Source organism: Aquamicrobium sp., assembly GCF_023954335.1.
Lineage (GTDB): Bacteria > Pseudomonadota > Alphaproteobacteria > Rhizobiales > Rhizobiaceae > Aerobium.
The window spans coordinates 274856-386526 of sequence record NZ_JAMLIE010000001.1; the positions used below are offsets into that span (position 1 = coordinate 274856).

The 111671-nt window shown below is 68.5% G+C and carries 106 protein-coding genes, 2 tRNA genes and 1 pseudogene (2 of these 109 running past the window's edge); 47 read left to right on the forward strand and 62 right to left on the reverse strand.

The genetic code is table 11. The annotated features are described in order from the left end of the window. Positions 1–884: the 5' portion of a phosphoenolpyruvate carboxykinase gene (locus M9945_RS01425; RefSeq protein WP_367943124.1), read on the reverse strand. The gene continues 727 nt to the left of window position 1, outside the view; the window shows 884 of its 1611 coding nt (coding positions 1–884); it begins with the start codon at positions 882–884; the stop codon falls past the left edge of the window. A gap of 346 nt (positions 885–1230) precedes the next feature. On the opposite strand from M9945_RS01425, the gene M9945_RS01430 reads away from it, so the two are divergent. The 12 genes from M9945_RS01430 to trxA all read left to right on the forward strand — a co-directional run bounded on the left by M9945_RS01430 (position 1231) and on the right by trxA (position 18726). Further along, a complete protein-coding gene (locus M9945_RS01430) occupies positions 1231–1932 on the forward strand; it encodes a response regulator transcription factor (RefSeq protein ID WP_367931195.1) in 702 nt (233 codons plus the stop codon). A 30-nt stretch (positions 1933–1962) separates the two neighbouring features. Beyond that, positions 1963–3741, forward strand: coding sequence for a stimulus-sensing domain-containing protein (locus M9945_RS01435; protein ID WP_367943125.1), 1779 nt, complete (start codon positions 1963–1965; stop codon positions 3739–3741). Then, a complete protein-coding gene (locus tag M9945_RS01440) occupies positions 3738–4232 on the forward strand; it encodes an HPr kinase/phosphorylase (protein WP_367943126.1) in 495 nt (164 codons plus the stop codon). Before M9945_RS01435 ends, M9945_RS01440 begins: the two co-directional genes overlap by 4 nt. Positions 4233–4488: 256 nt before the next feature. Beyond that, on the forward strand, positions 4489–4890 hold the full coding sequence (locus tag M9945_RS01445; RefSeq protein WP_367931192.1) for a PTS sugar transporter subunit IIA: 402 nt from the start codon (positions 4489–4491) through the stop codon (positions 4888–4890). Further along, positions 4887–5198, forward strand: a complete 312-nt coding sequence (locus tag M9945_RS01450; protein WP_367931191.1) for an HPr family phosphocarrier protein — start codon at positions 4887–4889, stop codon at positions 5196–5198. Before M9945_RS01445 ends, M9945_RS01450 begins: the two co-directional genes overlap by 4 nt. 153 nt (positions 5199–5351) lie before the next feature. Continuing rightward, on the forward strand, positions 5352–6749 hold the full coding sequence (ahcY, locus tag M9945_RS01455; RefSeq protein WP_367943127.1) for an adenosylhomocysteinase: 1398 nt from the start codon (positions 5352–5354) through the stop codon (positions 6747–6749). A 198-nt stretch (positions 6750–6947) separates the two neighbouring features. Then, positions 6948–9473 carry a PAS-domain containing protein gene (locus tag M9945_RS01460; RefSeq protein WP_367943128.1) on the forward strand — a complete coding sequence of 842 codons (2526 nt, stop codon included), beginning with the start codon at positions 6948–6950 and terminating at the stop codon, positions 9471–9473. A 5-nt stretch (positions 9474–9478) separates the two neighbouring features. Continuing rightward, on the forward strand, positions 9479–10990 hold the full coding sequence (tsaE, locus tag M9945_RS01465; RefSeq protein ID WP_367943129.1) for a tRNA (adenosine(37)-N6)-threonylcarbamoyltransferase complex ATPase subunit type 1 TsaE: 1512 nt from the start codon (positions 9479–9481) through the stop codon (positions 10988–10990). Positions 10991–10995: 5 nt separating this feature from the next. Next, positions 10996–11721, forward strand: a complete 726-nt coding sequence (locus M9945_RS01470) for a nucleotidyltransferase family protein (RefSeq protein ID WP_367943130.1) — start codon at positions 10996–10998, stop codon at positions 11719–11721. Beyond that, entirely contained in the window at positions 11718–14813 is a 3096-nt protein-coding gene (addB, locus tag M9945_RS01475; RefSeq protein ID WP_367943131.1) for a double-strand break repair protein AddB, read from the forward strand. The genes M9945_RS01470 and addB overlap by 4 nt, the downstream gene beginning before the upstream one ends. Beyond that, complete coding sequence (addA, locus tag M9945_RS01480; RefSeq protein WP_367943132.1) at positions 14810–18328, forward strand: double-strand break repair helicase AddA; 3519 nt, start codon at positions 14810–14812, stop codon at positions 18326–18328. The genes addB and addA overlap by 4 nt, the downstream gene beginning before the upstream one ends. A 74-nt stretch (positions 18329–18402) precedes the next feature. Then, positions 18403–18726: a thioredoxin gene (gene trxA / locus M9945_RS01485; RefSeq protein WP_367931501.1), complete on the forward strand. Its 324-nt coding sequence runs from the start codon at positions 18403–18405 to the stop codon at positions 18724–18726. 52 nt (positions 18727–18778) lie between these two features. On the opposite strand, the gene M9945_RS01490 is transcribed toward trxA, so the two are convergent. The 6 genes from M9945_RS01490 to M9945_RS01515 form a co-directional block, all read right to left on the reverse strand. Continuing rightward, a complete protein-coding gene (locus M9945_RS01490; protein ID WP_367944739.1) occupies positions 18779–20110 on the reverse strand; it encodes a folylpolyglutamate synthase/dihydrofolate synthase family protein in 1332 nt (443 codons plus the stop codon). 44 nt (positions 20111–20154) lie between these two features. Beyond that, the gene (accD, locus tag M9945_RS01495) at positions 20155–21075 is read right to left on the reverse strand and encodes an acetyl-CoA carboxylase, carboxyltransferase subunit beta (protein WP_367943133.1); all 921 of its coding nucleotides are present in this window, start codon (positions 21073–21075) and stop codon (positions 20155–20157) included. Positions 21076–21136: 61 nt separating this feature from the next. Further along, entirely contained in the window at positions 21137–21976 is an 840-nt protein-coding gene (gene trpA / locus M9945_RS01500) for a tryptophan synthase subunit alpha (protein WP_367931504.1), read from the reverse strand. Next, positions 21973–22350 carry an arsenate reductase (glutaredoxin) gene (arsC, locus tag M9945_RS01505; protein ID WP_367943134.1) on the reverse strand — a complete coding sequence of 126 codons (378 nt, stop codon included), beginning with the start codon at positions 22348–22350 and terminating at the stop codon, positions 21973–21975. Before arsC ends, trpA begins: the two co-directional genes overlap by 4 nt. A gap of 3 nt (positions 22351–22353) precedes the next feature. Next, positions 22354–23574, reverse strand: a complete 1221-nt coding sequence (gene trpB / locus M9945_RS01510; RefSeq protein ID WP_367943135.1) for a tryptophan synthase subunit beta — start codon at positions 23572–23574, stop codon at positions 22354–22356. Positions 23575–23605: 31 nt separating this feature from the next. Beyond that, positions 23606–24265, reverse strand: a complete 660-nt coding sequence (locus M9945_RS01515; RefSeq protein WP_367943136.1) for a phosphoribosylanthranilate isomerase — start codon at positions 24263–24265, stop codon at positions 23606–23608. A 118-nt stretch (positions 24266–24383) separates the two neighbouring features. On the opposite strand from M9945_RS01515, the gene M9945_RS01520 reads away from it, so the two are divergent. Next, positions 24384–25415: a histone deacetylase family protein gene (locus M9945_RS01520; RefSeq protein ID WP_367943137.1), complete on the forward strand. Its 1032-nt coding sequence runs from the start codon at positions 24384–24386 to the stop codon at positions 25413–25415. A gap of 349 nt (positions 25416–25764) precedes the next feature. Here M9945_RS01520 and M9945_RS01525 read toward each other — a convergent pair whose 3' ends face one another. The 4 genes from M9945_RS01525 to dut form a co-directional block, all read right to left on the reverse strand. Further along, complete coding sequence (locus M9945_RS01525) at positions 25765–26130, reverse strand: DUF1850 domain-containing protein (RefSeq protein ID WP_367931508.1); 366 nt, start codon at positions 26128–26130, stop codon at positions 25765–25767. Further along, positions 26127–28235 carry a TRAP transporter permease gene (locus tag M9945_RS01530; RefSeq protein WP_367931509.1) on the reverse strand — a complete coding sequence of 703 codons (2109 nt, stop codon included), beginning with the start codon at positions 28233–28235 and terminating at the stop codon, positions 26127–26129. The genes M9945_RS01525 and M9945_RS01530 overlap by 4 nt, the downstream gene beginning before the upstream one ends. A 115-nt stretch (positions 28236–28350) precedes the next feature. Continuing rightward, the gene (locus M9945_RS01535) at positions 28351–29310 is read right to left on the reverse strand and encodes a TAXI family TRAP transporter solute-binding subunit (RefSeq protein WP_367931510.1); all 960 of its coding nucleotides are present in this window, start codon (positions 29308–29310) and stop codon (positions 28351–28353) included. Between the two features lie 147 nt (positions 29311–29457). Further along, positions 29458–29943, reverse strand: a complete 486-nt coding sequence (dut, locus tag M9945_RS01540) for a dUTP diphosphatase (RefSeq protein WP_367943138.1) — start codon at positions 29941–29943, stop codon at positions 29458–29460. Between dut and M9945_RS01545 the strand changes: the two genes are divergently transcribed. From M9945_RS01545 to M9945_RS01605, 13 genes are all read left to right on the forward strand, one after another. Further along, positions 29933–30118, forward strand: coding sequence for a hypothetical protein (locus M9945_RS01545; RefSeq protein ID WP_367931512.1), 186 nt, complete (start codon positions 29933–29935; stop codon positions 30116–30118). The genes dut and M9945_RS01545 overlap by 11 nt on opposite strands. Continuing rightward, complete coding sequence (locus M9945_RS01550; protein ID WP_367943139.1) at positions 30090–30893, forward strand: class II glutamine amidotransferase; 804 nt, start codon at positions 30090–30092, stop codon at positions 30891–30893. Before M9945_RS01545 ends, M9945_RS01550 begins: the two co-directional genes overlap by 29 nt. A gap of 75 nt (positions 30894–30968) precedes the next feature. Then, positions 30969–32549, forward strand: coding sequence for a peptide chain release factor 3 (locus M9945_RS01555; protein ID WP_367943140.1), 1581 nt, complete (start codon positions 30969–30971; stop codon positions 32547–32549). 83 nt (positions 32550–32632) lie between these two features. Further along, the gene (locus M9945_RS01560; RefSeq protein WP_367943141.1) at positions 32633–34324 is read left to right on the forward strand and encodes an alpha/beta hydrolase; all 1692 of its coding nucleotides are present in this window, start codon (positions 32633–32635) and stop codon (positions 34322–34324) included. A 248-nt stretch (positions 34325–34572) separates the two neighbouring features. Further along, a complete protein-coding gene (locus M9945_RS01565) occupies positions 34573–35232 on the forward strand; it encodes a peroxiredoxin (RefSeq protein WP_367943142.1) in 660 nt (219 codons plus the stop codon). Positions 35233–35367: 135 nt separating this feature from the next. Then, on the forward strand, positions 35368–36192 hold the full coding sequence (locus M9945_RS01570) for a UDP-2,3-diacylglucosamine diphosphatase (protein WP_367943143.1): 825 nt from the start codon (positions 35368–35370) through the stop codon (positions 36190–36192). 7 nt (positions 36193–36199) lie between these two features. Beyond that, positions 36200–37228: a glycosyltransferase family 4 protein gene (locus M9945_RS01575; protein WP_367943144.1), complete on the forward strand. Its 1029-nt coding sequence runs from the start codon at positions 36200–36202 to the stop codon at positions 37226–37228. Next, positions 37225–38469, forward strand: coding sequence for a DUF3419 family protein (locus M9945_RS01580; RefSeq protein ID WP_367943145.1), 1245 nt, complete (start codon positions 37225–37227; stop codon positions 38467–38469). The genes M9945_RS01575 and M9945_RS01580 overlap by 4 nt, the downstream gene beginning before the upstream one ends. Before the next feature lie 5 nt (positions 38470–38474). Further along, positions 38475–39140, forward strand: a complete 666-nt coding sequence (locus M9945_RS01585; RefSeq protein WP_367943146.1) for a class I SAM-dependent methyltransferase — start codon at positions 38475–38477, stop codon at positions 39138–39140. Positions 39141–39247: 107 nt separating this feature from the next. Next, positions 39248–40999 (forward strand): alkaline phosphatase, encoded by a 1752-nt coding sequence (locus M9945_RS01590; RefSeq protein ID WP_367943147.1) that lies wholly within the window; start codon positions 39248–39250, stop codon positions 40997–40999. A gap of 114 nt (positions 41000–41113) precedes the next feature. After that, positions 41114–41530, forward strand: coding sequence for a hypothetical protein (locus M9945_RS01595; protein ID WP_367944740.1), 417 nt, complete (start codon positions 41114–41116; stop codon positions 41528–41530). A gap of 4 nt (positions 41531–41534) precedes the next feature. Continuing rightward, the gene (locus M9945_RS01600; RefSeq protein ID WP_367943148.1) at positions 41535–42200 is read left to right on the forward strand and encodes an ABC transporter ATP-binding protein; all 666 of its coding nucleotides are present in this window, start codon (positions 41535–41537) and stop codon (positions 42198–42200) included. Between the two features lie 12 nt (positions 42201–42212). Then, positions 42213–43517 (forward strand): ABC transporter permease, encoded by a 1305-nt coding sequence (locus tag M9945_RS01605; protein WP_367943149.1) that lies wholly within the window; start codon positions 42213–42215, stop codon positions 43515–43517. A gap of 10 nt (positions 43518–43527) precedes the next feature. Here the strand turns inward: M9945_RS01605 and M9945_RS01610 are convergent, their stop codons facing one another. The 3 genes from M9945_RS01610 to M9945_RS01620 all read right to left on the reverse strand — a co-directional run bounded on the left by M9945_RS01610 (position 43528) and on the right by M9945_RS01620 (position 46721). Then, the gene (locus tag M9945_RS01610) at positions 43528–44088 is read right to left on the reverse strand and encodes a UbiX family flavin prenyltransferase (protein ID WP_367943150.1); all 561 of its coding nucleotides are present in this window, start codon (positions 44086–44088) and stop codon (positions 43528–43530) included. 106 nt (positions 44089–44194) lie between these two features. Then, positions 44195–45715 (reverse strand): AAA family ATPase, encoded by a 1521-nt coding sequence (locus tag M9945_RS01615; protein ID WP_367943151.1) that lies wholly within the window; start codon positions 45713–45715, stop codon positions 44195–44197. Positions 45716–45737: 22 nt separating this feature from the next. Next, positions 45738–46721: an AraC family transcriptional regulator ligand-binding domain-containing protein gene (locus M9945_RS01620; RefSeq protein ID WP_367943152.1), complete on the reverse strand. Its 984-nt coding sequence runs from the start codon at positions 46719–46721 to the stop codon at positions 45738–45740. 135 nt (positions 46722–46856) lie between these two features. Between M9945_RS01620 and M9945_RS01625 the strand changes: the two genes are divergently transcribed. Next, positions 46857–48602 (forward strand): thiamine pyrophosphate-binding protein, encoded by a 1746-nt coding sequence (locus M9945_RS01625; RefSeq protein ID WP_367943153.1) that lies wholly within the window; start codon positions 46857–46859, stop codon positions 48600–48602. 7 nt (positions 48603–48609) lie between these two features. On the opposite strand, the gene M9945_RS01630 is transcribed toward M9945_RS01625, so the two are convergent. The 11 genes from M9945_RS01630 to M9945_RS01680 form a co-directional block, all read right to left on the reverse strand. After that, positions 48610–49341, reverse strand: coding sequence for a sulfite exporter TauE/SafE family protein (locus tag M9945_RS01630; RefSeq protein WP_367943154.1), 732 nt, complete (start codon positions 49339–49341; stop codon positions 48610–48612). Next, positions 49338–50126: an SDR family NAD(P)-dependent oxidoreductase gene (locus tag M9945_RS01635; protein WP_367943155.1), complete on the reverse strand. Its 789-nt coding sequence runs from the start codon at positions 50124–50126 to the stop codon at positions 49338–49340. Before M9945_RS01635 ends, M9945_RS01630 begins: the two co-directional genes overlap by 4 nt. After that, positions 50123–51061, reverse strand: a complete 939-nt coding sequence (locus tag M9945_RS01640; protein ID WP_367943156.1) for an SDR family oxidoreductase — start codon at positions 51059–51061, stop codon at positions 50123–50125. The genes M9945_RS01635 and M9945_RS01640 overlap by 4 nt, the downstream gene beginning before the upstream one ends. Further along, complete coding sequence (locus M9945_RS01645) at positions 51058–51969, reverse strand: bile acid:sodium symporter family protein (protein WP_367943157.1); 912 nt, start codon at positions 51967–51969, stop codon at positions 51058–51060. The genes M9945_RS01640 and M9945_RS01645 overlap by 4 nt, the downstream gene beginning before the upstream one ends. Beyond that, entirely contained in the window at positions 51966–53312 is a 1347-nt protein-coding gene (locus tag M9945_RS01650; RefSeq protein WP_367943158.1) for a flavin-containing monooxygenase, read from the reverse strand. The genes M9945_RS01645 and M9945_RS01650 overlap by 4 nt, the downstream gene beginning before the upstream one ends. A 182-nt stretch (positions 53313–53494) precedes the next feature. Beyond that, a complete protein-coding gene (locus M9945_RS01655; protein WP_367943159.1) occupies positions 53495–55084 on the reverse strand; it encodes a class I adenylate-forming enzyme family protein in 1590 nt (529 codons plus the stop codon). Further along, on the reverse strand, positions 55077–55550 hold the full coding sequence (locus M9945_RS01660; protein WP_367943160.1) for a MaoC/PaaZ C-terminal domain-containing protein: 474 nt from the start codon (positions 55548–55550) through the stop codon (positions 55077–55079). The genes M9945_RS01655 and M9945_RS01660 overlap by 8 nt, the downstream gene beginning before the upstream one ends. Before the next feature lie 27 nt (positions 55551–55577). Further along, positions 55578–56891: a TRAP transporter large permease gene (locus M9945_RS01665; RefSeq protein ID WP_367943161.1), complete on the reverse strand. Its 1314-nt coding sequence runs from the start codon at positions 56889–56891 to the stop codon at positions 55578–55580. Further along, positions 56888–57427, reverse strand: coding sequence for a TRAP transporter small permease subunit (locus tag M9945_RS01670; RefSeq protein ID WP_367943162.1), 540 nt, complete (start codon positions 57425–57427; stop codon positions 56888–56890). Before M9945_RS01670 ends, M9945_RS01665 begins: the two co-directional genes overlap by 4 nt. A gap of 34 nt (positions 57428–57461) precedes the next feature. Next, positions 57462–58496, reverse strand: coding sequence for a C4-dicarboxylate TRAP transporter substrate-binding protein (locus M9945_RS01675; protein ID WP_367943163.1), 1035 nt, complete (start codon positions 58494–58496; stop codon positions 57462–57464). A 131-nt stretch (positions 58497–58627) separates the two neighbouring features. After that, positions 58628–59515, reverse strand: a complete 888-nt coding sequence (locus M9945_RS01680) for a LysR family transcriptional regulator (RefSeq protein WP_367943164.1) — start codon at positions 59513–59515, stop codon at positions 58628–58630. A gap of 113 nt (positions 59516–59628) precedes the next feature. Here M9945_RS01680 and M9945_RS01685 point away from each other — a divergent pair, with 113 nt between their 5' ends. Then, positions 59629–60849, forward strand: coding sequence for a pyridoxal phosphate-dependent aminotransferase (locus M9945_RS01685; RefSeq protein WP_367943165.1), 1221 nt, complete (start codon positions 59629–59631; stop codon positions 60847–60849). 12 nt (positions 60850–60861) lie between these two features. Here the strand turns inward: M9945_RS01685 and M9945_RS01690 are convergent, their stop codons facing one another. Next, the gene (locus M9945_RS01690; protein ID WP_367943166.1) at positions 60862–61833 is read right to left on the reverse strand and encodes a GlxA family transcriptional regulator; all 972 of its coding nucleotides are present in this window, start codon (positions 61831–61833) and stop codon (positions 60862–60864) included. 139 nt (positions 61834–61972) lie between these two features. On the opposite strand from M9945_RS01690, the gene M9945_RS01695 reads away from it, so the two are divergent. From M9945_RS01695 to M9945_RS01715, 5 genes are all read left to right on the forward strand, one after another. Beyond that, entirely contained in the window at positions 61973–63121 is a 1149-nt protein-coding gene (locus tag M9945_RS01695; protein ID WP_367943167.1) for a DJ-1/PfpI family protein, read from the forward strand. 92 nt (positions 63122–63213) lie between these two features. After that, the gene (locus M9945_RS01700; RefSeq protein ID WP_367943168.1) at positions 63214–63657 is read left to right on the forward strand and encodes an SRPBCC family protein; all 444 of its coding nucleotides are present in this window, start codon (positions 63214–63216) and stop codon (positions 63655–63657) included. 11 nt (positions 63658–63668) lie between these two features. Further along, complete coding sequence (locus M9945_RS01705) at positions 63669–64322, forward strand: dihydrofolate reductase family protein (RefSeq protein ID WP_367943169.1); 654 nt, start codon at positions 63669–63671, stop codon at positions 64320–64322. Continuing rightward, entirely contained in the window at positions 64319–64963 is a 645-nt protein-coding gene (locus tag M9945_RS01710) for a glutathione S-transferase family protein (protein WP_367943170.1), read from the forward strand. The genes M9945_RS01705 and M9945_RS01710 overlap by 4 nt, the downstream gene beginning before the upstream one ends. A 72-nt stretch (positions 64964–65035) precedes the next feature. Beyond that, a complete protein-coding gene (locus M9945_RS01715) occupies positions 65036–65743 on the forward strand; it encodes a L,D-transpeptidase (RefSeq protein ID WP_367943171.1) in 708 nt (235 codons plus the stop codon). Positions 65744–65754: 11 nt separating this feature from the next. Here M9945_RS01715 and M9945_RS01720 read toward each other — a convergent pair whose 3' ends face one another. The 6 genes from M9945_RS01720 to M9945_RS01745 all read right to left on the reverse strand — a co-directional run bounded on the left by M9945_RS01720 (position 65755) and on the right by M9945_RS01745 (position 70675). Further along, positions 65755–66264, reverse strand: coding sequence for an OsmC family protein (locus M9945_RS01720; RefSeq protein WP_367943172.1), 510 nt, complete (start codon positions 66262–66264; stop codon positions 65755–65757). Positions 66265–66309: 45 nt separating this feature from the next. Then, on the reverse strand, positions 66310–67068 hold the full coding sequence (locus M9945_RS01725; RefSeq protein WP_367943173.1) for an ABC transporter ATP-binding protein: 759 nt from the start codon (positions 67066–67068) through the stop codon (positions 66310–66312). A gap of 1 nt (position 67069) precedes the next feature. Then, positions 67070–67927 carry an ABC transporter permease gene (locus M9945_RS01730; RefSeq protein ID WP_367943174.1) on the reverse strand — a complete coding sequence of 286 codons (858 nt, stop codon included), beginning with the start codon at positions 67925–67927 and terminating at the stop codon, positions 67070–67072. A gap of 67 nt (positions 67928–67994) precedes the next feature. After that, positions 67995–68972 (reverse strand): aliphatic sulfonate ABC transporter substrate-binding protein, encoded by a 978-nt coding sequence (locus tag M9945_RS01735; protein WP_367943175.1) that lies wholly within the window; start codon positions 68970–68972, stop codon positions 67995–67997. A 283-nt stretch (positions 68973–69255) separates the two neighbouring features. Then, entirely contained in the window at positions 69256–69543 is a 288-nt protein-coding gene (locus tag M9945_RS01740) for a hypothetical protein (protein ID WP_367943176.1), read from the reverse strand. Between the two features lie 61 nt (positions 69544–69604). Next, positions 69605–70675 carry a DNA topoisomerase IB gene (locus M9945_RS01745; RefSeq protein ID WP_367943177.1) on the reverse strand — a complete coding sequence of 357 codons (1071 nt, stop codon included), beginning with the start codon at positions 70673–70675 and terminating at the stop codon, positions 69605–69607. Positions 70676–70842: 167 nt separating this feature from the next. Here M9945_RS01745 and M9945_RS01750 point away from each other — a divergent pair, with 167 nt between their 5' ends. The 4 genes from M9945_RS01750 (at position 70843) to M9945_RS01765 (ending at position 75413) form a co-directional block, all read left to right on the forward strand. Further along, complete coding sequence (locus M9945_RS01750) at positions 70843–71589, forward strand: sulfite exporter TauE/SafE family protein (RefSeq protein ID WP_367943178.1); 747 nt, start codon at positions 70843–70845, stop codon at positions 71587–71589. A gap of 159 nt (positions 71590–71748) precedes the next feature. After that, positions 71749–72183, forward strand: coding sequence for a BA14K family protein (locus tag M9945_RS01755; protein WP_367943179.1), 435 nt, complete (start codon positions 71749–71751; stop codon positions 72181–72183). A 153-nt stretch (positions 72184–72336) separates the two neighbouring features. Then, positions 72337–74142, forward strand: coding sequence for a glycoside hydrolase family 15 protein (locus M9945_RS01760; RefSeq protein ID WP_367943180.1), 1806 nt, complete (start codon positions 72337–72339; stop codon positions 74140–74142). A 122-nt stretch (positions 74143–74264) separates the two neighbouring features. Beyond that, positions 74265–75413, forward strand: a complete 1149-nt coding sequence (locus M9945_RS01765) for a GGDEF domain-containing protein (protein ID WP_367943181.1) — start codon at positions 74265–74267, stop codon at positions 75411–75413. 99 nt (positions 75414–75512) lie between these two features. On the opposite strand, the gene M9945_RS01770 is transcribed toward M9945_RS01765, so the two are convergent. Beyond that, a complete protein-coding gene (locus tag M9945_RS01770; protein WP_367943182.1) occupies positions 75513–76439 on the reverse strand; it encodes a protein kinase in 927 nt (308 codons plus the stop codon). Between M9945_RS01770 and M9945_RS01775 the strand changes: the two genes are divergently transcribed. Both M9945_RS01775 and M9945_RS01780 read left to right on the forward strand, forming a co-directional pair. Further along, positions 76434–76766, forward strand: a complete 333-nt coding sequence (locus M9945_RS01775) for a CRISPR-associated endonuclease Cas1 (RefSeq protein WP_367944741.1) — start codon at positions 76434–76436, stop codon at positions 76764–76766. The two genes, M9945_RS01770 and M9945_RS01775, sit on opposite strands and share 6 nt — an antisense overlap. Further along, a complete protein-coding gene (locus M9945_RS01780) occupies positions 76706–77164 on the forward strand; it encodes a flavodoxin family protein (RefSeq protein WP_367944831.1) in 459 nt (152 codons plus the stop codon). The genes M9945_RS01775 and M9945_RS01780 overlap by 61 nt, the downstream gene beginning before the upstream one ends. A 208-nt stretch (positions 77165–77372) precedes the next feature. On the opposite strand, the gene M9945_RS01785 is transcribed toward M9945_RS01780, so the two are convergent. From M9945_RS01785 to M9945_RS01830, 10 genes and pseudogenes are all read right to left on the reverse strand, one after another. After that, on the reverse strand, positions 77373–77696 hold the full coding sequence (locus tag M9945_RS01785; protein ID WP_367943183.1) for a tyrosine-type recombinase/integrase: 324 nt from the start codon (positions 77694–77696) through the stop codon (positions 77373–77375). A 409-nt stretch (positions 77697–78105) separates the two neighbouring features. Next, positions 78106–78363, reverse strand: a pseudogene (locus tag M9945_RS01790) (Arm DNA-binding domain-containing protein); the annotation flags it as partial. A 165-nt stretch (positions 78364–78528) separates the two neighbouring features. Next, positions 78529–78613 (reverse strand) — tRNA-Leu (locus M9945_RS01795). 133 nt (positions 78614–78746) lie between these two features. Continuing rightward, positions 78747–79367: a 2,3-bisphosphoglycerate-dependent phosphoglycerate mutase gene (locus M9945_RS01800; protein ID WP_367943184.1), complete on the reverse strand. Its 621-nt coding sequence runs from the start codon at positions 79365–79367 to the stop codon at positions 78747–78749. A 36-nt stretch (positions 79368–79403) separates the two neighbouring features. After that, entirely contained in the window at positions 79404–80204 is an 801-nt protein-coding gene (dapB, locus tag M9945_RS01805; protein WP_367944742.1) for a 4-hydroxy-tetrahydrodipicolinate reductase, read from the reverse strand. A 2-nt stretch (positions 80205–80206) separates the two neighbouring features. Next, entirely contained in the window at positions 80207–82042 is a 1836-nt protein-coding gene (locus M9945_RS01810; RefSeq protein WP_367943185.1) for an ABC transporter ATP-binding protein, read from the reverse strand. Between the two features lie 92 nt (positions 82043–82134). Then, positions 82135–83136, reverse strand: coding sequence for a glucokinase (locus tag M9945_RS01815; protein WP_367943186.1), 1002 nt, complete (start codon positions 83134–83136; stop codon positions 82135–82137). Between the two features lie 115 nt (positions 83137–83251). Then, positions 83252–84286 (reverse strand): penicillin-insensitive murein endopeptidase, encoded by a 1035-nt coding sequence (mepA, locus tag M9945_RS01820; RefSeq protein WP_367943187.1) that lies wholly within the window; start codon positions 84284–84286, stop codon positions 83252–83254. A 101-nt stretch (positions 84287–84387) separates the two neighbouring features. Further along, positions 84388–85533 carry a tRNA epoxyqueuosine(34) reductase QueG gene (gene queG / locus M9945_RS01825; RefSeq protein WP_367943188.1) on the reverse strand — a complete coding sequence of 382 codons (1146 nt, stop codon included), beginning with the start codon at positions 85531–85533 and terminating at the stop codon, positions 84388–84390. Beyond that, positions 85533–86225, reverse strand: a complete 693-nt coding sequence (locus M9945_RS01830; RefSeq protein WP_367943189.1) for a glutathione S-transferase family protein — start codon at positions 86223–86225, stop codon at positions 85533–85535. The genes queG and M9945_RS01830 overlap by 1 nt, the downstream gene beginning before the upstream one ends. Before the next feature lie 160 nt (positions 86226–86385). On the opposite strand from M9945_RS01830, the gene M9945_RS01835 reads away from it, so the two are divergent. Then, on the forward strand, positions 86386–87192 hold the full coding sequence (locus M9945_RS01835; protein ID WP_367943190.1) for an undecaprenyl-diphosphate phosphatase: 807 nt from the start codon (positions 86386–86388) through the stop codon (positions 87190–87192). Between the two features lie 7 nt (positions 87193–87199). Here M9945_RS01835 and M9945_RS01840 read toward each other — a convergent pair whose 3' ends face one another. Together M9945_RS01840 and M9945_RS01845 are read right to left on the reverse strand one after the other, a co-directional pair. Beyond that, complete coding sequence (locus tag M9945_RS01840) at positions 87200–87967, reverse strand: sulfite exporter TauE/SafE family protein (protein WP_367943191.1); 768 nt, start codon at positions 87965–87967, stop codon at positions 87200–87202. 13 nt (positions 87968–87980) lie between these two features. Continuing rightward, positions 87981–88955 (reverse strand): complex I NDUFA9 subunit family protein, encoded by a 975-nt coding sequence (locus M9945_RS01845; protein WP_367943192.1) that lies wholly within the window; start codon positions 88953–88955, stop codon positions 87981–87983. Between the two features lie 221 nt (positions 88956–89176). Here M9945_RS01845 and M9945_RS01850 point away from each other — a divergent pair, with 221 nt between their 5' ends. Next, complete coding sequence (locus M9945_RS01850) at positions 89177–90598, forward strand: sodium:proton antiporter (RefSeq protein WP_367944743.1); 1422 nt, start codon at positions 89177–89179, stop codon at positions 90596–90598. An 88-nt stretch (positions 90599–90686) separates the two neighbouring features. On the opposite strand, the gene rpsA is transcribed toward M9945_RS01850, so the two are convergent. The 5 genes from rpsA to aroA all read right to left on the reverse strand — a co-directional run bounded on the left by rpsA (position 90687) and on the right by aroA (position 96517). Further along, positions 90687–92381 (reverse strand): 30S ribosomal protein S1, encoded by a 1695-nt coding sequence (rpsA, locus tag M9945_RS01855; RefSeq protein ID WP_367943193.1) that lies wholly within the window; start codon positions 92379–92381, stop codon positions 90687–90689. A 303-nt stretch (positions 92382–92684) separates the two neighbouring features. Beyond that, positions 92685–93332: a (d)CMP kinase gene (cmk, locus tag M9945_RS01860; RefSeq protein WP_367943194.1), complete on the reverse strand. Its 648-nt coding sequence runs from the start codon at positions 93330–93332 to the stop codon at positions 92685–92687. Between the two features lie 3 nt (positions 93333–93335). Further along, the gene (gene rhuM / locus M9945_RS01865; protein ID WP_367943195.1) at positions 93336–94373 is read right to left on the reverse strand and encodes a RhuM family protein; all 1038 of its coding nucleotides are present in this window, start codon (positions 94371–94373) and stop codon (positions 93336–93338) included. A 62-nt stretch (positions 94374–94435) separates the two neighbouring features. Next, positions 94436–95143: an SDR family oxidoreductase gene (locus M9945_RS01870; protein WP_367943196.1), complete on the reverse strand. Its 708-nt coding sequence runs from the start codon at positions 95141–95143 to the stop codon at positions 94436–94438. A gap of 24 nt (positions 95144–95167) precedes the next feature. Then, entirely contained in the window at positions 95168–96517 is a 1350-nt protein-coding gene (gene aroA / locus M9945_RS01875; protein ID WP_367943197.1) for a 3-phosphoshikimate 1-carboxyvinyltransferase, read from the reverse strand. Positions 96518–96881: 364 nt separating this feature from the next. Here aroA and M9945_RS01880 point away from each other — a divergent pair, with 364 nt between their 5' ends. From M9945_RS01880 to M9945_RS01905, 6 genes are all read left to right on the forward strand, one after another. Continuing rightward, complete coding sequence (locus M9945_RS01880) at positions 96882–97259, forward strand: TIGR02300 family protein (RefSeq protein ID WP_367943198.1); 378 nt, start codon at positions 96882–96884, stop codon at positions 97257–97259. A 141-nt stretch (positions 97260–97400) separates the two neighbouring features. Continuing rightward, positions 97401–97476: transfer RNA gene (locus M9945_RS01885), tRNA-Ala, on the forward strand. Between the two features lie 515 nt (positions 97477–97991). Further along, positions 97992–98375 carry a GntR family transcriptional regulator gene (locus M9945_RS01890; RefSeq protein ID WP_367943199.1) on the forward strand — a complete coding sequence of 128 codons (384 nt, stop codon included), beginning with the start codon at positions 97992–97994 and terminating at the stop codon, positions 98373–98375. Positions 98376–98397: 22 nt separating this feature from the next. After that, entirely contained in the window at positions 98398–99432 is a 1035-nt protein-coding gene (locus M9945_RS01895) for an ABC transporter substrate-binding protein (protein WP_367929150.1), read from the forward strand. Positions 99433–99515: 83 nt separating this feature from the next. Next, complete coding sequence (locus tag M9945_RS01900) at positions 99516–100307, forward strand: ABC transporter ATP-binding protein (RefSeq protein WP_367943200.1); 792 nt, start codon at positions 99516–99518, stop codon at positions 100305–100307. Positions 100308–100309: 2 nt separating this feature from the next. After that, entirely contained in the window at positions 100310–101086 is a 777-nt protein-coding gene (locus M9945_RS01905) for an ABC transporter permease (RefSeq protein WP_367944744.1), read from the forward strand. Between the two features lie 31 nt (positions 101087–101117). Here the strand turns inward: M9945_RS01905 and urtE are convergent, their stop codons facing one another. The 12 genes from urtE to M9945_RS01965 all read right to left on the reverse strand — a co-directional run. After that, positions 101118–101813, reverse strand: coding sequence for an urea ABC transporter ATP-binding subunit UrtE (gene urtE / locus M9945_RS01910; protein WP_367943201.1), 696 nt, complete (start codon positions 101811–101813; stop codon positions 101118–101120). A 54-nt stretch (positions 101814–101867) separates the two neighbouring features. After that, a complete protein-coding gene (gene urtD, locus M9945_RS01915) occupies positions 101868–102614 on the reverse strand; it encodes an urea ABC transporter ATP-binding protein UrtD (protein ID WP_367929153.1) in 747 nt (248 codons plus the stop codon). A 4-nt stretch (positions 102615–102618) separates the two neighbouring features. Further along, a complete protein-coding gene (gene urtC, locus M9945_RS01920) occupies positions 102619–103833 on the reverse strand; it encodes an urea ABC transporter permease subunit UrtC (protein ID WP_367943202.1) in 1215 nt (404 codons plus the stop codon). Next, on the reverse strand, positions 103830–105443 hold the full coding sequence (gene urtB, locus M9945_RS01925) for an urea ABC transporter permease subunit UrtB (protein WP_367943203.1): 1614 nt from the start codon (positions 105441–105443) through the stop codon (positions 103830–103832). Before urtB ends, urtC begins: the two co-directional genes overlap by 4 nt. A gap of 81 nt (positions 105444–105524) precedes the next feature. Further along, entirely contained in the window at positions 105525–106820 is a 1296-nt protein-coding gene (gene urtA, locus M9945_RS01930) for an urea ABC transporter substrate-binding protein (RefSeq protein ID WP_367943204.1), read from the reverse strand. A gap of 198 nt (positions 106821–107018) precedes the next feature. Continuing rightward, on the reverse strand, positions 107019–107645 hold the full coding sequence (ureG, locus tag M9945_RS01935) for an urease accessory protein UreG (RefSeq protein WP_367943205.1): 627 nt from the start codon (positions 107643–107645) through the stop codon (positions 107019–107021). After that, positions 107642–108328 carry an urease accessory protein UreF gene (locus tag M9945_RS01940; RefSeq protein ID WP_367943206.1) on the reverse strand — a complete coding sequence of 229 codons (687 nt, stop codon included), beginning with the start codon at positions 108326–108328 and terminating at the stop codon, positions 107642–107644. Before M9945_RS01940 ends, ureG begins: the two co-directional genes overlap by 4 nt. Then, positions 108303–108764 carry an urease accessory protein UreE gene (locus tag M9945_RS01945; protein WP_367943207.1) on the reverse strand — a complete coding sequence of 154 codons (462 nt, stop codon included), beginning with the start codon at positions 108762–108764 and terminating at the stop codon, positions 108303–108305. Before M9945_RS01945 ends, M9945_RS01940 begins: the two co-directional genes overlap by 26 nt. Before the next feature lie 6 nt (positions 108765–108770). Continuing rightward, positions 108771–110483 (reverse strand): urease subunit alpha, encoded by a 1713-nt coding sequence (ureC, locus tag M9945_RS01950; protein WP_367943208.1) that lies wholly within the window; start codon positions 110481–110483, stop codon positions 108771–108773. Next, positions 110483–110788, reverse strand: coding sequence for an urease subunit beta (locus tag M9945_RS01955; protein WP_367929220.1), 306 nt, complete (start codon positions 110786–110788; stop codon positions 110483–110485). The genes ureC and M9945_RS01955 overlap by 1 nt, the downstream gene beginning before the upstream one ends. Positions 110789–110790: 2 nt before the next feature. After that, positions 110791–111378 carry a HupE/UreJ family protein gene (locus M9945_RS01960; protein WP_367943209.1) on the reverse strand — a complete coding sequence of 196 codons (588 nt, stop codon included), beginning with the start codon at positions 111376–111378 and terminating at the stop codon, positions 110791–110793. 18 nt (positions 111379–111396) lie between these two features. Continuing rightward, on the reverse strand, positions 111397–111671 hold the 3' portion of the coding sequence (locus M9945_RS01965) for an urease subunit gamma (protein ID WP_367929162.1). The gene runs 28 nt beyond the window's last position; the window shows 275 of its 303 coding nt (coding positions 29–303); the start codon falls outside the window, past its right edge; it ends in the stop codon at positions 111397–111399.

A 111671-nucleotide genomic window follows, 5' to 3' on the forward strand; every position in this document is an offset into this window, starting at 1 on the left:
AAGCGGCGCGTGGTGGCGAAGATTTCCGGCTCGGCCTCGGCCGAGAGGCGAATCGTCTTGGCGTAGCAGCCGCCCTCGAAGTTGAAGATGCCGTTCTCGCCCCAGCCATGCTCGTCGTCGCCGATGAGCGTGCGCTTCGGGTCGGCCGACAGCGTGGTCTTGCCGGTGCCGGACAGGCCGAAGAACACTGCCGCGTCGCCGTTAGGGCCGACATTGGCCGAACAGTGCATCGGCATCACGCCACTCTCGGGCAGCAGGTAGTTGAGCACGGTGAAAACCGACTTCTTCATCTCGCCGGCATAGGCGGTGCCGCCGATCAGCACCAGCATGCGGCTGAAATCGACGGCGATGACGGTCTCCGTGCGCGTGCCGTGGCGCGCCGGGTCGGCGCGGAACGACGGCAGGTCGATGATCGTCAGCTTCTGCTCGAACGAGGCGAGCGCCTCCCGCGACGGGCGGATCAGGAGGTTGCGGATGAACATGGAATGCCATGCATATTCGGTGACGACGCGCGTCGGAAGGCTGTTCGCCTCGTCGGCGCCGCCGACCAGGTCCTGCACGTAGAGGTCGAGACCGGCGGCATGGGCGAGGAAATCGTCGTGGAGCGCCGAGAACTGCTCCGGCGTCATCGGCCTGTTATTGTCCCACCATACCTTGTCCTCGGTCGCGCCGTCGCGGACCACGAACTTGTCCTTGGGCGAGCGGCCGGTGTGCTGGCCGGTGGTGGCGATCAGCGCGCCGTGGGCGGTCAGCCGCGCCTCGTCACGGCGCAGCGCGTGCTCGACGAGGTCGGCCGGGCCGAGATTGTAGTGGACCGTGCCGGTCGTTTTCAGACCGTCGGTATCGATGCCGTTTTTCGCGTTGCGCAGGCCGATCTCGTTCATTCCTCACCACCAAGCAGGAGCCGAATTCTGGGTTTCGCCCCCGCCACACGGCGCCCGTCATGGCGCTTCAGTCGAAGGTGAGAGGTCCAGAAACAGAAAAGTCCATTGATTTCAAATCATTAATCGATTTAAAGTTTTTTGGAAGGGTTTAAATCGGTTGTAACTGTTCATATCCTCAAGCAGTGTAGGCCTCGTCCGGTGACGCAAGGGAACGATCCCGGTGCGAAACCGGGCGGATCGGGACGAACGGGGAAAAGCCGCTTGCCACAATTTGTACCCAATTTGTCCGCTTATGACCCCTTCCGGAAGCAGGAAGGGACGCCCGCTGATGAGGGAGCCGTTTGACATGGCAACGATTGCGCTGGTGGATGACGACCGCAACATCCTGACGTCCGTTTCGATCGCGCTGGAGTCGGAAGGCTATCGGGTCGAGACCTATACCGACGGCGCTTCGGCGCTCGAGGGGCTTGCGGCGCGGCCGCCCAACCTCGCCATCTTCGACATCAAGATGCCGCGCATGGACGGGATGGAGCTTCTGCGCCGCCTGCGCCAGAAGAGCGACATCCCGGTGATCTTCCTGACGTCGAAGGACGACGAGATCGACGAGCTGTTCGGCCTCAAGATGGGCGCGGACGACTTCATCAAGAAGCCGTTCTCGCAGCGGCTTCTGGTCGAGCGGGTGCGCGCCGTCCTGCGCCGCGCCAATGCGCGCGAGGCCGGGGCCAAGACCGCCGGCCAGCAGGCCAAGTCGCTGGAGCGCGGCCAGCTCGTCATGGACCAGGAGCGCCACACCTGCACCTGGAAGGGCGAGCCCGTGGTGCTGACCGTCACCGAGTTCCTGATCCTGCATTCGCTGGCCCAGCGCCCCGGCGTGGTCAAGAGCCGCGACGCGCTGATGGATTCGGCCTATGACGAGCAGGTCTATGTCGACGACCGCACCATCGACAGCCACATCAAGCGCCTTCGCAAGAAATTCAAGGCGGTCGACGACGATTTCGACATGATCGAGACGCTTTATGGGGTAGGATACCGCTTCCGCGAGGCGTAAGAGCCGGAAGGCGGCACCCCGAGGGAGCCTATGGCGTCGGAAACCACGAGCGAGACGGCGGCGAAGCCGGCCAGCGGCGCGGGCGCGTTGCGCCCGCTGCTCAGGCTGTTCGTCTCGCTGCGCCGCTTCCTCGGCCATTACGTGTTCTCCAGCCTGACGCGGCGCATCCTGGTGCTCAACCTCGCCGCGCTGTGCATGACGGTCGTCGGCATCCTCTACATCAACCAGTTCCGCGACGGGCTGGTGCAGGCGCGCATCGACAGCCTGCGCACCCAGGGCGAGATCATCGCAGGCGCCATCGCCGCCTCGGCCACGGTCGAGACCGACGCCATCACCATCGACCCGGAGAAGCTGCTCGAGCTCCAGGCCGGCGAGAGCCTGCCGCCCGACAGCGGCCAGCTCGACAGCCTGCATTTCCCGATCAATCCCGAGCGCGTCGCGCCGGTGCTGCGCCGGCTGCTCTCGCCCACCGACACGCGCGGCCGCATCTTCGACCGCGACGCCTCGCTGCTGCTCGATTCGCGCGCGCTCTACTCGCGCGGCCAGATCCTGCGCTACAACCTGCCGCCGGTGGCCGAGGAGGAACCGGGCCTGATGCGGCGGGTGGAAAAATTCCTGACCGGCGTCTTCTCCCGCTCGGACCTGCCCGTCTACCGCGAGCCGCCCGGCGGCAGCGGCACCGCCTTTCCCGAGGTGATGAGCGCGCTGCAGGGCAACACGGCGACGCTGGTGCGCGTCACCGAGCAGGGCGAGCAGATCGTCTCGGTCGCGGTGCCGATCCAGCGCTACCGCGCCGTGCTCGGCGCGCTGATGCTGTCGACGCAGGGCGGCGACATCGACAAGATCGTCGCCGCCGAGCGCCGGGCCATCCTGCGCGTCTTCGGCGTGGCCGCCATCGTCACCGCGGTGCTGTCGATGCTGCTCGCCTCGACCATCGCCAACCCGCTGCGCCGGCTGGCCGCCGCCGCGGTCCGCGTCCGGCGCGGCGTCAAGAGCCGCGAGGAGATCCCCGATTTCTCCGACCGGCAGGACGAGATCGGCAATCTTTCCGTCGCCCTGCGCGACATGACCAACGCGCTCTATGCCCGTATCGAGGCCATCGAGAGCTTCGCCGCCGACGTCAGCCACGAGCTGAAGAACCCGCTGACCTCGCTGCGCAGCGCGGTCGAGACGCTGCCGCTGGCCAAGAACGAGACCTCGCGCGGCCGGCTGATGGAGGTGATCCAGCACGACGTGCGCCGCCTCGACCGGCTCATCACCGACATTTCCGACGCCTCGCGCCTCGACGCCGAGCTGGCGCGCGAGGATGCCGGCCGCGTCGACCTCCTCAAGCTCGCCACCGAGATCGCCGACGCCTCGCGCGAGGCCGGCCGCAACCGCAAGGCGCTCGACATCCAGGTGCGCACGGCGAAGAAGGGCCAGAACGGCCGCGACTTCACCGTCTCCGGCCACGATCTGAGGCTCGGCCAGGTGCTGACCAACCTGATCGAGAACGCCCGCTCCTTCGTGCCGGAGGGCAAGGGCCGCATCGCCATCACCCTGACGCGCGCGCCGCGCCATGTCGTCGTCACCGTGGACGACAACGGCCCCGGCATCCGCGTCGAGGACATCGAGCGCATCTTCGAGCGCTTCTACACCGACCGCCCGGCCAGCGAGGCCTTCGGCCAGAATTCGGGCCTCGGCCTGTCGATCAGCCGCCAGATCGTCGAGGCGCATGGCGGCAGGCTGACGGCTGAGAACATCGCCGGCACGAAGCCGGGCGAGTTCGCCGGCGCGCGCTTCATCATCACCCTGCCGGCCGAGGCATGACGGCCTCCGCCACGCAGGATGCCGGACGCGTCAACCTCCACGCCACGGCGATCGTCGCGGGCGGGTCGGGCGTGCTGATCTTCGGCCGCTCCGGCGCGGGAAAGTCCTCGCTGGCACTCGCCGTGATCGAGCGGGCGCGCCTTGCCGGCCGCTTCGCCGCCCTCGTCGCCGACGACCGGGTCTGGCTGTCCGCCGTCTCGGGCCGTCTCGTCGCCGAAGTGCCGGCCGCCATCGCCGGCCTCGTCGAGATCCGCGGCTGCGGCCCGGTTCCTTCTCCCTGCGAGCCGCGCGCGGTGGTCGACCGCGTCGTGCGGCTGGTCGAGGCCACCGACGCGCCGCGCGTCGCCGACGAGGCGGCCACGGAGGCGATCCTCGGTGTGTCGCTGCCCCGTCTCGATCTTTCCGAAGGCGAATCGGCAGGCGGCGCGCGGGCGCTCCTCGCCTGGCTCGACCGCCCCGGAGGCCGTCTTCCTAGCGGTCCCTGCCCATAGATGCGGCAATTTGGTCCCGAACCGGGCATTTTGGGGCTTGTCATTGGCCCGCTCGCTGACAAGATAGCGGTCCCTCGATCCGGGGCCGGCGCTTCCTCGCTTGCGGCGCGCCGGGCGGGACGCCGATTTGCATGAATCTTGACGGGAGTCTGGTGTTGGCCGGTTCTGACGAAACCCAGAGTGATCCATTGCCGGAACCCTTTTTCCTGACTCCCGCCTTCGGCACGCCGCCGTGCTTCGGACGCCGGTGCGCCGCATGATCGGCATCGTCCTGGTCACCCATGGCCGGCTGGCCGAGGAATTCCGCCTCGCCGTCGAGCACGTCGTCGGCCCGCAGCAGAATTTCGAGACCGTCTGCATCGGGGCGGAGGACGACATGGAGCAGCGCCGCGCCGACATCGTCGAGGCCGTGGCCCGCGCCGACACCGGAACCGGCGTCATCATCCTGACCGACATGTTCGGCGGCACCCCGTCCAACCTCGCCATCTCGGTCATGCGCGCCGGCAGCGTCGAGGTGATTGCCGGCGTCAACCTGCCGATGCTCATCAAGCTGACCAGCGTCCGAACCGGCGATGACATGGCCGCCTCCCTGTCGGAGGCGCAGATGGCCGGCCGCAAATACATCAACGTCGCAAGCCAGGTCCTGAGCGGCAAATGAGCGAACCGGAAGGCAACGGCGGCGCGGCCACCGCGCCCGCCATCCGCAAGGAGCTGGCGATCGTCAACAAGCGCGGCCTGCATGCACGCGCCTCGGCCAAGTTCGTCCAGCTCGTCGGCGGCTTCGACGCCACCGTCGAGGTCGAGAAGGACGGGGTGAGCGTCGGCGGCACCTCGATCATGGGCCTGATGATGCTCGCCGCCAGCCCCGGCTGCTCGATCTCCGTCACCGCGCGCGGGCCGCAGGCCGCGGCGCTGATGGAAGCGCTCGAGGAGCTGGTGGCCTCGCGTTTCGGCGAGGAAGCCTGATTTCCCGCACAACCACATAAAGATTTCTTTATGTCGGATTGCCGCAAAGCGGCTTTTCTGCTAGTCCGCGCCGCAGGGCAGGGCGCGTTCCGGCCGCGTCGATTTGCAGGCCGGACGGGACGCCACCGTTTTCACGAGATTGGAGCCAAGTGCATGAGCGCTGAGGATTACAAGGTTGCGGATATCGGCCTTGCCGACTGGGGCCGCAAGGAGATCACCATCGCCGAGACCGAGATGCCGGGCCTGATGGCCTGCCGCGAGGAGTTCGGCGCGGCGAAGCCGCTGAAGGGCGCGCGCATCTCCGGCTCGCTGCACATGACCATCCAGACCGCGGTGCTGATCGAGACGCTGAAGGCGCTCGGCGCCGAGGTCCGCTGGGCCTCGTGCAACATCTTCTCCACCCAGGACCACGCCGCGGCCGCCATCGCCGCCGGCGGTACCCCGGTCTTCGCCGTCAAGGGCGAGACGCTGACCGAGTACTGGGAATACACCGACAGCATCTTCCAGTGGCCGGACGGCGCGCCGTCCAATCTGATCCTCGACGACGGCGGCGACGCCACCATGTACATCCTGATCGGCGCGCGCGCCGAGGCCGGCGAGGACGTGCTGTCGAAGCCGGGCAGCGAGGAGGAGGAGATCCTCTTCGCCCAGATCAGGAAGCGCATGGCCGCCACGCCGGGCTTCTTCGGCAAGCAGCGCGAGGCGATCCGCGGCGTCAGCGAGGAGACGACGACCGGCGTCAACCGGCTCTACCAGCTCCAGAAGAAGGGGCTGCTTCCCTTCCCGGCGATCAACGTCAACGACAGCGTCACCAAGTCAAAATTCGACAACAAGTACGGCTGCAAGGAATCGCTGGTCGACGGCATCCGCCGCGCCACCGACGTCATGCTGGCCGGCAAGGTCGCCGTGGTCTGCGGCTATGGCGACGTCGGCAAGGGCTCGGCCGCCTCGCTCGCCGGCGCCGGCGCGCGCGTCAAGGTCACGGAGGTCGACCCGATCTGCGCGCTTCAGGCGGCGATGGACGGGTTCGAGGTGGTGACGCTCGACGATGCGGCGCCCGCCGCCGACATCGTCATCACGACGACCGGCAACAAGGACGTCATCACGCTCGACCACATGCGCAAGCTGAAGGACATGGCCATCGTCGGCAATATCGGCCATTTCGACAACGAGATTCAGGTCGAGGCGCTGCGCAACCTCAAATGGACCAACGTCAAGCCGCAGGTCGACCTCGTCGAGTTCAGCGACGGCAAGCGCATCATCCTCCTCTCGGAGGGCCGGCTGCTCAACCTCGGCAACGCCACCGGCCATCCGAGCTTCGTCATGTCCGCCTCCTTCACCAACCAGGTGCTGGCGCAGATCGAGCTGTGGACCAAGGGCGACGAGTACAGGAACGAGGTCTATGTCCTGCCCAAGCATCTCGACGAGAAGGTGGCGCGGCTGCATCTGGCCAAGGTCGGCGCGAAGCTGACCGAACTGTCGCCCGAGCAGGCCGCCTATATCGGCATCTCGCCGCAGGGGCCGTTCAAGTCGGATCACTATCGCTACTGATTGTTAACCATACCGCGCGTTAGATCGGGGCCGGACGGGAACGCCGTCCGGCCCCTTTTTGCGCCGTCCTCGCCTTCACGGCGAATCGGCCGCACGGTAGAGTGACGTGATTCGCGACGCCCCCGATCGGAAGAGGCCATCATGGGGCGCGTCCTTTCTGGGCGGTTTCGCCCGCGGCGGTGGAGAGGACATTTGGCTATGGCAGTGCAGGACCGGGTCGATGCGGCGCAATCCCGCTTCGCAGGCGACGCCGATTCGCGGCGACGGCACGGGCTTCTGGCGCGGCTCGCCGGCTTCGCGCTCGCCACGGTCGCCTTGCCCGTCGCGGCGCTGGCGCAGGACGCGGTGCCGACCAATGTCAGGCTGCCCTTCTCGATCGGCACCGTCGAGGTGATCCAGCTCGCTCTGTTCGTCGGCGTCACCGGTGCGGCGATGCTGTCGGCCATCATGCTGATCCGCGAGCGCGGCCGCACCGCTGCCGAGAACATCGAGTTCCGCAGCCGCGTCGCCGAGCTCGACGCCGCGCTCCAGCGGGCCGAAGCCCTGCTCAACCTCAAGGACAGGCGCATCCTCGTCTGGTCCGGCGAGGGCGGCAAGCCGGAGCTCGTAGGCGCCATCGAGCTGCCCGGCGTTCCGGAAGACCGCGCCACCTTCATGGCCTTCGGCCGCTGGCTCGCGCCCGGCAGCGCCGCGGCGCTGGAGCGGGCGATCGCCGCGCTGCGCGACGAGCGCCAGCCCTTCGACCTCGCCATCGAGACCACGCGCGGCATGCCGCTGGAGGCGCAAGGCCGCGTCGCCGCCGGCCATGTCGCCGTGCGGTTCCTGTCGCTGTCGCAGGAGCGGCGCGACCATGCCGAGCTGCAGATCCAGCACCGCCGCCTCGAGGCCGACCACGCCAGCCTCACCGGCCTGATCGACGCGCTTCCCATGCCGGCCTGGCTGCGCGCCGCCGACGGGCGGCTGTCCTGGGTCAACGCCGCCTATGCCGCCGCCGTCGAGGCGCCTGACGGGGTCGCCGCCGTGCGCGAGAGCCGCGAGTTCCTCGGCACCGCCGCGCGCGAGCAGGTGGCGCATGCGCACCTGTCCCAGCGCGTCCTGTCGCAGAACCTGTCGACCGTGATCGGCGGCGACCGCCGCGTCTTCGCCGTCACCGACTATGCCGGCGAGGACGGGTCGGCCGGCCTCGCCTGCGACGTCTCCGAGATCGAGACCGTGCGCGCCCAGTATGAGCGCACGGTGCGCAGCCACGCCGACACGCTCGACCGGCTGAGCACCGCCGTCGCCATCTTCGACGCCAATCAGAAGCTGCTGTTCTTCAACCAGGCGTTCCAGAAGCTGTGGGAGCTCGATCACGGCTTCCTCGGCAGCCGGCCCGACCACACGCTGCTGCTCGACCGGCTGCGCAGCCAGGGCAAGCTGGCCGAGCAGCCGGAATGGCGGCGCTGGAAGGAGAATCTTCTTGCCGTCTATCGCGCCATCGAGCCGCAGGAGCATCTGTGGCACCTGCCGGACGGGCGCACGCTGCGCGTCGTCGCCAATCCGCAGCCCGACGGCGGCGTCACCTGGCTCTACGAGAACCTGACCGAGAAGATCAGCCTCGAAAGCCGCTACAACACCATCGTGCGGGTGCAGGGCGTGACGCTCGACAATCTGGCCGAGGGCGTCGCCGTGTTCGGCTCCGACGGGCGGGTGCGCCTGTCGAACCCGGCCTTCTCGGCCCTGTGGGGCATGCCGCCCGATCTCGTTCAGCCCGGCACCCACATCTCGGTCATCCGCGCGGCCTGCGACGGCCTCGCCCGCGTCAGCCCGTGGGGCATGATGGCGGCCGCCGCCACCGGCTTCGACGAGGAGCGGCGCGACGGCGAGGGCCAGGTCGAGCTCAACGACGGCACCGTCCTGCGCTACGCGCTCGTCCACCTGCCCAACGGCCAGATGATGGCGACCTTCATCGACGTCACCGACAGCGTCAATGTCGAGCGCATGCTGAAAGACAAGAACGAGGCGCTGGAGCGCGCCGACCAGCTGAAGAACGACTTCATCCAGCACGTCTCCTACGAGCTGCGCTCGCCGCTGACCAACATCATCGGCTTCGCCGAGCTTCTGGCGCAGGAGGTGACCGGCCCGCTCAACCCGCGCCAGCGCGACTATGTCGACCACATCGCCACCTCCTCGGCGCAGCTTGACACCATCGTCGACGACATCCTCGACCTCGCCACCATCGATGCCGGCGTGATGGAGCTCGACATCGCCGAGGTTCCGGTCGAGCGCACGGTGCGCGCCGCCGCCGACCTCGTCGCCGAGCGGCTGCGCGAGCATCGCATCGCCCTCGCCGTCGACCTCTCGGCCGCGCCCGCCTCCTTCCACGCCGACGAGAACCGTGTGCGGCAGATCCTGTTCAACGTGCTCTCCAACGCCGCCAACTACGCGCCGGAAGGCTCGACCGTCCGGCTCGCCTGCGCCGGCGACGAGGGCGGCGTCTCCTTCAGCGTCCACGACGACGGGCCGGGCATCCCGGCCGACGTACTCGACGGCATCTTCCGCCGCTTCGAGCCGCATCCCAATGGCGGCCGCCGCCGCGGCGCCGGCCTCGGCCTCTCCATCGTCAAGAGCTTCGTCGAGCTGCATGGCGGCCGGGTTTCGATCGACAGCGGCGCGGGCCTCGGCACCACGGTGGTCTGCCGCTTCCCGCTGGCGCCGGCCGGATTCCGCGCGGCCGCGGAGTAGCCTTCATGACCGGCAGCCCGGTGCGGGTCCACCTTGCCGACGAGGACGCCACGAGCCGGCTCGGCGAGGACATAGCCGCGATCCTCAGGCCGGGCGACGCGCTCCTCCTCTCCGGCGATCTCGGCATGGGCAAGACGACGCTGGCCCGCGCCGTCATCCGCGCGCTGGCCGGCGATCCCGCTCTCGACGTCCCGAGCCCGACCTTCACCATGGTCCAGTCCTATCCGGGCCGCGTACCGGTGCATCATTTCGACCTCTATCGCCTCGCCGCGCCGGACGAGCTCGAGGAGCTCGGCCTCGCCGAGGCGCTCGGCGAGGGCGCGGTACTGGTCGAGTGGCCCGAACGCGCCGAGGGCGCGCTGCCCGCCGGAGCGGCGCGGCTCGTCCTTTCCGAGGCGGGCGACGGCCGCGATGCCGAAATCACCGGCCCCGCCGCCTTCCTCGCCCGGCTCTCCCGATCGCTCGCCATCCGCGCCTTTCTCGACGGGGCCGGCCTTCCGGGCGCGGCGCGGCGCTTCCTGACCGGCGACGCCTCGGCCCGCGCCTACGAGACGGTGTCGCTGCCCGGCCGCCCGGCCGTGATCCTGATGGACGCGCCGCGCCGGCCGGACGGCCCGCCGATCCGCGACGGGCTGCCCTACAGCCGCATCGCCCATCTCGCCGAATCGGTCACGCCCTTCGTCGCCATCGCCGGGGCCTTGCGCGCGGAAGGCTTTTGCGCGCCCGAAATATACGCCGCCGACCTCGACCGGGGCCTGCTGCTGGTCGAGAACCTCGGCGCCGAGGGCGTCCTCGACGGCGACGGCAGCCCGGTTCCGGAACGCTACATCGCCGCCGCCGAGCTGCTGGCCGAGATGCACGCGAGGGACTGGCCGCGCCGCATCGACGTCGCGTCCGGGATCGTCCACGAGGTTCCTCCTTACGACCGCCGCGCGCTCGCCATCGAGACCGAGCTGCTCACCGACTGGTATCTGCCGCACGTCTCGGGTCGGCCAGTGGACAAGGGGACAGTGGACGAGGCGGCGCGCGCCGCCTATGGCGCGGCCTGGGCCGGCGTCTTCGACCTGCTGGAGGATGCCGAGAAGACGCTGGTGCTGCGCGACTACCACTCGCCCAACCTGATCTGGCGCGCCGATCGTGAGGGCCGCGACCGCGTCGGCCTGATCGACTTCCAGGACGCGGTGATCGGCCCCGCCGCCTACGATGTCGCCTCGCTCGCCATGGATGCGCGCGTCGACATCCCGCCGGAGCTGGAGCGCAGCCTCGTCGAGGCCTATTGCGCAGCGCGTGCCGCACAGGGCGGTTTCGACCGCGCCGGCTTCGACGTCGCCTATGCGGCAATGGCCGCGCAGCGCAACTCCAAGATCCTGGGCATCTTCGTACGCTTGAACCTGCGCGACGGCAAGCCGGGCTACATGCGCCACCTGCCGCGCATCCGCGACTATCTGTCCCGCGCTCTCGCCCATCCGGCGTTGGGCGAGCTGCGCGCCTTCTATGCCGGGGCGGGCATCCTGTGACGGCGATGCCGCAGACTGCGCCCAAGACCGTGATGGTGCTGGCGGCCGGGCTCGGCAAGCGCATGCGGCCGCTGACCGACACCATGCCGAAGCCGCTGGTCGCGATAGCCGGCAGGACCCTGCTCGACCGCGGTCTCGACATGCTCGCCGCCGCCGGCGTCGAAAAGGCCGTGGTCAACGTCCATTATCTCGGCGGGCAGATCGTCGCGCATGTAAGGACCCGCGCCGCGCCGGCCGTCGCCATTTCCGACGAGAGCGACCGTCTGCTCGATTCGGCCGGCGGCATCGTCAGGGCGTTGCCGATGCTGGGGCCGGAGCCCTTCCTGATCCTCAACGCCGACACGTTCTGGATCGACCGCGACGGATCGGACCTCGAACGCCTCGCCCTTGCATGGGACGGCGCGCGGATGGATATTCTACTCATGCTCGCGCGCACCGACAACGCCACCGGCCACAGCGGCGGCACCGATTTCCTGATCGGGCCGGACGGCCGCCTCGCCCGCGCAGCCGGCGCAAGCGATGGCCTGATCTATGCCGGCGTCGGCATCCTCCACCCGCGCATCTTCGCCGGCGCGAAGGCCGAGCCGCATTCGCTCAACCTTTATTTCGACCGCGCCATCGCCGCCGGGCGGCTTTATGGGCATGTCATGCGCGGCCACTGGGTCACCGTCGGCACGCCGGAGGCGATTCCCGCCGCCGAGGCGGCGGTTCTGCGCTTCTCGGGGTCATGAGCCCGCGCGTCCTGTCGATACCGGCCGGCACGGCCTTCCTGCCCACCCTTGCCGACGCGCTGCTTTCCGGCCGGCTGGTTCCTGGCTTTTCCCATGACGGCGACCCGCTGAAGCTCGCGGCGGCGACGATCTACGTGCCGACCCGCCGCGCCGCCCGCGCCCTGCGCGGCGTGTTCGTCGAGCGTCTCGGCGGCGTCTCGGCCATCCTGCCGGCGATCCATCCGCTCGGCGAGTTCGACGAGGACGCCGTCCTCTTCGACGGTTCAGGTGCCGACGCGCTGGCGCTCAGCCCCCCGATCGGTCAACTCGACCGCCTGTTGCTGCTCGCCCCCCTCGTGCAGGCGTGGAAGAAGCGGCTGCCGGCGCATGTCGCCGCCCTGTTCGGCGAGGAGGTGGTGGTGCCGGCCTCGTTGGCCGACGCCGTCTGGCTGTCGCGCGATCTCGCCGCCCTGATGGATGAGATCGAGACCGGCGGCGCCGACTGGGCCCGCCTCGCCTCGCTGGTGCCGGACGACCTCGCCAACTGGTGGCAGGTGACGCTGGAGTTCCTCGACATCGTCACGAGCGCATGGCCGGCCCTCCTTGCCGAGCGCGACCGCTCCAACCCGGCTGCCCACCGCAATGCCGGCATCCTCGCCGAGGCCGAGCGGCTTGCCCGCACGCCGCTCTCCGGCCCGGTGATCGCCGCCGGCTCGACCGGCTCGATCCCCGCCACCGCCCGGTTGCTCGCAGCGATCTCGCGCCTGCCCGCCGGTGCGGTTGTGCTACCCGGCCTCGACAGCGCCATGGACACGGCGAGCTGGAACGCCATCGCCGATCCCGACAGCGCGGCCTCCGGCTTCGGCCACCCGCAGGCGGGGCTGAAAAAGCTGCTCGCAATCCTCGGCGTCGCCCGCGCTGATGTCGAGGCATTGTCCGCGCCGTCACCGGCCATCGCCGCGCGAATGGCCTTCGTTGCCGAGGCGCTGCGCCCGGCCGAGACCACCGACGCCTGGGCCGGCAAGGGCGCGGCGGCCACGCCCCATGCCCTCGACGGCGTGACGCTGGTCGAGGCGGCGAACGAGCGCGAGGAGGCCTTAGCCATCGCCGTCGCGCTGCGGTTGGCGCTGGCGGAGGGCACCGCCGCCCTCGTCACCGGCGACCGCGAGCTCGCCCGCCGCGTCGCGACGGAGCTGCGCCGCTTCGGCATCGAGGCCGACGATTCGGGCGGCGTGCCGCTCGACGCCACCCCGCCGGCAACGCTGATGCGGCTGATGCTGGAGGCGGCGCTGCGGCCGGGCGACGCGGTGGCGATCCTGTCGCTGCTGAAGCATCCGCTGCTCCGCGCCGGCATGGAACGCGCCCGCGCCCGCGCGGCGGCCGAAACCATCGACCTCGTCGCGCTGCGCGGCGGCGCGGGCCGGCCGGACGCGGCGACGCTCGGCTCCGCCTTCGACGCGCGTCTCGCCGCGCTCGCAACCGAGCCGCGCCGGCCGTTCTGGTGGAACCGCCCCACGCCGCAACGTCTCGACGACGCCCGCGCCCTGCTCGCGGCGGTCGAGGCTGCTCTGGCGCCCCTCGTCGCGCTGCGCTGCGCGCGGGTTTCGCTGGCCGAGCTGGCTCGGGCGACGGTCCTTTCCTTCGAGGCGCTCGGCCGCGACGAGGCGGGAAGCCTGCGCGAGCTCTATCGCGGCGATGCCGGCGAGGCGCTTGCCGCCTTCCTGCGCGCGCTGCTGGCGGCGGCCGACGGCCAGCCGGTCGATGGGGCCGAATGGCCCGACATCTTCGCCGCCCTCGTCGCCGGCGAAAGCGTCAAGCCGTCCGTGACGGGCGACAGCCGCGTCGCCATCTGGGGCGCGCTCGAGGCGCGGCTGCAATCGGTCGACACGCTGGTGCTCGGCGGGCTGAACGAGGGCTCGTGGCCGCGCCGGGCCGAGCCCGACCGCTTCATGTCGCGCTTCATGAAGGCGGGGATGGAGCTCGAGCCGCCGGAGCGGCGCATCGGCCAGGCCGCGCACGATTTCTTCATGGCCATGGGCGCGGGCAAGGTGGTGCTGACGCGCGCGGCCCGCGCCGGCGACGCGCCGGCCCTGCCCTCGCGCTGGCTGCAACGGCTCGAAACGCTCGGCGGCGAGGCCGCCCTCGCGCCGCCGCGCGCGCGAGGCGCGGCGGTGCTCGACTGGGCGCGCGGCCTCGACCGCACTGACTCTGTCCCGTTCGCGCCGCGCCCCGCGCCGCGCCCGCCGCTCGCCCTGCGGCCGAGGCGCTTTTCCGTCACCGAGGTCGAGACGCTGCGCCGCGACCCCTACGCCGTCTATGTCCGCCGCGTCCTCAGGCTGGAGGCGCTGGAGCCGCTGATCCGCGACCCCGGCGCGGCCGAGCGCGGCACGCTGTTCCACGACATCGTCCACGCCTTCGCGCTCGCCGGCGTCGACCCGGCCGCGCCGGACGCCGAGGCGCGGCTCGTCCGCATCGGCCGCGAGACGTTCGACGCCTGCGGCCTGCCGCCCGACATCGACGCCGTGTGGTGGCCGCGCTTCGTGCGCATGGCCGGCCGGTTCGTCGTCTGGGAGCGCACCCGCCCCTCGGTCGTGCGGCGGCTCGCAGAGGCGAAGGCCGACGCAACGCAAGTCGGCGCGACCGGCGTCGTCCTTTCCGGCCGCGCCGACCGCATCGACCTCCTGCCCGCCGGCATGGCCGACATCGTCGACTTCAAGACCGGCTCCTCGCCGTCGAAGGCGCAGGCGCACACGCTGCTCAGCCCGCAGCTGGCGCTCGAAGGCGCGCTGCTGATGCGCGGCGCCTTCGCGGAAGCTGGCGAGCGCCTGCCAGCCGAGCTGCTTTACGTGCGCATGAAGGCGAATGGCGACGTCGCCGAGGAATCGATCCTCGTCCACAACCGCCAGCAGAAAGCGGCGACCGACCTGTCGCAGGAGGCGTGGGCGCGGCTGGAACGCCTGCTCGATCATTACGGTAACGAAACGAGCGGTTATCTCTCCCGCGCCCTGCCGTTCCGGGAGGGCGACACCGGCGGCGACTACGACCACCTTGCCCGCGTGCTCGAATGGTCGGCCGGCGGCGATGCCGACGAGGCGGGCGGCGACGGCGGATGAGCGGCTTCGTCGTCCCGGCCGATACGCTCGCGGCGCAGGCCACTGCCGCCGAGCCGTCGCTTTCGGCCTGGGTGTCGGCCAATGCCGGCTCCGGCAAGACGCATGTGCTGGCGCAGCGAGTCATCCGCCTGCTTCTCGGCGGGGCCGACCCGTCGCGCATATTGTGCCTGACCTACACCCGCGCCGCCGCCGCCAACATGGCCGGCCGCGTGTTCAGGAACCTCGCGCGCTGGGCGACGCTGCCCGACGCCGCGCTCGCCGGCGAGATCTTTGCGCTCGAAGGCCGCGCGCCGGACGCCGAACGCATGGCCTACGCCCGCCGCCTGTTCGCGCGGGCGCTGGAAACGCCGGGCGGGCTGAAGATCCAGACCATCCACGCCTTCTGCGAGGCGGTGCTGCACCAGTTCCCGCTCGAGGCCAACATCGCCGGCCATTTCGAGATGCTGGACGGGCAGATGGAGGCGGCGCTGGTCGCCGAGGCGCGGCGCGAGATGATCGCCACCGCCGCCGAAGAAGGTTCCGGGCTGGCCGACGCCTTCGCCGCCGTGCTGGCGCTCGGCGGCGAGAGCGGGCTCGACCAGCTCCTGTCGGCCATCGTCGCCCGACGCGACGCGCTGAAGGGGTTCATCGCCGAGATCGGCGAGGGCGACGCGGCCTTTGCACCGCTGTTCGCCGCATTCGGCTTCTCCGATGGGGAAACCCCTGAAAAAATAGCGGCCCGCCTCTTGCCCGACCGCTATTTCACCGCCGCCCTCGCCGCCGAGATCGGCCGTCATGCGGCGGCGGCCGGCAAGGCGACGGCACAGGATTTCGCCGCCGGGCTAGCGGCGGCGTCGCAGGCCGACCCGCTGGAGCGTTTGCCGGTCCTGCGCGGCCTATTCCTGACGAGGAAGGCGGGCGAGGGCTGGGTCGCGAAATCGACCCGCAACCTCATGGCCAGGGGGGTGGGCGAGTTCTTCCCCGAATTCCCGGCTGAGTTCGAACGTTTCGCTACCGAAATAGACGAGGCGTGCGACCGCGTCGCGCTTCATGCCATGCTTTCGGGCACCCGAGCCGCGCTCGTCGTCGCCGACTGGCTGATCGCCCGCTACGAGCGGCTGAAGAGCGCGCGCGGCTTTCTCGACTTCAACGACCTGATCGTCCGCACCGTCGCGCTCCTGTCGCGGCAGGATGCCGGCCCGTGGGTGCAGTACAAGCTCGACAAGGGCATCGACCACATCCTGCTCGACGAGGCGCAGGACACCAGCCCCGACCAGTGGGCGGTGGTCAAGGCGCTGGCCGCCGAGTTCTTCGCCGGCCATGGCGCGCGCGAGGGGCGCACCCGCACGATCTTCGCCGTTGGCGACGAGAAGCAGTCGATCTATTCCTTTCAAGGGGCGGAGCCGGAATCCTTCGCGCTCGGCGGCCGCTTCTTCCGCGAGCGGGTCGCGGCGGCCGAGGGGCGCTTCGAGCGCGTCAGGCTGACCCGCTCCTTCCGCTCGACATGGGACGTGCTTTCGGCCGTCGATCTCGTCTTCGCCGACGAGGCCAACCGCGACGGCCTGACCCGCGACCCCGAACCGATCGAGCATCGCGCCATCCGCGACGCCGCCCCCGGCCATGTCGAGGTCTGGCCGTCGCTGTCGCCGGTCACGGTCGAGGAGCCGGACGACTGGGCGCAAGGCATCGACCACGCCTCGGCGCCGGCCGTGCGGCTGGCCGGCCAGATCGCGGCGACGATCCGCCATTGGCTGGCGGGCAGCGAGCGCATCGGCGAGAAGCGGCTGCTACTCGGCCCCGGTGACGTCATGGTTCTGGTCCGCAAGCGCGACCGCTTCATCCACGCGCTGACGCGCGAATTGAAGAATCTCGGCATCCCGGTCGCCGGCGCGGACAGGCTGCTGCTGACCGGCCACATCGCCGTGCAGGACCTCCTCGCCATCGCCCGTGTCTGCCTCCAGCCGGACGACGACCTGTCGCTCGCCGCGCTGCTGAAGAGCCCGGCCTTCGGCTTCGACGAGGACGAGCTGTTCGCGCTCGCCGCCGCCCGGCCGGGCTCGCTGCTCGATGCCTTGCGCGCGGCGGCCGAGGCCGGCGGCAAGGCGGGCGAGGCGTGGCGCATGCTCTCGCGCTGGCGCGCCGAGGCCGGCTTCGGCGCGCCCTTCGCCTTCTTCGCCGGGATTCTCGCGCGCGACGGACTGCGCCGCAAGTTCATCGCCCGGCTCGGCCCGGAAGCCGGCGACGTGGTCGACGAGTTCCTGAATTTCTGCCTCGCGGCGGCCAAGACCGGCACCACCGAGCTGGAGGCGCTGGTCGCGCTGCTCGACCGCGGCGGGCCCGAGGTCAAGCGCGAGATGGACCAGACGCGCGGCGAGGTGCGGATCATGACCGCCCACGCCGCCAAGGGGCTGGAAGCGCCGGTGGTGTTCCTGGTCGACAGCGGGGCCGCGCCCTTCTCGGCCAGCCATTTGCCGCGGCTGGTGCCGTTCGACGCGCCCGGCAAGGCGTGGCGCGGCAAGGGCTTCCTCTGGCGCGCCGGCGCCGAGACCGCCAACCGCTTCTCGGCCGCGCTGGAGGCCGAGGCGTGGCGCAAGGCCGAGCAGGAATATCGCCGCCTGCTCTATGTCGGGATGACGCGGGCCGAGGACCGGCTGATCGTCTGCGGCTATCACGGCGCGCGCGGCCGCAACGAAGGCACATGGCACGCCATGGTCGAGACCGCGCTCGCCGCCTCGGCAAGCACGGCGCGGCAGACCCATCCGGCGACGGGCGAGGCCGTGCTGTCCTATCGCGTGACGCCGCCGGCCTCCGGCGCGCCGACTAGCGACACGGCGCCCGCTCCGCGAGCCGCCCCGCCCGCCCCGCCGTCCGCCCTGTTCGAGCCCCTGCCGCCGCCGCCCGCGCTGCCGCGTCCGCTCGCGCCCTCCGGCGCGGGCGCGGCGATCGAGCCGGAGCCGGACGCCGCCTTTGCCGGCCGCTCGCCGGTTCTCGACGCCGATGCCGCGCCCGCCTTCGCGCTCGAGCGCGGTACGGCGCTGCACCGCCTGCTCCAGATGCTGCCCGAGATCGCGGCGGACCGGCGCGAGGCGGCCGCCGCCCTCTATCTCGCGCGGATCGGCGCGGCCTGGCCCGAGGGCGAGCGCGAGCGCCTGTGGCGCTCGGTCGAGCGGGTGCTTGCCGATCCGGATTTCGCGCCGATCTTCGCGCCCGGCTCGCGGGCCGAGGTGGCGGTGATGGGCCGGGTCGAGGTCGCCGGCGCGGAGCGCGCCGTCTCGGGCAAGATCGACCGGCTGGCGGCGACGGACGAGGCGGTGCTGATCGTCGATTTCAAGACCGGCCGCCCGCCGCAATCGAACGATCCCGCCGCACTGCCGCCGACGCATGTGGCGCAGATGGCGCTCTACCGCGCGCTGCTGCGGCCGCTCTATCCGGGCCGCGACGTGCGGGCGGCGCTGGTCTATACGGAAGCGCCGCTCCTCGTGCCGCTCACGGCAGCCGTGCTCGACCATGCGCTTGCCCGACTCACGGCGACGTGACAAAACGGGTGCTTGAACTTGCCGCCCGCCTCACCCACATGCGCGGCCGAACCGAATTTCAGGGAGTTTCCGACATGGCCACCGTCACCGTAACCAACAGCAACTTTCAGGCCGACGTGCTCGATTCGGCCGAACCCGTGGTGGTGGATTTCTGGGCCGAGTGGTGCGGCCCGTGCAAGATGATCGCCCCGGCGCTCGAGGAGATCTCGGCCCAGTATGCCGGCAAGGTCAAGATCGCCAAGCTGAACATCGACGAGAACCCCGAGCTCGCCGCCCAGTATGGCGTGCGCTCGATCCCGACGCTGATGCTGTTCAAGGACGGCGCGGTCGCCGACACCAAGGTCGGCGCGGCGCCGAAGACGGCGCTTTCGGCGTGGATCGGCGGCGCGGTCGCCTGATCGCACTTTCCCGGATGAACTTCGAAAGCCCGGCCCCGCGCCGGGCTTTTGCTTATTGCGGCGGGGTGCCGTTCTTGCGCAGCACCTCGCCGACGAGATAGAGCGAGCCCGAGATCAGGATGCGCCGCGGCGAGCCGGCGCTGTCCCAGCCGTCGCGCAGCAGCATCAGCGCGTTCTCGACCGAAGCGACCGGCTCGGCCGAAAGCCCCGCCTCGGCGGCGCGCGCCGCCAGCTCGTCGTTGGGAACGCCGGAATCGCTGTCGTTGACCGGCACGGTGAAGATGTGGCGCACCATGCCGGTGAAGTTGCGGAAATAGCCGGCCTGGTCCTTGGTGTCGATCATCCCGGCGATCATGACGAGCGGCATCGGCCGCCTGTCCTCCTCGTTGGCCAGCGCCTCGGCGACGACCGCGCCGGCGCCGGGATTGTGCCCGCCGTCGATCCAGATCTCCGCGCCCTTCGGCGCCAGCGCCACCAGCGCGCCCTCGGTCAGCTTCTGCATCCGGCCGGGCCAGTCGACCCGCGCCATGGCCCGCTCGGCGTCCTGCTGGCCGATGGGAAAGCCCGCTGCCTTGACCGCGGCGATGGCCGCGGCGGCGTTTGCATATTGATGCCGGCCCGGCAGGCGCGGCAGCGGCAGGTCGAAGAGCCCGTTCCCGTCCTGGTAGACGAGGCGGCCCCTCTCCTCGAAGGCGAGGAAATCCTGGCCGTAGACGAAGAGCGGGCAGTCGAGCCGTTCGGCGGTGTCGATCAGCACGTCGCGCGCGGCCTCGTGCTCCTGCGCGCCGATCACCACCGGGCAGCCGGGCTTGACGATGCCGGCCTTCTCGGCAGCGATCAGCTCCACCCGGTCGCCGAGCCAGGCCTCGTGGTCGAGCGAGATCGGCATGATCAGGCTGACGGCCGGCTTTGCCACGACGTTGGTGGCATCGAAGCGGCCGCCGAGGCCGACCTCGACGATGGCCGCGTCGGCCGGGTGCCCGGAGAACAGCACGAACATCGCCGCCGTCAGGATCTCGAACACGGTGATCGTCTCGCCGCGGTTGGCCTCGGCCACCCGCTCGATGGCCTCGGCCAGCACCGCGTCCTCGGCCAGCCTGCCGCCGCCCTCGGCCGCGAGGCGGAACCGCTCGCGCCAGTCGACGAGATGCGGCGAGGTGTGGACGTGGCACAGCCGGCCCGAGGCTTCGAGCAGCGCGCGCGAGAAGGCGGCTGCCGAGCCCTTGCCGTTGGTGCCGGCGATGTGGATCACCGGCGGCATGTGCGAATGCGGGTCGCCCAGCCGGCCGAGCAGGCGCGTCACGCGCTCCAGCGACAGGTCGTAGCCCTTGGGGTGCAGCGCCATCAGGCGCTCGATGGCGGCGTCGGCCGCCCCTGTGCTGATGCTCATGACCGCCGGTTCCGGTTCGGCTGGAGGAAGGGTGTGCGTCAGGAGACCGGCAGGGTTTCGGTGGCGGTCGTTTCGGGCGCGGGCATCGGGGCGGGCGCGGCCTCGGCCGGCTTCTCGCCGACGAAGATCTTCAGGAGCCGCGCCACCGTCTCCTTCATCTGAAGGCGCGAGACGACCATGTCGACCATGCCGTGCTCCATCAGGTATTCGGAACGCTGGAAGCCCTCGGGCAGCTTCTCGCGGATGGTCTGCTCGATGACGCGCGCGCCGGCGAAGCCGATCACCGCGCCGGGCTCGGCGATGTGGACGTCGCCGAGCATGGCGTAGGAGGCGGTGACGCCGCCGGTCGTCGGGTTGGTCAGGACGACGATATAGGGCAGGCCCGCCTCCTTCAGCCGGTCGACCGCGACCGTGGTGCGGGCGAGCTGCATCAGCGACAGGATCCCCTCCTGCATCCGCGCGCCGCCCGAGGCCGAGAACAGCACCAGCGGCCGCCTGAGCATGACCGCGGTCTCGAACCCCTTGATGATCGCCTCGCCGGCCGCCATGCCGAGCGAGCCGCCCATGAAGGTGAAGTCCTGCACCACGGCGACGATGGGCAGGCCCTCGATCGTGCCGGTGGCCGAAAGCACGGCGTCTTCCATGCCGGCCTTGGTCCGGTTTTCCTTCAGCCGGTCGACATAGCGCTTCTCGTCGCGGAACTTCAGCGGGTCGGTCGCGACCTTCGGGTTCTCGATCGTCTCATAGGCGCCGTCGTCGAAGAAGAACTTCAGCCGCTCCTTGCCCGAGATCTTCATGTGGTGGCCGGAGGACGGGATGACCCACTGGTTCTCCTCCAGGTCCTTGTGGAACACCATCTCGCCGGTCTCGGGATCCTTGATCCACAGGTTCTCCGGCATCTCGCGACGGCCGAGGATCGAGTTGATCTTCGGGCGGACATAGTTGGTGATCCAGTTCATCGGCGGTCTCCGCTTCTTCTTGGGTCCGGCTCGGATGGGGCCGACTCAGATGGGGTACGTTTCAGGCGTGGGCAAGGCGCGCGCGCCGCACCCCGTCGGCAAGGCCGCCGACCAGCGTCGCCACCGCCTCGGCCGGGTCGGCCGTCAGCCCGCCCCTGGCGTCTATCACGCTGGCGACCGCGTTGACGATGGCCGTGCCGACGACGACGCCGTCGGCCGAGGCGCCGATCGCCTGCGCCTGGCTCGCGGTCTTGACGCCGAAGCCGACGCAGACGGGCAAATCCGTATGCGCCTTGATGCGCCCGACCGCCTCGCCGACCTTCGAGGTGTCGGGCAGGGCCGAGCCGGTGATGCCGGTCATCGACACGTAATAGACGAAGCCGGAGGTGTTCCGGAGCACGCTCGGCAGGCGCTTGTCGTCGGTGGTCGGCGTGGCGAGGCGGATGAAGTTGATGCCCGCTGCAAGCGCCGGCACGCACAATTCGTCGTCCATCTCCGGCGGCAGGTCGACGACGATCAGCCCGTCGATGCCGGACGCCTTCGCTTCCTTCAGGAAACGGTCGACGCCGTAGATGTAGATCGGGTTGTAGTAGCCCATCATCACGATGGGGGTCTCGTCGTCTTGCCTGCGGAACTCGGCCGCCATCTGGAGCGTGCGCGCCAGCGTCTGGCCGCCCTTCAGCGCGCGCAGGCCCGCGGCCTGGATCGCCGGGCCGTCGGCCATCGGGTCGGAGAACGGCATGCCGAGCTCGATCACGTCCGCCCCCGCGCCGGGCAGGCCCTTGAGGATGGCGAGCGAGGCGGCGTAGTCCGGGTCGCCCGCCATCATGTAGGTGACGAGCGCCGGCCGGCCTTCCTCTTTCAGCTTGGCGAAGCGGCGGTCGATGCGGGTTTCGGTCATTTACCGTCTTCCTTGACATGGGTTTGCAGCAGCAGCCTCGCCACCGTTTCCGATGGCCGGCACAGGGCCGTGCCGAGACCGGTCGAGACGATCGGCCGGTTCATCAGGATGGGATGGCGCACGACCGCGTCGATCAGCGCCTCGTCGGTGAGCGCCGGGTCGCCGAGGCCGAGTTCGTCATAGGGCGTGCCGTTGCGGCGCAGCAGCGCGCGCACCGGCTGCCCGGTCGCGGCGAACAGCGCCTTCAAGTCGTCGCGCGGCAGGGGGTCGTCAAGATAGCGGACGATTTCCGGCTCGATGCCGGCGGCGCGGATCATCGCCAGCACGTTGCGCGACGTGCCGCATTGGGGGTTGTGGTAGATCGTGACCTCCACCGGTCAGATCTCCATGTCCATCATCTTCGCCACGGTGTGGACGTCCTTGTCGCCGCGCCCCGAGAGGTTGACGATCATCACCTTGTCCTTGCCGAGCGTCGGCGCGCGCTTGACGGCCTCGGCGATGGCGTGGGCGGATTCGAGCGCCGGGATGATGCCTTCCACCCGCGTCGTCAGCTTGAAGGCGTCGAGCGCCTCGTCGTCGAGGATCGGCACGTATTCGACCCGGCCCGAATCCTTCAGCCACGAATGCTCAGGCCCGACGCCGGGATAGTCGAGCCCGGCCGAGACCGAATGGCCGTCGAGAATCTGGCCGTCCTCGTTCTGGAGCAGATAGGTGCGGTTGCCGTGCAGCACGCCCGGCCGGCCGGCATTCATCGAGGCGCAGTGTTCTGTGCCTTGCAGGCCGCGCCCGCCGGCCTCGACGCCGACGATCTGCACGCCGGAATCGTCGAGGAAGGGATGGAACAGTCCGATGGCGTTGGAGCCGCCGCCGACCGCGGCGACGACGACGTCGGGCAGGCGCCCTTCCTGCTCCACGATCTGGGCGCGCGCCTCGCGGCCGATCACCGCCTGAAGCTCGCGCACCATTTCCGGATAGGGGTGCGGGCCGGCGGCGGTGCCGATCAGGTAGTAGGTGTCGGCGACGTTCGTCACCCAGTCGCGCAGGGCCTCGTTCATCGCGTCCTTGAGCGTGCCGTGGCCGGACGAGACGGGCCGCACCTCGGCGCCGAGCAGCTTCATGCGGAAGACGTTCGGCTTCTGCCGCTCGACGTCGGTCGCGCCCATATAGACGACGCAGTCGAGGCCGAAGCGCGCCGCGACCGTCGCCGTGGCGACGCCGTGCTGGCCCGCGCCCGTCTCGGCGATGATGCGCTTGCGGCCCATGCGCCGCGCCAGAAGAATCTGGCCGAGGCAGTTGTTGATCTTGTGCGAGCCGGTGTGGTTCAGGTCCTCGCGCTTGAGATAGATCTTGGCGCCGCCGAGATGGCGCGTCAGCCCCTCGGCGAAATAGAGCTTCGACGGCCGGCCGGCATAGTGGGTCGACAGCGCCTGCAATTCGCCCTGGAAGGCCGGATCATCCTTCGCCGCCTTCCATTCGGCTTCCAGCTCGAGGATCAGCGGCATCAGCGTCTCGGCGACGAAGCGGCCGCCGAACAGGCCGAACATGCCGTCCTCGTCTGGACCGGCGCGGAAGGAGTTCGGCTGGACGGGTGAGTTCACGGGTCTTGCTCCTCGGCGATGGAAGGGACGGTCAGGCGGCCTCGCCGGCGCGCGCGGCCCTTACGGCATTCAGGAAGTCTGCGATCAGCCCCGTGTCCTTGACGCCCGGCGCGCTTTCCACGCCCGAGGAGACATCGAGGCCGGGCGGATGGGCAAGGCGCAGCGCGTCGCCGACATTGGCGGCGTCCAGCCCTCCCGAAAGCATGTAATCGACGCCGGGGTCAAGTGTCGCCAGGAGCCGCCAGTCGAAGGCGACGCCGTTGCCGCCCGGCAGCACCGCGTCCTTCGGCGGCTTCGCGTCGAACAGGAAGCGGTCGGCGACGCCGAGGAACGGCGCGATGCCGGCAAGGTCGGCCGCCTCCGAGATCGCCAGCGCCTTCATCACCGGCAGGCGATAGCGCGCCCTGACCTCGGCCACGCGCGCCGGCGTCTCCTGACCGTGAAGCTGGAGCATGTCGGGCCGCATCGCCGCGACGATTCCATCGAGGAAGGCGTCGTCGGCATCGACCGCCACGGCCACCGCCTTCGCCCTGCCCCGCGCCGCCTCGCGCAGCCGTCCCGCCTCCTCCGGCGCGATGGTGCGCGGGCTCTTCGCGAAGAAGATGAAGCCGACATGGCTCGCGCCGCCGGCAAGGGCGGCGTCGATGGCGTCGGCCGTCTTCAGGCCGCATATCTTGACGTCGGGGCGCATGGCGGCCAAGTGCCACGAAAAGGCGGCAGAGTCGAGGCTTGGGTCGAGGCCTGGCGTCGAGGCTTGCGCGGCGTGGGCGATGACGCTAGCCCAGGAAGATCGAACCGCCGGAGCGACCATGAAGACGATCTTCTCGCCACGCCATGCCGGCCATGCCGGCAATGTCGAACTGGACGCCAACGCCATCGTGCCGGCCTACGAGAAGCCGGCGCGGGCCGAGATCGTGCGGGCGCGCGTCGAGGCGGTCGGTCTCGGCCCGGTGCTGGGGCCGGCCGCGCACGACCTTGCCACGGCGCGCAAGGTGCACAAGCCGGCCTATCTCGACTTCCTGCCCACCGTTTATTCCGAATGGGAGAAGGCGGGCCGGAGCGGCACGGCGATGCCCTATGTCTGGCCGACGCGCGGCCTGCGCGGCGATGTCGAGCCGCGGAGCATCGAGGCCAGGCTCGGCTTCTATTCGTTCGACTGCGGCGCGACCTTCGTTGGCGGAACCTGGGACGCGATCAAATCCTCGCACGACGTGGCGCTGACGGCGGCCGGCCTGGTCGCCGCAGGCGAGCGCGCGGCGTTCGCGCTCTGCCGCCCGCCCGGCCACCACGCCGGCTCGGCCTTCATGGGCGGCTATTGCTACATCAACAACGCGGCCGTCGCCGCCGAGTGGCTGCGCGACAACGGCGCGGCGCGCGTGTCGATCCTCGACGTCGACTATCACCACGGCAACGGCACGCAGGAGATCTTCTACGCCCGCGCCGACGTGCAGGTCGTCAACCTGCATGCCGACCCGCTCGCCGAGTATCCCTATTTCCTCGGCCACGCCGACGAGCGCGGCGCGGGCGCGGGCGACGGCTTCAACCACAACCTGCCGCTTCCCCTCGGCACGGCGTGGGCCGGATGGAGCGCGGCGCTCGACACGGCCTGCGGCCTGATCGCCGCCCATCGCCCGGACGCGCTTGTCGTCTCGCTCGGGGTCGACACCTTCGAGCGCGACCCGATCAGCCGGTTCCGGCTGACGAGCGCCGACTACCCGAAGATCGGCCGCCGCATCGGCCGGCTCGCCTTGCCGACGCTGTTCGTCATGGAGGGCGGCTACGCGGTGGAGGAGATCGGCGTCAACGCCGTCGGCGTGCTGACCGGCTTCGAGGAAGGCTGAGCAATTCCGGGAAATTGTGTGGCATCGCCGCAACGCTGAACGCGTCGCGTGCGCGCGCCACCATGAATCCCCCAAATCTCCGCAATCGCGTCATGATTCGCCGGCAAGTCGCGGAGAACATTAACATCCCGTTCACGGCTTATTCACCGATGATCGCTAGGATGACCGCAATCGGAAGGGACATCCGACGGGACAGGGTTCAAGGCAATGACGATCGTGGCGCGCTTTATTGGTATCGCAGTTGCGGTGCGCGAATTTCTGGCACCGACCTATCGGCCGGAACGGCATTACATGCGGGGCCCCGGCCCGGCCTGCGCCCGTACGCGCTCCACCGTCGGCGCGCGTTGAGCTATTCCTTTTCGCACGCTTCGACGACCACGGTTTCGCCGGCCGCCGCGCCGAGCGTGAGGCAGGCGCCGTCGGCGCAGAGCGTCCAGCCGGAAACGGTCGCGCCCGAGGCGGCGAGCACGAGCCGCGGCACCGGCGCGATCGTCGGCGCATAGACCCACCAGCCATCTTCCAGCACCGCGCCGTCGGGCGGGTCGATCCCCGCGCCCGACCCCTTGATCCGCGCCTCGACGAGCTCGAGGCCGGCCGGGGTGGCACGCCATTCCTCGCGCCATTCCGTCTTCTCGACCGAATGGGTCCAGGAAAGCGTGAAGGCGGCGGCGGCCAGCGTCGCCGCCTTGCCGCCGGCAAGGATGCACAGGCTCACGGCGTCGCCGGCTCGGCCTGCCGGCGCGTGCGCCACCAGTGCGCGGCGACGGCCGCGACGGCGAGCACGAAGCCGGCCGCGTCGGTCAGCGGCAATTCGAGGATCAGCAGAACGCCGGCGGCGAAGCAGGCGATGCGCTCCCACCACAAGGCGCGGCCGGTGAGGTAGCCGACCACGGCGACGCCCCACAGCGCGATGCCGGCGCAGGCCTTGAGCACGATATAGGTCACCTCGACCCAGTAGCCCCATTGCTCTGCCATCGGCCCGCCGTCCTGCAGCATCAACGCCGGCGTGTAGACGGCCATGAACGGCACGACGAAGCCGGCCGTGGCGAGCTTCGTCGCCTGGATCGATATCTTCAGGCCCGATGTCTTGGCCATCGGCGCGGCCGCGAAGCAGGCGAGCGCCACCGGCGGCGTCAGGTCTGCCATGATGCCGAAATAGAACACGAACATGTGGCTGACCAGCAGCGGCACGCCGAGCTCGAGCAGCGCCGGCCCGGCGAGCGAGGAGGTGATGATGTAGTTCGGGATGGTCGGGATGCCCATGCCGAGCACGAGGCAGGTCAGCATGGTCAGGATCAGCGACAGGAACAAATTGTTCTCGCCGATGCGGATGATCGCGCCGATGAAGGTCGAGGCGATGCCGGTCAGCGTCAGCGTGCCGATGACGATGCCGACGATGGCGCAGGCGATGCCCACGGGAAGCGCGTTCTTCGCCCCTTCGGCCAGCGAATCGCGGCAGATCGCCAGCGTCTCGCGCCCGCCCTTGAAGAAGACGCAGGCCGCGATCAGCGCGGCGATGACCGCGGCGAGCACGTTGACGCCGAACCTCATGAACGCGGCCGCCGCGAGGCCGAGCGCCACCCAGAACACCATGCGGAAAGCGAAGGGTCCGATCAGGGCGGCCAGCGGCGTGCCGAGGATCAGCACCACGATCAGCGCCAGCCCCATCGTGCCGGCGAAGATCGGCGTGTAGCCGGCGAAGAGCAGATAGACCAGCGTGCCGAGCGGCAGCACGAGCGGCCAGTGCTGGCGCAGCGCCTTCCACGGGTCGGGAAGCTGCGCCTTGTCCATGCCGCCGAGGCCCGACTTGCCGGCCTCCAGATGCACCATCCAGAAACAGACGCCGAAATAGAGCGCCGCCGGGATAAGCGCCGCCTTGACCACGTCGACGTAAGGCACGTTCAGCGTCTCGGCCATGATGAAGGCGACAGCGCCCATAACCGGCGGCATGATCTGCCCGCCCATCGAGGAGGTCGCCTCGACGCCGCCGGCGAAGGCGGAGCGGAAGCCGAACTTCTTCATCAGCGGAATGGTGAACTGGCCCGAGGCGACGACGTTGGCGACGCCGGAACCCGAGATGGTGCCCATCAGCGCCGAGGACAGCGTGCAGACCTGCGCCGGCCCGCCGCGCCACGAGCCGACCAGGCCGAGCGCGAAATCGTTGAACAGCGCCAGCATGCCGGCGCGCTCGAGGAAGGCGGCGAAGACGACGAAGATGAAGATATAGGCGGCCGAGACGTAGATCGGCGTGCCGTAGATGCCTTCCGTGCCGAAGCCGAAATGCTCGACGATCATCTCCCACGGATAGCCGCGATGGATGAAGGGGGGCGGCAGGTGCTGGCCGAGGAAGCAATAGGCGAGGAAGATGGCGGCGATGATGGTCAGCGGGAGGCCCATCAGCCGCCGCGCGCCCTCGAACACCAGCGCGATCATCAGCGCCCCGACGGTGAGATCAAGCGGCGTCAGGAAGCCGGAGCGGTGGATCAGCGGGACGTAGAAGATCCAGTTGTAGACGCCGGTGAGGAAGCCGAGGATGCCGAGCGTCCAGAACCACGCCTTGCCCGCGCGCGTCTTCGCCACGAGGTTGCCGAACAGCGCGAAGCCGAGCAGCAGCAGGAAGCCGACATGCATCGCGCGCACCACCTGGCTCGGCAGCGTGCCGTAGGCCGCGGTCCACAGCTGGAACAGCGAGAAGGTGAACGCGATCCAGAAGGCGACGCGGCCGGAAAGGCCCTCGCCGAAGCCGGAGGGCAGGCCCTCGATGTGTTCCTCGGCCGTCTCCTGAATCAGGATCGGCCCCTCGGCCTTCGCCTCGCTCATGTTCCCTCCCCGGATGCGATGATGGTGCGGCCGTTCGGCGGCCTTGTCGTGTCGGTTCCGCGCCTGCGCCCCGCCCGCGGCGTCGCGGGCAGGGCAAGGTCGATAGGGCGACGGCCTATTTCAGCACGCCCACCTCGCGGTAGTAGCGCTCGGCGCCGGGATGCAGCGGCACGGGCATGCCTTCCAGCGCCTTCTGGACGTCGATCGCCTTGGCGGCGGCGTGCGAGGCGGCCATCTTGTCGAGGTTCTCGAACAAGAGCTTGGTCATCTGGTAGGCGGTCTCCTCCGACACGCCGTCATGGCTGACGAGGAAATTGCCGACGGCCGCCGTCGAGACGTCCTCGGCCTGGCCCTCATAGGTGCCGGCGGGGATGGTCGCGGCGATGAACGGCGCGCCGATCTTCTCGATGATCTCGGCTGAGACGGCGACGACGTTGATCGGCACCGAGGTGGCGAGGTCGCGGATCGAGGCGACGCCGAGGCCGGCCGATTGCAGCGTGGCGTCGAGCTGGCGGTTCTTGATCAGCTCGACCGATTCGGCGAAGGGCAGGTATTCGAGCTTGCCGAGGTCGTTGTAGGACAGACCGGCGGCCTCGAAGATGGCGCGCGCGTTGAGCTCGGTGCCGGAGGCCGGCGCGCCGACCGAAAGGCTCTTGCCCTTCAGCCCTTCCAGCGTGGTGACGCCCGATTCCTTCGAGGCGACGATCTGGACGTAGTTCGGATAGATCGCGGCGATGCCGCGCAGCTTGTCGAGCTTGCCGGGATAGCCGGCCTCGGTGTTGCCGGCCCACGCCTCGGCGAGCGAATCGCCGAGCGTGAAGGCGATCTCGCCGCGGCCGGCCTGAAGCAGGTTGAGGTTCTCGACCGACGCCTTGGTCGCCTGCACCTGGGTGCGCGCGCCCTCGATGTTCTGGCCGTAGATCTCCGACAGCGCGACGCCGAGCGGATAGTAGACGCCGGACGTGCCGCCGGTCAGCACGTTGATGAATTCCTGCGCCTTCGCGGCGGGCGCGCCGAGCCCGACGACGAGCGCGGCCGCGCCGGCGGCGATGAGATTGCGAGCGACGTGTTTCATGCAGCTTCCTTCCTTTGCTCCTCCCGGCCTCGCGCCCTTCGTGGACGCCGACCGCTGGCGCTATTTTTAGAGGCAGAAACGCGGATGCCAATCGTTAATTGGCGGAAGGTCGCTGATGCGGGTCGCGCGAGGGCGCGCGGCGGCGCCTCAGGCGGTGCCGGTGGAGCCGAAGCCGCCCGCCCCGCGCGCGGTTTCGCCCGCTGCTGCGCGCTCCTCGATCTCAAGCCGCGCCACGGCCGCGAGCACGAGCTGGGCGATGCGCATGCCGCGCTCGACGGCGAAATCCTCGTCGCCGAGATTGGCGAGGATCACCTTGACCTCGCCGCGATAGTCGCAGTCGATGGTGCCGGGCGTGTTGAGGCAGGTGACGCCGTGCTTGAGCGCCAGCCCGGAGCGCGGCCGCACCTGCCCCTCGAACCCTTCGGGGATCTCGAGGATCAGCCCGGTCGGCACGGCGGCGCGCCTGCCGGGAGTGAGGATCAGCGGCCGGTCCTCCGGCACGGCGGCGCGCAGATCCATGCCGGCCGCGCCCGCCGTCTCGTAGGCGGGAAGGGCGAGACCCTCGCCATGCGGGAGGCGCACGACGCCGATGACGGGGGCAAGGACGGAAGGAGAGCGGGACGTGTCGACCATGCTTCAGCCTATGGCGGTTGCCGTCGCGGCGGTCAATCGCGCCGCGCGGCTGTCCAGAATTTTCATCGCCGTCGTCCACGCATCCGCCGCATTCATGGTTTCTTGGCGGTTCCATCGCATTCTGGGCGGAGCAACGGAGAAATGCCATGTGTCGATGGGCGGCCTATCTGGGTGAGCCGGTTTTCCTCGAGGACATCGTCACCGCGCCGCGCCATTCGCTGATCGCGCAGAGCCACCATGCGCTGGAGGCCAAGACCGCGACGAACGGCGACGGCTTCGGCATCGCCTGGTACGGCGCGCGGCCCGAGCCCGGCCTCTACCGCGACGTGCTGCCGGCCTGGTCCGACTGCAATTTGAAAAGCCTGTGCCGGCAGATCAGCTCCGGCCTGTTCCTCGCCCATGTCCGCGCCGCGACCGGCGGCAACACCAACCGCGACAACTGCCATCCCTTCGTCTGCGGCCGCTGGTCGTTCATGCACAACGGCCAGATCGGCGGGTTCGAGCGGCTGCGCCGCGCGCTGGAGCGCAGCCTGCCCGACACGCTCTACGGCGCGCGCCACGGCGCGACCGATTCGGAGCTGTTCTTCCTGATGATGCTGGCGCACGGGCTGGACGCCGACCCGCAAGGGGCGGTCGCCCGCGCCGCCGGCCAGGTCATCGACGCCTCGACCCGCGCCGGCCTCGACCCGGCGCTGAAGCTCACCGCCGCCTTCTCCGACGGCGAGGCGCTCTACGCCGTGCGCTTCTCCACCCACGAGCGCGCGCCGACGCTCTATGCCGGCTCGTTCCGCGGCGCGGTCGGGCGCTGCCTCGTCTCCGAGCCGTTCGACCGCGAGGAACCGAACTGGCAGCCCGTCCCGACCGATAGCTTCGTCGTCATGACCCGCGGCGGCGTCTCGATCCGCCCGTTCCAGCCGGCGCATGCCGAGCCGCTGGCGCTCGCCGGATAAGCCACCCGCCAATTCCCGTTCGACAGCCCCGGCCCATGCCGCTATAAGCCGCGCCATCCAAGGGAATCCCTCATCATGGCCGAGACGATTGAAGACGCGGTGGCGCGCCGCCGCACTTTCGCGATCATTGCCCACCCCGACGCGGGCAAGACGACGCTGACCGAGAAGCTGCTGCTGTTCGGCGGCGCGATCCAGCTCGCCGGCGAGGTCAAGGCCAAGAAGGACAGGATCCAGACCCGCTCCGACTGGATGAAGATCGAGCGCGAGCGCGGTATCTCGGTCGTTACCTCGGTGATGACCTTCGAATATGGCGACAACGTCTTCAACCTGCTCGACACGCCCGGCCACGAGGACTTCGCCGACGATACCTACCGCACCCTCTCCGCCGTCGACAGCGCCGTCATGGTCATCGACGCCGCCAAGGGCATCGAGCCGCGCACGCTGAAGCTGTTCGAGGTCTGCCGCCTGCGCGACATCCCCATCGTCACCTTCGTCAACAAGATGGACCGCGAAGCGCGCAACACCTTCGAGATCCTCGACGAGATCGAGGAGAAGCTGGCGCTCGACACCGCGCCGATCACCTGGCCGATCGGCCAGGGCAAGAGCTTCTCCGGCACCTATCACCTGGCGCAGAACGCCATTCGGCACGGCGACGACGAGGTCGAGCGCACGCCGGTCAACGGCCCGGATTCCAACCGCGTCGCCGGCCTGCTGCCCGAGCACGAGCGCGCCGACTTCATCGAGGAGCTGGAGCTGGCGCGCGAGGCCTGCCGCCCCTTCGACCTCGACGCCTTCCGCGAGGGCCACCTGACGCCGGTCTATTTCGGTTCCGCGCTGCGCAACTATGGCGTGCGCGACCTGATCGAGGCGCTCGGCGCCTTCGCGCCCCCGCCGCGCGCGCAGGAGGCCGACACCCGCACGGTCGAGGCGACGGAAGGAGCGATGAGCGCCTTCGTCTTCAAGATCCAGGCGAACATGGACCCCAACCATCGCGACCGCATCGCCTTCGTGCGCGTCTGCTCCGGCACGCTTGAGCGCGGCATGAAGGCGACGCTGGTGCGCACCGGAAAGCAGATGCCGTTGACCGCACCGCAATTCTTCTTCGCCCGCTCGCGCATCACCGCCGACGAGGCCTATGCCGGCGACGTCGTCGGCATCCCCAACCACGGCACGCTACGCATCGGCGACACGCTGACCGAGGGCGAGGAGATCCTGTTCCGCGGCGTGCCGAACTTCGCGCCCGAGATTCTGCGCCGCGTGCGCCTCGGCGACCCGATGAAGGCCAAGAAGCTCAAGGAAGCCTTGCAGCAGATGGCCGAGGAGGGCGTCGTCCAGCTCTTCTCGCCCGAGGACGGCTCGCCCGCCATCGTCGGCGTCGTCGGCGCGCTGCAGCTCGACGTGCTCAAGGAGCGGCTGAAGATCGAATACGGCCTGCCGGTCGATTTCGAGATGGCGCGCTTCTCGGTCTGCCGCTGGATATCGGCCGATACGCGGGCCGAGCTCGAACGCTTCATCGAGGCGCATCGCGGCGACATCGCCCGCGACCTCGACGGCGCCCCGGTCTTCCTCGCCCCGCACGAGTTCGGCCTCAACTACGAGACCGAACGCTGGAAAGAGATCCGCTTCGCCGCGATCAAGGACTATCAGGTCCGTTAAGTCGTGGCCGTCCGGCCCTTGACCGGATGCGGGTCGAGCGGCCATTCAGGAGCCGACTGGAACGGCCGGAGGCGCCAAAGCCGATGACGGGTTTCGAAGATCGAGCGCGGGGCCGGGCGATGCGCCTGCTGGCGGGCCTCAGCCTGCCGGGCCTCGTCCTCGGCACGCTGTTCTTCTCGGCCTCGCTGGCGCCAAGCCTCCTGCCGCGCGGCTTCGCGCTTCAGGGCGTGCTGAGCGGCTGCTCCTTCGCCGCCGGCTACGGCGTCGGCGTGTTCCTCGCCTGGCTGTGGGCCTATCTCGAATTGCCGGTGCTGGCGCCGCCACGCCTTGCGCTCGCCAAGCGCATCGGCCTCGGCGCCTGCCTGCTCGCCGCCGCGGTCTTCCTCTGGCGCGCCTCGGATTTCCAGGATTCGGTGCGCGTGCTGATGGGGCTGGCGCCGCTCGGCGGCGACCGGCCGGTCGAGGTCGCGATCATCGCCGCCCTCGTCTTCGCCGCCATCCTGGCGCTGGCGCGGGTGCTGGCCGCGCTGCTCGGCCTCGTCGCGCGCTGGTCGGGCCGGCTGGTGCCGCGCCGCATCGCCAACGCGATCGGCGCGGCCGTCGTCATCCTCCTGTTCTGGACCGCCATCGACGGGCTTCTGTTCAAGGGCGCGCTGCGCGCCGCCGACGCTTCGTTCCGCCGCTTCGACGCGCTGATCGAGCCGGATGTCGAGAAACCGGCCGCGCCGCACCGGACGGGAAGCCTCGCCTCCCTCGTCTCGTGGCAGAGCCTCGGCCGCGCCGGGCGGCAGTTCGTCGGCTCCGCCCCCTCCGCCGGCGACATCGCGGCGCTGGCCGGCGGGGCGGCCGTCGAGCCGGTGCGCGTCTATGTCGGGCTGAACTCGGCCGAGACGATCGAGGAGCGGGCCGCGCTCGCGCTGGCCGAGATGCGGCGCGTCGGTGCGTTCGAGCGCAAGGTGCTGGTGATCGCGACGCCCACCGGCACCGGCTGGATCGACACCGCCGCCATCGAGCCGCTGGAGGTGCTGCACCGGGGCGACGTCGCCACCGTCGGCCTGCAATATTCCTACCTGACGAGCTGGCTGTCGCTGCTGTTCGAGCCTGCCTACGGCTCGGAGGCGGCGCGGGCGCTGTTCCGCGCCGTCTACGACCACTGGACGGCGATGCCGGAGCGCGCGCGGCCGCGCCTCTACCTCTACGGCCTGAGCCTCGGCGCGCTCAATTCCGATCTCTCGGCCGACCTCTACGACGTGCTCGGCGATCCGTTCCACGGCGCGCTCTGGGTCGGGGCGCCGTTCTCGGCCCGCACGTGGCGCAACGCGACGCTGGGGCGGCTGCCCGGCTCGCCCGCCTGGCTGCCGCACTTCCGCGACGGCTCGGTCATCCGCTTCGCCAACCAGGACGGCCTCGCCGACCGCGCCAGCGAATGGGGGCCGCTCAGGATCGTGTTCCTGCAGTATGCCAGCGATCCCGTCACCTTCTTTCGGCCCGACGCGTTCTGGCGCGTCCCGCCGTGGATGGAGCGCGACCGCGGCCCGGACGTCTCCGGCGCGCTGCGCTGGTTCCCGATTGTCACCCTGCTCCAGCTCGGCCTCGACATGGCGCTGGCGACGACGACGCCCATGGGCTACGGCCACGTTTACGCGCCGGAGCACCATATCGAGCCGTGGGTCGAGGTGACACGGCCGGACGGCTGGAGCGCGCCGGCCCTCGCCGCCCTCAAGGCGCACTACGCGGCGATGGACGGAAGGAAGCGGACCCTCGACGGGGAATGATTTCCTCCCCTGTCGCCGTAAGGGGCCATTTCAAGGAATGATGTTCCGGATAACGGCGCTTCAAGCGTCAGATTTTTGCGCATCCGGGCAGCTGAAGGAGAGAAAAGGAACAATTTCCTCCAAAGCCGCGTTCGAAGGAAACGATTTTCCATGAATTGGCCGCAAGACAGGTTCCTGAACCTCGTTGCCGTCCCTGCCGCGCCCTATCTCTTGAGGAAAGACAACCACCGGAGACCAAGGAGACGACCATGGGTCTGCGCATCAACGACACCGCTCCCGATTTCACCGCCGAGACCACGCATGGCACGGTCCATTTCCACGACTGGCTGGGCGACAGCTGGGGCGTCCTCGTCTCGCATCCGAAGAACTTCACCCCGGTCTGCACCACCGAGCTCGGCACCATGGCCGGCCTTGCCGGCGAGTTCGAAAAGCGCAACGTCAAGCTGATCGGCATCTCGGTCGATCCGGTCACCGATCACGACCGCTGGAAGGCCGACATCCGCACCGCGACCGGCTTCGACGTCGACTACCCGCTGATCGGCGACCGCGACCTCAAGGTGGCCAAGCTCTACGACATGCTGCCGGCCGAGGCGGGCGAATCGTCGGAAGGCCGCACCCCGGCCGACAACGCCACCGTGCGCTCGGTCTACGTCATCGGCCCGGACAAGAAGATCAAGCTGGTCCTGACCTATCCGATGACCACGGGCCGCAACTTCGACGAGATCCTGCGCGCCATCGATTCGATCCAGCTCACCGCGAAGCATCAGGTGGCGACCCCGGCCAACTGGAAGCAGGGCGAAGACGTCATCATCACCGCCGCGGTCTCCAACGAGGACGCGATCAAGCGCTTCGGCTCGTACGACACGATCCTGCCCTATCTGCGCAAGACGAAGCAGCCTACCGCGTAAAGCCGGCTAACGGATCGACGGACAGGGGACGGCGGAAACGGGATTCCGCCGTCCTTTCCGTGTCTTCGCCCGGCCATGCCGTGTCATCAGCGTGTCACGGCAGGCTGGTGAAAGACGCTCATGACACAGAGCCACATGAGCGATTCCCACGAAGCCGGACAGGCATCCCGCTACCGAAGCCTGTTCATCTCCGACATGCATCTCGGCACCAAGGGCGCGCAGGCCGAGGCCCTGCTCGAGTTCCTGAAGAAGCACGACGCCGAGACGCTCTATCTCGTCGGCGACGTCATCGACGGCTGGCGGCTGCGCTCCGCCTGGTACTGGCCCCAGTCGCATAACGACGTCGTCCAGAAGCTGCTGCGCAAGGTGCGCAAGGGCGCGCGCATCGTCTACGTGCCCGGCAACCACGACGAGTTCCTGCGCGAGTTCTGCGGCCTGTCCTTCGGCGGAATCGAGATCGCCGAGACCGCGATCCACGAGGCCGCCGACGGCCGGCGCTATCTGGTGATCCACGGCGACATCTTCGACATGGTGATCCGCCATGCCAAGTGGCTCGCCTTCCTCGGCGACTGGGCCTACGAGATCGCGCTGGCGCTGTCGACGCGCATCAACATCGTGCGGCGCAGGCTGGGCTTCACCTACTGGTCGCTGTCGGCCTGGGCAAAGGCGCGGGTCAAGAACGCGGTCAACTTCATCGGCCGCTTCGAGGAGACGCTGGCGGCCGAGGCGCGCCGCCACGGCGTCGACGGCGTCATCTGCGGCCACATCCATTCGGCGGCGATGCGCGACTTCGACGGCTTCACCTACATCAACACCGGCGACTGGGTGGAAAGCTGCACCGCCGTCGTCGAGCATCACGACGGCCGGATGGAGATCGTCCACTGGCCGGCCTTCAGCGACGTCCTGAACGGCAGCCGCCCGCCCGCGCCGCGCACGCTGCCGTGGCGGCGGGCCGCGTGAGCGCGCCATGCGCATCCTGATCGTCACCGATGCCTGGCGGCCGCAAGTCAACGGCGTGGTGCACACGCTGGAGACGCTGGCGGCGACGCTCGCCCGCCTCGGGGTGAAGGCCGAGTTCCTGACGCCCGAGGGCTTCCGCACCCTGCCCATGCCGAGCTATCCCGAGATAAGGCTGACGCTGGCCACCCGCGCCATGGTCTCGCGGCGGATGGAGGAGATGGCGCCCGAGCGCATCCACATCGCCACCGAGGGGCCGCTGGGCGTGCTGGTGCGCCGCATCTGCCTGGCGCGCGGCTGGGCGTTCACCACCAGCTACCACACCCGCTTCCCCGAGTTCCTGCGCGCCCGCCTGCCCATCCCCGAAAGCTGGAGCTACGGCTGGCTGCGGCGCTTCCACAATGCCGGACGGGCGATGCTGGTCGCGACGCCCTCGCTCGGCCGGGAGCTGTCGGCGCGCGGCTTCACCAACATCAGGCTGTGGTCGCGCGGGGTGGACACCGAGCTGTTCGATCCGTCCTTGAGGGGCGATCTCGGCCTGCCGCGCCCGGTCTTCCTCAATGTCGGGCGCGTGGCGGTGGAGAAGAACCTGCCCGCCTTCCTCGACCTCGACCTGCCCGGAACCAAGGTGGTGGTCGGCGACGGGCCGGAGCGCGCCCGGCTCGAGGCGCGTTATCCCGACGTGCGCTTCCTCGGCGTGCGCAAGGGCGAGGCGCTGGCGCGCATCTACGCCTCGGCCGACGTCTTCGTCTTTCCCAGCCGCACCGACACCTTCGGCAACGTCATCCTCGAGGCGCTGGCGAGCGGCTGCCCCGTCGCCGCCTTCCCGGTCACCGGCCCGCTCGACATCATCGGTCCCCCCTGTATTCATGGCCGCTGCGGCGCGCTGTCGGACGACCTGCGGCAGGCGGCGCTGGCTTGCCTCGACATCCCCCGTGCCGCGGCGCGCGAGCGGGCGCTCGCCTTCGACTGGTACAGCAGCGCCCGGCAGTTCGCCGACTACAGCTTCCCCACCCGGGGCGCATTGGAGCTGCGATGACCGAACAGGCCGCCCTTCCCGCCTCCGATCCGGTCGAGCGCCTGCATCGCGCAGTGCGGCGCAATCCGCTGCTGTCGCCGTCCGGGCTCGGCGAATACGTCTTCGCCAGCCTGTTCCGCAAGCTGGTCTACACCCAGATCTGGGAGGACCCCGAGATCGACATCGAGGCGCTGGAGATCGGCCCGGGCGACCGCGTCGTCACCATCGCCTCGGGTGGCTGCAACGCGTTGTCCTACCTGACCGCCGACCCGGCCCGGATCGAGGCGGTCGACCTCAACCCCGCCCATGTCGCCTTCAACCGGCTCAAGCTCGCCGCGCTCGCCGCCCTGCCGGACTACGACGCGTTCTACCGCTTCTACGGCCGGGCCGACGATCCGGCGAACGGCGACGCCTACCGGCGCTTCATCCGCCCGGTGCTCGATCCGGCGACGCGCGCCTACTGGGACGGGCGCGGCCTTTCCGGCCGCCGGCGCATCTCGATGTTCCACCGCCGGCTCTACCGCCACGGCCTGCTCGGCCACTTCATCGGCTGGGGCCATCTCCTGGCGCGCCTCTACGGCATCGACCCGCGCCGGCTGCTTCAGGCGCGGACGCTGGAGGAGCAGCGCCGCCTGTTCGACGAGACCATAGCGCCGCTGTTCGACAAGCGGCTGGTGCGCTGGGTGGCGGGCCGCAAGTCGTCGCTGTTCGGCCTCGGCATCCCGCCCCAGCAATACGAGGCGCTGGCCGGGCATGGAAGCGGCGGCATGGCCGGCTTGCTGCGCCAGCGGCTGGAGCGGCTGGCCTGCGATTTCCCGTTCTCGGAGAACTATTTCGCCTGGCAGGCCTTCGGCCGCACCTATGGCGACCGGCACGACGCGCCGCTGCCGCCCTATCTGCTGCGCGGCAATTATGAGACCGTGCGCGCCCGCGCCGGGCGCATGTCGGTCGAGAACGTCTCCGTCACCGAGCTTCTGGCGGCCAAGCCGGCGGCCTCGGTCGACCGCTTCGTCCTCCTCGACGCGCAGGACTGGATGACCGACGCGCAGCTTGGCGCGCTGTGGCGCGAGATCACCCGCACCGCCGCCCCCGGCGCGCGCGTCGTCTTCCGCACCGCGGCCGAGCGGAACCTGCTGCCGGGCCGCGTCGAGGCCGGGCTCCTCGACCGTTGGGATTATCGCGAGGCGCAGTCGCGCGCCCTCCACCGGCGCGATCGCTCCTCGATCTATGGCGGGTTCCACCTCCACGTCCTGAAGGAATGAGCGCGATGGACCGCACCCTCGATCACGGCGCGCTGATGGACAGGGTCTATCGCTGGCAGCGCCGCTTCGGCTTCTACGACCTGACGCGCAAATACTACCTGCTCGCCCGCGACCCGATGATCGCCGGGCTCGCCCCGCCGCCGGGCGGCGCGATGCTGGAGATCGGCTGCGGCACCGGGCGCAACCTCGTCCGCGCCGCGCGGCTCTATCCCGGCGTGGCGCTCCACGGCATCGACATCTCGCGCGAGATGCTGACGGCCGCCGGCGCGGCGGTGGAGCGGAACGGCCTGCGCGGCCGGGTGCGGCTCGCGCTCGCCGACGCCGCCGGCTTCGACCCGGCCACGACCTTCGGCCGCGAGAATTACGACCGCATCTTCATCTCCTACGCCGTGTCGATGATCCCGCAATGGCGCGCCGTGGTCGAGGCCGCCGCGCGCCGGCTCGCGCCGGGCGGCGCGCTCCACATCGCCGATTTCGGTGACATGGCCGCCCTTCCCGCCTGGTCGAGGGCGGCGATGCATACGTGGCTTCGCTGGTATCACGTCACCCCGCGGCCCGACCTGTTCGCGGTCGCCGGCGAGGTCGCGGACGCCGTCGGCGGGACGAGCGAGGAGCGGCGGCTCCATCGCGGCTTCTCGTGGATCGGCATCGTCATGAAGCCGGACATTTAGCCGGCTTCTTTTGGCGAGCAGCGGACCTTCACGAGCCCGTTCCCTGTCACACGCGCGTTATCTGCCGGTCCTAGACAGGACGCATCTCAACGCATGGAGAAAACGAGATGCGCAAACTGCTTGCCGTGCTGGCAACCACCACGATGCTGTTCTCGCCGGTCGCGGCGTCGGCCGCGACGGTCTTCCCGCTGGATCGCGCCACGATCCTCGTTTCCTCGCCCTTCGACGTGAAGGTCGAGTTCGACGCCGTCGTCGCCGAGGGCGACGTCAGCGTCACGGTCAACGGCAGGCCCGCGGCCGAGGTGCTCGGCAAGCCCTTCACCTTCATCGAGAAGGAGGACGGCGTCGAGGCCTCCGCCCTGCGCGTCGAGGCGGTGACGATCCTGACGCCCGGCACCTACACCGTCGTCGCCAGGGCCGGCGACGAGGAAAAGACGGTGATCTGGGACGTCTACGGCACCCCCGAGGCGCCGGTGGCGAAGAACGTCGTCTTCCTGATCGCCGACGGCCTTTCCGTCGCCCACCGCACCGCCGCCCGCATCATGTCGAAGGGCATGAGCGAGGGTAAGGCGAACGGCCGCCTCGCCATGGACGACCTCGACTACGCCGCCTTCATCGGCACGTCCTCGACCGAGTCGATCGCCACCGACAGCGCCAACACCATGTCGGCCTACATGTCCGGCCACAAGACGGCGGTGAACGCGCTCGGCGTCTATGCCGACCGCACCAAAGATTCGCTCGACGATCCGAAGTTCGAGACGCTGGCCGAGGCGCTGCGCCGCCAGACCCGCAAGTCGATCGGCATCGTCACCACCTCCGAGCTCCAGGACGCCACGCCGGCCGCCGTGTTCGCGCATACGCGCCGCCGCGCCGACAAGGCCGAGATCAACAGCCAGACCTTCGAGCTGAAGCCGGACGTCATCCTCGGCGGCGGCTCGGCCTACTTCCTGCCGCAGACGCAGCCCGGCTCCAAGCGCAAGGACGACATCGACCACGTCGCCCTCTACCGCGAAGCCGGCTACACGCTCGCCACCTCGAAGGGCGAGCTCGAGGCCGCGGCCGGCTCCAACACCGGCAAGGTGCTGGGCCTGTTCCACACCGGCAACCTCGACACCACGCTCGACCGCGAGTTCCTGAAGAAGGGCACCGTCGACAGGTTCCCCGAGCAGCCCGGCCTCGTCCAGATGACGCAGACCGCGCTCGACCTGCTGTCGCGCAACGAGGACGGCTTCGTGCTGGTCGTCGAGGCGGCGAATGTCGACAAGATGTCCCATCCGCTCGACTGGGACCGCGCCGTGATGGACACCATCGAGTTCGACAAGGCGGTGGGCCTCGCCCGCGGCTTCGCGGCGGAGAATCCCGACACGCTCGTCATCGTCACCGGCGACCACACCCACGGCGTCTCGATCATCGGCACCGTCGACGACGACAAGCCGGGCGAGACGATGCGCGAGAAGGTCGGCACCTATGCCGAGGCCGGCTTCCCGAACTATGTCGACGAGGACGGCGACGGCTATCCCGACCGCGTCGACGTCTCGCGTCGCCTGTTCATCGCCGCCAACAACGGCCCGGACCGCTACGAGACCTTCCGCCCCAAGCTCGACGGCCCGTTCGTGCCGGCGATCCAGAACGAGAACAAGCAGTACGTCGCCAACGAGGCCTACAAGGACGTTCCCGGCGCGGTGTTCGTCGAGGGCAACATCCCGGCGAGCGGCGACACCGGCGTCCACGCCATCGACGACGTCGTGCTCCAGGCCTCCGGCCCCGGCGCGGAGCGGTTCCGCGGCTACATGGAGCAGAGCGACGTCTACCGCGTGATCGCCGAGGCGCTGGCGCTCGGCGCGCGGCAGACGCAGTAAGCGGCATCGCCCGCACGCATCCGGTCCGGGCCTTCGGGCCCGGGCCTTTCCGCTTCGCTTTGGGTAGAGATCATGCCGCAGCCCCTCGATCCCGGCCGCCGCCGCCTGCTCGCCATGGCCTGCGCCCTTGCCCTCGCTCCGGCGGGGAGGGCCGCCGCGACCGACGACACCATCGCCTTCGGCCAGCTCTACGCCTCGTTCGGCGTGCTCGGGCTGACCTTTTCCGACAGGGTGAAGGAGCTGGCCGGCAGCGCCGTCGCCATCCGCGGCTTCATGGCCCCGCCGCTCAAGGCGGAAGCGAATTTCTTCGTGCTGACCGAGGTGCCGGTCGCGCTCTGCCCGTTCTGCGATTCCGACGCCGACTGGCCGAACGACATCGTCGTCATCTATCTCGGCCGGGCGCAGACCTTCGAGCAGGCCAACGGCCTGATCGAGGTAAGGGGCACGCTCGAGGTCGGCTCGTGGACCGATCCCGAAACCGGCTTCGTCAGCCTGCTGCGCATCGTCGATGCCGATTTCCGCCGGGTGTAGCGCCATGATCCCCCTCGCCGTCGAAGGCCTCGCGATCCGCTATCCGGGGCTGCCCGTGCCGGCGCTCGACATTCCCGCGCTCTCCATCGCGCCGGGCGCGCAGGTCGCGCTCACCGGCCCGTCCGGCTCGGGCAAGACCACCTTCATCAACGTCGTCACCGGCATGGAGCGCGTCCCCATCGGTAAGGTTGCGTGGGCGGATGACGACCTGGCGGCGATGCCGGAAGGAGGGCGCGACCGCTGGCGCACGCGCAATGTCGGCCTCGTCATGCAGGACTTCCATCTCTTCCCCGGCCTCACCGCGCTCGGCAACGTGCTGCTGCCGCAGCGGCTTTCGCGCCTGCGACTGCCCGAGGGCGCGCGCGCCTTCGCCCTCGACATGCTGGAGCGCGTCGGCATCGGCCGCGTCGACCAGCCGGTCGAGACCATGTCGCGCGGCCAGATGCAGCGTGTCGCCGTGGCGCGTGCGCTCGCCGGCCGGCCGGGTATCATCGTCGCCGACGAGCCGACCGCGAGCCTCGACGCCGAAACGGGCGAGGCCGTCGCCGACCTCGTCATCGGCCTTGCCGGCGAGATGGGCGCGACGCTGATCGTCGCCACCCACGATCCCCGGCTGATCACGCGGCTCGGCCGCACCCTGCGGCTGGACAACGGCCGGATCGACGGCTGAGGAGGCGCGCCGGTGCTGCATTTCATCCTTGCCGATCTCGTGCGCAATCGCGTCGGCGTCGCGATCCTCGTCGTCCTCGTGGCGCTGGCCACCGCGCTCGGCGTCGCCGTGACCCTGCAGGAACGCGCGCTGCGCCTCGGCAGCGCCCGCGCCGCCGCGCCGTTCAACCTGGTGGTCGGCGCGCCGGGCAGCGAGACCCAGCTCGTCCTCTCCTCCGTCTTCCTCCAGCCCGCGCCGCTGCCGCTCCTGAAGCCGCAGGTGCTGGCCGCGCTGCGCGCCGACCCGCGCGTCGCGGCAGCGGTGCCGGTCGGCTTCGGCGACTTCATCGAGACCCACCCCATCATCGGCACCACCTCCGACGCCATCGCCATGTTCGGCGGGCTGTCGGAAGGCACGGGCTTCGACCATCTCGGCGACGCCGTGGCGGGGGCGCAGGTGGCGCGCGCCATCGGCTCGACCTTCCGGCCGTTCCACGGCAATGCCGGCGAGGCGGGCGAGGTCCACGCCGGGATGGAGTACCGCATCACCGGCCGCCTCGCGCCGACCGGCACGCCGTGGGACCGCGCCATCCTCGTGCCGATCGAGGCCGTCTGGGACGTCCATGCCGACCATGGCGACGGCGAGGCCGACCATGACGGGGCGGAAGCGCACGGTCACGACCATGGCCACGATCACGCGCACGACGACGATCACGGCCACAATCATGGGCACGACCACGACCATGAGGGCGGGATCGCCTCGCGGCCGGTGGACGAGACGAGGCTGGCGGACGGCGACAATCCCGGCGTCCCCGCCATCGTGGTCAAGCCGAGATCGATCGCCGACGCCTACAATCTGCGCCTCGAATACCGCGCCGGCGGCGCCACGCTCGCCGCCTTCCCCGCCGAGGTGCTGACGCGGCTCTACGGCACGCTCGGCGATGCGCGGCAGGTGCTGGCGCTGGTCGCGGCCGGGGCGCAGGCGCTGGTCGCCGCCGCCATCCTGATGGTCGTTGCCATCCACGTGCTGCAACGCCGCCGCCAGATCGGCGCGCTCAGGGCGTTCGGCGCGCCGCGCGCCGTGGTGCTGGCCATCGTCTGGCTGGAGGCCTTTGCCGTCGTTCTCGCCGGGCTCGTTCTCGGCTTCGCCATCGGCTATGCCGCCGCCCGCGTCCTGTCGGCGAAGCTCGGCGCGGCGAGCGGCATCGCCATGCCGGTCGAGTTCCACGCCGCCGATGTCCGGCTGCTGCTGGCATTCCTGATTGCCGCAGCAGTGGTCACGCTGCTGCCGGCCTTCCTCGCCTACAGGCAGACGCCGGCGCAGGCGCTGCGCGCGTGAGGCGGGCGCTTCATTCGCCCCAGCGTGGGGCTATGCCGGTCTCGACGCCGAGCTGGTCGAGCATGCGCATGACGGTATGGTCGACGAGGTCGGCGATCCCTTCCGGCCGGTTGTAGAACGCCGGCACCGGCGGGAAGATCACCGCGCCGAGCCGCGCCAGCTTCAGCATGGTTTCGAGGTGCCCCGCATGCAGCGGCGCTTCGCGGATGCCGAGCACCAGCGGCCGGCGCTCCTTCAGCGTCACGTCGGCGGCGCGGCTGATCAGGTCGCCGCCATTGCCGGTGGCGATGTTGGACATGGTCCTGACCGAGCACGGGGCGACGATCATGCCGTGCGCCCGGAACGAGCCGGAGCTGATCGGCGCGCCGATGTCGGCATGGCGGTGGACGACGTCGGCCAGCGCCTCGATGTCCCTGATCGCGACGTCGCATTCCTGCGCGATGGTGCGCCGCGCCGCCGGGCTGACGACGAGATGCGTCTCGATGCCGTCGACGCCGCGCAGCACCTGCGCGATCCGCAGGCCGTAGGGGGCGCCGCTGGCCCCGGTCATGGCGAGGATAATGCGTTTCATGCTCGGTCCCGAAGCCCTGAGGCGTGCCCGCTCCTTGAACACCACTAGGCGCGGCCTGTCCATAAAGCGGGTCGGCAAGCGGCGATGACGCGAGGTCGCACCCCCGTCAAAGATGCGCCGCGATCCTCTCCGCCGCCTCGCCGTCCCGCGTGTCGATCCGCCGCCAGCCCATCGGCCCGGGATCGCGCCCGAGCTGGGCGCGCACGACGGAAGCGGTCGCGTCGGACGGATCGCCGCGCCGCGCCTCGACCCGCTCGACCAGCATGCGCTCCGGCGCCTCGAGCCAGAAGCCGGCGAAATCGACGCCGGCCGCCGCCGCCACCGCCTCAATGGCGGCGCGTTCCTCCGGCCGGCCGGCCACGGCGTCCGCGATCACGCCGTGGCCGGCGGCGAGGATGCGGGCCGCCTCCTCGCATTGCCGCGCATAGACCGTGCCCGAGACCTCCGGCCGGTAGGCCTCATCCGGCAGGCGCGTCTCGGCCGCCACCCCGAACAGCGCCTTGCGGATGCGGTCGCTGGAGAGGATCCGCGCGCCGGGCGCGGGGCCGATGGCATGGGCGATCCGTGCCGCCGCCGTCGACTTGCCGGAGCCGCTATAGCCGCCGATGGCGACAAGGCGCGGGGCCGGCGGCGCGGCAAGCGCGCGGGCGAGGTCGAGATAGGCGCGGGCTTCTTCCGCGAGCGCATCCGCGTCCGCGCCGCCTTGCAGCGCCTGGCTCGCCGTCACATGGGCGCGCACGGTGGCGCGCATAGCGAGGAACAGTGGCATAAGCGGCAGGCCGGCTGTTTCGTTGGCGGCGTCGAGATAGCGGTTGAACACGAGGTTGGCGAGCGCGCCGAGGTCGCGATGCCACAGATCCATGACGAGGAAGGCGAGATCGTAGAGGATGTCGATCGTCGCCATCTCCTCGTCGAATTCGAGGCAGTCGAACAGCACCGGCTCGCCGTCGATCTCGACGATGTTGCGCAAATGAAGGTCGCCGTGGCAGCGCCGCACCTTGCCCTCGCGCTGGCGCGCGTCGAGCAGCGGCCGATGGCGTCGCCACAAGGCGCGCATCGCCTGCACCGCCGCCTCGGTCGCGGCGTCGCCGAACACGGCGCGCCCCGCCTCCAGCCCGGCCTCGTTGATGCGCAGCACCGCCTCGATCCGGGCGCTGCCGCTGGTGCGCGCATCGGCAACCGTCGGCGCGTCGGCGTGGAAGGCGGCGATCGTCGCGGCGAGCCGCGCGATGAGAGGCAGTGAGAGCGCGCCGCGCCGTGCCATGCGGTCGAGGAGCTTGTCCTCGTCGAAGCGCGCCATTTCGAGCACGGCCTCGACCGGCGTCCCCTCGTCGTCGAGCGTCAGCGTTCCGTCGCTTGTCCGTGTCAGCCGCCGTACCCGGCGGTAGAGGCCGGGCGCGGTGCGGCGGTTGAGCTCGAGCTCGCGTTCGCACAGCGCCAGCCGCCGCTCGGGCGTCGAGAAATCGAGATAGGGCTGGCGTACCGCCTTCTTCAGCTTCCACGCGATGCTGCGGCCGAGGAGGACGAGCGAGATGTGGGTCTCGGCCGTCTCCGGCGGCTGGCCGTCACGGCGGGCGAGTTCGGCGCGCAGGAAGGCGAGAGCTTCGTCCTGGGTCTCGATCCGCATGGTCTCGCCCCCGCTTTCGGCGTCAGCCCGCCACCGCCTCGCGCCGGCGGCGGAACTGGGCCGGCGTCAGCCCGGTCCAGCGGCGGAACGCCTTGGCGAAGGCGCTTTCGTCGGAAAAGCCCAGCGCCTCGGCGATGTCGCGCAGACCGGAGCCGCCGCGCAGCCGCTCCACCGCGAGGGCATGGAGGCTGGCGTCGCGCAGCAGCTTGAACGAGGTGCCCTCCTCGGCCAGCCGCCGGTTCAGGTGCCGGCCGCTGAGGCTGAGCCGCTCGGCGACGCGCTCCTTGCCCCAGCGCGGATTGGTGCGGATCAGCCGCTGCACCTCGGCGGAAAGGCTGGCCTGGCCGAGCTCGGCCAGCATCCGGTCGGTCAGCTCGCGCAGATGCGCGCGCAGCGTGCCGTTGGCCTGGATCAGCGGCAGGGCGAGCTGCGAGGCGTCGAACATCAGCGCGTTGTCGGCCGCGCCGAAGGTCAGCGGGATGCGCAGCAGCGCGCGGTACTCGCCCGGCGCGCCGAGCGGCTGGTGGGCGAGGCTGAGGCCGGCCGGCCGGAACGCGCCGCCCGTCGCCCAGATGCTGAGCCGGAGCAGGCCGGCGAGCGCGGCTTCGACGCGCTCGGCCTGCCGCGTCGCCAGATGCGGCCGGTAGTGGACCGCGACGAGGTCGCCGTCGTTGTCGACCACGAAATCGCCGCCCTCGCCGACGATGGGCGCGACCTCGACGAGCTGCTCCAGCGCCTCGCCCAGCGTGTCGCAGGAGGCGAGCAGCATGCCGGCGCAGTCGAGATGGCCGGCCTGCAATTCGAGGCCGAGGCGCAGGCCGGCGAGCGCGTCGCCGCTGGCGCCGCAATAGGCGTCCCACAGACGGTCGAGCGTGGCGAGTGGCAGCCGCGCATGGTCCTCGACCGCCTTGCGCAATTCGGCCGGCAGCGCCAGCGCCTGCCGGTCGGCGCTCTGGATGACCGCGCGCGCATAAAGCCGGTTGACGCTGAAGAGATCCTCGCTCATGGCCCGAATTGCCGCCTGCCCGTCCTGTTTGAAACGTTACGGTCAGCCCCCGCTGAACTAAGCTCTTAGTTAGTAGAGCATATTCCGGGATCGGGCCAGTGGCCGCCCGGAAAGGCGACTATCGGGGGGAATTACATGAGCGAGATGAAAGGCGGCGAGCTTCTCGCCCGCATGCTGCATGCCGAAGGCGTCGAGCGCGTGTTCGGCATCATCGACGGAACCTATTTCGGCTTCTATTCGGCGCTTCACCGGCTTGGCATCGAGATCGTCACGCCGCGCCACGAGACCAGCGCCGCCCACATGGCCGGGGCCTATGCGCGGCTGACGGGCAGGCTCGGCGTGTGCATGGCCTCGAACGGGCCGGGGGTGGCCAATCTCCTGCCCGGCCTCGTCGTCGAGCAGGCGGAGGGCAACCGGGTGCTCGCCATCACCAGCGCCCGCCGGCCGGCGATCATGTATCCCGACCGCGGCGGCGCCTACCAGTGCTTCGACCAGGCCGGGGTGATCGGCCGCATCGCCAAGTGGAGCGCGGCGGTCTCCTCCTTCGAGCGCATCCCGGAGCTGGCGCGCAAGGCGCTGCGAGCCTCGTGGGAAGGCCGCCCCGGCGTCGTCCATCTCGACGTGCCGGAAACGCTGATGAACGGCAAGGTCAAGGCTCCCGCCGCGTCGAAGCCCACGCAATACCGCCGCGCCGCGCCGATCCCCGCGCCGGAAGATCAGGTCGAGCGCGCCGCGCGCTGGCTCACCGAGGCCGACGCGCCGATGATCCATGCCGGCAGCGGCGTCGTCCATGCGCGCGCCTTCGCCGAGCTGGAGCGGGTGGCGATGCTCACCCACGCCCCGGTGACGACGAGCTGGGCGGCGCGCGGCGCCCTGCCCGAGACCTCGCCGCTCGCCGTGCCGATGCCGCATGTCAGGATCAACCACAAGGTGCGCAACGAGGCGGACGTCGCGCTGGTCCTCGGCTCGCGCCTCGGCGAGACCGACTGGTGGGGCAAGCCGCCCTATTGGCGCGACCCCGCCGAGCAGCGCACGATCCAGGTCGACATCGACGAAGGCAATCTCGGCCTGAACAAGCCCGCCGATCTGCCGGTGCTGGCCGATGTGAAAGGGTTTCTTTCCGCACTGGCCGGGCGGCTGGAGACGATGGAAATCGCCGGCCTCGACGCCCGCCGGCGGCGCATGGAGGGCTACGCAAAGCTGATGGCCGACGAGCGCGCCGGCTGGGACAAGGCGCTCGCAGACATAAGCGAGCCGATGAACCCGGCCCATATCGCCACGATCTGCGGCGAGCTGTTCCCCGAGGACAGCGTGCTGGTGGCCGACGGCGGCAACGCCGCGGTCTGGGCGATGTTCTACCACAAGGCGCGGGTGCCGAACCGCATCCTCTCCACCTTCCGCTTCGGCATGCTGGGAGCCGGCATGGCGCAGGCCATCGGCGCGGCGGTCGCCTGCCCGGAGGTCCCGGTGTGCTGCATCATCGGCGACGGCGCCTTCGGCTTCCACCCGCAGGAGGTCCAGACGGCGGTGCGCAACAAGGCGCGGGTGATCTGGATCGTGCTGTGCGACAAGCAGTGGGGCATGGTCAAGATCAACCAGCACTTCATGCTGCGGCCGTTCAAGACCATGCTGTTCAAGAAGCTCGGCGCTGACGAGTCGATCAAGACCGACCTCGGCGAGATCCGCTTCGACCTGATGGCGCAGTCGATGGGCGCGCATGGCGAGCGCGTGTCCTCGGCCGGCGCGTTCCGCGCCGCGCTCGGCCGTGCGCTCGACAGCGGCGGCGCGGCGGTGATCCATGTCGACGTCGACCCGGTCAAGCACATGTGGGCGCCTGGCCTGATCCACTTCAAGAAGATGCACGAGGAGCCGGCTGGCTAGATTTGCGTCAGCCCGGCAGCGCCAGCAGCACGCCGGTGACGGCGAGCAGCGCGAAGACGAACTGGCGGAAGCGCCGCTCGTCGATGCGGCTGTGCAGCCATTCGCCGGCGACGAGGCCGACCAGCACCACCGGCAGGTAGGTCACCAGGCGGGGCAGGTTGGGGATCAGGCTGCCGTCGAACAGGAAGATGATCGTGAGCAGGCCGTTGAGCGCCAGCCAGACCGCGATCAGCGTCGCGCGCAGCCGCGCCTTGTCGAGCGGCGTCCCGGCGAGGCCGTAGACGAGCAGCGGCCCGCCCGAGGCGAACAGGCCGTGGCTGACGCCGGCGGCCAGCATCAGCCCGCGCGTCACCGCAAGGCCGTGGCGGACGGCCTCGCCGCCGCGCGCCATCCGCCACAATTCGCGCCCGGCGAACCAGACGATCAGCAGGCCGAACAGGGTCTTCAGCAGCGCGCCTTCGAGCGCGGGCCGCAGCAGGTAGCCGATCACCGTGCCCGCCGCCATCAGCGGCAGGATGAGGCGAAACAGCGTCGGCAGGTGGATGCGGCGGCGGTGGCGGAAGGTCAGGTAGCCGCTCTGGGCGATGTTGAGCGGCACCAGCACCGGCAGGAGCTCGGGGATCGGCAGGAACAGCGCGCCGAGCGACAAGGCGATGACGATGCTTCCGAAGCCGGTCACGGCCTCGACCGTGTAGGCGACAAGGATGAAGGCTCCGAGAAGGAGCCAAGGGTCTATCACTGCTCGAGCTCCACGGCGAATTTGCGCGTCATCAGCCGCTGGTAAAGGTCGGGTGCGAGCCGCCACAACAGGCTTGCCGCCACGCTCGCGCGGTCCGAATAGACGCGTTTCTTCCGCTTTTCCAGTGCCGCGACGATGCGTTCGGCCATCCAGTCGGCGTTTTTCAGCCGGCCGATGGTCGAGCGGGCGTGGCGGGCCGGCCTGCCGTCATGGCCGAGCGCGTTCCGCTCGATCGGCGTGTCGAGGAAGCTCGGATAGGCCATCAGCACATGGATGCCGAGATGCTGCTGTTCGCAGCGCAGCACCTCGAAGGACTGCGCCAGCGCCGCCTTGGCCCCGCAATAGAAGGCGCGGCCGAGCACCGGCATCCAGCCGGCCATCGAGCCGATATTGACGATCGCGCCTCTGTGCGCCTGCAATTGCGGCAGCGCGGCGAGCGCCAGCTCCAGCGGCGCCTGCCAGTCGACCTGCATCACCTTGCGCAGCACCGCCGGGTCGGTCTTCGCCGCCGGCGAGCGATGGGTGATGCCGGCATTGTTGACGAGGACGCTGACGCCGCCGAAGCGGGCCTGCGCCCGCACGAGGAGCTCTTCCCTGTGGGCGGGGTCGGTGATGTCGCCGGCGACGCAGACGATGCGCCCGGCGTCGCCCAGCTCGTCCGCCACCGCGTTCAGCAGGGCAGGGTCGAGATCGGCGAGGACGAGGTTGTCGCCACGCCGCCAGAAGGCGCGGGCCAGCGCCCGCCCCAGCCCGCCGCCGGCGCCGGTGATCAGGGTGCAGCTCACAGTTCGCCCCGCGCGCGGGCGTGGCCGACATAGAAGCGGAACGTCTCCTCCGAGGTCTTCTGCGGCCGGTAGCCGAATTCCTCCTTCAGCCGCCGGTTGGACAGCACCGGCCGGTAGCGCAGGAAATTGACCTGCTCCGGCCCGTAGCGGCCGATGCCGAGCCGGCGCGCGACCCACAGCGCCGCCTTGATCAGCCCCGCCGGCAGCGTGCGGACCGGCTTGCCGAGGATGGCGGCGATCTCGCGGACCGTCAGCGCGCCGTCGCCGGCCATGTTGTAGATGCCGCTCCTGTCGCCGCGCAGACCGTGCTCGATGGCGGCGACCACGTCCTCGTCCCAGATGAAGACGAAGGGCGATTCGCTGCCCCTGATGGCGAGCATGCGCTTCGCCCGGAACAGGTTGGTGATCAGGTTCCTCGTCGCCGCGCCGAGGATAGTGCCGGGGCGCAGGACGAGCTGGCGCAGCTCCGGGTGCGTCTCGCGGTATTCGGCCAGCATCTCCTCGACCCGGCGCTTGTGGTCGGAATAGGCGAATTCCGGGTTGCCGCGCAGCGGCTGTGTCTCGTCGATCCAGGCCGGGTTGTCGGCGTGGTAGCCATAGGCCGCGCCGGAGCTGGTGACGGTGATGTGGCCGACGCCGGCTAAAAGGCAGCATTCGAGCACGTTCCGCGTGCCGTTAACGTCGATGTCAAACTCGCGGGCGCGGTCGTTGCCGGCGTCGAGCACCGAGGCGAGATGCACGACATGGGTGATCGCCTCGTCGCCGAGCAGCGTGCCGAGCGCCGAGTCGCGCACGTCCATCCGCAGCACCGGAAAGGGCAGGTCGTCGCGCGGCCTGATGTCGGTGCCGACGACATGGAGATCGCGCGCCAGCCGGCTGCCGAGCAGGCTGCCGACATAGCCGCCCGCCCCGGTGATGAGCACCCGTGCGCTCATGGGCGCGTGCCCGCGTCGCGGATCGGGATGCGGGCCCAGATGCTGGACAGCGTCAGCCCCGATACCAGATGCCACACGCCCCAGAAGGCGGTTATCAGCATCATGCCGCCGGCATTGGGCATGAAGGTGAAGAGGATGATGAGGCCGAGGCCGGAATTCTGGATGCCGACCTCGAGCGTCACCGCCCGCCGGTCGGGCGTGTCGAGCCGCATCAGCCGGCCCATCAGCGCGCCGAGCAGCAGCGCCATCGTGTTGTGGGCGACGACCAGCCAGAAGAAGGTGTTGAAGCGCTCGACGAACAGGGAAAAATTGTTGCTGAAGGCGATGGCGACGAAGGCGAGGAAGACGATGAGCGCGAAGATGCGCAGCGGCGGCTCGACCGTGGCGGCCATGCCCGGAAAGCGCCGGCCGACCGCCATGCCGATCAGCAGCGGCAGGCCGAGGACGACGAGGACGAGAAGCACGATGTCGCCGGCGTCGACCGCGATCGAGACGAGCAGCTCGCGCGTATAGGGATTGAGCCAGCCGTAGAGGGCGAAGTTGAGCGGGGTGAGCACCGTCGCGACGAGGCTCGACACCGCCGTCATGCTGATCGAGACGGCGACGTTGCCGCGCGCCAGCCAGGTCATGATGTTGGAGAACGCCCCGCCCGGGCACGCCGCGACGAGGATCATGCCGAGCGACAGCTCCGGGTCGATCTCGAAGAACCATGTCGCGAAGCAGGTCGCGGCCGGCAGCAGCAGGAACTGCGCGAACAGCCCGGCGAAGACCGGGCGCGGCTGGGTGAGGACCAGCCTGAAATCGGCCGGCCGCAAGGTCAGCGACACGCCGAACATCATCAGCGCGAGCAGCACGTTGAGGATGACGAGGCTGGCGGGATCGAACTGGATGGGGACGGGACCGCTCATTCCTGCATCTCTGGCTGTCGGTTGAATGTCGGATGCGGCGGCACGGCCGCCAGTTCCCGGCGCAGCGCCCCGGCATGGCCGGCGAGCGCGCGGCGATAGCTGTCCTTGTGGACGTAGTAGGCCATGCGCTCGAGCTCGAGATAGGCGTAGCCGCCGTCGATGCGCGTTTCGGCTGCCCGCGCCTTCGCCTCGTTCAGCCGCGCGGCGGCGGGGACGCCCTCGGCCAGTCCGCGAATGTAGAGCGCGACCAGCTCGGCCTGCGCGTTGCGCCCTTCCCAGCCGAGGCCGGCGGCCTCGATCATGCCCATCATGAACAAATTGTCGCGCCCGGGGTGGAAGACGTTGAGGTAGAGAAGCGGCGCGCCCGCGCCGGCCGGCCAGTTCAGCGCCGCCCGGTCGATGAACGGATAGTCGAGCTTGTAGCCGGTCGCGAGCAGGATCAGGTCGTACTCGCCGCGGCTGCCGTCCTCGAACACCGCCCCGTCGCCGTCGAGCTTCGCGATGTCGCCGCGCGGGACGATGTCGCCCTGGCCGATATGGTGGAGGATCAGCGAGTTCATCACCGGGTGCGATTCGTACATCCGGTAGTCCGGGTCGGGCAGGCCGTATTGCGAGGGCTTGCCCATCACCGCCCGCACCAGCGCGGCGTCGAGGAACTGCTTGACCCGGCGCGGCAGCCTGACCTTGCCGCCCAGCGTGTCGGTCGGCTTGCCGAAGATGAATTTCGGGATGAAGTAGTAGCCGCGCCTGACCGAGATATCGACGCGCGCCGCGTGGTGGACCGCGTCGACCGCGATGTCGGCCCCGGAATTGCCGCAGCCGACGACGAGCACCCGCTTGCCGGCGAGCTGCGCGGGGCTGCGATAGTCTGCCGCGTGCATCAGCGTGCCGGAAAATTCGCCGTCGAGGCGCGGCACGTTGGGGTGATGCAGCGTGCCGTTGGCGATCAGCAGCCCCTTGAACCGGCGCGTCTGCCGCGCGCCGTCCCTTTCCGTCGTCACCAGCCAGTCGTCGCCGTCCGGCTTCGCCTCGATCACGCGGGTCGAGAACTCGTAGTGGCGGTAAAGGTCGAAATGCCGCGCGTAGTCGCGAAAGTAGCGGCGCATCTCGTCATGGCGCGGATAGGGCGCGACCGAGGCCGGCATCGGGAACTCGGCGAATTCGGTCGTCGTCTTCGACGAGATCAGGTGCGCGGTCTCGTACATGGTGCTGTGGGGGTTGTCGATGTCCCACAGCCCGCCGACATCCGAGTGCTGCTCGAAGCCGGTGAAGGCGATGCCCTGTTTGTCGAGGTTGCGCGCCGCGGCCAGCCCCATCGGGCCGGCGCCGATTACCGCATACATGCCGTCTCCTCCCCGGACGCGGTCTCCTCCCGCACATCCGTCGGCCAACCTAGACGAGGCCGCACCTTACGTATCGGAACAAATGAGACGCCGGGCCGTCAATTCGGGACATCGAAGCGGGGACGGGAAAGAGGTCCGGAGCGGCGGGACTGGTGGGAAGGAGGGCCGCTCCGGGCGCGGCGTCAGCCCTCGGCATGGCGGCGCTTCAGCGCCACCTTGTCGACCTTGCCGACGGGCAGCAGCGGCAGCTCGGCGCTGACGGCGATGCGCTTCGGCCGCTTGTAGTTGGCGAGGCGCTCGCGGCACCAGTCGGCGAGCCGTTCCGCCAGCCCGTCATGCGCCACGCCCTGGCCGGGGATGACATAGGCGTGGCCGACCTCCTGGAACAGCGGGTCGGGAACGCCGATCACCGCGGCGAGGGCGACGTCCGGGTGCTGCTCGAGGCAGACCTCGATCTCGCGCGGGTAGACGTTGTAGCCGCCCGACTTGAACATCTCCTTCTTGCGGCCGACGAGCCTGAGGTTCCCCGCCTCATCGAGGACGCCGACATCGCCGGTGCGGAAATAGCCGTCCGCGTCGAACGCCTCGGCCGTCGCCTCCGGGCGGCGGTAATAGGCGGAAAGGATGCTCGGATGCTTCAGCCTGACCTCGCCCTCCTCGCCGGGGGCGCAGACGCTGCCGTCGTCGGCGACGAGAATGAGGTCGAGGCCGACGGTCGGGTTGCCGACGGTCTGGGTCAGTTCGTCGTCGCCGGCGCCGGCCGCCGACATGGTGATCGAGCCGGGTACCTCCGACATGCCGTAAGTGACGCCGAGGCGGCAGCTCTTCTCGCGCAGCTTCGCCAGCACGTTGCGCGGCAGCGCCGCCCCGCCCCAGCAGATCAGCCGCACCCGCGAGAAGTCGGTCGTGGCGAAGGCGGGCAGCTCGGTCATGAGCTGGAGCATGGTCGGCACGCCGAGCATACAATGGACCTGCCCGCTGTCGATGGCCGCGAGGATGCCTTGCGGGTCGAACCGCTCCATGAAGGTGATCGCCCCGCCGCCGACCATCGGCGCGCAGCACAGATCGCCGACGCAGCCGATATGGTTGACCGGCAGGTTGCAGACGATGCAGGCGCCTTCCAGCGAAAAATGCGCGGTCTGGACGCTGTAGCCGTGGCAGAGGCCGAAATGGGTGAGGAGCGCGCCCTTCGGCTCGCCGGTCGAGCCGGAGGTGTAGACGATCAGCGCCGGGTCGTCGGGCGTCACCGCCGCCCGCCGCGCCGCGAGCGCGTCGTCGTCGACCGCGTCGCCGCCGCGCAGGAAGGCGTCGATCTCGTCCTGCGTATCGCCGAAGGCGACCAGCCGTCCGCTGAAGGCCGCGATGCCGGCGGCCTCGACAAGCCTGCCGCGAAGGTCCTCCCCCTCGAACGAGGCGAGGGCGAGGACGACCGAAGGCGCCGCGTCGGCGAGCACGCGGGCGATCTCGCCCGGCGTGTAGCGCGGGTTGAGCCCGACCCAGATGCCGCCGATGGAGGCGGTGGCGAGGAAGGCGATGAAGAATTCCGGCCGCGGCGTCGACAGCACCGAGACGCGGTCGCCCTTTTCGACGCCGGCGGCGACCAGCGCCCGGGCATAGCGGTCGATGAGGTCGCGAAACCGCGGAAAGTCGCAGCGCGCGTCGCCGAAGAAGAAGGCGGCGGCGCCGGGCGTCCGCTCGGCCCAGTAGGCCGGATAGTCGGAAATGCGCGGCAAGAGCGGTGTGCCGCCCGCCGCGGCGGCCGGGTCAGCCATTCGCGCTCTCCAGGAAGAGGACGAGCCAGTCGGCCGTCATCGCCGGCTTGTCGGCGCCTTCCTTCTCGACGGTGACGGCGAGGGTGCCGAACCAGCCGTCGCCGCGCTTCTTCATGTCCTTGACCGTGCAGGTGGCGCGCACGCGCTCGCCCACCATCACCGGCGTGACGAAGCGCACCTTGTCGAAGCCGTAGTTCAGCCCCCACAGCTTCTCGCCCTCGAGCGGGAAATAGCGGAAGTTCCAGTAGACCAGCAGCGACAAGAGCAGCATGCCGTCGACGAGGTCGGCGCCGAACTCGTTGTTGCGGCTGAAGGTCAGGTCGACATGGGCCGGGTCGAGATAGGTCGCCGTGGCGAAAAGCGACAGATGGGCGCGGTCTATGGCCATCCACTCGGACACATAGGCCGTCTTGCCCATCAGGGCGGGCAGGTCGGAAAAGCTGATCTTGGTGTCGGCCACGCTCATGTTCGCCTCGAATGCTTAGAAAAGGGGTCAGTTGCCGATCATCATCGCCGGCAGCCAGGTGGAGATCGCCGGGAAGGCGACCAGGAGGGCGAGGACGACCACCTCGGCCCCGAGCAGCGGCAGGATGCCGCGATAGATCTCGCCCGCCGAGATCTTCGTGTCGGACGCGGCCATCACCGCGAACAGGTTCAGGCCTACCGGCGGCGTCACCGCCGATATCTCGACCAGCTTGACGATGATGACGGCGAACCAGATGGGGTTGATGTCGAGCGCCTGCGCGATCGGATAGAGCACCGGCAGCGTGACGACGACCATCGACAGCGGGTCGACGAACATGCCCAGCACCAGATAGAGCGCGATGACCAGCAGCAGGAAGCCGTAGACGCCGAGGTCGACGGCGACGAGGATGGCCGTGATCTCGCGGATGAAGCCGCTGATGACGAAGAAGCGGCCGAGCAGCAGCCCGCCGACCACGACGATGAACAGCGTCGCGGTCAGGATCATGGTTTCCTGCAGCGAATCCGCCAGCCCGCGCGCACTGATCGAGCGCCGGGCGAAGGCGAGGACGATCGCGCCGGCCGCGCCTACCGCGCCCGCGGCCGAGGGCGGCATGGTGCCGGTGTAGATGCCGCCGAGCACCAGCGTGGCGAGGACGAGGATCGGCCACACCGCCTTCAATGAGCGGATCTTCTCACTGAACGGATAGCGGGTGATCGAGGTCGGCGCGTAGCCGGGGAAGAGGCGGACGACGAGGACGATGGCGATGAGATAGCCGAGCATCGTCAGCAGGCCGGGGAACACGCCGGCCATGAAGAGCTGGCCGATCGACTGCCCGGTGAGGATGCCGTAGATGACGAAGGAAAGCGACGGCGGGATCAGGCCGGCGAGCGTGCCGGCGGCGGCGATGGAGGCGGCGCTGAAGCCCTTGTGGCAGCCGTGCTTCAGCATCTCCGGCAGCGCCACCTTGCCGAACACCGCCGAGTTGACCACGGTCGAACCCGAGATCGACGAGAACCCGGCCGAGGCGAAGACCGTCGCGGCATAAAGGCCGCTGCGCGTGCCCCCCATCCATTTCGCGGCGGCGCGGTAGAGGTCCTGGATGATGTCGGCGCGCGCCGCGACCACGCCCATCAACACGAACATCGGCACGACGACGAAGGTGTATTGCGAGGCGAAGTCGTAGGGCAGCGTCTTCAGCGTCACCCACATGAAGCGCTCGCCGACGGTGAGCCACATGCCGCCGCAGGCGGCGAGGATCATCGCCGGGCCGATCGGGATGCCGGCCAGCGCCAGGACGAGCGTCGCGGCGATGGCGGCGAGGCCGAGCTCTATCGGGGTCATGCGTCCCGCCTTTCGGCACCGGTGAACAGGGCGACGACGGCGCGCAGGAACTGGCCCGCCGCCACGAGGGTGGCGATGCTCGCGCCGAGGCAGACCAGCGTCTTGACCGGATAGACGGGGAAGTTGAACACGCCGCCCGCCACCTCGGCGATGCGCCAGCTGTCGAGCATCAGCGGCCAGGTCTGGCGGGCGACGAGGTAGAGCGCGAGCGCGGTGCCGAGGAGCGCGAGGCAATCGGCGAGCCGCCGCGCCGTGCCGCGCAGGCGGGCGACGGCGAGGTCGACGACGATGTGGTTGCGCCGCGCCTGGACATGGATCAGCCCGAGGAACATGACCACGGCAAGCGCCGACTCGGCCATCTCGAACGCGCCGACGATCGGCCGCCTGAAGAAGGCCGTGCCGATGACGTCGGCGGTCCCGACGATCATCATCAGGCCGAGCGCGATCCAGCCGATCCAGGCGCTGACGCGCAGCGCCCAGCCGAGCGCCTGTTCAAGCCCCCGGCCGAGCGCAGTGTCGACGGCGTGCATGGGCATGCACGTTCCTCCCGCAAGTTTCCGGATGAAGGCCTTACTGCGCGTAGGCCTTCAGCCGCTCGCGGACGAAGTCGGCATGCTTCTTCGCCGCCTCGCCGTGGCCGGCCTTGTCGAGATGCTCGACCCACAGGTCGAGGAAGTCGGGCAGGGCCTCCTCCATCTTTTCCTGATCCTCGAAATGGACCAGCTCGACGCCCTTGGCCTTCAGCGCCTCGAGGCCGCTCGCCTCGGTCGCCTCGATCTCGTCGGCGGCCTTCTTCTCGGCCTCGTCCACGACTTCGTTGAACAGCGCCTGGAACTCCGGCGTCCACGAGTCCCACACCTGCTTGTTGACATAGGCGAGGTAGAGCGGCGTCGCGCCGAACTCGGCGTCGCTGGTGAACTTGGCGACCTCGAACAAATTGTAGAGCACGGCGGTCTGGTAGTTGAGATAGGCGCAGTCGACGGTGCCGCGCTGCAGGCCCTCATACATCTCGCCCAGCTCGATATTGACCGGCACGGCCTTGAAGGTGGTGAAGACGATGGGGTGGAAGGTGCCGTAGGTGCGCACCTTGAGGCCGTCGAAATCGGCCAGCGTCTTCACCGGCTTGGTGCAGAGCAGGCGGTATTGCGGCAGGCCGCGATAGAGGAAGGGGTGCAGGTTCGCCGCGTCGAACTCGGCGCGTACTTCTTCCAGCGCGGCATAGGCGTCCTTCTGGACCTGCGCCGCCGCTTCCGCATTGGGGAAGATGATCGGCAGCGAATCGGCGAGGCCGGAGACCGGGAACTGGCTGAAGAAATAGCCGATCGGGAAGTTGCCGATGTCGACCGCGCCGGCGCCGACGAGTTCGACCATCTCGGCCGGGCCGCCCAGCGTGCCGCCGTGGAACATCTCGAACTTGACCTTGCCGTCGGTGCGCTTGGCGATCTCGTCGGCGACGAACTGGTCGATCACCGACGTCGTGAAGCCCTCGGGCATGAAGTTCGCATAGCGAACCGACATTTCGGGATAGTCCTGCGCGAATGCGCTGCCGGCAATGCCGCTGGCAAGAACGAGCGCGAGCGACGTGGTCGCCACCAGATTCCTCATAGCCTTCCTCCTGTCTGCTATCGCCGCATCATCCTCTCCTCGCCGCCAAAAAGCAAGTAATCAGTTGCATTTTCTCCGGACGGCCTTCCGATGCCGCCGTTTCGAGGCGGCCGGGATGCGGAACCGGCGGGTCAGCCCGGAACGGTTTTACCCGTCGGATAGCAGGCGGCGCAGGCGTCGATCATCGCGCGGACGGCGGCGATGCGCGCGCCGGTCCGGCTCCACAGCACGCCGGTGCGGCGGGTCGCGCCGCCCGGCAGGACGGTCTTGCGCAGCGCCAGCCCCGCCGGCCACGGCGGCGCCCAGTCGGGGACGATGGCGACGCCGAGCCCCCGGTGGACCAGCGTCGCGATCGCGTCCAGCGCGTCGAGCTCCAGCCATTCGCGCACACGCAGCCCGTTGCCGCGCAGATACGCGTCGACCAGCTGCCCGCCCCACTGGTTGCGGTCGTAGCGGATGAAGGGATGGCGCGCGATCATCGCCCGCGGCTCCTCCTCCGCAAACCCCTCCGGCGCGATCAGCACCAGCGGCTCGTCGCGCAGCGTCAGCCAGCTGGCGGATTTGGGAATGGCGAAGGGCGGCTGCACGATCAGGGCCGCGTCGAGCTCGCCCCCGATCACCTGGTGGTAGAGGTCGACGGACGCGCCCGGCCGCACGAAATAGTCGATGCTGGGATGGCGCGCGTTGAGGGTCGTGACGATCTGCGGCAGGAGGCCGGTGAGCGCGGTTGCCGTCGCGCCGAGCCGAAGCTGCCCCGCCGGCACGTCGCTGGCGGCGATGGCCCTGAGGTCGCGGGCCGCCTCCACCAGCTGACGCGCATGCGGCAGGACCGCGAGGCCCGCGCCGGTGGCGCGCACGGTGCGGCCGGCGCGGCTGACCAGCGAATGGCCGAGGTCGCCTTCGAGCACGCGCAGCCGCTGCGCCAGCGTGGCCGGCGTCACGTTGAGCCGCCGCGCAGCCTCGGCGATGGAGCCGCATTCGGCGACGATGACGAAGCTCTCGAGGAAACGGATGTCCATAAGATGTTTTTTATATCTTCTGAATTTGCAAAAGAAGGGATTTTCCTGCTTCCGGAGCCGGATTTATGATCGGCTCCTCACCATCACGCTTGCCCCGTTTTAGGAGTGCGCCAATGTCGATCGCGGCCAAGTTCAGCCGGTTGGGAACGGACAACGCCCCCGGCCAGGAAGTCCGCCAGGGCTCCGCCGATATCCTTACCCTGCTGCGCGGCGAGCCCTTGCCGGGCGTGCCGGTCGATTTCTCGCATGGCGACGTCGACGCGCATGAGCCGACTCCGGGGTCGTTCGAGGTCTTTTCCGCCGGCGTCGCGCTCGGCGGCAGGCAGGCCTACACCGAATATCGCGGCGACGGCGCCATCCGCGAGCTGGTCGGCGAGCGGCTCGCCGCCTTCACCGGCGCGCCGGTCGACGCGCGCGACGGGCTGATCGTCACGCCGGGCACGCAGGGCGCTCTGTTCCTCGCCGTCGCCGCAACGGTGTCGCGGGGGGACAAGGTCGCGGTCGTGCAGCCGGACTATTTCGCCAACCGCAAGCTGGTCGAGTTCTTCGAGGGCGAGATGCTGCCGGTCCAGCTGCGTCATGTCGAGGCGCCGGCCGGCCGCTCGGGGCTCGACCTCGACGAACTCGAGGAGGCCTTCAGGGCCGGGGCGCGGGTGTTCCTGTTCTCCAACCCCAACAACCCGACCGGCGTCGTCTATTCGGCCGACGAGATCGGCCGCATCGCGGCGCTCGCCGGGCAGTACGGCGCGAAGATCATCGTCGACCAGCTCTATTCGCGCCTGCGCTACGAGGGCGTCTCCTACACCCATCTGCGCGCGCTGGAGGCCGTCGATCCCGAAACCGTCGTCACGATCATGGGGCCGTCGAAGACGGAATCGCTCAGCGGCTATAGGCTCGGCGTCGCCTTCGGCTCGAAGGAGGTGATCGCCCGCATGGAGAAGCTGCAGGCGATCGTGTCGCTGCGCGCGGCCGGCTACAGCCAGGCGGTGCTGCGGACCTGGTTCGCCGAGCCGGACGGCTGGATGGACGAGCGCATCCGCCGGCACCAGGCCATCCGCGACGATCTCCTCGCCGTGCTGCGCGGCATCGACGGCGTGTTCGCGCGCACGCCGGAGGCGGGCAGCTACCTCTTCCCGCGCCTGCCGGCGCTGGCGATCCCGCATGCCGGCTTCGCCAAGGCGCTGCGGCTTCAGGCGGATGTGGTGGTGACGCCGGGAACCGAGTTCAGCCCTCATGCCGGCGACAGCGTGCGGCTGAACTTCTCGCAGGACCACAAGGCGGCGGTCGCCGCCGTCGAGCGCCTCGCCCTCCTCGTCGAGCGCTATCGCGCCTGACGGGGCGACACGCTACAGCTCAGGGTGCATCTCACGGAATAGCCGCGGCGTGACGCCGAAGCGGCGCTCGAAGGCGTCCGTGAGCCGGGCGGGCGGGGAGAGCCCGACCTGCGCGGCGACCGATTTCAGCGGCAGCCCGCGCGACAGCAGCATGCGCGCGGCGTCGAGCCGGGCGGTCTCGACGAAGCGGGCCGGCGTCTGGCCGGTCGCCGCCACGAATTTGCGATGGAAGGTGCGTTCGCTCAACCCCGCGCGGGCGGCGAGCGAGGGCACGTCGAGGGCCAGGTCGAGGTTCGCCTGCATCCAGCCGATCAGCTCGGCGAACGGGCTGGCGCCCTTGACCTGCGCCGTGAGCACCGGGCTGAACTGCGACTGGTAGCCGGGCCGCCTTGCATAGAGCACCAGCCGCTTCGCCACCTCGCCGGCGATCGCCGCGTCGAGGTCGCGCGCGACCATCGCCAGCGCCATGTCGATGCCGGTCGTCACCCCGGCCGACGTCCACAACCTGTCCTCGACCACGTAGAGCGCGTCGGGATCGACCGTGACCTTCGGAAAGGCTTTCGCGAAAGGCTCGCAGGAATCCCAGTGGGTGGCGACGCGGCAGCCGTCGAGCAGCCCGAGCGCGGCAAGCACGAAGCCGCCGGAGCAGACCGAGCCGAAGCGTTCGGCCTTTCCGGCAAGGGGCGGCAGGGCAGCCTTCAGGGCGGGATCTAACACCGCCTGCATGAGCGGCTCGCGCTCCGCGCCCGCCACTAGGACCGTCTGCGCCTCGCCCGGATCGAGCCCGGCGAGCGGCCTTGTGTCCGGCGCGACGCCGCTGCTGCTTTCGACGACGCCGCCTTCGACCGATGCCAGCACGACCTTGTAGAAGGCCGGCTTGCCGCGCTGGCCAAGGGCGCGGTTGGCGCCGTTGAACACCGCGGCCGGCCCCGAGACGTCGAGCAGCTCGAAGCCGGGATAGACGATGAAGACGACGGTATGCATTGGCGGAAATTGCCATATCTTTGTCATTTCTGCCAGATGCGGTGACTGCTAGAGTCCGGCTGCTCGATGGAAGCGCGAAAAGGCCGGACGGCCGAAGGAAGGCGCTTCCGTTCCTTCTTCCCTTTCCGGGAGACGCGGCATGTCGAAATCCTTCTTCATCTGGGGCGGTGTGGCGCTCTTCGTCCTTTCATTCGCCGGCTTCGGCGGCTGGATGCTCAGCCTGCCGGTGGCCACGGCTGCCTCGGCCCCGCCGGTGCCGCGGGAGGAGGCGCAGGCTCTGCTCGCTTCGCTGAGGCCCGTCGAACGCACGCGGCCGCTGGTCGCCGTCATCGGCATCAACGACGCCACGGAGACCACCGACTATCTCATGCCGACCGGCATCCTGCGGCGCGCCGACGTCGCCGACGTGGCCCTGCTGGCCACCGGTCCGGGGCCGGTACAGCTCTATCCGGCGCTTGCCGTCGAGCCCGACGCGACCATCGCGGCGTTCGACGCCGAACATCCCGAAGGCGCCGACTATGTGGTCGTGCCGGCGATGAGCCGCGACGACGATCCCGCCGCGCTCGCGTGGATCAGGAGCCAGGCGGAAAAGGGCGCGACGATCATCGGCATCTGCGCCGGGGCGAAGGTCGTCGCCGCGGCCGGCCTGCTCGACGGCCGGCGCGCGACCACGCACTGGTACTATCTCGACGAGATGCTGAAGCGCAGCCCGACGATCCGCTATGTCGCCGACCGGCGGATGGTCGCGGAAGAGGGCGTGGTGACGACGACCGGCATCACCGCCTCGATGCCGATGATGCTGACGCTGATCGAGGCCATCGCCGGCCGGGAAAGGGCGGAGGCAGTGGCGCACGACCTCGGCGTCGAGACGTGGGACGCACGCCACGCCAGCGCCGCCTTCAGGCTGACCCGTCCGTTCGTGGCGACCGTGCTCGCCAACAGGATGGTCTTCTGGAACCGCGAGACGCTCGGCATCCGGCTCGAGCCGGGCATGGACGAGGTGTCGCTGGCGCTGGCGGCCGATGCGTGGTCGCGCACCTATCGCTCGGGCGTCGCGACCTTCGCCGCCGTGCCGGGCGTGGTGGAGACCGCGAACGGCGTCCGCGTGGTCCCCGACCATGCGGGGGCGGACTGGCCGCGCGCCCTGGACGCCTCGACCTTTCCCGGCCGCAAGCCGGCCGAGGCGCTCGACCTGACGCTTGCCGCGATCGCGGCGCGATACGGCGCGCGCACGACGGACGTGGTCGCGATGCAGCTCGAATATCCGCGACAGGCGGCGGGCCGGTGACAGGGCGGGACCCGTGTCCATATTAATTCCCGTATGCTGCCTTATGCTGCGGGCGGCCATCCCGATGAAACCCGAGCCCCAGGGAGGAATCCATGCCCAACACCATCCGCCTTCACCGCGTCATCGCCACGAAGCCCGGGAAGATCTATCGCGCCTTCCTCGAACCGGACGCGGTCGCGAGCTGGCTGCCGCCCTACGGGTTTCTCTGCACCGTCCATGTGCTGGAGGCCGAGGTCGGCGGCAGGCACCGGATGTCGTTCCGCAACTTCACCACCGGCAACAGCCATGCCTTCGGCGGCACCTATCTGGAGCTCGTTCCGGGCGAGCGGCTCGTCTACACCGACTCGTTCGACGACCCCAACCTGCCGGGCGAGATGAAGGTGACGGTGGACCTCAAGGCCGTGTCGGTCGGCACGGAGGTCAACATCGAGCAGCAGGGCGTGCCGGATATCATCCCGCCCGAGGCGTGCTATCTCGGCTGGCAGGATTCCCTGCGCAAGCTCGCCAAGCTGGTCGAGCCCGAGATCGAGGAGTAGGAGCCCAAGCCATGTCACGCGTCCGCGTCCAGCACTTCACCGTCTCGCTCGACGGTTTCGCCACCGGCGAGGGCCTGAGCTTCGAGCAGCCTTTCGGCCATGCCGGCGAGCGGCTGCATCAATGGATGATGGCCACCCGCTGGTGGCATGAGCTGACCGGCCAGCCCGGCGGCGCGGGCGGGATCGACGATACCTTCGTGCGGCAGTTCGCGCACGGGATCGGCGCCGAGATCATGGGCGCGAGGAAGTTCGGGCCGCCCGGATGGCAGGACGACCCGGACTGGAAGGGCTGGTGGGGGCCGAACCCGCCGTTCCACACGCCGGTCTTCGTCCTCACCCATCGCCCGCGCGCGCCGCTGGAGATGGAGGGCGGCACGACGTTCCACTTCATCGACGCCCCGCCCGCCGGGGCGCTGGAAGCCGCCCGGGCGGTGGCGGGCGGTCAGGACATACGCCTCGGCGGCGGCCCGACGATGCTCCGCGAGTTCCTCGCCGCCGGGCTGGTCGACGACATGCATGTCGTGCTGGTCCCGATCCTGCTCGGCCGCGGCGTGCGCCTGTGGGACGGGCTGGAAGGTCTCGAGAAGGACTACGCGATCGAGATGGTGTCCTCCCCGGGGGGCGTCACCCATTTGACGTTCTCCCGCGCCGGAGCGTCCCGATGATCCCCGTCATCACCGCATTCGAACAATCGCCCGACGAGGGCAGGGGGCTGGCGCGCGACATGCCGGTTCGCTGGGCGCTGGAGGAAGCGGGGCAGCCTTATGAGGTCCGCCTCGTTTCCTTCGCGGCGATGAAGGAGCCGGCGCATCGCGCGCTCCAGCCCTTCGGCCAGATCCCGACCTATGAGGAAGGCGGGCTCGTCCTGTTCGAGTCTGGGGCCATCGTGCTCCACATCGCCGGCCGCCATGCCGGCCTGCTGCCGGACGACGCCGATGCCCGGGCGCGGGCGGTCGCATGGATGTTCGCCGCGCTCAACACGGTGGAGCTGCCGATCGTCGAGCTCGAGCAGGCCCTCTATCTGGAGCGCGACAGGCCCTGGTGCGAGGCGCGCCTGCCCCTCCTCGAGGATCGCGTGCGCGTCCGGCTGGAAGCGCTTTCTGGCCGGCTCGGCGCGGCCGACTGGCTCGACGGCGCGTTCAGCGCCGGCGACCTCCTGATGGTGTCGGCGCTGCGCCGGCTGGCGGGATCGGGCATCCTCGGCGGCTATCCGGACCTTTCCGCCTATGTCGCCCGCGGCGAGGCGCGGCCGGCCTTCAAGCGCGCCTTCGCGGCCCAACGCGCGGTGTGGGCCGGACGGCCGTAGCCGCGGCGGCGCTAGACAATTGTTAACCATAACGGCGTACCGATATCTGCACGTTTTGCAGGTATTCGAAGCATGTCGACAAAGCTGGATCGCCGGAGAATGTTGCTTGGCCTGGCGGGGTTGCCCCTGATTCCGGGATGCAGCCACGTCGCCGACCCCTTCAGCGGCGTCGGCATCGATTACATGCCGACCGGCAGCATCGGCGGCATCCGCCCCAAGATCAGCATCGATCCGCAGGTGACGAGCCCGGACGTGATGTATGCGGCCGTCACCGAGGGCCCGCATGCGCTCCCTGCCGTTCCCTACGAGAAGGTGCCCTCGAAGTTCCGGCGGCAGATCGTTCCCAACACCACCGGCGAGGCGCCCGGAACCATCGTCGTCAACACGCGCGAGCACCTTCTCTACTACGTGCAGCCCGGAGGGGACGCGCTGCGCTACGGCGTCGGCATCGGCAAGGCCGGGTTCGAGTGGTCGGGCCGCGCCGTCATCCAGTACAAGCGCGAATGGCCGACCTGGACGCCGCCCTCCGAGATGATCGCGCGCCGGCCCGATCTGGAGAAGTGGCGCACCGGCCAGCCCGGCGGCCCCGACAATCCCTTGGGCGCCCGCGCGCTCTATATCTTCAAGGACGGGCAGGACACGCTGTACCGCGTCCACGGCTCGCCGGAATGGTGGTCGATCGGGCAGTCCATGTCCTCGGGCTGCGTCCGGCTGATCAACCAGGACATCATCGACCTCTACAACCGCGTATCGAGCGGCTCCCCGATCGTCGTCATCTAGCGCTTGCCGCGTCAGGTCCGCGCGAGGGTGACGTCGACCTTGGGGCCGTTCCTGATCGTCTGGTAGACCACGCAATATCGCTCGGTCAGCTTCAGCAGCTGGTCGAGCTTGTCCTGCGCGGCGTCGGTGTCGACGTCGAAGCGCAGCCGGATCTCGGCGAAGCCGACCGGGGCTTCCTTGTCGACGCCCAGCGTGCCGCGGAAATCGAGGTCGCCTTCCGCCGACACGCGCGCGCCGCGCAACGGGATTTCGAGCGCGGTCGAGACGGCTTTCAGCGTCACGCCGGCGCAGGCGACCAGGGCTTCGAGCAACATGTCGCCCGAGCACAGCTCGAGGCCGCTGCCGCCCGTGGCCGGATGCAGGCCGGCGACGGCGAGGGCCCGCCCCGTCTCGACCTTGCAGGCGACGTTGCCGTCGTCGAGCGAGCCGCGCGCCTTCAGCGTCACCAGCCCGGCCGTCGGGTCGTTGCGGTAGCGTTCCTTGATCGGCGCCTGCATCGCGCGCAGTTCGGCGGCGTCCATGTCGAAATCCTCATTTTCGGTTGCTGCAAGGGAAAGGCCGGGCTTTCAGGCCGAAGCCGCCGCGAGCGGGGCGCGCTCCAGCGAGCGGTCGAGCGAGTCGAGGACGAGGTGGCGCACGGCGTCGAATTCCTCCGAACGCCGGTCGCGCGGGCGCGGCAGCGCCGCCGCGATCTCCTCGAAAAGCCGGCCCGGGCGCGGGCGCATGACGACGATGCGGTCGGCGAGCGCGATGGCCTCGTCGACATCGTGCGTCACCAGCAGGAGGGTGGGTCTGGAATCCGCCCACAGGGCGAGCAGATGGTCCTGAAGGTCGGCGCGGGTGAAGGCGTCGAGCGCCGAGAACGGCTCGTCGAGCAGCAGCACTTCCGGGCGCGGCACCAGCGCGCGCGCGATGGCGACGCGCTGCGCCTGGCCGCCGGAAAGCTCGCGGGGCCAGGCGTGCGCCTTGTCGGCGAGGCCGACCCGCGCCAGCGCCGTGGCGACGCGCTCGTCCCGCTCCCGCCGCGGCAGGTGCTCGACGCCGAAGGCGACGTTGCCGGCGACGGTGAGCCAGGGCAGGAGGCGCGGCTCCTGGAAGATGATGCCGATCTTCTCGTGCGGGGCGGTCACGGTCATGCCGTCGAGCGCGACGCGGCCGCGGCTCGGGGCGTCGAGGCCGGCGATCGCCCGCAGCATCGTCGACTTGCCGCAGCCCGAGCCGCCGACGATGGCGACGATCTCTCCGGGCGCGATGGACAGGCTGGCGCCTTCCAGCGCATGGACGCCGTTGGGATAGGTCTTGCCGACGCGGTCGAGGACGAGCATGTCAGTTCGCCCCCTGCCGGGCGAAGCGGTCTTCCCAGCGCAGGAACGGCCGCGTCGCGGCGACGATCAGCCAGTCGGTGATCTTGCCGAGGATGGCGAAGGCGACGATGGCGGTGACGATCTGCGCCGGCTTGCCGAGCTGCTGGCCGTCGATCAGCAGGTAGCCGAGCCCCTGCGAGGCGCCCATGAACTCGGCGGCGACGACGAACATCCAGCCGAGGCCGAGGCCCGAGCGAAGCGCGATCACGTAGGACGGAAGCACCGCCGGCAGCAGGATGCGGCGCACCATCTGCGGCCCCGAGAGGCGAAAGACGCGGCCGACCTCGACGATCTTGCGGTCGACCGAGGCCACGGCCCCCATGACGCCGAGATAGACGGGGAAGAACACGCCGACCGCGATCAGCGTGACCTTCGAGGCCTCGAAGATGCCGAGCCACAGGATGAACAGCGGCACCCAGGCGATGGAGGGTATGGCGCGCAGGGCCTGAAGGGTGGGGTCGAGCAGGCGGGAGAGGAAGCGCGAATAGCCGGTGACGGCTCCGACCAGCGTTCCGGCCGCGACGCCTGCGCCGAAGCCGATGGCGACGCGCGTCAGCGTGGCCGCTGCATGGTGCTGCAACGCGCCGCCCTCAGCCAGTTGCAGGAAGGTTTCCCAGATGACGGAGGGCGGCGGCACCAGCCGCCCGGTGGACCAGCCGAGCCGGACGGCGAGTTCCCAGACGACGGCGGCGAGCACCGGCAGGAGAAGCCCCAGCGCCGGGCCCCCCAGCGCGCCCTTGAGGCGATCGGGCAGGCCGGCGGACCGCCCGAGCCCGAGCTGTGCCGTCTCGCCGGCTATGCTGCTTTCCACGATGGCCATTGGATGCTCCGCCTCCGCTGCCGCCCTTCCGCCGGGGCAGCACGTCAATCCAGATCGGCGCGCAGGATCAGTTCGTGATCTGCACGTGCCCCTCGGCGATGAGGTCGTCGAGGACCTGCCGCACGTCGACGCCGGCGTCGACGATGCCCGCCTTTTGCAGGACGAGGCCCGCCGCGAGGATCGACTCGCGCTGCGCCTCGCCGATCACGCCGTTGCTCAGGTCGGTGCGCTCGTTGAGCTGCTTGTCGGCGACGGCCTCGGGCAGGCCGGTCGCGGCGATGAAGCTCGCTTTGACCTCGCCGGGATTGTCGAGCGCGTATTTGCGCGCGTTCTCGTAGACGACGAGCACCCGCTTCACGACGTCGGGATACTGCTCCAGGAACGCCTCCCTTGTGCTCAGTATGCCGTAGGTGTTGGCGTCGGCGTCGCGGTGGAACAGGCGCGCGCCGTCGTTCAGCTCGACATTGGCCATCATCGGGTCGAGACCGGCCCAGGCGTCGACATCGCCGCGGACCAGCGCGGTGGCGCCGTCGGGATGCTGGAGCAGCACCGGCGTGATGTCCTGCTCGCTCAGCCCGACGCCCTGGAGGGCGCGGACGAGGAAGATGTGCGGGTCCGTGCCGCGGGTGACGGCGACGGTCTTGCCCTTGAGGTCGGCGATGGTCTCGATGCCGCTGTCCTTGCCGGCGACCAGCGCCGTCCACTCGGGCTTGGAGTAGACGTAGACCGACTTGATGGGATTGCCGTTGATCTTGGCGACGAGGGCGGCCGCGCCCGCGCTCGATCCGAAATCGATCGAGCCGGCGTTGAGGAATTCGAGCGCCTTGTTCGAGCCGAGCGACTGGACCCACGTCACCGTGATGCCGTCCCTGGCGAACTCCTCCTCGAGCCAACCCTTGTCCTTGAGCAGCATCGAGACGGGATTGTAGGTCGCCCAGTCTATGGTGATCGAGGCGGGCTTGTCGGCGGCGAAGGACGCGGCCGGGGCGAGGAGGCCGAGCGACAGGGCAAGGCCGAGGACAAGACGACGAGACGGAAACTTCATGGCAGTTCTCCCCATGGGCCGGACGCGACGGCGCCGGCATTGATCGAGGCGGACCAGCGGTCCGCCGTCAGCTCGCGGGAGAATTTTCGGCCCCGCGCTTTAGCTGCATTTGTTAAGCGCCCGCAAGCTGCATGCTCAAATCGGCGCTTCTTCCAATTTATAAAGCGGCCTTCCCCTCGGGAAACCGGAACGATTTGCGTTCTTTCGCCGAACGCCGGAAAAAAATTCCAGAATATGCGAGCGCCGTGGTGTTCCGCGAACGAACCGGCGCAAGCCCCCGGCCTCACACCTCGTCGAACCGGCCGCCTTCCTTGGAAGGGTCGCGGGTTAGGGCGGCTTCGTCGCGGTCCTCCGGCAGCGCCTCGTCGCTGTTCTGGTACGGGTTGTCGTCGTCCTCGCCCGGCAGCTCGCCGTCGCGCGGGCTGTCGTATCTCAGGTCGCCGTTCTCCGGCAGGCTGTCGGGCGTCAGCGCGCCGCTTTCGATCGCCTCCCAGTCCTGCTCCTCCAGCGCCGGGCCTTCCTGCCGGGGGTCGTCCTCGTTCCGCGGGTCGGGTTTTCTGCGCGGGTCCATGGTCTCGGCTCCTTCGTTCCTCGTTCCTGCGCCAAATCGGCCGGGCGGCGGATTGTTCCACCTATCGGGGCGAAGGGCGGGCGGGGGTCGCGCCGCCGGACAGCCAGCGCAACACCGTGCTTTCCGAGGCATCGAGCCCTTTCAGCGGCCGGGAAAGCCGCCGCCGGATCGCTTCCATCTCCGGGCCGAGCCGCCCCTCCTGCCATGCCTCCATCGCGGCTGGATGGACATAGCAGCGGCGGCAGACGGTGCGCGTGTTGCGCAACAGTCCGGCCACATCGTCGAGCACGGCGTTGAGCGCGATCGCCTGCTCGCGCTTCGAGCCGGGCACCTCCGTTCCGGCCAGCGACAGCACGGCCGACACCGTCGCGCCCCAGGTGCGGAAATGCCGTGACGAGAAATCCGGGCCGATCGCCGCGCGGATATAGTCGTTGACGTCCTGCGAGCGGATATCGCGGCGGCCGCCCGCCTCGTCAAGATACTGGAACAGGCGCTGTCCCGGCAGCTCCTGGATCGCGCGCACGACGGTGGCGACCCGGCGGTCGGAGAGCTTCAGCTGCCATTTCCGCCCCGATTTCCCGGTGAAGGAGAAGGCGAGGCGCGATCCGTTGGCCTCGAGATGGCGCGAACGCAGCGTCGTCAGGCCGAAGCTCTTGTTCTCCTGCGCGTAGGCGTCGTTGCCGATGCGGATCAGCGTGTTGTCGAGCAGCCGTACCACCGAGGCGACGACGCGCTCGCGCGGCAATCCCCGCTTGCGCAGGTCTGCGTCGACGCGCGCGCGCAGCTTCGGCAGCGCCCGGGCGAACGCGACGAGGCTGGAGAATTTCGCCTCGTCGCGGTGGGCCGTCCATGCCGGATGATAGCGATACTGCTTGCGGCCGCGCTCGTCGCGGCCGGTCGCCTGGATGTGGCCGGCCGGGTCCGGGCATATCCACACCTCGGTCCACGCCGGCGGAACGGCGAGCGCCCCGATCCGCGCGAGCTCCCCTTCGTCGCCGAGGCGCCTGCCCGCCGGGTCGAGATAGAAGAAGCCCTTGCCGGCGCGTCGGCGTCGATATCCGGGCTCGGCGTCGTTGACATAAAGAAGATCGGCCCGCTCGGCCGCCTCTATCGACGCACTCCAACCCCGCATGACCGAACGCCTTCTTGCCTGTCCCGGCTAGAACGGCACCGCATCCTTCTTGTTCCGGCAGGCGACCGGTTGGCGGGGTTGATTCGACTGGTCCCGGGGACTACCAAGCCGGCTGACGGCGAAGCCCGCCGGCTATTCCCCCCAAACGACTGCTCTCGCCCCCTGCCATGACCGATGCCCTGATCCTTGCCGTTGCCGCCTTCTGCGCCGGCGTCCTCAACACCGTCGCGGGTGGCGGGACGTTCCTGACCTTCCCGGCGCTCGTCTATACGGGCGTGCCCGTCGTCGTCGCCAACGCCACCAGCGCGGTCGCGGTGTTCCCCGGCTATCTCGGCGGGGCGGTCGGCTTCAGAAGCGAGCTTGCCGCCTATGACCGCAGGCGGCTTGTGCGGATCGCCGCGGCGACGGCGGCGGGCGGGCTGATCGGCTCGCTGCTTCTCCTCGTGTCGTCGAACGAAGCGTTCTCGGTCGTCGTGCCGTTCCTGCTGCTCGCCGCCACCCTCGCCTTCGCCTTCGGCGACAGGATGCAGGCCTGGGCGCAGCGCCGCCGCGCCGGCAAGCCGGAGGGCTGGGCCGGCACGGTGCTGGTGTCGATCTATGGCGGCTATTTCAACGGCGGCCTCGGCATCGTGCTGCTGGCGCTGTTCTCGCTGTGGGGCATGCGCGACCTCAACGTCATGAACGGGCTGAAGAACGGCCTGTCCTTCATCCTGTCGGCGATCTCGGTTGCCACCTTCGCCGTGGCGGGCATCGTCGTCTGGCCGCAGGCGGCGCTGATGATGGCGGCGGCGACCGTCGGCGGCTATGCCGGCGCGCCGCTCGCGCGCAGGCTGCCGCGCAAGGTGGTGCGCGGCGTCGTCATCGCCGTCGGTCTTGCCATGAGCGCGGTCTTCTTCGCTAGGCTGTTCGCCTAGTTCAGGGGATTGCGCCGCATTTTTACTGAAACATTTCCACGCCTGGCCCGTTTTGTCGCCGAGGGACTAAACATCAGAGGTCAAGCCATGAGACATATATCGACAAGCCTTTGCACAGCGGTGGCGCTTTCCTTCGCGCTGGGCAGCGCGGCGCCCGCGATGGCCGCTCCCGTGCTGTTGCAGCAAGGCCCGGCGGTCAAGTCCGACGTGCTTCAGGTCCAGGACCGGCGGCCGCGCGGCGATGATCGGCGTGACCGCTTCGATCGCCGCGACGACCGGCGTGACCGCTCCGACCGCCGTGACGACCGTCGTGACCGCTTCGAGCGTCGCGGAAACCAGGCCTATTACAACGGCCATCGCGGCTATCGTGATCGTCGCGCGGGCTATCGCCAGCACAATGGCTGGTGGTTCCCGCCGGCCGCCTTCATCGCCGGCGCCATCATCGGCGGCGGAATGGCCAACCAGCAGCCACAGAGGCTGAGCCGCGCGCATGTGCAGTGGTGCCAGGACCGCTGGCGGTCGTACCGCGTTTCCGACAATTCCTATCAGCCGCTCAACGGCCCCCGTCGGGCTTGCGTTTCGCCCTATAGCTGAGCGTTTCCCGACGACATGAACCCGCGCCGCGTCGGCGCGGGTTCCGTTTGCGCTTCTGCCAGCCCCGCCTGAACGGGAACGGAGGAACCAGCCTCGCCCTTCGGCGGTTATCTGCCCGATTACCGCGCTCCTGTTTTCCAATCTCGTCACGGCATGAATTCTACCCTTCTTCCCTCACTCGATCTCGGCGTCATCGGCAACGCGGCCGCGGCGGCGCTGGTCGACCGCAACGCCTCGATCGTCTGGATGTGCGCGCCGCGCATGGACGGCGACCCGGTGTTCTGCCGGCTGCTCGACGGTCTGCCCGAAGGACGGGAGGAGGAAGGCTGCTGGTCGATCGCCATGGACGACGTCGTCGAATGCCGGCAGTCCTATCTGCGCAACACGGCGGTCCTGGAGACGGTGCAGGCCGACGGCGACGGCAACCGGCTCAAAATCACGGATTTCGCGCCGCGCTTCAAGGCGCGGGGGCGTATCTTCCGGCCGCTCACCGTCGTGCGCATCGTCGAGCCGCTGGCGGGCTCGCCGCAGATCCGCGTCCGGCTGCGGCCCCGGCACGGCTACGGCGCCCATGCGCCGGAGACGACGCGCGGAACCAACCACATCCGCTTCGTCCTCGGCGACCAGGTGCTGCGGCTGACCACCGATGCGCCGGTCGAGTTCGTCGAGCGCGGCACGGCGTTCCTCGTCGACCGGCCCTATGCCTTCATCCTCGGCGCCGACGAGCGGCCGGAGCAGGCGCCGCTGCCGGCGGCGAAAGCCTTCCTCGACGACACCGTCGCCTATTGGCAGGAATGGGTGCGCTATCTTTCGGTGCCGGTCGATTTCCAGGACGTGGTGATCCGCGCCGCGATCACGCTCAAGCTGTGCTCGCACGAGGAAACCGGCGGCATCGTCGCGGCGCTGACGACGTCGATCCCCGAATATGGCGAGAGCGGCCGCACCTGGGACTACCGCTTCTGCTGGCTGCGCGACTCCTATTTCACCGTCAAGGCGCTCAACCTCCTCGGCGCGACCAAGACGATGGAGGATTATCTCGGCTACGTCTCCAACGTGGCGGCGAGCTCCCCCGACGGTTATCTCCAGCCGCTGTTCGGCCTCGGCCTCGAGCGCCGGCTGGACGAGGCCGTCATCGGCTCGCTGCCGGGCTATCGCGGCCACGGTCCGGTCCGCAGCGGCAACGCCGCCTACACCCAGGTGCAGAACGACGGCTACGGCTCGGTGATCCTGTCGGTCATCCAGCATTTCTTCGACGAGCGGCTGCCGACGGCCGGCGACGAGGGGCTGTTTCGCCGGCTGGAGCCGCTGGGCGAGCAGGCGGTGCGCCGCTGGAACGAGCCGGACGCCGGCATCTGGGAGTTCCGCACCCGCAACGGCGTCCACACCCATTCGGCGATGATGTGCTGGGCGGCCTGCGACCGCCTTGCCAAGATCGCCGGCAAGCTCGGCCTGTCCGCCCGCGCCGCGTACTGGCGCGAGGAGGCCGAGCGCATCCGCGACGGCGCGCTGGAGCGGGCGTGGAACGGCGAGCTGCGGAGCTTCACCTCGACCTTCGGCGGCTCCGATCTCGATGCGAGCCTGCTGCTCATGCCCGAGATCGGCATCGTGCCGGCGAACGATCCGCGCTTCCTGTCGACGCTCGCCCGCTGCGAGGAGCATCTGCGGTTCGGCAACCACCTTTACCGCTATCGCGCGCCGGACGATTTCGGCGAGCCGGAGACCGCGTTCACCGCCTGCACCTTCTGGCTGATCGACGCGCTCGTGCGCGTCGGCCGTCACGACGACGCGCTCGACGTCTTCACCGACGTCCTCGGGCACAGGAACCATCTCGGCCTGCTTTCGGAGGGCATGCACCTCGACAGCGGCGAATTGTGGGGCAACTTCCCGCAGACCTATTCGATGGTCGGCCTGATCAACGCCGCGATGTCGCTTTCGCGCAAGTGGTCGGACGTCCTCTAGGCGCCGCGCGAAACTTTCATAAAATTGCGACCCGCCGCCCAATCGAATCTTTATCCATAGCGGGCATCTCTCGGCTGCTCGGGTAACGAGAGTTATCGCTATCGAACAGCGAAGGGCGGGCTGTGCTTGACCATACGTCGCTTCTCCTGGCCGTCGTGCTGCTGGGCGTATGCCTCGCCGTCGTGCTTTTCGCGGGCTGGCTCATCACCCGCACCGAACCGTTCCTGTTCCTCTGGTCGGCCGGGCTCCTGGTTCTGGTCATGGGGCTGGGGCTGTTCATGCTCTACATCAACGGTCCCATGCCGCTTCTGGCGTTCCCCGCGTTTTCGCTGCTCCTGACGGGGTTCAGCATCATCGAGGGAGCGGGGCGGCAGTTCCGCACCGGAAAGCCGCCGACCCGGCGGATCCTCACCCTGTCGATCCTGTCCGTCGCCGCCATCGCGCCATTCTTCCTCACCGGCATCGACGGCTTCGGCACGAGCCTGGTCAACGCGCTCGCCGGCGCCATCCTCGTGTCGGCCGGCATCGGCTACTGGAAGGCACGATCCGAGGCGCCGACGCTTATAGCCATCCTCGCCGGCCTCTATGTCGTGGTCGGGCTGTCGTTCCTGCTCTGCGCCGTCGTCATCCTCGTCGAATCGCCCATCTACCGCGTCAGGACAGCCAACAACTGGGCCGAGAACCTGAACGCCCTGGCCGCCATCATCGGCCTGGCCGGCATCGGCGCCATCTCGCTGGCGCTGAACCAGTCGCGGCTGGTGAGGAGCCTGAGCGTGGCCTCGGTCACCGACCCGCTGACGGGCCTCTACAATCGCCGCGCGCTTTTCGACCGGTACGAGGCCGCGCTCCTTCCGGTCGGGACAGCGGTCGCCATCTTCGATCTGGACCACTTCAAGTCGATCAACGATCGGTACGGACACGCCGTGGGAGACGAGGTGTTGAAGCGCTTCGCCGGATTGCTCGCCCGGATCACCGGAGATGACGGCTTCGCGGCGCGCACCGGCGGCGAGGAGTTTGTCGTCGTCTTCGGCAATGCCGCGGCGGTTCCCGCCCAGATCACGGTCGTCAGGATCCGCGACGAATTCTCGAAGGCCGTTCTCGATGCGGGGCAGGCCCAACTGAGATGCACGGTAAGCGCAGGCCTGTCCTTCGCGTCCGCCTCCAGACGCGATCTTTCTTCCGTGCTGCACGAAGCGGACATGGCCCTGTACACCGCCAAGAAAGGCGGCCGGAACCGGGTGTGCGTCAACGGGAAGCTGCTGGCTGCCTGAAGTCGGCGCCCGCCCTGCATGCCGGCCGTTCCTTCGCCGGCGGGCATCCGGCGCGGCAGGACAAGGCCGCCGCCGCCGGCCGCGCGCTGTGCACCGGAATTATCCGAGCTTGCGGGACAGCGACCGAAGCTGCGCAGGATCGGGCGTCTCGGATGCGAGCGCCGTCATCAACAGCCGGCAGTCGGTATTGCCGATGTCCGCCGTCTCGCGAAACAGGCGGTGATTGCGCGCCTGGTCCAGGGTAAGCCGCTGCTTCGGGTTCGGATGCATAAGCCCGTTTATCAGGTCGTCGACCAGGGCGTTGCCGCTCGACCCGGCAAAGGCGCCCTGCGCGATGCGTCCGACATTGCCCTGAGGCCCGGAGTCGCTGACGCCGGTGTCGATGACGCGTCCGTTCTGCGCGGCGCCGAGTTTTTTCAGTCCGGCGTTCACCCGTTCCCCTGCGGGGCCGGTCGCTTGCGGGTCGCACTGGCCGATATCACGGCCGAACACGGTCGTGAACATGGTCGACCCCAGCGCCCAGGCGTCGAGCGCCGCGCCGTCGATGTCGCGCCGCAGGCCCAGCCTCTGGGCAAGCACGTCGTGCATCGCATCTCTTGCCATGGCGACGTCGCGGTCGATGGCCTTGGAAGACAGGGCCGAAACATCATAGAGAAGCCGCTCCACCCTCAGCCTCAAGGCGGCGGTATGGAAGTCGATCGCCTCCGGCGCGACATACATCAGCGCGCCCGCCAGCTTCTCTGCGGCAATATCGAACTTCTGCGTCTCGATCGAATTCCCGAAATCCGCGATCTTGCAGACCCCGCCCTCCCCGACGAAGCAGTTGAGCGTCTTGAAATCGAGATGGGCCAGCCCCGTCTTCCGGTGCAGATGCGCCATCCCTTCGACCATGTCGCTCAGCATCGTGAACTTCACGGCCATCGCCGCCTCGGGCGAGACGTTCTTTGCGGCCAGCTCCCTGGCGAGGTTGACTGCCGCAGCGCATGCGAGAGCGTTGGGCTCGACCCGTCGGTAGGCTTCCTGCATCGCGACCGACCGGGTCGGCCAAGCCTAGCGCTCGACCTGATGGAGGAACTGCGTCCTGCGCTCGCCGACAGGCTGGCGCTTTCGCTCATCAACAGGCGCCAGCTTCGCGCCAGCGATTTCCGGACCCAGGAAAGCGGCGCAGTGCTGCTTTGCGACGACGCGCGCAAGACGGTGCTCACCGCATGGCAGGAGCGTAAGAGGGAAGAACGCAGGCATGCCTTTCTGGACGAGAAGCCGAGCAAGCCGGGCACGGACGGACGGCGGTCGTGTTCTTCTCCCGTTCGGGAAACACGGCGCTTGCCGCCCGCCATGTGGCACGGCGACTGAACGCCCGGCTGATCACGCTCGAAGCCGAGGATTACCGGCTCGGCCTTTGGGGCTGGATCAAAGCCATGCGCGACGCGCGCGGTGAAGGGGCGATCACGCCGCAGACCGTCGACCTCGACGCCTTCGACACCCTCTATCTAGGCTCCCCGGTATGGCTTTACAGTCCCGCGCCGCCGATCTGGAGCTTCGTCGCGCACAACCGTTTCGACGGTAAGCGCGTGGTGCTGTTCAACACCTTCAACAGCCAGTTCAAACCCGAATTCATCGCCGAATTCGAGGCGCGGGTGATGGAGAACGGCGCGCGCTCCTTCGAGCACCTTTCCGTCCAGCGCGGGCGCATGACCCAGCAACTGACACCGCAGGAGATGCTGCGCGCCATCGACGCCGAATGGTTTTAACGGCCAGCAAACGCCTCCCCCGGGCACGACGTGTCGCCACGGTGCGGCTACCGTAATGGATCGGGAAACCGCGCCCTTGCGACGGGATTCTCGCTCTACGACCGCGCGATGCGGGCATGAGATCGGCCCCTGGGCGGATGGCCAGTTTCGGGAACGAGGACCGGCATCTTGAATGACGAGAATGGCGGCGCTTTCCCGACGAAGCTCATTAACTAGGTGCAGGGAGATTCTCCCGGAGCGACCGCTGAAACTTGCCAGTCCAACCCGAATCGCCAATGAGCGAACCCTCGCCACGAACCGCCAGCGGCTGCAACTCCTTGAGGATCGCAATCGCCTGATCAGGCAGAGGCGTGGCATGCACACGCCGCATTTTCATGCGGCCTAACGGAACGGTCCACGTTCGCTTCTCGAAATCGATCTCGTCCCAACGCGCCCCCCGGACTTCGCCGGGCCGAAGGGCAAGAAGGGCCATCAGCTTCAGCGCCGCGACTGTGGTCGGCTGACCGCCTTCCCATGAATAGATGGCGCGCATCAGCGGAGCCAAGCGGCTCCGGCTTCACGATAGCGGCGCGGTGCCGAACGTTCGGGGCTATCAGCGCGCCCTTGAGATCGGCCGTCGCATCACGCTCCGCCCAGCCGTTTGCGACGGCAAACCGCAGGACGCGACCGATCGTGGATCGCAAGCGTCGGGCCGTTTCGTAGTTGCCCTTGGCTTCTATAGGTCGAAGCACCGCCAGAACGTCCTTCGGTGCGATCTCGTGCACCAGCTTGTCCGCCAATCCTGCCGCCAGATCGTTGAGCAGCCAGCGCGCCTTGCCCATTGTGATGGCCGCCCGCCCTTCCTTTTCCGCCTTGGTCAGGTATTTTTCCGCGACAGCGGCAAAGGTGTTCTCCGCTGCCTCTCTGGCGGCTTTGACGGCGACCTTGCGCTCTTTCCTATCTTCGCCTGGATCTGTGCCGGCCTCAAGAAGCCCCTTTGCCTTCCTGCGGGCTTCCCGCGCATCGGAGAGCGACGTTGCCGGGTATGAGCCGAGAGCGAGCGCCTTTTGGCGACCGCCGAACCGATAGGCAAGTCGCCACAAGCGGCTGCCGTTCGGGTTCACGAGCAGGAACAGGCCGCCACCATCCGAAAGCTTGAATTGTTTGTCGCGCGGCTTGATGGATCGCAGCGCCACGTCGCTGAGTTTGTCCGTCGCCATGTGCCGGTCCCGTGTTTGGTACCGTGATTTTGATACCAACAAGCATACCAACAAATTTTCCGGATGCCAACGGATGCCGGAAGACGCCTCTGGACGTAAACTTCTGGATTTCCTTGGATTTTCCGGCTTTCTCCAGACGCCTATGGACGTGGAAAAACCGGAAAATGGTGCCCAGGAGAGGACTCGAACCTCCACGCCTCGCGGCACACGGACCTGAACCGTGCGCGTCTACCAATTCCGCCACCTGGGCAGGTGACCGCATGTGTCTTTCGGGGGAGCGTTCGCTGCCCGGACCATGCGCGGTGCGCCGCCGATGTAGGCGGGCGCAGGCGCGCTGTCAATCACAAACTCGCGGCAACCCGCAAATCCGGCGCCGTGGCCGCTCAGCCTTCGAGGATCTCCTTGGAGGCGACGGTGGAATCGGCATTCAGGCGATAGACGATCGGGACGCCGGTGCCGAGCTCGACCTTGATGACCTCCTCGCCGGAAAGGCCGTCCAGCGCCATGATCAGGGCGCGCAGCGAATTGCCGTGGGCGGCGACCAGCACCGTTTGTCCACGCAGCACATGCGGCTGGATGACGTGCATGTAATAGGGCCAGACGCGCGCGCCGGTGTCGCGCAGGCTTTCGCCGCCGGGCGGCGGCACGTCGTAGGAGCGGCGCCAGACATGGACCTGCTCCTCGCCCCACCTGGCGCGCGCGTCGTCCTTGTTGAGGCCGGAAAGGTCGCCGTAGTCGCGCTCGTTCAGGGCAAGGTTCTCTACCGTCTCGAGGCCGGGCTGGCCCACCGCCTCGAGGATGTGGCGGCAGGTGACCTGCGCCCGGCCGAGCGCCGAGGTGTAGGCGATGTCGAAGGTGAGGCCGCGCGCGGCGAGCTTGCGGCCCGCTTCCTTCGCCTCCTCGTGGCCCTTTTCCGTCAGGCCGGGGTCGCGCCAGCCGGTGAACAGGTTCTTCAGGTTCCACTCGCTCTGGCCGTGGCGGACGAGGACCAGCGTTCCGGACATGGGATACTCCTTTGCGAAGTTTTCAGGAAAAGAGGTTCAGAGCCCGAGCACGTCGCGCATCGAATAGAGGCCGGGCTTCCTGCCATGCGCCCACAGCGCGGCCCGAACCGCGCCGCGCGCGAACAGCGAGCGGTCCTCGGCGTGGTGGGAAAGCACGATGCGCTCGCCCGGCCCGGCAAGGATCACCGAATGGTCGCCGACGACCGAGCCGCCGCGCAGGGTGGCGAAGCCGATCGTGCCGGCCTCGCGCGGGCCGGTGTGCCCGTCGCGCACGCGCACGCTCTTGTCCTCCAGCGCCACCTCGCGCCCCACTGCCGCCGCCCGGCCGAGCAGCAGCGCCGTGCCGGAGGGCGCGTCGACCTTGTGGCGGTGATGCATCTCCAGCACCTCGATGTCGAACTCGTCGCCGGCGAGCGCGCGCGCCGCCTGCTCGACGAGGACGGCGAGCAGGTTGACCCCGAGGCTCATATTGCCGGACTTGACGATGGTGGCATGGCGGGCGGCGGCGGCGATCTTCGCGTCTTCCTCGGCCCCGCAGCCGGTGGTGCCGATGACGTGGACGATGCGCGCCTGCGCGGCGTAGCCGGCGAACTCGACCGTCGCGGCCGGCGCGGTGAAGTCGAGCACCCCGTCGGCGCCGGCGAAGACCGGCAGCGGATCGTCGCTGATGGCGACGTCCAGCCTGCCGACGCCGGCGAGCTCGCCGGCATCCTGCCCGAGGAACGGCGATCCCGCGCGCTCGACCGCGCCGGCGAGCGCGGCGCCCGGCGTCTCGTCAATGGCGCGGATGAGGGTGCGGCCCATGCGCCCGGCGGCCCCCACGACGACCAGCTTCATGCTCATGCCGCTCCCTCCGCGTCGGTGCTGGCCGCGCGCGAAGGGCTTCTGCCCTGCGTGCGGTAGAAACGGGCATAGACGCCGTTCGGCTCGGCGAGCAGCCGGGCGTGCGGGCCTTCCTCGACGACCTGCCCGGCCTCCAGCACCACGATATGGTCGGCGTCGACGATGGTGGACAGCCGGTGGGCGATGACGATGGTGGTGCGCCCCTTCATGGCCTCGTCCAGCGCCGCGCGCACCGCGGCCTCCGATTCGGCGTCGAGCGCCGAGGTCGCCTCATCGAGCAGCAGGATCGGCGCGTTGCGGACGATGGCGCGCGCGATCGACAGCCGCTGGCGCTGGCCGCCGGACAGGGTCGCCCCGTTCTCGCCCATCGGCGTGTCGTAGCCGCGCGGCAGGTCTCGGATGAAGTGATCGGCATGGGCGAGCCGCGCGGCCTCCTCGACCTCGGCGTCGCTGGCGTCGGGGCGGCCGTAGCGGATGTTGTCGCGCACCGTGCCCTCGAACAGGTAGGGGTGCTGCGAGACATAGGCGATGGCGCCGCGCAGCGAGGCGCGCGACACCGTCTGGATGTCCTGCCCGTCGATACGGATGGCGCCCGAGGAGGGGGCGTGGAACCGCTCCAGCAGCGACAGAAGCGTCGACTTGCCGGCGCCGGAGCTGCCGACCAGCGCCGTCGTCCTGCCGGCGGCGGCGGCGAAGCTGACGCCGTTGAGCACCGGCAGGCCCGGCACGTAGGAGAAGAAGACGTCGTCGAAACGAACCTCGCCACCCGCGACCTCCAGCCGCGCGGCGTCCCCGGCGTCGACCTCGCCGGCCGGGCTGTCGAGCAGCTCGTAGATCATGCGGGCGTTGACCAGCGACCGCTCGAGGCTGACCTGGACGCGGGCGAGCCGGCGCGCCGGGTCGTAGGCGAGCAGCAGCGCGGTGATGAAGCCGAACACCGAGCCGGGCGGCGTGCCGTCGCTGGTGACGCGCCACGCGGCATAGGCGATGACGCCGGCGACCGCGAAGCCGGCGAGGATCTCCGAGATCGGCGTCACGCGCTCGGACACCCGGGCGATCTTGTTGGCCCGGCTTTCCGCCTCGGCGATCAGCCCCGACATCTTGGCGGAAAGCTGCTCCTCCATGGTGAAGGCCTTGACCACGGCGATGCCCTGCGTCGCCTCCTGCATGGCCCCGACCAGCCGGGAATTGACCTCGATGGCCTGCCGCGCGACGAGCCGCATGCGGCGCATGATGGCGTTGACCGCGAAGATCAGCGGCGGCCCGATCAGCACGGCGATGATCGACAGCACCGGATCGAGCGTGATCATCGCGCCGACGAGGGCGATGAGCATCACCGCGTCGCTGGCGATGGCGCGCAGCGTCATCGACAACAGGTCGCGGATGCCCAGCACGTTGGCGTTGATCTGGGCGGCGAGCCGGCCGGAGCGCTCGCCGCCGTAGAAATCGAGCCCGAGCCGCATCAGGTGGTCGAAGATGCGCTTCTGGTAGCGGGCGACGAGATTGTTGCCGATGCGCGCCAGCAGAACCGACTGCCCGTAGGAGGCGAGGCCCCGCACGGTGAACACGCCGATGACGGCGATGCTGATCAACGGCACGAGGTCGAACCTCTGGTCGTAGAATACCTGGTCGATCAGCGGCGGCATCACCCACGGGATGGCGGCGGTGGCGGCGGCGACGGCGATCAGGCACGCGATGGCGAGGGCGTAGATGCTGACATATTCGCGCGCGTTCTCGGCGATCACGCGCTTGAGCACCGGCCAGACCTCACCCTGCGCCGGTTTGCGCTGCTTTTTCCTGTGCGCGGTCAAGTGTGTCGTTCTTTCCTGCATGCGCCGGTCAGGGAAGGGCTATGCCCTGTCGCGGCGCGTTGCGCAATCGCGAAATCGCGCTGCGGCGCCCGGCCTCACCCTCTGGCTTGCCCCTAGACCCGTCCCCAGCGGCGGCCGTCGAGCTCGATGCCGAAGCGCGCCGGCGTGCGCGCATAGGCGGCGAGGCCGGCGAGCGCGGCGAGCGGATGGGTGACGACATGGACCGGCATCGCCCGCAGAAGGGCGCTGTGCGGGGCCTTGTCGTCGAAGGCGGCGCGGAAGCGGCCGTTCTTCAGCGCCGGCACGATCTTCTGCACGATGCCGCCGGTGAGATAGACCCCGCCCCGGGCCATGAAGACGAGCGCGAGGTCGCCGGCGAGGCGGCCGAGGCAGGTGACGAACATGTCGAGCGCCTCGACGGCCTCTGCGTCCTCGCCGGAAAGGGCGGCGGCGGTGATCTCGGCCGGGGTGGAGAGGCGCGGCGCGACATCGTCCGCCATTGCCACGGCGCGATAAAGATTGACCAGCCCGCGCCCGCACAGCATCTGCTCGCCCGAGATGCGGCCCTCGATGGTCTCGACATGCGGGAACACGGCGAAGTCGCGCGGCGAGCGCGGTCCCATGTCGACATGCCCGCCTTCGCCCGGAACAGGGATCCACATGCCGCGGGCATGGACGAGGCCGGCAACGCCGAGCCCGGTGCCGGGGCCGAGGACGACGCGGCCCGATTCCTCCTCGGCCTCGCCGCCGCCGATCTTCTCCATATGCTCGGAGCCGAGCGCGACGACGCCGAGCGCCTGCGCCTCGAAATCGTTGAGCACCACGACCTCGTCGAGCCCGAAGGCCTCGATCAGCGCCTTCGGCCGCACGACCCAGCCATGGTTGGTCAGCGCGATCTCGTCGCCGTCGACCGGGCCGGCGACGGCGAGCAGCGCCGAGCGCGGCCGCACCGAGGTCCGGTCGAACACGGCGGTCTGGATCGCCTCCTCGAGCGAGGCGAAATCCGCCGTGCGGACGCCGGGAAACTCCTTCGGCTCGGCATTGGCGTCTATGAGGATCGCGAAGCGGGCATTGGTGCCGCCGATGTCGCCCGTCAGGACCGGGAAATTCATCATGATCCGTCGTCGCTTGGTCTTAAGGTTCGGCCGGCGCGAGCGGCTCTCACGCGGCTAAATCGGTTTAGGGCGGCGCCGTCGCCGAAGTCAAGCGCCTCAAGCCCACGGGCCGTCCTCAGTCGCGCGGGCGCGAGAACGGCAGCGGGATGGCGCTTTCCGGCGTCGGCGCATAGGCGCTGGCCGCCACCGGTGCGGCCCCCGCTGTTGCGATGACCGGCGCGCCGCCGCCGATCGTCACCGCCGCCTCGGAAGCCGGCGCGGGCGCGGAAAGCACGGCCTGGCAGGCGGCCGGCAGGGCGGACAGGCGCATCACGTCGCGGGCGCGCGGCTCGGCCGGTCCCTTGGAGGTGCGCCACGGTTCCTCGGTGAACCACCAGGCCAGCGAGGCATCGCAGCCCTCGCTTTTCGGCGCCGGCTCCTGCCCCCGGCAGCCGGGCGAGCCGGCCGGGCAGCCGATGCGGACGTGGAAATGCGAATCGTGGCCCCAGAACGGGCGCACCTTGCGCAGCCAGGAGCGGTCGCCCGTCACCGTGTCGCACAGCTTCTTCTTGATGCCGGGATGGACGAGGATGCGCTCGACATTGCCGTAGCTCGCCGCCCGCTTCAGCACGGCGGCGTGGGCCGGCGTCCATTTGCGGTCGTCGACGTAAAGCGAGTTCGTCTTGAGCATGGAGACGAACTCCATCCTCTCGCGCTCGGCCTCGGTCAGGCGCTTGCCCGTCGGCATCGGCACGAACCAGATGTCGGCGTCGAGGCCGAGCTGGTGCGAGGCGTGGCCGCTGAGCATCGGCCCGCCGCGCGGCTGCGAGACGTCGCCGATCAAGAGGCCCGGCCAGCCGTCCTTCGCCGCCTCGCGCGACAGGCGCTCGATGAGCGCAATCATGTCGGGATGGCCCCAGCGGCGGTTGCGCGACAGGCGCATCGCCTGCCAGTTGGGGCCGTCGGCGGCGATGGCCATGCCGCCGGCGAAGCAGCCCTTGGAATAGAAGCCGTGCACGGCAGGCTTGGCCGCCGCCGGCAGGCGCTGGGCGCCGAACACCTCCTTGGCCAGCGGGTCGGCCTGGGCGGGCAGGGGAACGAGTGCCGCCGCCGCGCCGCCGACGAGGCCAAGAGCGAGCGCGATGCCGCGCAAGGTCGCCTTCAGTGTCATTCTATTCGCGCCTCTGCTACTCCATGCCCTCCCACCGCAGCATGGCCGCGACAGGGTTAAGCGAATCATAACAGCAACGGCCCGGCCTTTCGACGACACTGTCAGGCTTCCTGCCTCACCCCACCCAGCGCGAGGTCGATCTCGGCGGCGACGTCGGGATCGTCGTCGCCAAGGCCGCGAAGCGCCTGCGGCCCTTCGAGCTCGGCCAGCGCCCACACGGCCGTGCCGCGCACCAGCGGCGAAGGATCGCCGAGCAATAGCCGGACCTGCGGCGCGAGCGCCGCGTCGCCCGAATTGCCGGCGGCGATCAGCACGTTGCGGATGAAGCGGTCGCGGCCGATGCGCTTGACCGGCGAGCCGGCGAACAGCGCCCGGAAAGCCGCGTCGTCGAGGGCGAGGAGATCGGCGAGCCTCGGCTCCTGAAGATCGGCGCGGGCGACGAGCTTGGCCTCCGACGCACGCTGCGCGAACTTGTTCCACGGGCAGGCGGCGAGGCAGTCGTCGCAGCCATAGACGCGGTTGCCGATCGCCTTGCGGAACTCGTGCGGGATCGGTCCCTTCAGCTCGATGTTGAGGTAAGAGATGCAGCGCCGCGCGTCGATCTGGTAGGGCGCGGGGAAGGCGTTTGTCGGGCAGATGTCGAGGCAGGCCCGGCACGAGCCGCAGCGGTCCTGCGCCGCCTCGTCGGGCGCGAGCTCGGCCGTGGTGAAGATCGAGCCGAGGAACAGCCACGCGCCGAAATCCCGGCTGACGAGGCAGGTGTGCTTGCCCTGCCAGCCGATGCCGGCCGCCGCCGCGAGCGGCTTTTCCATCACCGGCGCGGTGTCGACGAAGACCTTGACCTCGGCGCCGCTGCGCGAGACGAGCTTCTGCGCCACCTCCTTCAGCCGGCCCTTGATGATGTCGTGATAGTCGCGGTGGCGGGCATAGACCGAGATCGCGCCGCGGTCCTTCCTGTCGAGAAGCTCCAGCGGGTCGCGGTCCGGGCCGTAGTTCATCGCCAGCATGATGACGGAGCGCACGTCCGGCCACAGCGCGCGCGGGTCGCCGCGCCGGTCTGCCGTCTCGGCCATCCATTCCATGGTGCCGTGACGGCCCTTGCCGACATGGTCGGCGAGGCGGGCGGGAACGAGCGGGGTCGAATCGGGCGTCGTGACGGCGACGGCGTCGAAGCCGAGCTTCCTTGCCTCGGCGTCGATGAAGGCGCGAAGCCTCGATGCGGAAGGCAGGCTTCCGGCCGCCGCCATCAGAAGTCGAGGTCGCCGTAATGCGAGGCCGGCGACAGCCCGCGCACCCTGTCGGTCAACAGCGGCCGGAAGGAGGGGCGCGACTTGATGCGCGTGTACCAGTCCCGCGCCGCCGGATAGTCGGCCCAGGCGACCTCGCCGAGATAGTCGAGCACGGAGAGCGAGGCGGCGGCGGCCATGTCGGCATAGGAAAGCCGCCCGCCGGCCAGCCAGTTGCGCGTGCCGGCCAGCCAGTTGGTGTATTTCAGGTGCTGGCGGATGTTGGCGCGCGCGGCGCGGATCGCCGTCGAATCGGGCGAGCCGCCGCCGAACTCGGCGCCCATCACCGGCTTCAGCACCCGTTCGCGCACCAGATGGCGGGTCACGTCCGCCTCCAGCTTGCCGAGATACCAGTCGATCAGGCGGCGGATCTCGGCCCGCGCCAGCGGGTCCTCGGCCATCAGCCGGCGGTCGCGCTTCAGCACCCCGCGCGTCTCGTCGAGATATTCGGAGATCACGCTCGCGCCGACGATCGGCTGGTCGCCCTCGGCCAGCAGAACGGGGAGCGTCGCCGCCGGGTTCAGCGTCAGGAACTCCTTGCGCCGCTGCCACGGCTTTTCCTCGATGAGCGCGAGCTCCTCGCCATATTCCCCGAAGGAAAGGCGCACGAAGCGGCAGGAGGCGAACAGGGGGTGATGAAACAGGGTCAGCATGACAACCGGGATACGCAACGCTCTGGCTTTTTTGCGGCGACGGGGCTAAGTCTCGGACCCGTTTTTCGAGTCGGGCGCCGGGCCAGCCCCGTCCTATAGGCGCTCATCATCCCCCTGACAAGCAAGCAGCCGGCGGCGATGCCCGGCGACGGAGGCGCGAATGAGCGAGCAGAGCATCGTCGAGGCCGCCCTTCTCGGCATCCTCGAAGGGCTGACGGAGTTCATCCCCGTCTCCTCGACCGGCCATATCCTGCTCGCCGGGCACTTCATGGGCTTCGAATCCACCGGCAAGGCGTTCGAGGTTTTGATCCAGCTCGGCGCGATCCTCGCCATCCTGTCGGTCTATTTCGCCCGGCTTTGGGACATGCTTATGAAGTTGCCGTCCGACCGCGGCACGCAGAATTTCGTCGCCGGCATCCTCATCGCCTTCCTGCCGGCGGCGGTGATCGGCGCGCTCGCGCACGGCTTCATCAAGACCGTGCTGTTCGAGACGCCGGTGCTGATCTGCATCATGCTGATCCTCGGCGGCTTCGTGCTCCTGTGGGTCGACCGGCGCGACGTCGCGCCGAAATACGTCGACGCGGGGCGGTTCCCGCTCTCGGTCTATTTCCGCATCGGCCTCTTCCAGTGCCTCGCCATGATCCCCGGCGTGTCGCGCTCGGGCGCGACCATCGTCGGCGGCCTGCTGCTCGGCGCCGACAAGCGCTCGGCGGCCGAGCTCTCGTTCTTCCTCGCCATGCCGACCATGGCCGGCGCCTTCGCCTACGACCTTTTCAAGAACCGCGACGCGCTGTCGGCGGCCGACCTGCCGATCATCGCCACCGGCTTCGTCTGCGCCTTCTTCGCCGCGGTGCTCGTCGTGCGCCGGCTGCTCGATTTCGTCTCGCGGCGCGGCTACGCGCTGTTCGGCTGGTGGCGGCTGATCGTCGGCACCCTCGGGCTGATCGCTCTCGCCATCTGGGGCTGAACGCCGCTCAAAGATACGCCGTCAGCCCGCGACGGATCATATCGAGCGCCAGCAGCGTGATGCCGACCTTGAACCAGCGGCGGAAGGTCTCTTCCGGAAGCTTCTCCAGCCACGCGCTGCCGTAAACCGTGCCGAGATAGCCCGACGCGATCATGACGGCGACGAGCGGCAGCCAGGCGGCGAAGGCGAAGCCGGCAAAGCCGAACACCACCACCTTGAGGAAATGCTGCACGGTCATGCCGGCCGCATGGGTGGCGACGAGCGCCTTGCGGTCGCCCGGCATCAGCTGGGCGAAGAAGGCCGACAGCAGCGGCCCGGTCGCGCCGACGAACATCGTCACCAGCGCGGTGACGGCGCTTCCAACGCCAAGGCCGGCGCGCGACAGCCTGTCGAAGCCGGGTATCTTGGTCCACGTTACCGCGACGATGAAGAGGCCGAGCACGAGCTTCAGCAGCGCATCGGGAAGCTGGACCACGAAGAACGCGCCGGCCACCGCCCCGGCGAGCGAGCCGGCGAGGAACGGGCCGAAGATGTCGCGTCGCACATGCGCCCGCTGGTGCCAGGCGCGGCCGGTGTTGGAGCCGAGCTGCACCGCGCCGTGAACGGGAATCAGCGCCGCGACCGGGATGAACAGCCCCATCAGCGCCAGCATGGCGACGCCGCCGCCGACGCCGAAGGCGGCGGTCAGCGCCGAGGTGAAGAACGAGGCGACGACGAGCAGCAGCGCCGCGCCCGCGCCGAGACCCTCGGGCAGGAGCGCGGCAAGCGTCTCCAAGGCCGGGCTTCTCCTACGCCACGGTGGTCTTGGTGAACTGGCCGGCCGGGCGATACTGCCACAGATAGGTCGGCAGCACCGCCTCGGTCGTCTGCGGCGTGATGCCGATGCCCTCGAGCGTGCGGCCTTCGCTGCGCGCCTCGCCGGAGACGACGTTGTCGTGCTTCAGCATCTCGACCTGGTCGGCGGTCAGCAGCGGATTGGGCAGCAGGCCGAGGATGCGCCCTTGCAGCTTCGCCAGCCACCACGGCAGCGGAACGAGGATGCGCTTGCGCTCGACGACGCGCAGCATCTCCTCGAGGAGCGCGCGGAAGCTGCGCACCTCCGGCCCGCCCAGTTCGTAGATGCGGCCGCCCGCGACGGTGCCGTCGACCGCGCGCGCGATCGCCTCGGCGACGTCGCCGACATAGACCGGCTGGAAATTCGTCTCGCCGCCGCCGATCAGCGGCAGGACGGGCGAAAGGCGGGCCATGGCGGCGAAGCGGTTGAAGAAACGGTCCTCAGGCCCGAACACGATCGACGGGCGGAAGACGACGGCGTCCCTGACGATATCGAGCACCGCCTTCTCGGCCTGCCCCTTGGTGCGGGCGTAAGGAATGGGCGAAGAGGCGTCGGCGCCGATGGCCGAGACGTGGACGAGCTTCGCGCCCTCGGCCCGCGCGGCCTCGGCCACGGCCCGCGCGCCGAACTCCTGCACGGCGTTGAAGGTCTGGCGGCCGCTCTGATGCAGGATGCCGACGAGGTTGACGACGCAGTCGGCGCCCTCGACCGCGCGGTCCACCGACCAGCGCACGCGCAGGTTCGCCTGCACCGGCTGGATCTGCCCGACATTGCCGAGCGGCTGGACGTGCAGCGCGAGGTTCGGATTGCGCACCGCGACCCGGACGCGGTAGCCGCGCCTGGCGAGCGCGCGCACGACATGGCGGCCGATGAAACCGCCGCCGCCGAAAACCGTGACGAGCGGGGGGACCTTTACGACTGGCGTCATGGCTTGCTCTCCATGGGCTGGCTCTCCAATGGCTTGCCTGTTCAGCCGCTTCTTAATCGCTTCTCCGCCAAAGGCAAAGGGCGCGAATTGCCCCATATGGAGAATCGTCCCTCGCTTTTCCGATTCTGCTTCAACCTGCATTCCAAGGCGGCTATTGACGACACGGACTTGAGTATCCGTGGGCAGGAGGACATTCGATGCGCTTGGCGATCCATTTGGCGATGCGGCTTGCTGCAGTGGCGGCCGTCATGGCGCTGGCCGGGTTGGCCGCGCCGCAGGCGTTGGCCGCCGAGGCGCACGGCCTGCCCGGAAGCGAGATGTCGCTGCTGTGGGCGATTCCCTTTGCCGGCATCCTGCTGTGCATCGCCGGCGGGCCGCTGTTCTTCCCGCATGCGTGGGAACACCACTACGGCAAGATCGCCGCGTTCTGGGCCGCGCTCGTCATCGTGCCGCTCGTCCTCGCCTACGGGCTGCCGGCGGCGACGGAAGCGGTGCTGCATGCCATGCTGCTCGAATACATGTCGTTCATCATCCTGCTGTTCGGGCTGTTCACCATCGCCGGCGGCATCCTCGTCTCCGGCAATCTGTGCGGCACGCCGCTCGTCAATTCGGCGCTTCTGCTGATCGGGGCGCTGATGGCGTCGGTCGTCGGCACCACCGGCGCGTCGATGATCATGATCCGCCCGGTGCTGCGCGCCAACGACGACCGCCGTCATAACGTCCATGTCGTCGTGTTCTTCATCTTCCTCGTCTCCAACATCGGCGGCTCGCTGACGCCGCTGGGCGACCCGCCGCTGTTCCTCGGCTTCCTGCGCGGCGTCGACTTCTTCTGGACCACGACGCACCTGCTGCCGGAAACCCTGTTCGTCGGCGGCCTCGTGCTCGGCCTCTTCTTCGTCCTCGACAGCGTGCTCTACCGCCGCGAAGGCGGGCTGCCGAAGATCGTCGACCCGACGCCCGATTCGCGCGTGCGGCTGCGCGGCCTCGTCAACCTGCCGCTGCTCGCCGGCGTCATCGCCGCGATCCTGATGTCGGGCATGTGGAAGCCTGGCGGCGGGATCACCATAGCCGGCGTCACCGTCGAGTGGCAGAACCTCGCGCGCGACGTCATCATTCTCGCGCTCGCCTTCGTCTCGCTCGCCGTCTCCAGCAAGGAATACCGCGCCGCCAACGGCTTCAACTGGGGGCCGATCCTCGAGGTCGCCAAGCTGTTCGCCGCCATCTTCATCTGCATCGTGCCGGTGATCGCCATCCTGCGCGCAGGGCTCGGCGGCGCGTTCGCGCCGCTCGTCGCCCTCGTCACCGGGGCGGACGGCGCGCCGAACGACCTCGCCTATTTCTGGCTGACCGGCGCGCTCTCGTCCTTCCTCGACAACGCGCCGACCTACCTCGTCTTCTTCGAGATGGCCGGCGGCGACCCGCAGGCGCTGATGACCACGCTGTCGTCGACGCTGATCGCGATCTCGGCCGGCGCCGTGTTCATGGGCGCCAACACCTATATCGGCAACGCGCCCAACTTCATGGTCTACGCCATCGCCCGCGGGGCCGGCGTCGCGATGCCGAGCTTCTTCGGCTACATGCTGTGGTCGGGCGCGGTGCTGGTCCCGGTCTTCGCGCTGGCGAGCCTCGTCTTCTTCCTCTAGCCGTCAGGGCGCAGGGCGGAGGCAAAGAAAAAACCCGCCGGATCGCTCCGGCGGGTTTTCTCGTTTCAGGCCCGAAGCCGGGAAGGCGCTATTCGCGTCCCTGCTTCTTGAGCGCGGCGCCCAAGATGTCGCCGAGCGAGGCGCCGGAGTCGGTCGAGCCGTACTGGGCGACCGCCTCTTTCTCCTCGGCGATTTCCAGCGCCTTGATCGAGACCTGCAGCTTGCGGGTCTTCTTGTCGAAGACGACGACGCGGGCATCGACCTTCTGGCCGACCGAGAAGCGCTCGGGGCGCTGCTCGTCGCGGTCGCGGGAAAGGTCGGCGCGCCTGATGAAGCTCTCGAGGCCGTGGTCGACGAGGTTGACCTCGAGCCCGCCGTCCTTGACCGCCGTGACCTCGCAGGTGACGACCGCGCCCTTGCGCAGCTCGCCCGAGGACGCCGCCTCGCCGACCGCGTCGCGGCCGAGCTGCTTGATGCCGAGCGAGATGCGCTCCTTCTCGATGTCGACGTCGAGGACCTGCGCCTGCACCATGTCGCCGCGGTTGTATTCCTCGATCACCTGCTCGCCCGGACGGTTCCAGTCGAGGTCGGAGAGGTGGACCATGCCGTCGACATCGCCGTCGAGGCCGATGAACAGGCCGAACTCGGTCTTGTTCTTGACCTCGCCCTCGACAACCGATCCGACCGGATGGTTGCGCGCGAAGGCCTCCCACGGGTTCTCCAGCGTCTGCTTGAGGCCCAGCGAGATGCGGCGCTTCTGCGGGTCGACCTCGAGCACGACCACGTCGACTTCCTGCGTCGTCGACAGGATCTTGCCGGGGTGGACGTTCTTCTTGGTCCACGACATCTCGGAGACGTGGATGAGGCCCTCGATGCCCGGCTCCAGCTCGACGAACGCGCCGTAGTCGGTGATGTTCGTGACCTTGCCGAGGATCTTCTTGCCGATCGGGAACTTGGTCCCGATGTCCTGCCACGGGTCGGCCTCGAGCTGCTTCATGCCCAGCGAGATGCGGTGCGTCTCTTGGTTGATGCGGATGATCTGCACCTTGACCGTCTGGCCGATGTTGAGGATCTCGGTCGGATGGTTGACGCGGCGCCAGGCCATGTCGGTGACATGCAGCAGGCCGTCGATGCCGCCGAGGTCGACGAACGCGCCGTAGTCGGTGATGTTCTTGACGACGCCCTCAACGACCTGACCCTCTTCGAGGTTCTGGACGATCTCGGAGCGCTGCTCGGCGCGGCTCTCTTCAAGAACCGTGCGGCGCGACACGACGATGTTGCCGCGGCGGCGATCCATCTTGAGAATCTCGAAGGGCTGCGGGTTGTGCATCAGCGGCGTGACGTCGCGGATCGGGCGGATGTCGACCTGGCTGCGCGGCAGGAAGGCCACGGCGCCGTCGAGATCGACCGTGAAGCCGCCCTTGACCTGGTTGAAGATGACGCCCTCGACGCGCTCGCCGGCGTTGAACTTGGCCTCGAGGCGGACCCAGCTTTCCTCGCGGCGAGCCTTCTCGCGCGACAGCATGGCCTCGCCCAGCGCGTTCTCGATGCGCTCGACATAGATCTCGACTTCATCGCCGGCCTTGAGCTCCTTGGCCTGCGCGCCGAACTCCTTCAGCGGCACACGACCTTCGACCTTGAGGCCGACGTCGATGATGGCCATGTCCTTCTCGATGGCGGTGATGAGGCCCTTGACGACGGAACCTTCGGCGGAATGCTCGGCGGAGAACGACTCGTCGAGCAGGCTGGCGAAATCGTCACGGGTGGGGTTTGCTTGGGACATATGTGCTCCTGGAATGCCCTGCCCCGGCATCGCGTGCATAAGGGGCCTTCGGGCTGCGCCATGGGTTTGCGTTGCGTTCTGGCCCGTGTCGCATCGCGATCCGCTCTTCGCGGATCGGCTTGCCGCTTTTTCGGCGGCATTTCCGGCGCTTGACGATGCGGCGGGCCGGTTGGTTGCTTTCGCGCGATTCCGGACGGAAAAGTGCTTCACGCTTTTCCTAGAATCGCTGAAGGTAAAAACGAAAAACCGCGCCGCAAGCCGTTCCCGTCCCTTTCGGGCGAAACGGTGCGCCGCCTGTCGCTTTCAGCCTTCGTTCCGGGCGTCGAGGGCCTGATCGACCAGCTTTCTCGCTGCCAGAAACGCGGTCTCTATATCCATTTCGCTCGTATCGAGCAAGTGCGCGTCGACTGCCGGCCTCAGCGGCGAATCGGCGCGCTCCGTGTCGCGCGCGTCGCGGCGCTCGATGTCGGCGAGGATTTGCCCGTAGTCGGCCGTGCCGCCGCGCGCCTCGATCTCGTTGAGCCGCCGCCGTGCCCGGACCGCGGCCGTCGCCGTGACGTAGAGCTTCACGTCGGCATCGGGACAGACCACGGTGCCGATGTCGCGGCCGTCGAGCACCGCGCCGGGCGCGGCGCGCGCGAAGGCGCGCTGCTTCTCGACCAGCATGCGCCGCACGGCGGGAATGACCGCGATCCTCGACGCCGCCTCGCCGACCGCGTGCTGCGACAGCGTCTCGCGGTCGAGCGCGCCGAGATCGACCGCGGCCGCCGCGCGGGCCGCCGCCGCCTCGTCGTCGAGCGGCAGTCCCTCTACAAGCATGCGATGCGCGACCGCGCGATAGGTCAGGCCGGTATCGAGCAGGTTCAGCCGGTAATGGTCGGCGAGCCGGCGCGCCATCGTGCCCTTGCCCGCCCCGGCCGGCCCGTCGATGGCGATGATGAAATGCGGCATCAATTAGTCGCCTCGTCGCGACTTGGGCAGGCTCTTTGCCTGGCGCGCCAGCGCGCTGATCCCCCTATCGGCTTCCGCATGGCGCTCCATCTTTCTGTCCTCAGCAAATCTGGAATATTCGGTCTCGGCTTTCCGCCGCGCATGGTTGGCCGAAATGCTGCCGCCATGCCGCAGCAGAGCGCGTCCCAAACTGCTCAGCTGTTGATCCAGCAATCGTTCGGCATCGCCGATCACTACCAGCCGCCCGAGATCGAGCTGGTCCTCGAAAATGTCGAGTAATATCATCGTCAGGCGGTTCAACTCACGCAGTTCGCTGTCGCTCATGTAGTTCTTGGATGTGGTGACATCGCTCTTGCGTATGTTTTCCGATGGCCAGTTCGTCAGCCCCATATTGTCGGCACGATGATCGGAACGCTCGAAAACAACCTCCGACGGCGTTTTGGAGGTTACGGCAAAGACGAGCTTGGCCTGGGTCCGCTGATAGAACTCGCGCGCCTTCTGCGAGGCAGGATCGTAATCCTGGCACATCGCGCAGATGCTCTTCAATTCCCGGTAGACATTCGCCTCGTCAGAGCGGATGTCGCGGATGATCTCGCGCAATTCCGCAATGCGATCCGCGTTCTCGGGCGCTTTGAGGCGAGGAGCATCGACGACGAAGCCGGATCTGGCATAGCGCACCAGCACTCCCGTCGCCCAACGACGAAACACGGTGGCCTGAGCGGACGAGACCCGATATCCGACCGAGATGACCATATCGAGGCTGTAGAGCGTTACCGGGCGATCCGCATTTGCAATATGCATTTTTTGCATATTGCCTTCTTCAACCAGTTCGCCGTCACTCAAAACATTGCCGATGTGGCGAGAAATCACGGACTGGTCACGCCCAAAAAGCTGGGCGATCTGAGCCTGAGTCATCCAGAGCGTCTCGCTCTGAAAGCGTATATCGAGCCGCGGCCCTCCCGATGATTCATAGATCAGAAATCGGTCACCCGATTCAACGTCTTCAACCAGTTGGACCGGACCCTCGGAGTCACTGTTCATAGCTACCAGCTAAGGCCAGTCGAACAAATTGGCAACATTCATATGCTGCTTTCCACAACCCGTCAGACCGCGCGCATCAGGCCGCCGTCGATGCGGAGATTCTGGCCGGTGATATAGGCCGACTTGTCCGAGGCGAGGAAGGCGACGAGCTCGGCAACCTCCCCGGCGCGGCCGTAGCGCTTCATCGGCACGCTCTCGCGGCGCTCGTCGGTTGCCGGCAGGCTGTCGATCCAGCCCGGCAGCACGGTGTTCATGCGCACGTTGCGGGCGGCGAACTCGTCGGCGAACAGCTTGGCGTAGGCGGCGAGCCCCGCCCGCGCCACGGCCGAGGTCGGGAACATGGCGCTCGGCTCGCCCACCCATGCGGTGGAGATGTTGACGATCGACCCGCCGCCCTGCGCCGCCATCACCGGCGCGACGAGTCGCGTCGCGCGCACCACGTTGAGGAAATAGACGTCGAAGCCCTTGTGCCAGTCCTCGTCGGAGATCTCGATCAGCGGCGCGCGCGGCCCGTGGCCCGCGCCGTTGACCAGCGCGTCGATGCGGCCCCATTTCGCCATCACCCTCTCGACGAAGCGGGAAAGGTCCTCGGCCGACTGGTTGGAGCCGGTGAAGCCGAGGCCGCCCAGCTCATTGCCCAGCGCCTCGCCCTTGCCGGAGGATGACATCACCGCCACCGCCCAGCCTTCGGCGGCCAGCTTGCGCGCCGAGGCCGCGCCCATGCCGGAGCCGCCGCCGACCACCATCGCCACCTTGAGCTGTGCGCCCATCGTTCGTCCCTCCTCTTCGATCCGTTATTCTATCCGCGCCCCGAGCCCGGTCATCAGGCCAAAGAACTCGGGAAAGCTCGTGGCGATCATCGTCGCGTCGTCCACCGTAACGGGGTTTTCCGAGACGAGGCCCATGACGAGGAAGCTCATGGCGATGCGGTGGTCGAGATGGGTGGCAACGGCGGCGCCCGAGGCGTTGCCGAGGCCCTTTCCATCCGGGCGGCCGCGCACGATCAGCGAGGTTTCGCCCTCGTCGCAATCGACGCCGTTGAGCTTCAGGCCGACCGCGACGGCCGAGAGACGGTCGCTTTCCTTGACGCGAAGCTCTTCCAGGCCGTTCATGACCGTCATGCCTTCGGCGAAGGCGGCGGCGACGGCAAGGACGGGATATTCGTCGATCATCGACGGCGCGCGGTCTTCCGGCACCGTCACGCCCTTGAGCTCAGAAGAGCGCACGCGCAGGTCCGCGACGTCCTCGCCGCCGGCAAGGCGCGGGTTCAAGACTTCGATGTTTGCGCCCATTTCCTGCAGCGTCAGGATGAGGCCGGTGCGGGTCGGGTTCATCAGCACGTTGAGAATGGTGACATCAGAGCCCGGCACAAGCAGCGCCGCGACCAGCGGGAAGGCTGTAGAGGACGGGTCGCCCGGCACATCGATGACCTGACCGGTGAGTTTTCCCTGGCCTTCGAGGCGGATCGTGCGCACGCCGTCCGTATCCGTCTCGACGGTGAGGTTGGCGCCAAATCCCTGCAGCATCTTTTCGGTATGATCACGTGTCATGATAGGCTCGATGACCGTGGTGATGCCGGGCGTGTTGAGGCCGGCGAGCAGCACGGCGGATTTGACCTGCGCGGAGGCCATCGGCACGCGATAGGTGATCGGCGTCGGCGTCTTCGGCCCGCGCAGCGTGACCGGCATCTTCTCGCCGGGCGCGGCCTCGGGCACCTGGACGCCCATCAGCCTGAGCGGATTGAGGACGCGGCCCATCGGGCGCTTGGTCAGCGAGGCGTCGCCGATGAAGGTGGAATCGAAATCATAGACGCCGACGAGGCCCATGGTGAGGCGGCAGCCGGTGCCGGCATTGCCGAAATCGAGCGGCGCTTCGGGCTCCAGCAGCGCGCCGTTGCCGGTGCCGCGGATGATCCATTCCTCGCCCGCCTTCTCGATATGCGCGCCCATCGCCTTCATCGCCTCGCCGGTGCGCAGCACGTCCTCGCCCTCGAGCAGGCCGGTGATGCGCGTCTCGCCGGCGGCGAGGCCGCCGAACATGAAGGCGCGGTGCGAGATCGACTTGTCGCCCGGCAGGCGGATCGCGCCTGAAAGCGCGGGCGAGCGCGAGGCGGTGGCGGGAACGGGCGCGGTATGGGCGGTCATGGCTTTACCCGGAGGACGGTCGTGGCGGCCGTTGCGGAACGCGGCGTTCCAGACGGCGGCGGCTTCATCGGTGCGGGCGTCTCCTAACACGGGTTTCGGGTCCGGTCATCCCCCGTCGGCGTCCCGGCCCGCTTATCCTTCGATGCCGCCTTTTGCGCCGTTGCGCGCGCCGCGCCCGCCGGCATTGGCGCGGCCTCCGGCGCGGGCTCCGACGGCGGGCCGACATAGGCTTTGACAGCGGCCGCGCTTGCCGCTAAGGGGACCGGACTTTTTTCACGAGGATGGGCCGTTGCGCGGGCGATGCCGCCCCGCCGGATGGCGCTGAGGGGGCGGCCCAGCAGCCAGCAAGACGAAGAGGCAGCATATGGCTAAACCTGATCTCGGCACCAAACGCATCTGCCCTGAGACGGGCCGCAAGTTCTACGACCTGAACAAGGATCCGGTCGTGTCGCCCTATACGGGGCAGTCCTATCCGCGTTCCTATTTCGACAACGGCACGTCGCCGGTCATCGAGGACGAGGAGCTTGAGGACAAGGAAGTCGACGTCGAGGAGGGCGGCGCCGAGCTGATCTCGCTCGAGGACGCCGACGACGAGGCCAAGGGCGACGACAACATCTCGCTCGACGACGACGTCGACCTCGGCGACGACGAGGAGGACGACACCTTCCTCGCCGAGGACGAGGAAGACGAGGACGACGTTTCCGGCATCATCAATGTCGGCGGCGACGACGACGAGGGCTGACGCATAAAAAAGCCTCGCACGAGGCTTGATCTTGGCTTCAGGCAAGGCTAGAAGCCGCCTTCGAAAACCGGCGCGTTCCCAGGCGCGCTGGCACATGCCGGAAACGGCTTTGGCCAGGGACGACCTCCCGAGGCCAACAGTGGGGCCATAGCTCAGTTGGGAGAGCGCTTGAATGGCATTCAAGAGGTCAGGGGTTCGACTCCCCTTGGCTCCACCAATTCCTTAGAAATAAGGATGTTAGCTACAGGTTTTGCTTGGTGGGACAACCAGGTGAGACATTGGCTTGTTCAATCCGACCTATCTCCAGCGTTCCCGGCACGGGATTTTCTGTTTCCGCTGGACCCTTCCGCCCTGCAAGCAGACGGCGCGCGATTTCGTCAGGCGCTATGAAATGCACGCGTAGGCCGATAGTCTACAGTTCGAGACTTTCAAGCGGTCGAGAGCCCAAGCGCAGCGGGATTATGCGAAGGCCGTCCTCGCCTATAGTTCAGATGCCGAGAGCTTCGATTTCAAACCTAGGCCGGCTCAATCCACCGGCTTGGCACCCGAAGCGGATTCCTTGACGCTGGCCGAGCTGGTCGAGAAGTTCTGGAAGTTTGTCAGGCTGGAAAGCCGCTGGTCGGACAAGACGCGGGGCGAGAAGCGGGAGCACATTGATCTGCTCTACGAACGCCTGAGCAAAGACATGCAGGCATCGGCGTTGGGTAGGAAGGAGGCTCACCTGATGCGGACATGCTGCCTTCCGAAACGGAGATGGCAGCACAGTTCGGGGTTAACCGTCATGCGCTGCGCGAAGGATTGTGCCTGCTCGAACAGAATAGCCTCCTCAAGCGCGAGCTTCTGGCGGTCGATGGCACCGCATCTCCCTCTTGGATGCTTCCGGATGCCTGCTCTGCAAGGTGCATATGGCGAACAGTGCATGCGCGCACTGTCGAAACATGCGGATTGGCGATCGGAACGATATCAGACCGGTCAAGCCCGACCCGCTATTTGCCCCATATTCTGCGATATGCGCATAGGCATTTTGCTGAAACTTTGTGCAATGCACAAATTTGCCAAAGCGCTAGGCAATTAACACTTGCATTGCGCGATATGACCCGATCTTATTGCCGGTAGCACAATGCGTTGGGGTATTGCCATGATTTCTCGCAGGTTGTTCTCGCTCGCGACTGCCAGCCTGATGGCTGGCTCGATGCTCACCGGCCTTGCCGCGCCAGCATCCGCGCAGACCGACATCAAGTTCACGCTCGACTGGAAGTTCGAGGGACCGGCCGCCGGCTTCTTCCTCGCGATCGACAACGGGCATTTCGAGGCAGAGGGCCTCAACGTCACGATCGATTCCGGGGCAGGCTCTGTCGAGGCGATCCCGCGCGTGGCGACCGGCGCTTACCAGATTGGCTTCGGGGACATCAATTCGCTGATCAAGTTTCTCGACGAGGACCCGTCGCAGAAGGTCAAGGCGGCGATGGTGATCTACGAGCGCCCGCCGTTCTCGATCATCGGAAGAAAGTCGCTCGGAGTCACCGAGGACCCGAAATCCGTTGAAGGCAGGAAGCTCGGTGCTCCGCCGCCGGACGGCGCTTTCGCGCAGTGGAAAGCCTTCGTGCAGGCCGCCGGCATCGACGAGTCCAAGGTAACCATCGAGAGCGTCGGCTTCCCGGTGCGAGAGCCGATGCTGGCGCAGGGCCAGGTCGACGGCATCTTCGGCTTTGCCTTTTCGTCGGTGCTGAACCTGAAGGCGCAGGGCGTTCCGGCAGACGACATCTCGATGATCATGATGGCCGAGAACGGCCTGGACCTCTATGGCAACTCCATCCTGATCAATACCGACTTCGCGGCGCAGAATCCCGACGCGGTCAAGGGCTTTCTCAAGGCGCTTGCCAAGGGGTTCGCCGATGCGGTCGCCGATCCGGACGCCGGCGTGGCTGCCGTGATGAAGCGCAACGAGGTGCTGGATGCGGCGATCGAGCGCGAGCGCCTCGACATGGCGAATGCCCTCAACATCAGGACGCCCTACGTGGTGGAGAACGGCTTCGGTGGAGTCGACGAGGCCAAGCTGGCTCAGTCCATCGAATATCTGAAAGTGTCGATGGGGCTGAAGGGCACGGTGGGGCCGGCCGACGTATTCGATGCGTCGTTCCTTCCGCCCAAGGACGAGCGGATGCTTCCCTGATCCGGACATGAAGAAGGCGCGGGAACCGGCGAAGGAGAACGGCCGGCTCCTGCGCAATCGTTCGCGGTAGCAAAAGAGGGCAGATGAGCCAGCCGCTGGTCACTATCGAGGACGTCGATATGCGCTATGGCGGGCCGGAGGGCCTGCTCGCCGTCGAGGGCCTGGCCCTCGAAGTCGGTACGGGTGAATTCGCCGCCGTTGTCGGCCCTTCGGGCTGCGGTAAGTCCACGCTCATGAAGCTCGTCACCGGCCTCCATATCCCGCAGAAGGGAAATGTCGTGGTCGCGGGCCAGCCCGTGACCAAGCCGGTCAGCATCGTCGGCATGGCGTTCCAGAACCCGACCATGCTGCCGTGGCGCACCACGCTCGACAATATCCTCCTGCCGCTCGAGGTGGTCGACCGGCATCGTCACCGGTTGCGCCGGAACAAGGCCGAATATGTCGCCAAGGCCGAGAAGCTCCTGGAAACGGTCGGCCTCAAGGGCTTTGGACAGAAATTTCCGTGGCAACTTTCTGGCGGCATGCAGCAGCGCGCCAATCTGTGCCGCGCGCTGATCCATGAGCCCGACCTGCTGATGCTCGACGAGCCGTTCGGCGCGCTCGATTCCTTTACGCGCGAGGAGTTGTGGTGTGTCATCCGCGACCTCCACGCGGAGCAGGGCGTGACAATCGTGCTCGTCACCCACGACCTGCGCGAGGCGGTGTTCCTCGCCGACCGCATCTTCGTCATGAGCGCGCGGCCGGGCCGCATCGTCAAGAACCAGACCGTTCCGTTCGAGCGGCCGCGCGACCTCGAAATCCTCTACCGGGCCGATTTCAACGACATCGTTCATGAACTGCGCGGCAACATCGCCGATGCGAGGAAGGCCGCATGAGCATGCAGAAGAAGGGCTTCGACTGGATCGTGGCCGCGCCCTGGCTCTACACGGCGGCGCTGTTCATTGTCTGGGAGCTCGTCGCGCGAGGCTTCGGCCTGCCGCAATATATCCTGCCGGCGCCCAGCCGGATCGCTCAGGCGATCTGGCAATACTGGCCGGCGATCTGGAAGAATTCGCTGCAAACGCTCTACACCACCTCTGTCGGTTTCGCGCTGGCCGTCGTCGGCGGGCTGGCGCTCGGCATCCTCGTCGGCTGGTCGCGCTTCATCTATGCCGGGCTCTACCCGCTGATGGTCGGCTTCAACGCCATCCCCAAGGTGGCGGTCGTTCCCATCCTCGTCATCTGGTTCGGCATCGGCACCGTTCCGGCCATCCTGACCGCGTTCCTGATCGCCTTCTTCCCGATCGTCGTCAACGTGGCGACCGGCCTTGCGACCATCGAGCCGGAGATGGAGGACGTGCTGCGCGCGCTCGGCGCGAGGAAGATGGACATCATGCTGAAAGTCGGCATCCCGCGTTCGATGCCCTATTTCTTCGGCTCGCTGAAGATCGCGATCACGCTTGCTTTCGTCGGCTCGGTGATCGCCGAGACGGTGGCGGCCAATTCAGGCCTCGGTCACATGATGCTGGCAGCACAGAGCCAGTTCAACGTACCGTTGGTCTGGGCCGGTCTCATCATGCTCGCGATCGAGGGCATCATCATGTACGCGCTGATGGCCTGGATCGAGATGCGCATGACCGGCTGGGCGCACCGCAGTCAGATGGCCAACGCCTGAGCGCCGGCTGCGGCAGTCAACTTTAGGGTGCCTAGAGCATCAGATGGCCGCGCACGTCCGGCCTGTCCAGCCCTTCCGCCGCGCCCGAATAGACGATCTGGCCACGATCCATGATCGCGACGTGGTCGGCAAGTTCACGGCAGAAGTCGAGATACTGCTCGACCAGCAGGATGGTCAGGCCGACCGTATCGCTCAGATAAGTGACGGCGCGGCCGATGTCCTTGATGATCGAAGGCTGGATGCCTTCGGTCGGCTCGTCGAGCACGAGCAGCTTTGGCCGCATCACCAGCGCACGGCCGATGGCCAGTTGCTGCTGCTGCCCGCCAGAAAGATCGCCGCCGCGGCGGCCGAGCATTTCCTTTAGCACGGGAAAAAGTTCGAAAACATGTTCGGGGATCGACCGCTCGGAGCGCCTGAGCGGCGCGAAGCCGGTCTCGAGGTTCTCGCGCACGGTCAGAAGGGGGAAAATCTCCCGACCCTGCGGCACGAAAGCGATGCCCGACCGGGCGCGATCGTACGCCGCGCTCCGGCCGAGCACCTTCCCCTCGAACGAGATTTCGCCGCCTGTCAACGGATGATGGCCGACGATGGCGCGCAACAGGCTGGTTTTGCCGACGCCGTTGCGGCCGAGCACACAGGTGATCCGGCCGGTTTCCGCCACCAGCGATACACCGCGCAGTGCCTGCGCAGCGCCGTAGCAGAGAGTGGCGCCGGTGACGTTCAGCATGCGCTCGCCTTCGGCTTGCTCCTGAATGGAAGGTGTCGGGGTTCCCTCATGACTCTACCGCCCCAGATAGACTTCGACGACGCGCTCGTCGGCCGAGACGAAATCGAGGGAACCTTCCGACAGCACCGAGCCCTCGTGCAGGCACGTGACCCTGACATCGAGCGCGCGCACGAAATGCATGTCGTGCTCGACCACGATCACCGAGCGGGTTCGTGCGATGTCCTTCAGGAGCCTCGCGGTTTCCGCGGTTTCCGCGTCGGTCATGCCCGCGACCGGCTCGTCGACCAGAAGAAGCTTGGGATCCTGCGCCAGCAGCATGCCTATTTCCAGCCACTGCTTCTGGCCGTGCGAGAGGTTGGCGGCAAGTTCGTCGCGGCGCTCATCGAGCCGGATGATACCGAGAATCTCGTCGATGCGCCCCTGCTCGCCCGGCGAGCGGCGGTGAAACAGCGCCGGCAGGATCGAGCGCGGGCCATTCAGCGACAGGAGCAGATTATCCTCGACCGTGTGGCTCTCGAAAACGGTCGGCTTCTGGAACTTCCGCCCGATCCCCATCATGGCGATGTCGGCTTCGTCGTGCCGGGTCAGGTCCACCGTGCCGTCGAAGAAGACCTCGCCCGCGTCGGGCCGGGTCTTGCCGGTGATGATGTCCATCATCGTCGTCTTGCCGGCTCCATTGGGTCCGATCACGGCGCGCATCTCGCCCCTGTCGAGCACGAGGGAAAGATTGTTGATCGCCTTGAACCCGTCGAAGGCGACCGACACCCCGTCGAGATAGAGAAGCGTGTCCTTGCGCGGCATCGCCTCACTCCACCGATTGCGGCCTGGCCGCGCCGGGCGGCGGCAGCTCGCCGGCACGAACGACGCGCCCGCCGCGGTCCTCGCCAGAAGGCTGCGGAGCCAACTCCTTCATGAGCGCCTTCCGGGTCCGGGCCGCAACCCGCCATTCGCCGAAGGTGCCGATGATGCCCTTCGGCAGGAACAGCGTCACCGCGACGAACAGGCCGCCCAGCGCGAACAGCCACAGTTCGGGATAGGCAGCCGTGAACCAGGTCTTGGCATAGTTGACCAGCACCGAGCCGACGATCGGGCCGTAGAGCGTTCCGCGCCCGCCGATCGCTATCCACACCACGACCTCGATGGAGTTTGCCGGCGCGAACTCGCCCGGATTGATGATGCCGACCTGCGGCACGTAGAGCGCGCCCGCAATGCCGGCGATGACGGCCGAGACCACGAAGGCGAACAGCTTCACATATTCCGGCCGCCAGCCGATGAAGCGTGTGCGGCTTTCGGCATCGCGCACCGCAACCATCACCTTGCCGAGCCTGGAGCGCGTGATCGCCGAGCAGACCATAAGCGTGGCCGCGAGCGAAACGGCGGTGAGCGCGAACAGCGTCGCACGGGTGCCGGGCGCCTGCAGGGAAAAGCCGAGGATGTCCTTGAAGTCGGTCAGGCCGTTGTTGCCGCCGAAGCCCATGTCGTTGCGAAAGAAGGCGAGCATCAGCGCGTAGGTCATCGCCTGGGTGATGATGGAGAGATAGACGCCCGTGACGCGGGAGCGGAACGCGAACCAGCCGAACACGAAGCCGAGCAGGCCGGGCACGACCATCACCATCAGCATGGCGAACCAGAATCTGTCGAAGCCCCACCAGTACCAGGGCAGTTCCTGCCAGTTGAGGAACACCATAAAGTCGGGCAGGACAGGGTTGGCATAGACGCCCCGGTCGCCGATCTGTCGCATGAGATACATGCCCATCGCGTAGCCACCGAGCGCGAAGAACGCGCCATGCCCGAGCGAGAGAATGCCGACATAGCCCCAGACGAGATCGAGCGCGAGCGCAAGCATCGCATAGGTGAGATACTTGCCGAGAAGCGCCACCATGTAGTTGGGCACGCGCAGGGGATGGCCGAAAGGCAGAAGCAGATTCGACGCCGGCACCAGCACCGCGATCGCCAGAAGGATCGCGGCGACCCACAGCATCCTGGAGCCGAAGACGTCGAGAAGGCGCGCGGCGATCATGTCTCCACCGCCCTGCCCTTGAGCGCGAACAGGCCGCGCGGGCGCTTCTGGATGAACAGGATGATGAAGACCAGCACGAAGATCTTGGCCAGCACCGCGCCTGCATAGGGCTCGAGGAACTTGTTGACCACACCCAAGGTCAGCGCCCCGACGAAGGTGCCCCAGAGGTTGCCGACTCCGCCGAACACCACGACCATGAAGGAATCGATGATGTAGCCCTGGCCGAGATTGGGCGAGACGTTGTCGATCTGGCTGAGCGCCACGCCCGCGAGCCCTGCGATGCCCGAGCCGAGCCCGAACGTCATGGCATCAATCCATGGCGTGCGGATGCCCATCGAAGCAGCCATGCGCCGGTTCTGCGTGACGGCGCGCATCTGCAGGCCGAGAGCGGTGCGCTTCATGATCGCGAGCAGCACGGTGAAGACAGCGAGGGAGAACAGCACGATCCAGAAGCGGTTCCACGTGATGGCGATGCCGTAAAAGTCGAACGATCCCGACATCCAGGACGGGTTTCCGACCTCGCGGTTGGACGCGCCGAATGTCGAGCGCACCGTCTGCTGGATGATCAGCGACAGGCCCCATGTCGCCAGCAGCGTCTCCAGCGGCCGGCCATAGAGCCACCGTATGACACCGCGCTCTATCGCGATGCCGACCAGCGCGGTGACGAGGAAGGCGGCCGGCAGGGCAATCGCCAGCGACCAGTCGAACAGGTCGGGATATGACGTGCGTACGATGTTCTGCACCACGAAGGTGGTGTAGGCGCCGATCATCACCATCTCGCCATGTGCCATGTTGATGACGCCCATGACGCCGAAGGTGATGGCGAGTCCGATGGCGGCCAGAAAGAGCACGGAACCGAGCGAGATGCCGTGCCAGACGTTCTGGGCGACGTTGAGCAGCGCGAGCCGGCTCTCGATGGCGCGAATGCCGGATTCTATGGCCGTACGGGCATCGTCGGGGGCACTGGCGAGCGCGGAGGTGAGGATGCCGAGCGATGCGCGCCCGCCGCGCGCGGCGATGACATCGACGGCTTTCGCAAAATCCTCGGCCGAGGCCCGGGTTCGCAGAATCGCGGCCGCCTTCGCCTCTTCCATCGCCTGGCGCACGGACGTGTCTTCTTCCAGCGCGATCGCCGCGTCGAGCAGCGGTATGTTTTCGGGATCGGCGGCCTGGAACATCGCCCGCGTGGCTGCAAGCCGTGTCGCCCTGTCGGGATTGTGCAGCGTAAGCTGGCCGATCGCGGTGCGGATGGCGCGGCGCAGGCTGTTGTTGACGCGGATGCGCTCGACGGCGTCACGCGCGACCTCGCCCGCCGCTTCGCCCGTCAACGCATCGGTGATGCGCACGCTGCCGGACGCAGGCGCGACGAACACGACCTGTCCGGTTTCCCTGACGGCGTTGAGGTCGCCGGCAGCTAATGCTTCCATGAGCGGCACGAGGCGCGTGTCACCGGTGGCCGCGAGCTGCGCAACGACCCGGCCGCGCTCGGAAAAGTTGCCGTCGGGAAGCTGGCGTACCAGTTCCTCGACGCTCTGCGCGCGTGCCGGCAACCCCGCCACGATGGCGAGCAGGAGGCCGAACAGCAGGGTCTTCAGAGAGTGCCGGGGCATCGCGATCCGTTCCGTATGGGGGTGGGTGAAGGCGGAAACGTTTCCGCCTTCACCCCGGTCTGCGCTGGAGGACACCGGAGATTACGAACCGCCGCAGGTCTTGGTCTGCGTGTTGTAGTTTCCGCAGTTGACCGGATCGGTCCAGTCGGCCTCGAGCACGGCCGATTCCGGCAGGAAGTCGGACCAGGCATCGCCCGCCACGAGGTCTTTCGTCTCCCAGACCACGTCGAACTGACCGTCTGCCTGGATCTCGCCGATCAGCACCGGTTTGGTAATGTGGTGGTTGGGCAGCATCACCGCCGTGCCGCCGGTGAGGTTGGGCACCTCGACGCCGACGATGGCGTCGATGACGCCGTCGGCATCGGTCGAACCCGCCTTCTCGACAGCCGCCACCCACATGTTGAAGCCGATATAGTGGGCTTCCATGGGGTCGTTGGTCACGCGCTCCTTGTCATCGATGAAGGCATGCCACGTCTCGATGAAGCTGGCATTCTCCGGCGTGTCGACAGACATGAAGTAGTTCCAGGCCGCCAGATGCCCGACCAGCGGCGCGGTGTCGAGGCCGGCAAGCTCCTCTTCGCCGACGGAAAAGGCAACGACCGGGATATCCTCCGCCGCGATGCCCTGGTTGCCCAGCTCGCGGTAGAACGGCACATTCGCGTCGCCGTTGATCGTGGAGACCACTGCCGTCTTCTTGCCGGCCGAGCCGAAATTCTTGATGTCGGAAACGATCGTCTGCCAGTCCGAATGCCCGAACGGCGTGTAGTTGACGATGATGTCCTCGGCGGCCACGCCCTTGTCCTTGAGATACGCTTCAAGGATCTTGTTGGTGGTCTGCGGATAGACATAGTCGGTGCCGGCCAGCACCCAACGCTCCACGCCTTCCTCGTTCATCAGGTAGTCGACGGCGGGGATGGCCTGCTGGTTGGGAGAGGCGCCCGTGTAGAACACGTTGCGCTGGCTTTCCTCGCCCTCGTACTGGACGGGATAGAACAGCAGCGAGTTCAGCTCCTCGAACACCGGCAGCACCGACTTGCGGCATACCGACGTCCAGCAGCCGAACACGGCATCGACCTCGTTGACTTCGATCAGTTCACGCGCCTTCTCGGCAGCCAGCGGCCAGTCCGACGCGATATCGACCACGACCGGCTCGATCTGCTTGCCGAGGAGGCCGCCCTTCTTGTTCTGCTCGGCGACGAGCATCAGCATGACGTCCTTCAAGGTCGTCTCCGAGATCGCCATCGTGCCCGACAGCGAATGCAGGATGCCGATCTTGATCGTATCTTCCTGCGCGCCCGCCGGCCCGGCATGGGCAAGAACGGCGGCGACGGCGGCAGCGCCCAGCAGGCGGCTCTTGGTATGAAATTTCCGGTTCATGGCGCCTTCCCCTTTCGTATATGTGCACCGCAACATAAGAAAGCAGAAATCATGCCAACTAAAGAATCCGGAAAAATAAATGAATCTCAGTAGTTTATAGGAACGCCTCATGAGAGGAGACGCAGTCATGCACGAATAGGCGCCGATCAGGAGTGCAACTGCACATTTTAAGGACGGTCGGCAATTTCAGGATTCGCCTCAGCGCTGTCGGGGAACGAGCCCGGCGTTCCGGACCAGAAATTCCACGATCTCGTCCAGCCCCTGACGGCGACGCATGTCGGTAAAGACGAACGGCCGCGTTCCCCGCTGCAGCGCGGTGTCGGCGCGCATCGTGTCGAGGTCCGCGCCGACATAAGGAGCCAGATCCATCTTGTTGATGATGAGCAGATCGGAGCGCGTGATGCCGGGACCGCCCTTGCGGGGAATCTTCTCGCCGCCGGCAACGTCGATGACGTAGAGAGTGAGATCGGCGAGGTCGGGCGAGAAGGTGGCGGCGAGATTGTCGCCTCCCGATTCCACGAACACCACGTCGAGATCGGGAAAGCGCCGGCACATCTCGGCGATGGCGGCGAGATTGATCGAGGCGTCCTCGCGAATGGCGGTATGCGGGCACCCTCCCGTCTCGACGCCGAGAATGCGCTCCTCGCCAAGCGCCTGAACCCGGTTGAGGATCAGCGCATCCTCCTTGGTGAAGATGTCGTTGGTGACGACGGCGATTGAATAATCGTCGCGCATCGCCTTGCACAGCATCTCGGTCAGCGTGGTCTTGCCCGCGCCGACCGGGCCGCCGATGCCGACGCGCAAGGGGCCGTTGGGGGATCTCATGATCTGAATACCCGTGAATACTGGACTTCATGTTTCATCGACATGATCTCCGACATGGGGGTGGCCGAGCCGAGATCGTCGAGGGTCGCTACGCTTGCCCGTGCGCCGGCTAGCAGGACGACCGGCTCGAGCGCCGCCATCGCCCGGACGCCGTCGCGCTGCCCGAGCGGCACGAGCCGCTGCGCGGCCTGGACCAGATTGGCGGCGAAGGCGTGCAAATAGGCCGTCAGCGCATCGGCGAGAGCCACGCCGTGACGGGCCGCTGCGATCCCCGCCGCGACGGGATAGGCGATGGCCGGGATGTCGTCTTCTTCGCCAGTTCCCCCTTCCCATATACGGACCGCCTGCGCGAACGCGGCGCCCTGGAGGGTGGTTTCCATATGCCGCTCGCGCGAGCCGGCCATGGCCTCGGCGATTTCGGCGATCGCGCGGGCATCGCCGCCTTCCGCCGCATTCCGCCAGGCGGCGGCAAGAAGCACGGCATCGTTCCAGCCGGAACCCGACGTCAGCAGCGCCGAAAGCCAATCCGTCAGCGTTTCCCGGTCATGCAGCAGACCGTCGTGGATCGCCCGCTCCAGCCCGTGGCTATAGGCGAAGGCCCCGACCGGAAAGGCGGGCGACATCCAGCTCAGGAGCCTTGGCCAGGTGGCTCGCGCCTCAGTCATGGTGATGATGGTGGCCATGGCCGCCTCCGTGATGGTGGTAGGCCCCGTGCACCGGCTGGAAACGCTCGCTCACCTCGCCAACGGTTGCTCCCAGCCCTTCCAGCATTTCCCGGATGACATGATCGCGGCGGATGAGGATGCGGTCCTCGTCGACCTGGGCGGCGACATGCCGGTTGCCGAGATGCCAGGCAAGATGACGCAGCGGCGCCACCGGGCCTGGCTGGACCTCGTAGAGATTCTCCACCGCGGCGAGGATGACGACGATGCGGCCATCCTCGAGCACGAGCGCGTCGCCATGGGCAAGGAGCACCGGCTCGGGAAGATCGATCATCAGCTTCTCGCCCTCGCATGTCGTGAGAAGCTTGCGGCGCAGATGCCGGTCGCCGTGATCGAGCAGAAGGGTACCGGCGAGTTCGGCATGGCTGTGACGGGTGTGGGAAATCGCGTGCAGCATGATCGTTCAGAACAGGAAATAGCGTTGCGCCATGGGCAGCACCGTGGCGGGCTCGCAGGTGAGCAGTTCGCCGTCGGCGCGCACTTCGTAGGTTTCGGGATCGACCTCGATATGCGGGGTCATGTCATTGAGGACCATCGACGCCTTGGAAAGGCCGCCGCGTGTGTTTTCGACCGCGACCATCGCCTTGGTCACGCCGAGGCGCGCCCGAAGTCCGTTCTCCATCGCTGCCTTGCTGACGAAGGTGACGGACGAAAGCGCGGGAGCACGTCCATACGCGCCGAACATCGGCCGGTAATGCACCGGCTGCGGGGTCGGGATCGAGGCGTTCGGATCGCCCATCGGGGCGGCGGCGATGGTGCCGCCGACCAGCACCATATCCGGCTTGACGCCGAAAAAGGCCGGGTTCCACAATACCAAATCGGCGCGCTTGCCCGCCTCGACGGAGCCGACATGCTTCGACAGCCCCTGCGCGATGGCGGGGTTGATCGTATATTTGGCGATGTAGCGGCGAACCCGCAGATTGTCGTTGTCGCCGGTTTCGTCGGGCAGGCGACCGCGCTGTACCTTCATCTTGTGGGCCGTCTGCCAGGTGCGGATCGGCACCTCGCCGACGCGGCCCATCGCCTGGCTGTCTGAGGAGATGATCGAGAATGCGCCGATATCGTGCAGGATATCCTCCGCCGCGATGGTCTCCTTGCGGATGCGGCTTTCGGCGAAAGCGATGTCCTCGGGGATCGACGGCGACAGGTGGTGGCAGACCATCAGCATGTCGAGATGCTCGGCGATGGTGTTCTTCGTATAAGGCCGCGTCGGATTGGTCGAGGACGGGATGACGTTGGAAAGGCCGCAGACCCGGATGATGTCCGGCGCATGGCCGCCGCCAGCCCCTTCGGTATGGAAGGCATGGATGGTGCGGCCCTTGAAGGCGGCGATGGTATCCTCCACGAAGCCGCTTTCGTTAAGCGTGTCGGTGTGGATCATCACCTGCACGTCGTAGTCGTCGGCAACGGCGAGGCAATTGTCGATCGCGGCGGGGGTGGTGCCCCAGTCCTCGTGCAGCTTCAGGGCGCACGCCCCGCCCTCGATCATCTCGACGAGCGCCGCCGGCTTCGAGGCATTGCCTTTTCCGGAAAGGCCGAGATTGATCGGGAAGGCGTCGAAGGATTGGATCATCCGCGCCAGATGCCACGGCCCCGGCGTGCAGGTCGTGGCGAGCGTGCCATGCGCCGGGCCGGTGCCGCCGCCGAGCATCGTGGTGACGCCGGACATCAGCGCCTCCTCGATCTGCTGCGGACAGATGAAATGGATATGCGCGTCGATGCCGCCGGCCGTGAGGATGCGCCCCTCTCCCGCGATGATTTCCGTACCGGGGCCGATGACGATGTCGACGCCGGCCTGCGTATCGGGGTTCCCGGCCTTGCCGATCCTGAAAACCAGCCCGTCCTTCAGGCCGACATCCGCCTTGACGATGCCCCAGTGGTCGACGATCAGCGCATTGGTGATGACGGTATCGACCGCTCCTTCGGCACGGGTCGTCTGGCTCTGGCCCATGCCGTCGCGGATCACCTTGCCGCCGCCGAATTTCACCTCCTCGCCATAGAGGGTGAAATCCTTCTCGACCTCGATGAACAATTCGGTATCGGCCAGCCGAACGCGGTCGCCGACGGTCGGGCCGTACATCTGCGCATAGGCGGCGCGGGAGAGCTGGGCTGGCATCAGAGCTTCCCCATCACCTGCTGGCGGAAGCCGTAGATCTCGCGCCCGCCGCCGATCGGCACGAGCCGCACGATGCGCTCCTGACCCGGCTCGAAACGGACAGCAGTACCCGCGGCGATATCGAGGCGCATTCCGCGTGCGGCGGCCCGCTCGAAGGCAAGCGCCGGATTGGCCTCCAGGAAATGATAGTGCGAGCCGACCTGGATCGGCCGGTCGCCGGTATTGGCGACGGTGAGCGTCAACGGCTCGGCTCCGGCATTCAGCACGATCTCGCCGTCGGGCGTGATGATTTCTCCGGGGATCATGGTCATGCCCCCGCCACGAGCCAGAGGCCGCCGAGCGCCGTCAGGCCACCGGCAATCCGCGCCGCGAGCCGCCCGGCTCGCCCGCCGGCAATGGCGCCGATGCCAAGGCCGAGCGCCACGCCCGCGCCATGCAGCAGGGCGGTGGCCGCCACGAACCCCGCCATGAAGGCAAGGCCGCTCGCGCCGCCAAGCTCAAGTCCATGGGCATAGCCGTGGAACACCGCGAAGAAACCGACGATGACCATTCCCACGGCAGCGGGAACCTGCAGCGCGACGAGCGCCAGAAGCCCGATCACCACGACGGAAGCGGCAATGGCCGGCTCGACGAAGGGCAGGCCGAACCCCCCGAGGGCCGCCAGAAATCCGGCGGTCATCGCCGCGACGAAGGCGGCGGGCACGGCCCACAGCGCCCGCCCGCCGATCAGCGACGCCCAGAGGCCGACGGCGATCATGGCGAGCAGGTGATCGGCCCCTGTCAGCGGATGCGAGAATCCCGCAGCGAACGAGCCATGCTCCACCGGATCGAGGTGAGCGAAGGCGGGGCTTGTGGCTGCGCCGGTCAGCAGCAGGGTGAGGAACAGTCTTTTCATCGGTTTGCCCTTCAAAAGCTAGCGGATCGGCTGATGCACGGTCACGAGCTTGGTTCCGTCGGGGAACGTCGCCTCGACCTGCACGTCGTGAATCATCTCGGCGATGCCTTCCATCACCTGCTCGCGGGAAACGACATGCGCGCCTGCCTCCATCAGGTCGGCGACCGAATGCCCGTCGCGCGCGCCCTCGACCACGAAATCGGTGATCAGCGCGATGGCCTCCGGGTGGTTCAGCCTGAGGCCACGCTCAAGCCGCCTTCGCGCCACGATGGCCGCCATCGCGATCAGCAGCT

Excerpts from the sequence above, each read along its gene's own strand:
- M9945_RS01430 (WP_367931195.1), top strand. The coding sequence starts at position 1,231 with ATGGCAACGATTGCGCTGGTGGATGACGACCGCAACATCCTGACGTCC.
- M9945_RS01435 (WP_367943125.1), top strand. The coding sequence starts at position 1,963 with ATGGCGTCGGAAACCACGAGCGAGACGGCGGCGAAGCCGGCCAGCGGC.
- M9945_RS01440 (WP_367943126.1), top strand. The coding sequence starts at position 3,738 with ATGACGGCCTCCGCCACGCAGGATGCCGGACGCGTCAACCTCCACGCC.
- M9945_RS01445 (WP_367931192.1), top strand. The coding sequence starts at position 4,489 with ATGATCGGCATCGTCCTGGTCACCCATGGCCGGCTGGCCGAGGAATTC.
- M9945_RS01450 (WP_367931191.1), top strand. The coding sequence starts at position 4,887 with ATGAGCGAACCGGAAGGCAACGGCGGCGCGGCCACCGCGCCCGCCATC.
- ahcY (WP_367943127.1), top strand. The coding sequence starts at position 5,352 with ATGAGCGCTGAGGATTACAAGGTTGCGGATATCGGCCTTGCCGACTGG.
- M9945_RS01460 (WP_367943128.1), top strand. The coding sequence starts at position 6,948 with ATGGCAGTGCAGGACCGGGTCGATGCGGCGCAATCCCGCTTCGCAGGC.
- tsaE (WP_367943129.1), top strand. The coding sequence starts at position 9,479 with ATGACCGGCAGCCCGGTGCGGGTCCACCTTGCCGACGAGGACGCCACG.
- M9945_RS01470 (WP_367943130.1), top strand. The coding sequence starts at position 10,996 with ATGCCGCAGACTGCGCCCAAGACCGTGATGGTGCTGGCGGCCGGGCTC.
- addB (WP_367943131.1), top strand. The coding sequence starts at position 11,718 with ATGAGCCCGCGCGTCCTGTCGATACCGGCCGGCACGGCCTTCCTGCCC.
- addA (WP_367943132.1), top strand. The coding sequence starts at position 14,810 with ATGAGCGGCTTCGTCGTCCCGGCCGATACGCTCGCGGCGCAGGCCACT.
- trxA (WP_367931501.1), top strand. The coding sequence starts at position 18,403 with ATGGCCACCGTCACCGTAACCAACAGCAACTTTCAGGCCGACGTGCTC.
- accD (WP_367943133.1), bottom strand. The coding sequence starts at position 21,075 with ATGAACTGGATCACCAACTATGTCCGCCCGAAGATCAACTCGATCCTC.
- trpA (WP_367931504.1), bottom strand. The coding sequence starts at position 21,976 with ATGACCGAAACCCGCATCGACCGCCGCTTCGCCAAGCTGAAAGAGGAA.
- M9945_RS01515 (WP_367943136.1), bottom strand. The coding sequence starts at position 24,265 with ATGCGCCCCGACGTCAAGATATGCGGCCTGAAGACGGCCGACGCCATC.
- M9945_RS01520 (WP_367943137.1), top strand. The coding sequence starts at position 24,384 with ATGAAGACGATCTTCTCGCCACGCCATGCCGGCCATGCCGGCAATGTC.
- M9945_RS01530 (WP_367931509.1), bottom strand. The coding sequence starts at position 28,235 with ATGAGCGAGGCGAAGGCCGAGGGGCCGATCCTGATTCAGGAGACGGCC.
- M9945_RS01535 (WP_367931510.1), bottom strand. The coding sequence starts at position 29,310 with ATGAAACACGTCGCTCGCAATCTCATCGCCGCCGGCGCGGCCGCGCTC.
- dut (WP_367943138.1), bottom strand. The coding sequence starts at position 29,943 with ATGGTCGACACGTCCCGCTCTCCTTCCGTCCTTGCCCCCGTCATCGGC.
- M9945_RS01550 (WP_367943139.1), top strand. The coding sequence starts at position 30,090 with ATGTGTCGATGGGCGGCCTATCTGGGTGAGCCGGTTTTCCTCGAGGAC.
- M9945_RS01555 (WP_367943140.1), top strand. The coding sequence starts at position 30,969 with ATGGCCGAGACGATTGAAGACGCGGTGGCGCGCCGCCGCACTTTCGCG.
- M9945_RS01560 (WP_367943141.1), top strand. The coding sequence starts at position 32,633 with ATGACGGGTTTCGAAGATCGAGCGCGGGGCCGGGCGATGCGCCTGCTG.
- M9945_RS01565 (WP_367943142.1), top strand. The coding sequence starts at position 34,573 with ATGGGTCTGCGCATCAACGACACCGCTCCCGATTTCACCGCCGAGACC.
- M9945_RS01570 (WP_367943143.1), top strand. The coding sequence starts at position 35,368 with ATGAGCGATTCCCACGAAGCCGGACAGGCATCCCGCTACCGAAGCCTG.
- M9945_RS01575 (WP_367943144.1), top strand. The coding sequence starts at position 36,200 with ATGCGCATCCTGATCGTCACCGATGCCTGGCGGCCGCAAGTCAACGGC.
- M9945_RS01580 (WP_367943145.1), top strand. The coding sequence starts at position 37,225 with ATGACCGAACAGGCCGCCCTTCCCGCCTCCGATCCGGTCGAGCGCCTG.
- M9945_RS01585 (WP_367943146.1), top strand. The coding sequence starts at position 38,475 with ATGGACCGCACCCTCGATCACGGCGCGCTGATGGACAGGGTCTATCGC.
- M9945_RS01590 (WP_367943147.1), top strand. The coding sequence starts at position 39,248 with ATGCGCAAACTGCTTGCCGTGCTGGCAACCACCACGATGCTGTTCTCG.
- M9945_RS01595 (WP_367944740.1), top strand. The coding sequence starts at position 41,114 with ATGGCCTGCGCCCTTGCCCTCGCTCCGGCGGGGAGGGCCGCCGCGACC.
- M9945_RS01600 (WP_367943148.1), top strand. The coding sequence starts at position 41,535 with ATGATCCCCCTCGCCGTCGAAGGCCTCGCGATCCGCTATCCGGGGCTG.
- M9945_RS01610 (WP_367943150.1), bottom strand. The coding sequence starts at position 44,088 with ATGAAACGCATTATCCTCGCCATGACCGGGGCCAGCGGCGCCCCCTAC.
- M9945_RS01615 (WP_367943151.1), bottom strand. The coding sequence starts at position 45,715 with ATGCGGATCGAGACCCAGGACGAAGCTCTCGCCTTCCTGCGCGCCGAA.
- M9945_RS01620 (WP_367943152.1), bottom strand. The coding sequence starts at position 46,721 with ATGAGCGAGGATCTCTTCAGCGTCAACCGGCTTTATGCGCGCGCGGTC.
- M9945_RS01625 (WP_367943153.1), top strand. The coding sequence starts at position 46,857 with ATGAGCGAGATGAAAGGCGGCGAGCTTCTCGCCCGCATGCTGCATGCC.
- M9945_RS01640 (WP_367943156.1), bottom strand. The coding sequence starts at position 51,061 with ATGAGCGCACGGGTGCTCATCACCGGGGCGGGCGGCTATGTCGGCAGC.
- M9945_RS01645 (WP_367943157.1), bottom strand. The coding sequence starts at position 51,969 with ATGAGCGGTCCCGTCCCCATCCAGTTCGATCCCGCCAGCCTCGTCATC.
- M9945_RS01650 (WP_367943158.1), bottom strand. The coding sequence starts at position 53,312 with ATGTATGCGGTAATCGGCGCCGGCCCGATGGGGCTGGCCGCGGCGCGC.
- M9945_RS01655 (WP_367943159.1), bottom strand. The coding sequence starts at position 55,084 with ATGGCTGACCCGGCCGCCGCGGCGGGCGGCACACCGCTCTTGCCGCGC.
- M9945_RS01660 (WP_367943160.1), bottom strand. The coding sequence starts at position 55,550 with ATGAGCGTGGCCGACACCAAGATCAGCTTTTCCGACCTGCCCGCCCTG.
- M9945_RS01665 (WP_367943161.1), bottom strand. The coding sequence starts at position 56,891 with ATGACCCCGATAGAGCTCGGCCTCGCCGCCATCGCCGCGACGCTCGTC.
- M9945_RS01670 (WP_367943162.1), bottom strand. The coding sequence starts at position 57,427 with ATGCCCATGCACGCCGTCGACACTGCGCTCGGCCGGGGGCTTGAACAG.
- M9945_RS01675 (WP_367943163.1), bottom strand. The coding sequence starts at position 58,496 with ATGAGGAATCTGGTGGCGACCACGTCGCTCGCGCTCGTTCTTGCCAGC.
- M9945_RS01680 (WP_367943164.1), bottom strand. The coding sequence starts at position 59,515 with ATGGACATCCGTTTCCTCGAGAGCTTCGTCATCGTCGCCGAATGCGGC.
- M9945_RS01685 (WP_367943165.1), top strand. The coding sequence starts at position 59,629 with ATGTCGATCGCGGCCAAGTTCAGCCGGTTGGGAACGGACAACGCCCCC.
- M9945_RS01690 (WP_367943166.1), bottom strand. The coding sequence starts at position 61,833 with ATGCATACCGTCGTCTTCATCGTCTATCCCGGCTTCGAGCTGCTCGAC.
- M9945_RS01695 (WP_367943167.1), top strand. The coding sequence starts at position 61,973 with ATGTCGAAATCCTTCTTCATCTGGGGCGGTGTGGCGCTCTTCGTCCTT.
- M9945_RS01700 (WP_367943168.1), top strand. The coding sequence starts at position 63,214 with ATGCCCAACACCATCCGCCTTCACCGCGTCATCGCCACGAAGCCCGGG.
- M9945_RS01705 (WP_367943169.1), top strand. The coding sequence starts at position 63,669 with ATGTCACGCGTCCGCGTCCAGCACTTCACCGTCTCGCTCGACGGTTTC.
- M9945_RS01710 (WP_367943170.1), top strand. The coding sequence starts at position 64,319 with ATGATCCCCGTCATCACCGCATTCGAACAATCGCCCGACGAGGGCAGG.
- M9945_RS01715 (WP_367943171.1), top strand. The coding sequence starts at position 65,036 with ATGTCGACAAAGCTGGATCGCCGGAGAATGTTGCTTGGCCTGGCGGGG.
- M9945_RS01720 (WP_367943172.1), bottom strand. The coding sequence starts at position 66,264 with ATGGACGCCGCCGAACTGCGCGCGATGCAGGCGCCGATCAAGGAACGC.
- M9945_RS01725 (WP_367943173.1), bottom strand. The coding sequence starts at position 67,068 with ATGCTCGTCCTCGACCGCGTCGGCAAGACCTATCCCAACGGCGTCCAT.
- M9945_RS01730 (WP_367943174.1), bottom strand. The coding sequence starts at position 67,927 with ATGGCCATCGTGGAAAGCAGCATAGCCGGCGAGACGGCACAGCTCGGG.
- M9945_RS01735 (WP_367943175.1), bottom strand. The coding sequence starts at position 68,972 with ATGAAGTTTCCGTCTCGTCGTCTTGTCCTCGGCCTTGCCCTGTCGCTC.
- M9945_RS01740 (WP_367943176.1), bottom strand. The coding sequence starts at position 69,543 with ATGGACCCGCGCAGAAAACCCGACCCGCGGAACGAGGACGACCCCCGG.
- M9945_RS01745 (WP_367943177.1), bottom strand. The coding sequence starts at position 70,675 with ATGCGGGGTTGGAGTGCGTCGATAGAGGCGGCCGAGCGGGCCGATCTT.
- M9945_RS01750 (WP_367943178.1), top strand. The coding sequence starts at position 70,843 with ATGACCGATGCCCTGATCCTTGCCGTTGCCGCCTTCTGCGCCGGCGTC.
- M9945_RS01755 (WP_367943179.1), top strand. The coding sequence starts at position 71,749 with ATGGCCGCTCCCGTGCTGTTGCAGCAAGGCCCGGCGGTCAAGTCCGAC.
- M9945_RS01760 (WP_367943180.1), top strand. The coding sequence starts at position 72,337 with ATGAATTCTACCCTTCTTCCCTCACTCGATCTCGGCGTCATCGGCAAC.
- M9945_RS01770 (WP_367943182.1), bottom strand. The coding sequence starts at position 76,439 with ATGCAGGAAGCCTACCGACGGGTCGAGCCCAACGCTCTCGCATGCGCT.
- M9945_RS01785 (WP_367943183.1), bottom strand. The coding sequence starts at position 77,696 with ATGCGCGCCATCTATTCATGGGAAGGCGGTCAGCCGACCACAGTCGCG.
- M9945_RS01800 (WP_367943184.1), bottom strand. The coding sequence starts at position 79,367 with ATGTCCGGAACGCTGGTCCTCGTCCGCCACGGCCAGAGCGAGTGGAAC.
- dapB (WP_367944742.1), bottom strand. The coding sequence starts at position 80,204 with ATGAAGCTGGTCGTCGTGGGGGCCGCCGGGCGCATGGGCCGCACCCTC.
- M9945_RS01810 (WP_367943185.1), bottom strand. The coding sequence starts at position 82,042 with ATGCAGGAAAGAACGACACACTTGACCGCGCACAGGAAAAAGCAGCGC.
- M9945_RS01815 (WP_367943186.1), bottom strand. The coding sequence starts at position 83,136 with ATGATGAATTTCCCGGTCCTGACGGGCGACATCGGCGGCACCAATGCC.
- mepA (WP_367943187.1), bottom strand. The coding sequence starts at position 84,286 with ATGACACTGAAGGCGACCTTGCGCGGCATCGCGCTCGCTCTTGGCCTC.
- queG (WP_367943188.1), bottom strand. The coding sequence starts at position 85,533 with ATGGCGGCGGCCGGAAGCCTGCCTTCCGCATCGAGGCTTCGCGCCTTC.
- M9945_RS01830 (WP_367943189.1), bottom strand. The coding sequence starts at position 86,225 with ATGCTGACCCTGTTTCATCACCCCCTGTTCGCCTCCTGCCGCTTCGTG.
- M9945_RS01835 (WP_367943190.1), top strand. The coding sequence starts at position 86,386 with ATGAGCGAGCAGAGCATCGTCGAGGCCGCCCTTCTCGGCATCCTCGAA.
- M9945_RS01845 (WP_367943192.1), bottom strand. The coding sequence starts at position 88,955 with ATGACGCCAGTCGTAAAGGTCCCCCCGCTCGTCACGGTTTTCGGCGGC.
- M9945_RS01850 (WP_367944743.1), top strand. The coding sequence starts at position 89,177 with ATGCGGCTTGCTGCAGTGGCGGCCGTCATGGCGCTGGCCGGGTTGGCC.
- rpsA (WP_367943193.1), bottom strand. The coding sequence starts at position 92,381 with ATGTCCCAAGCAAACCCCACCCGTGACGATTTCGCCAGCCTGCTCGAC.
- cmk (WP_367943194.1), bottom strand. The coding sequence starts at position 93,332 with ATGCCGCATTTCATCATCGCCATCGACGGGCCGGCCGGGGCGGGCAAG.
- rhuM (WP_367943195.1), bottom strand. The coding sequence starts at position 94,373 with ATGAACAGTGACTCCGAGGGTCCGGTCCAACTGGTTGAAGACGTTGAA.
- M9945_RS01870 (WP_367943196.1), bottom strand. The coding sequence starts at position 95,143 with ATGGGCGCACAGCTCAAGGTGGCGATGGTGGTCGGCGGCGGCTCCGGC.
- aroA (WP_367943197.1), bottom strand. The coding sequence starts at position 96,517 with ATGACCGCCCATACCGCGCCCGTTCCCGCCACCGCCTCGCGCTCGCCC.
- M9945_RS01880 (WP_367943198.1), top strand. The coding sequence starts at position 96,882 with ATGGCTAAACCTGATCTCGGCACCAAACGCATCTGCCCTGAGACGGGC.
- M9945_RS01890 (WP_367943199.1), top strand. The coding sequence starts at position 97,992 with ATGCTGCCTTCCGAAACGGAGATGGCAGCACAGTTCGGGGTTAACCGT.
- M9945_RS01895 (WP_367929150.1), top strand. The coding sequence starts at position 98,398 with ATGATTTCTCGCAGGTTGTTCTCGCTCGCGACTGCCAGCCTGATGGCT.
- M9945_RS01900 (WP_367943200.1), top strand. The coding sequence starts at position 99,516 with ATGAGCCAGCCGCTGGTCACTATCGAGGACGTCGATATGCGCTATGGC.
- M9945_RS01905 (WP_367944744.1), top strand. The coding sequence starts at position 100,310 with ATGCAGAAGAAGGGCTTCGACTGGATCGTGGCCGCGCCCTGGCTCTAC.
- urtE (WP_367943201.1), bottom strand. The coding sequence starts at position 101,813 with ATGCTGAACGTCACCGGCGCCACTCTCTGCTACGGCGCTGCGCAGGCA.
- urtD (WP_367929153.1), bottom strand. The coding sequence starts at position 102,614 with ATGCCGCGCAAGGACACGCTTCTCTATCTCGACGGGGTGTCGGTCGCC.
- urtC (WP_367943202.1), bottom strand. The coding sequence starts at position 103,833 with ATGATCGCCGCGCGCCTTCTCGACGTCTTCGGCTCCAGGATGCTGTGG.
- urtB (WP_367943203.1), bottom strand. The coding sequence starts at position 105,443 with ATGCCCCGGCACTCTCTGAAGACCCTGCTGTTCGGCCTCCTGCTCGCC.
- urtA (WP_367943204.1), bottom strand. The coding sequence starts at position 106,820 with ATGAACCGGAAATTTCATACCAAGAGCCGCCTGCTGGGCGCTGCCGCC.
- ureG (WP_367943205.1), bottom strand. The coding sequence starts at position 107,645 with ATGAGATCCCCCAACGGCCCCTTGCGCGTCGGCATCGGCGGCCCGGTC.
- M9945_RS01940 (WP_367943206.1), bottom strand. The coding sequence starts at position 108,328 with ATGGCCACCATCATCACCATGACTGAGGCGCGAGCCACCTGGCCAAGG.
- M9945_RS01945 (WP_367943207.1), bottom strand. The coding sequence starts at position 108,764 with ATGCTGCACGCGATTTCCCACACCCGTCACAGCCATGCCGAACTCGCC.
- ureC (WP_367943208.1), bottom strand. The coding sequence starts at position 110,483 with ATGCCAGCCCAGCTCTCCCGCGCCGCCTATGCGCAGATGTACGGCCCG.
- M9945_RS01955 (WP_367929220.1), bottom strand. The coding sequence starts at position 110,788 with ATGATCCCCGGAGAAATCATCACGCCCGACGGCGAGATCGTGCTGAAT.
- M9945_RS01960 (WP_367943209.1), bottom strand. The coding sequence starts at position 111,378 with ATGAAAAGACTGTTCCTCACCCTGCTGCTGACCGGCGCAGCCACAAGC.